Annotated in this window: 123 protein-coding genes, 1 pseudogene and 2 riboswitches (2 of these 126 cut by a window edge); of the genes and pseudogenes, 91 read left to right on the forward strand and 33 right to left on the reverse strand. The window is 39.6% G+C overall.

Annotated features, from left to right (window positions below; translation table 11 throughout):
• From RCG22_RS19370 to RCG22_RS19405, 8 genes are all read left to right on the forward strand, one after another.
• Positions 1-289, forward strand: partial view of a type II secretion system F family protein gene (locus tag RCG22_RS19370; protein WP_308104293.1) — the final stretch only. 596 nt of this gene lie to the left of the window's left edge; the window shows 289 of its 885 coding nt (coding positions 597-885); its start codon lies beyond the left edge, outside the window; its stop codon occupies positions 287-289.
• Between the two features lie 105 nt (positions 290-394).
• Positions 395-733 carry a helix-turn-helix domain-containing protein gene (locus RCG22_RS19375; RefSeq protein WP_308104294.1) on the forward strand — a complete coding sequence of 113 codons (339 nt, stop codon included), beginning with the start codon at positions 395-397 and terminating at the stop codon, positions 731-733.
• Between the two features lie 150 nt (positions 734-883).
• Complete coding sequence (locus RCG22_RS19380; RefSeq protein WP_308104295.1) at positions 884-2254, forward strand: glycosyltransferase family 2 protein; 1371 nt, start codon at positions 884-886, stop codon at positions 2252-2254.
• A gap of 181 nt (positions 2255-2435) precedes the next feature.
• Positions 2436-3455: a polysaccharide deacetylase family protein gene (locus RCG22_RS19385; protein WP_308104296.1), complete on the forward strand. Its 1020-nt coding sequence runs from the start codon at positions 2436-2438 to the stop codon at positions 3453-3455.
• Between the two features lie 99 nt (positions 3456-3554).
• Positions 3555-4556, forward strand: coding sequence for an AI-2E family transporter (locus RCG22_RS19390; protein ID WP_308104297.1), 1002 nt, complete (start codon positions 3555-3557; stop codon positions 4554-4556).
• Positions 4557-4622: 66 nt separating this feature from the next.
• The gene (locus RCG22_RS19395) at positions 4623-4856 is read left to right on the forward strand and encodes a hypothetical protein (RefSeq protein WP_308104298.1); all 234 of its coding nucleotides are present in this window, start codon (positions 4623-4625) and stop codon (positions 4854-4856) included.
• Positions 4857-4968: 112 nt separating this feature from the next.
• A complete protein-coding gene (locus tag RCG22_RS19400; RefSeq protein ID WP_308104299.1) occupies positions 4969-5943 on the forward strand; it encodes a cation diffusion facilitator family transporter in 975 nt (324 codons plus the stop codon).
• Between the two features lie 108 nt (positions 5944-6051).
• The gene (locus RCG22_RS19405; RefSeq protein ID WP_308104301.1) at positions 6052-7047 is read left to right on the forward strand and encodes a DUF3231 family protein; all 996 of its coding nucleotides are present in this window, start codon (positions 6052-6054) and stop codon (positions 7045-7047) included.
• Positions 7048-7240: 193 nt separating this feature from the next.
• Here the strand turns inward: RCG22_RS19405 and RCG22_RS19410 are convergent, their stop codons facing one another.
• Positions 7241-7753: an acyl-CoA thioesterase gene (locus tag RCG22_RS19410; RefSeq protein WP_308104302.1), complete on the reverse strand. Its 513-nt coding sequence runs from the start codon at positions 7751-7753 to the stop codon at positions 7241-7243.
• A gap of 127 nt (positions 7754-7880) precedes the next feature.
• On the opposite strand from RCG22_RS19410, the gene nadE reads away from it, so the two are divergent.
• The 9 genes from nadE to RCG22_RS19455 all read left to right on the forward strand — a co-directional run bounded on the left by nadE (position 7881) and on the right by RCG22_RS19455 (position 19280).
• Positions 7881-8702, forward strand: coding sequence for an NAD(+) synthase (gene nadE, locus RCG22_RS19415; RefSeq protein WP_308104303.1), 822 nt, complete (start codon positions 7881-7883; stop codon positions 8700-8702).
• Between the two features lie 229 nt (positions 8703-8931).
• Positions 8932-10140, forward strand: coding sequence for a membrane-associated sensor domain-containing protein (locus tag RCG22_RS19420; RefSeq protein ID WP_308104304.1), 1209 nt, complete (start codon positions 8932-8934; stop codon positions 10138-10140).
• A gap of 192 nt (positions 10141-10332) precedes the next feature.
• Positions 10333-11763 carry an amino acid permease gene (locus tag RCG22_RS19425; protein WP_308104305.1) on the forward strand — a complete coding sequence of 477 codons (1431 nt, stop codon included), beginning with the start codon at positions 10333-10335 and terminating at the stop codon, positions 11761-11763.
• 198 nt (positions 11764-11961) lie between these two features.
• A complete protein-coding gene (locus tag RCG22_RS19430) occupies positions 11962-12747 on the forward strand; it encodes an amino acid ABC transporter substrate-binding protein (RefSeq protein WP_374049482.1) in 786 nt (261 codons plus the stop codon).
• Positions 12734-13432, forward strand: a complete 699-nt coding sequence (locus RCG22_RS19435) for an amino acid ABC transporter permease (RefSeq protein ID WP_098259992.1) — start codon at positions 12734-12736, stop codon at positions 13430-13432. The genes RCG22_RS19430 and RCG22_RS19435 overlap by 14 nt, the downstream gene beginning before the upstream one ends.
• 15 nt (positions 13433-13447) lie before the next feature.
• The gene (locus tag RCG22_RS19440) at positions 13448-14182 is read left to right on the forward strand and encodes an amino acid ABC transporter ATP-binding protein (protein ID WP_308104307.1); all 735 of its coding nucleotides are present in this window, start codon (positions 13448-13450) and stop codon (positions 14180-14182) included.
• Positions 14183-14449: 267 nt separating this feature from the next.
• Complete coding sequence (locus RCG22_RS19445; RefSeq protein WP_308104308.1) at positions 14450-14992, forward strand: NfeD family protein; 543 nt, start codon at positions 14450-14452, stop codon at positions 14990-14992.
• 14 nt (positions 14993-15006) lie between these two features.
• Positions 15007-16524, forward strand: coding sequence for a flotillin lipid rafts scaffold protein FloT (gene floT / locus RCG22_RS19450; protein ID WP_308104309.1), 1518 nt, complete (start codon positions 15007-15009; stop codon positions 16522-16524).
• A 362-nt stretch (positions 16525-16886) separates the two neighbouring features.
• Entirely contained in the window at positions 16887-19280 is a 2394-nt protein-coding gene (locus tag RCG22_RS19455) for an immune inhibitor A domain-containing protein (RefSeq protein WP_308104310.1), read from the forward strand.
• Positions 19281-19346: 66 nt separating this feature from the next.
• Here the strand turns inward: RCG22_RS19455 and RCG22_RS19460 are convergent, their stop codons facing one another.
• Positions 19347-20708, reverse strand: a complete 1362-nt coding sequence (locus tag RCG22_RS19460; RefSeq protein ID WP_308104311.1) for a sensor histidine kinase — start codon at positions 20706-20708, stop codon at positions 19347-19349.
• A gap of 380 nt (positions 20709-21088) precedes the next feature.
• On the opposite strand from RCG22_RS19460, the gene RCG22_RS19465 reads away from it, so the two are divergent.
• A complete protein-coding gene (locus RCG22_RS19465; RefSeq protein WP_098259987.1) occupies positions 21089-21799 on the forward strand; it encodes a response regulator transcription factor in 711 nt (236 codons plus the stop codon).
• On the forward strand, positions 21777-23150 hold the full coding sequence (locus RCG22_RS19470) for a HAMP domain-containing sensor histidine kinase (RefSeq protein WP_308104312.1): 1374 nt from the start codon (positions 21777-21779) through the stop codon (positions 23148-23150). The genes RCG22_RS19465 and RCG22_RS19470 overlap by 23 nt, the downstream gene beginning before the upstream one ends.
• Positions 23151-23271: 121 nt before the next feature.
• Here the strand turns inward: RCG22_RS19470 and RCG22_RS19475 are convergent, their stop codons facing one another.
• From RCG22_RS19475 to RCG22_RS19495, 5 genes are all read right to left on the reverse strand, one after another.
• A complete protein-coding gene (locus tag RCG22_RS19475) occupies positions 23272-23718 on the reverse strand; it encodes a carboxymuconolactone decarboxylase family protein (RefSeq protein ID WP_308104313.1) in 447 nt (148 codons plus the stop codon).
• A 169-nt stretch (positions 23719-23887) separates the two neighbouring features.
• On the reverse strand, positions 23888-24631 hold the full coding sequence (locus RCG22_RS19480) for an ABC transporter ATP-binding protein (RefSeq protein ID WP_308104314.1): 744 nt from the start codon (positions 24629-24631) through the stop codon (positions 23888-23890).
• A complete protein-coding gene (locus tag RCG22_RS19485; RefSeq protein ID WP_308104315.1) occupies positions 24628-25326 on the reverse strand; it encodes an ABC transporter permease in 699 nt (232 codons plus the stop codon). Before RCG22_RS19485 ends, RCG22_RS19480 begins: the two co-directional genes overlap by 4 nt.
• A gap of 70 nt (positions 25327-25396) precedes the next feature.
• Positions 25397-26263 carry an ABC transporter substrate-binding protein gene (locus RCG22_RS19490; RefSeq protein ID WP_308104316.1) on the reverse strand — a complete coding sequence of 289 codons (867 nt, stop codon included), beginning with the start codon at positions 26261-26263 and terminating at the stop codon, positions 25397-25399.
• A complete protein-coding gene (locus RCG22_RS19495) occupies positions 26257-27204 on the reverse strand; it encodes a helix-turn-helix transcriptional regulator (protein ID WP_308104317.1) in 948 nt (315 codons plus the stop codon). The genes RCG22_RS19490 and RCG22_RS19495 overlap by 7 nt, the downstream gene beginning before the upstream one ends.
• A 240-nt stretch (positions 27205-27444) precedes the next feature.
• On the opposite strand from RCG22_RS19495, the gene RCG22_RS19500 reads away from it, so the two are divergent.
• Positions 27445-28107 carry an FMN-dependent NADH-azoreductase gene (locus tag RCG22_RS19500; protein WP_098259980.1) on the forward strand — a complete coding sequence of 221 codons (663 nt, stop codon included), beginning with the start codon at positions 27445-27447 and terminating at the stop codon, positions 28105-28107.
• 48 nt (positions 28108-28155) lie between these two features.
• Here RCG22_RS19500 and RCG22_RS19505 read toward each other — a convergent pair whose 3' ends face one another.
• The gene (locus RCG22_RS19505) at positions 28156-28938 is read right to left on the reverse strand and encodes an undecaprenyl-diphosphate phosphatase (RefSeq protein ID WP_098263797.1); all 783 of its coding nucleotides are present in this window, start codon (positions 28936-28938) and stop codon (positions 28156-28158) included.
• 204 nt (positions 28939-29142) lie between these two features.
• On the opposite strand from RCG22_RS19505, the gene RCG22_RS19510 reads away from it, so the two are divergent.
• Entirely contained in the window at positions 29143-29907 is a 765-nt protein-coding gene (locus RCG22_RS19510) for a DUF4931 domain-containing protein (RefSeq protein WP_308104318.1), read from the forward strand.
• A gap of 104 nt (positions 29908-30011) precedes the next feature.
• Positions 30012-31181 carry an FtsW/RodA/SpoVE family cell cycle protein gene (locus RCG22_RS19515; RefSeq protein WP_308104319.1) on the forward strand — a complete coding sequence of 390 codons (1170 nt, stop codon included), beginning with the start codon at positions 30012-30014 and terminating at the stop codon, positions 31179-31181.
• Between the two features lie 275 nt (positions 31182-31456).
• Here the strand turns inward: RCG22_RS19515 and RCG22_RS19520 are convergent, their stop codons facing one another.
• The gene (locus RCG22_RS19520) at positions 31457-32440 is read right to left on the reverse strand and encodes an ABC transporter substrate-binding protein (protein WP_308104320.1); all 984 of its coding nucleotides are present in this window, start codon (positions 32438-32440) and stop codon (positions 31457-31459) included.
• A gap of 191 nt (positions 32441-32631) precedes the next feature.
• Here RCG22_RS19520 and RCG22_RS19525 point away from each other — a divergent pair, with 191 nt between their 5' ends.
• From RCG22_RS19525 to RCG22_RS19545, 5 genes are read left to right on the forward strand one after another with little or no spacing between them, the layout of a single operon-like run.
• A complete protein-coding gene (locus RCG22_RS19525) occupies positions 32632-33636 on the forward strand; it encodes a FecCD family ABC transporter permease (RefSeq protein ID WP_308104321.1) in 1005 nt (334 codons plus the stop codon).
• Positions 33633-34688 (forward strand): FecCD family ABC transporter permease, encoded by a 1056-nt coding sequence (locus RCG22_RS19530; protein WP_308104322.1) that lies wholly within the window; start codon positions 33633-33635, stop codon positions 34686-34688. The genes RCG22_RS19525 and RCG22_RS19530 overlap by 4 nt, the downstream gene beginning before the upstream one ends.
• A gap of 15 nt (positions 34689-34703) precedes the next feature.
• The gene (locus RCG22_RS19535; protein WP_374049387.1) at positions 34704-35525 is read left to right on the forward strand and encodes an ABC transporter ATP-binding protein; all 822 of its coding nucleotides are present in this window, start codon (positions 34704-34706) and stop codon (positions 35523-35525) included.
• Positions 35518-36297, forward strand: coding sequence for a siderophore-iron reductase FhuF (gene fhuF, locus RCG22_RS19540; RefSeq protein ID WP_308104323.1), 780 nt, complete (start codon positions 35518-35520; stop codon positions 36295-36297). Before RCG22_RS19535 ends, fhuF begins: the two co-directional genes overlap by 8 nt.
• Complete coding sequence (locus tag RCG22_RS19545; protein WP_308104324.1) at positions 36257-36508, forward strand: YusU family protein; 252 nt, start codon at positions 36257-36259, stop codon at positions 36506-36508. The genes fhuF and RCG22_RS19545 overlap by 41 nt, the downstream gene beginning before the upstream one ends.
• 43 nt (positions 36509-36551) lie before the next feature.
• Here RCG22_RS19545 and RCG22_RS19550 read toward each other — a convergent pair whose 3' ends face one another.
• The 3 genes from RCG22_RS19550 to RCG22_RS19560 all read right to left on the reverse strand — a co-directional run bounded on the left by RCG22_RS19550 (position 36552) and on the right by RCG22_RS19560 (position 37632).
• On the reverse strand, positions 36552-36899 hold the full coding sequence (locus tag RCG22_RS19550; protein ID WP_308104325.1) for a spore coat protein: 348 nt from the start codon (positions 36897-36899) through the stop codon (positions 36552-36554).
• A gap of 171 nt (positions 36900-37070) precedes the next feature.
• A complete protein-coding gene (locus RCG22_RS19555; protein WP_374049388.1) occupies positions 37071-37394 on the reverse strand; it encodes a hypothetical protein in 324 nt (107 codons plus the stop codon).
• Between the two features lie 103 nt (positions 37395-37497).
• A complete protein-coding gene (locus tag RCG22_RS19560) occupies positions 37498-37632 on the reverse strand; it encodes a YuzL family protein (protein ID WP_166253237.1) in 135 nt (44 codons plus the stop codon).
• Between the two features lie 204 nt (positions 37633-37836).
• Here RCG22_RS19560 and RCG22_RS19565 point away from each other — a divergent pair, with 204 nt between their 5' ends.
• The 23 genes from RCG22_RS19565 to yunB all read left to right on the forward strand — a co-directional run bounded on the left by RCG22_RS19565 (position 37837) and on the right by yunB (position 60858).
• On the forward strand, positions 37837-40224 hold the full coding sequence (locus RCG22_RS19565) for a 3-hydroxyacyl-CoA dehydrogenase/enoyl-CoA hydratase family protein (protein WP_308104326.1): 2388 nt from the start codon (positions 37837-37839) through the stop codon (positions 40222-40224).
• A 116-nt stretch (positions 40225-40340) separates the two neighbouring features.
• On the forward strand, positions 40341-41516 hold the full coding sequence (locus tag RCG22_RS19570; protein WP_308104327.1) for an acetyl-CoA C-acetyltransferase: 1176 nt from the start codon (positions 40341-40343) through the stop codon (positions 41514-41516).
• An 87-nt stretch (positions 41517-41603) separates the two neighbouring features.
• Positions 41604-43388 (forward strand): acyl-CoA dehydrogenase FadE, encoded by a 1785-nt coding sequence (locus tag RCG22_RS19575; protein WP_308104328.1) that lies wholly within the window; start codon positions 41604-41606, stop codon positions 43386-43388.
• A gap of 191 nt (positions 43389-43579) precedes the next feature.
• Positions 43580-43936, forward strand: coding sequence for an arsenate reductase family protein (locus RCG22_RS19580; protein WP_308104329.1), 357 nt, complete (start codon positions 43580-43582; stop codon positions 43934-43936).
• 82 nt (positions 43937-44018) lie between these two features.
• Complete coding sequence (gene gcvH / locus RCG22_RS19585) at positions 44019-44402, forward strand: glycine cleavage system protein GcvH (protein ID WP_066258632.1); 384 nt, start codon at positions 44019-44021, stop codon at positions 44400-44402.
• Positions 44403-44510: 108 nt separating this feature from the next.
• Positions 44511-44750: a YusG family protein gene (locus tag RCG22_RS19590; protein ID WP_308104330.1), complete on the forward strand. Its 240-nt coding sequence runs from the start codon at positions 44511-44513 to the stop codon at positions 44748-44750.
• A 157-nt stretch (positions 44751-44907) separates the two neighbouring features.
• The gene (locus RCG22_RS19595; RefSeq protein WP_098263783.1) at positions 44908-45264 is read left to right on the forward strand and encodes a toprim domain-containing protein; all 357 of its coding nucleotides are present in this window, start codon (positions 44908-44910) and stop codon (positions 45262-45264) included.
• A 7-nt stretch (positions 45265-45271) separates the two neighbouring features.
• A complete protein-coding gene (locus tag RCG22_RS19600) occupies positions 45272-45580 on the forward strand; it encodes a thioredoxin family protein (protein ID WP_308104331.1) in 309 nt (102 codons plus the stop codon).
• A gap of 185 nt (positions 45581-45765) precedes the next feature.
• Positions 45766-46119 carry an SCP2 sterol-binding domain-containing protein gene (locus tag RCG22_RS19605; RefSeq protein WP_308104332.1) on the forward strand — a complete coding sequence of 118 codons (354 nt, stop codon included), beginning with the start codon at positions 45766-45768 and terminating at the stop codon, positions 46117-46119.
• A 79-nt stretch (positions 46120-46198) separates the two neighbouring features.
• Positions 46199-46310: riboswitch (SAM riboswitch) on the forward strand.
• A gap of 65 nt (positions 46311-46375) precedes the next feature.
• Positions 46376-47692, forward strand: coding sequence for an O-acetylhomoserine aminocarboxypropyltransferase/cysteine synthase family protein (locus RCG22_RS19610; RefSeq protein ID WP_308104333.1), 1317 nt, complete (start codon positions 46376-46378; stop codon positions 47690-47692).
• Between the two features lie 133 nt (positions 47693-47825).
• A riboswitch (SAM riboswitch) is annotated at positions 47826-47935 on the forward strand.
• A gap of 170 nt (positions 47936-48105) precedes the next feature.
• Positions 48106-49131: a methionine ABC transporter ATP-binding protein gene (locus RCG22_RS19615; RefSeq protein ID WP_308107208.1), complete on the forward strand. Its 1026-nt coding sequence runs from the start codon at positions 48106-48108 to the stop codon at positions 49129-49131.
• Positions 49124-49789, forward strand: coding sequence for a methionine ABC transporter permease (locus RCG22_RS19620; RefSeq protein ID WP_308104334.1), 666 nt, complete (start codon positions 49124-49126; stop codon positions 49787-49789). The genes RCG22_RS19615 and RCG22_RS19620 overlap by 8 nt, the downstream gene beginning before the upstream one ends.
• Before the next feature lie 16 nt (positions 49790-49805).
• Complete coding sequence (locus RCG22_RS19625) at positions 49806-50645, forward strand: MetQ/NlpA family ABC transporter substrate-binding protein (RefSeq protein ID WP_308104335.1); 840 nt, start codon at positions 49806-49808, stop codon at positions 50643-50645.
• Positions 50646-51027: 382 nt separating this feature from the next.
• The gene (gene sufC, locus RCG22_RS19630; RefSeq protein WP_098263777.1) at positions 51028-51813 is read left to right on the forward strand and encodes a Fe-S cluster assembly ATPase SufC; all 786 of its coding nucleotides are present in this window, start codon (positions 51028-51030) and stop codon (positions 51811-51813) included.
• A 21-nt stretch (positions 51814-51834) separates the two neighbouring features.
• Positions 51835-53145, forward strand: a complete 1311-nt coding sequence (gene sufD, locus RCG22_RS19635) for a Fe-S cluster assembly protein SufD (RefSeq protein WP_098263776.1) — start codon at positions 51835-51837, stop codon at positions 53143-53145.
• Entirely contained in the window at positions 53145-54374 is a 1230-nt protein-coding gene (locus tag RCG22_RS19640) for a cysteine desulfurase (protein WP_308104336.1), read from the forward strand. Before sufD ends, RCG22_RS19640 begins: the two co-directional genes overlap by 1 nt.
• A complete protein-coding gene (gene sufU, locus RCG22_RS19645) occupies positions 54364-54807 on the forward strand; it encodes a Fe-S cluster assembly sulfur transfer protein SufU (protein WP_308104337.1) in 444 nt (147 codons plus the stop codon). The genes RCG22_RS19640 and sufU overlap by 11 nt, the downstream gene beginning before the upstream one ends.
• Before the next feature lie 55 nt (positions 54808-54862).
• Entirely contained in the window at positions 54863-56260 is a 1398-nt protein-coding gene (gene sufB / locus RCG22_RS19650) for a Fe-S cluster assembly protein SufB (RefSeq protein WP_098263773.1), read from the forward strand.
• Positions 56261-56517: 257 nt separating this feature from the next.
• Complete coding sequence (locus RCG22_RS19655; protein WP_308104338.1) at positions 56518-57363, forward strand: DUF72 domain-containing protein; 846 nt, start codon at positions 56518-56520, stop codon at positions 57361-57363.
• 19 nt (positions 57364-57382) lie between these two features.
• Complete coding sequence (locus RCG22_RS19660) at positions 57383-58204, forward strand: sulfite exporter TauE/SafE family protein (RefSeq protein WP_098263771.1); 822 nt, start codon at positions 57383-57385, stop codon at positions 58202-58204.
• Positions 58205-58211: 7 nt separating this feature from the next.
• Positions 58212-59558, forward strand: coding sequence for a bifunctional metallophosphatase/5'-nucleotidase (locus tag RCG22_RS19665; protein WP_308104339.1), 1347 nt, complete (start codon positions 58212-58214; stop codon positions 59556-59558).
• 67 nt (positions 59559-59625) lie between these two features.
• Positions 59626-59928 (forward strand): YunC family protein, encoded by a 303-nt coding sequence (locus RCG22_RS19670; RefSeq protein WP_308107209.1) that lies wholly within the window; start codon positions 59626-59628, stop codon positions 59926-59928.
• Between the two features lie 138 nt (positions 59929-60066).
• Positions 60067-60858, forward strand: coding sequence for a sporulation protein YunB (yunB, locus tag RCG22_RS19675; protein ID WP_308104340.1), 792 nt, complete (start codon positions 60067-60069; stop codon positions 60856-60858).
• 21 nt (positions 60859-60879) lie between these two features.
• Here yunB and RCG22_RS19680 read toward each other — a convergent pair whose 3' ends face one another.
• Entirely contained in the window at positions 60880-61878 is a 999-nt protein-coding gene (locus tag RCG22_RS19680) for a M23 family metallopeptidase (RefSeq protein ID WP_308104341.1), read from the reverse strand.
• A 202-nt stretch (positions 61879-62080) separates the two neighbouring features.
• Between RCG22_RS19680 and lipA the strand changes: the two genes are divergently transcribed.
• Both lipA and RCG22_RS19690 read left to right on the forward strand, forming a co-directional pair.
• Entirely contained in the window at positions 62081-62998 is a 918-nt protein-coding gene (gene lipA, locus RCG22_RS19685) for a lipoyl synthase (RefSeq protein ID WP_308104342.1), read from the forward strand.
• Between the two features lie 117 nt (positions 62999-63115).
• Positions 63116-64441, forward strand: coding sequence for an IS3 family transposase (locus RCG22_RS19690; RefSeq protein WP_308103844.1), 1326 nt, complete (start codon positions 63116-63118; stop codon positions 64439-64441).
• 274 nt (positions 64442-64715) lie between these two features.
• Here RCG22_RS19690 and RCG22_RS19695 read toward each other — a convergent pair whose 3' ends face one another.
• Positions 64716-65363 (reverse strand): YhcN/YlaJ family sporulation lipoprotein, encoded by a 648-nt coding sequence (locus RCG22_RS19695; RefSeq protein ID WP_308104343.1) that lies wholly within the window; start codon positions 65361-65363, stop codon positions 64716-64718.
• 106 nt (positions 65364-65469) lie between these two features.
• Between RCG22_RS19695 and RCG22_RS19700 the strand changes: the two genes are divergently transcribed.
• Entirely contained in the window at positions 65470-65745 is a 276-nt protein-coding gene (locus tag RCG22_RS19700) for a YutD family protein (RefSeq protein ID WP_098263765.1), read from the forward strand.
• A gap of 30 nt (positions 65746-65775) precedes the next feature.
• Here the strand turns inward: RCG22_RS19700 and RCG22_RS19705 are convergent, their stop codons facing one another.
• Positions 65776-66060, reverse strand: a complete 285-nt coding sequence (locus RCG22_RS19705; protein WP_098263764.1) for a cytosolic protein — start codon at positions 66058-66060, stop codon at positions 65776-65778.
• Between the two features lie 58 nt (positions 66061-66118).
• Complete coding sequence (locus RCG22_RS19710; protein ID WP_098263763.1) at positions 66119-66385, reverse strand: DUF3055 domain-containing protein; 267 nt, start codon at positions 66383-66385, stop codon at positions 66119-66121.
• 190 nt (positions 66386-66575) lie between these two features.
• Between RCG22_RS19710 and RCG22_RS19715 the strand changes: the two genes are divergently transcribed.
• The 3 genes from RCG22_RS19715 to RCG22_RS19725 all read left to right on the forward strand — a co-directional run bounded on the left by RCG22_RS19715 (position 66576) and on the right by RCG22_RS19725 (position 69161).
• A complete protein-coding gene (locus RCG22_RS19715) occupies positions 66576-67868 on the forward strand; it encodes an EAL domain-containing protein (RefSeq protein ID WP_308104345.1) in 1293 nt (430 codons plus the stop codon).
• A gap of 27 nt (positions 67869-67895) precedes the next feature.
• Positions 67896-68333, forward strand: coding sequence for a DUF86 domain-containing protein (locus RCG22_RS19720; RefSeq protein WP_308104346.1), 438 nt, complete (start codon positions 67896-67898; stop codon positions 68331-68333).
• A 63-nt stretch (positions 68334-68396) separates the two neighbouring features.
• Positions 68397-69161, forward strand: coding sequence for a TIGR01457 family HAD-type hydrolase (locus RCG22_RS19725; RefSeq protein WP_098263760.1), 765 nt, complete (start codon positions 68397-68399; stop codon positions 69159-69161).
• 29 nt (positions 69162-69190) lie between these two features.
• On the opposite strand, the gene RCG22_RS19730 is transcribed toward RCG22_RS19725, so the two are convergent.
• Positions 69191-69733, reverse strand: a complete 543-nt coding sequence (locus tag RCG22_RS19730) for a phosphatidylglycerophosphatase A family protein (RefSeq protein WP_374049391.1) — start codon at positions 69731-69733, stop codon at positions 69191-69193.
• Positions 69734-69897: 164 nt separating this feature from the next.
• On the opposite strand from RCG22_RS19730, the gene yutH reads away from it, so the two are divergent.
• Positions 69898-70905: a spore coat putative kinase YutH gene (yutH, locus tag RCG22_RS19735; RefSeq protein WP_098263759.1), complete on the forward strand. Its 1008-nt coding sequence runs from the start codon at positions 69898-69900 to the stop codon at positions 70903-70905.
• A gap of 91 nt (positions 70906-70996) precedes the next feature.
• Here the strand turns inward: yutH and RCG22_RS19740 are convergent, their stop codons facing one another.
• Complete coding sequence (locus RCG22_RS19740) at positions 70997-71254, reverse strand: NifU family protein (RefSeq protein ID WP_308107210.1); 258 nt, start codon at positions 71252-71254, stop codon at positions 70997-70999.
• A gap of 131 nt (positions 71255-71385) precedes the next feature.
• Here RCG22_RS19740 and RCG22_RS19745 point away from each other — a divergent pair, with 131 nt between their 5' ends.
• A complete protein-coding gene (locus tag RCG22_RS19745; protein WP_308104347.1) occupies positions 71386-71712 on the forward strand; it encodes a YuzD family protein in 327 nt (108 codons plus the stop codon).
• A 46-nt stretch (positions 71713-71758) separates the two neighbouring features.
• Here the strand turns inward: RCG22_RS19745 and RCG22_RS19750 are convergent, their stop codons facing one another.
• Positions 71759-72826 carry an NAD(P)/FAD-dependent oxidoreductase gene (locus tag RCG22_RS19750; protein WP_308104349.1) on the reverse strand — a complete coding sequence of 356 codons (1068 nt, stop codon included), beginning with the start codon at positions 72824-72826 and terminating at the stop codon, positions 71759-71761.
• 222 nt (positions 72827-73048) lie between these two features.
• Between RCG22_RS19750 and RCG22_RS19755 the strand changes: the two genes are divergently transcribed.
• Complete coding sequence (locus tag RCG22_RS19755) at positions 73049-73288, forward strand: YuzB family protein (RefSeq protein WP_066258557.1); 240 nt, start codon at positions 73049-73051, stop codon at positions 73286-73288.
• A gap of 111 nt (positions 73289-73399) precedes the next feature.
• Entirely contained in the window at positions 73400-73783 is a 384-nt protein-coding gene (locus tag RCG22_RS19760; protein ID WP_308104350.1) for a HesB/IscA family protein, read from the forward strand.
• A gap of 139 nt (positions 73784-73922) precedes the next feature.
• Here the strand turns inward: RCG22_RS19760 and RCG22_RS19765 are convergent, their stop codons facing one another.
• The 4 genes from RCG22_RS19765 to RCG22_RS19780 form a co-directional block, all read right to left on the reverse strand.
• Positions 73923-74303 carry a DUF6262 family protein gene (locus RCG22_RS19765; RefSeq protein WP_308103758.1) on the reverse strand — a complete coding sequence of 127 codons (381 nt, stop codon included), beginning with the start codon at positions 74301-74303 and terminating at the stop codon, positions 73923-73925.
• Positions 74303-76300: a tyrosine-type recombinase/integrase gene (locus RCG22_RS19770; RefSeq protein ID WP_308104352.1), complete on the reverse strand. Its 1998-nt coding sequence runs from the start codon at positions 76298-76300 to the stop codon at positions 74303-74305. The genes RCG22_RS19765 and RCG22_RS19770 overlap by 1 nt, the downstream gene beginning before the upstream one ends.
• A complete protein-coding gene (locus RCG22_RS19775) occupies positions 76290-77417 on the reverse strand; it encodes a tyrosine-type recombinase/integrase (RefSeq protein WP_308103760.1) in 1128 nt (375 codons plus the stop codon). The genes RCG22_RS19770 and RCG22_RS19775 overlap by 11 nt, the downstream gene beginning before the upstream one ends.
• A 242-nt stretch (positions 77418-77659) precedes the next feature.
• Positions 77660-78658, reverse strand: a complete 999-nt coding sequence (locus RCG22_RS19780) for an NAD(P)/FAD-dependent oxidoreductase (protein WP_308104353.1) — start codon at positions 78656-78658, stop codon at positions 77660-77662.
• Between the two features lie 461 nt (positions 78659-79119).
• Between RCG22_RS19780 and RCG22_RS19785 the strand changes: the two genes are divergently transcribed.
• The 10 genes from RCG22_RS19785 (at position 79120) to kapD (ending at position 85944) form a co-directional block, all read left to right on the forward strand.
• Positions 79120-80337: an NAD(P)/FAD-dependent oxidoreductase gene (locus RCG22_RS19785; protein WP_308104354.1), complete on the forward strand. Its 1218-nt coding sequence runs from the start codon at positions 79120-79122 to the stop codon at positions 80335-80337.
• Positions 80338-80488: 151 nt separating this feature from the next.
• Entirely contained in the window at positions 80489-80980 is a 492-nt protein-coding gene (locus RCG22_RS19790; protein ID WP_308104355.1) for an NUDIX domain-containing protein, read from the forward strand.
• A gap of 156 nt (positions 80981-81136) precedes the next feature.
• Positions 81137-81262 (forward strand): YuiA family protein, encoded by a 126-nt coding sequence (locus tag RCG22_RS19795; protein WP_176525653.1) that lies wholly within the window; start codon positions 81137-81139, stop codon positions 81260-81262.
• The gene (locus RCG22_RS19800; protein ID WP_308107255.1) at positions 81207-81344 is read left to right on the forward strand and encodes a hypothetical protein; all 138 of its coding nucleotides are present in this window, start codon (positions 81207-81209) and stop codon (positions 81342-81344) included. Before RCG22_RS19795 ends, RCG22_RS19800 begins: the two co-directional genes overlap by 56 nt.
• A gap of 105 nt (positions 81345-81449) precedes the next feature.
• Entirely contained in the window at positions 81450-81773 is a 324-nt protein-coding gene (locus RCG22_RS19805; protein ID WP_098263752.1) for a YuiB family protein, read from the forward strand.
• A gap of 126 nt (positions 81774-81899) precedes the next feature.
• Positions 81900-82508 carry a 3D domain-containing protein gene (locus RCG22_RS19810; RefSeq protein WP_308104356.1) on the forward strand — a complete coding sequence of 203 codons (609 nt, stop codon included), beginning with the start codon at positions 81900-81902 and terminating at the stop codon, positions 82506-82508.
• A 121-nt stretch (positions 82509-82629) separates the two neighbouring features.
• Positions 82630-84138, forward strand: a complete 1509-nt coding sequence (locus tag RCG22_RS19815; protein WP_308104357.1) for a leucyl aminopeptidase — start codon at positions 82630-82632, stop codon at positions 84136-84138.
• 328 nt (positions 84139-84466) lie between these two features.
• Complete coding sequence (locus RCG22_RS19820) at positions 84467-84703, forward strand: hypothetical protein (protein ID WP_308107256.1); 237 nt, start codon at positions 84467-84469, stop codon at positions 84701-84703.
• 50 nt (positions 84704-84753) lie between these two features.
• Entirely contained in the window at positions 84754-85137 is a 384-nt protein-coding gene (locus RCG22_RS19825; protein WP_308104358.1) for a hotdog fold thioesterase, read from the forward strand.
• Between the two features lie 183 nt (positions 85138-85320).
• Positions 85321-85944, forward strand: a complete 624-nt coding sequence (kapD, locus tag RCG22_RS19830; protein ID WP_098263747.1) for a 3'-5' exonuclease KapD — start codon at positions 85321-85323, stop codon at positions 85942-85944.
• A gap of 39 nt (positions 85945-85983) precedes the next feature.
• Here the strand turns inward: kapD and kapB are convergent, their stop codons facing one another.
• Positions 85984-86367 carry a kinase-associated lipoprotein KapB gene (kapB, locus tag RCG22_RS19835; RefSeq protein WP_489685530.1) on the reverse strand — a complete coding sequence of 128 codons (384 nt, stop codon included), beginning with the start codon at positions 86365-86367 and terminating at the stop codon, positions 85984-85986.
• A gap of 112 nt (positions 86368-86479) precedes the next feature.
• Between kapB and RCG22_RS19840 the strand changes: the two genes are divergently transcribed.
• The 5 genes from RCG22_RS19840 (at position 86480) to RCG22_RS19860 (ending at position 90051) form a co-directional block, all read left to right on the forward strand.
• Positions 86480-87220, forward strand: coding sequence for a peptidylprolyl isomerase (locus RCG22_RS19840; RefSeq protein ID WP_308104361.1), 741 nt, complete (start codon positions 86480-86482; stop codon positions 87218-87220).
• 89 nt (positions 87221-87309) lie between these two features.
• Entirely contained in the window at positions 87310-87519 is a 210-nt protein-coding gene (locus tag RCG22_RS19845; RefSeq protein WP_098263744.1) for a hypothetical protein, read from the forward strand.
• Positions 87520-87613: 94 nt separating this feature from the next.
• Entirely contained in the window at positions 87614-88156 is a 543-nt protein-coding gene (locus RCG22_RS19850; protein ID WP_308104362.1) for a superoxide dismutase family protein, read from the forward strand.
• 99 nt (positions 88157-88255) lie between these two features.
• The gene (locus RCG22_RS19855) at positions 88256-88726 is read left to right on the forward strand and encodes a hypothetical protein (protein ID WP_308104363.1); all 471 of its coding nucleotides are present in this window, start codon (positions 88256-88258) and stop codon (positions 88724-88726) included.
• A 128-nt stretch (positions 88727-88854) separates the two neighbouring features.
• Positions 88855-90051 (forward strand): alanyl-tRNA editing protein, encoded by a 1197-nt coding sequence (locus RCG22_RS19860; protein WP_308104364.1) that lies wholly within the window; start codon positions 88855-88857, stop codon positions 90049-90051.
• A 43-nt stretch (positions 90052-90094) separates the two neighbouring features.
• On the opposite strand, the gene RCG22_RS19865 is transcribed toward RCG22_RS19860, so the two are convergent.
• From RCG22_RS19865 to RCG22_RS19880, 4 genes are all read right to left on the reverse strand, one after another.
• Entirely contained in the window at positions 90095-92377 is a 2283-nt protein-coding gene (locus tag RCG22_RS19865) for a glycoside hydrolase family 65 protein (protein ID WP_308104365.1), read from the reverse strand.
• A 19-nt stretch (positions 92378-92396) separates the two neighbouring features.
• Positions 92397-93230 (reverse strand): carbohydrate ABC transporter permease, encoded by an 834-nt coding sequence (locus RCG22_RS19870; protein ID WP_166259371.1) that lies wholly within the window; start codon positions 93228-93230, stop codon positions 92397-92399.
• Between the two features lie 13 nt (positions 93231-93243).
• Positions 93244-94449 (reverse strand): carbohydrate ABC transporter permease, encoded by a 1206-nt coding sequence (locus RCG22_RS19875; RefSeq protein ID WP_374049483.1) that lies wholly within the window; start codon positions 94447-94449, stop codon positions 93244-93246.
• 115 nt (positions 94450-94564) lie between these two features.
• Positions 94565-95830 carry an extracellular solute-binding protein gene (locus tag RCG22_RS19880; protein ID WP_308104368.1) on the reverse strand — a complete coding sequence of 422 codons (1266 nt, stop codon included), beginning with the start codon at positions 95828-95830 and terminating at the stop codon, positions 94565-94567.
• A 105-nt stretch (positions 95831-95935) separates the two neighbouring features.
• Here RCG22_RS19880 and RCG22_RS19885 point away from each other — a divergent pair, with 105 nt between their 5' ends.
• Together RCG22_RS19885 and RCG22_RS19890 are read left to right on the forward strand one after the other, a co-directional pair.
• Positions 95936-96712: an AraC family transcriptional regulator gene (locus RCG22_RS19885; protein ID WP_308104369.1), complete on the forward strand. Its 777-nt coding sequence runs from the start codon at positions 95936-95938 to the stop codon at positions 96710-96712.
• A 3-nt stretch (positions 96713-96715) separates the two neighbouring features.
• Positions 96716-97093 carry a PH domain-containing protein gene (locus RCG22_RS19890; protein WP_098259977.1) on the forward strand — a complete coding sequence of 126 codons (378 nt, stop codon included), beginning with the start codon at positions 96716-96718 and terminating at the stop codon, positions 97091-97093.
• Positions 97094-97246: 153 nt separating this feature from the next.
• On the opposite strand, the gene RCG22_RS19895 is transcribed toward RCG22_RS19890, so the two are convergent.
• Positions 97247-97480 carry a helix-turn-helix domain-containing protein gene (locus RCG22_RS19895; RefSeq protein ID WP_308104370.1) on the reverse strand — a complete coding sequence of 78 codons (234 nt, stop codon included), beginning with the start codon at positions 97478-97480 and terminating at the stop codon, positions 97247-97249.
• Positions 97481-97675: 195 nt separating this feature from the next.
• On the opposite strand from RCG22_RS19895, the gene yugI reads away from it, so the two are divergent.
• From yugI to RCG22_RS19925, 6 genes are all read left to right on the forward strand, one after another.
• Entirely contained in the window at positions 97676-98080 is a 405-nt protein-coding gene (gene yugI / locus RCG22_RS19900; RefSeq protein ID WP_066258515.1) for a S1 domain-containing post-transcriptional regulator GSP13, read from the forward strand.
• Positions 98081-98270: 190 nt separating this feature from the next.
• Positions 98271-99473: an ornithine--oxo-acid transaminase gene (locus tag RCG22_RS19905; RefSeq protein ID WP_308104372.1), complete on the forward strand. Its 1203-nt coding sequence runs from the start codon at positions 98271-98273 to the stop codon at positions 99471-99473.
• A 24-nt stretch (positions 99474-99497) separates the two neighbouring features.
• Entirely contained in the window at positions 99498-100781 is a 1284-nt protein-coding gene (locus RCG22_RS19910) for a Glu/Leu/Phe/Val family dehydrogenase (protein ID WP_308104373.1), read from the forward strand.
• Positions 100782-100900: 119 nt separating this feature from the next.
• Entirely contained in the window at positions 100901-102064 is a 1164-nt protein-coding gene (locus RCG22_RS19915) for an iron-containing alcohol dehydrogenase (protein ID WP_308104374.1), read from the forward strand.
• Positions 102065-102186: 122 nt separating this feature from the next.
• Positions 102187-103533: a glucose-6-phosphate isomerase gene (locus RCG22_RS19920; RefSeq protein WP_308104375.1), complete on the forward strand. Its 1347-nt coding sequence runs from the start codon at positions 102187-102189 to the stop codon at positions 103531-103533.
• Positions 103534-103642: 109 nt separating this feature from the next.
• The gene (locus RCG22_RS19925) at positions 103643-104056 is read left to right on the forward strand and encodes a YugN-like family protein (protein WP_308104376.1); all 414 of its coding nucleotides are present in this window, start codon (positions 103643-103645) and stop codon (positions 104054-104056) included.
• 1 nt (position 104057) lies between these two features.
• On the opposite strand, the gene RCG22_RS19930 is transcribed toward RCG22_RS19925, so the two are convergent.
• Entirely contained in the window at positions 104058-105044 is a 987-nt protein-coding gene (locus tag RCG22_RS19930) for a potassium channel family protein (RefSeq protein ID WP_308104377.1), read from the reverse strand.
• A gap of 238 nt (positions 105045-105282) precedes the next feature.
• Between RCG22_RS19930 and RCG22_RS19935 the strand changes: the two genes are divergently transcribed.
• From RCG22_RS19935 to RCG22_RS19950, 4 genes and pseudogenes are all read left to right on the forward strand, one after another.
• Entirely contained in the window at positions 105283-105444 is a 162-nt protein-coding gene (locus tag RCG22_RS19935; RefSeq protein WP_308104378.1) for an aspartyl-phosphate phosphatase Spo0E family protein, read from the forward strand.
• A gap of 141 nt (positions 105445-105585) precedes the next feature.
• On the forward strand, positions 105586-107262 hold the full coding sequence (locus tag RCG22_RS19940; protein ID WP_308104379.1) for a DUF6044 family protein: 1677 nt from the start codon (positions 105586-105588) through the stop codon (positions 107260-107262).
• Between the two features lie 18 nt (positions 107263-107280).
• Positions 107281-108320, forward strand: a pseudogene (locus RCG22_RS19945) (glycosyltransferase family 2 protein).
• Between the two features lie 157 nt (positions 108321-108477).
• The gene (locus RCG22_RS19950; RefSeq protein ID WP_308104380.1) at positions 108478-109101 is read left to right on the forward strand and encodes a LysE family transporter; all 624 of its coding nucleotides are present in this window, start codon (positions 108478-108480) and stop codon (positions 109099-109101) included.
• A gap of 33 nt (positions 109102-109134) precedes the next feature.
• Here the strand turns inward: RCG22_RS19950 and RCG22_RS19955 are convergent, their stop codons facing one another.
• Together RCG22_RS19955 and RCG22_RS19960 are read right to left on the reverse strand one after the other, a co-directional pair.
• The gene (locus tag RCG22_RS19955; protein WP_374049393.1) at positions 109135-110496 is read right to left on the reverse strand and encodes an amino acid permease; all 1362 of its coding nucleotides are present in this window, start codon (positions 110494-110496) and stop codon (positions 109135-109137) included.
• Between the two features lie 12 nt (positions 110497-110508).
• Entirely contained in the window at positions 110509-110670 is a 162-nt protein-coding gene (locus RCG22_RS19960) for a hypothetical protein (RefSeq protein ID WP_308104382.1), read from the reverse strand.
• 216 nt (positions 110671-110886) lie between these two features.
• Between RCG22_RS19960 and RCG22_RS19965 the strand changes: the two genes are divergently transcribed.
• Positions 110887-111645: a yteA family sporulation protein gene (locus RCG22_RS19965; RefSeq protein ID WP_308104383.1), complete on the forward strand. Its 759-nt coding sequence runs from the start codon at positions 110887-110889 to the stop codon at positions 111643-111645.
• A gap of 55 nt (positions 111646-111700) precedes the next feature.
• Here the strand turns inward: RCG22_RS19965 and RCG22_RS19970 are convergent, their stop codons facing one another.
• Entirely contained in the window at positions 111701-111916 is a 216-nt protein-coding gene (locus RCG22_RS19970; RefSeq protein WP_098260061.1) for a YozQ family protein, read from the reverse strand.
• A 100-nt stretch (positions 111917-112016) separates the two neighbouring features.
• On the opposite strand from RCG22_RS19970, the gene RCG22_RS19975 reads away from it, so the two are divergent.
• The 3 genes from RCG22_RS19975 to RCG22_RS19985 all read left to right on the forward strand — a co-directional run.
• Positions 112017-112154 (forward strand): hypothetical protein, encoded by a 138-nt coding sequence (locus tag RCG22_RS19975; RefSeq protein ID WP_157406196.1) that lies wholly within the window; start codon positions 112017-112019, stop codon positions 112152-112154.
• A gap of 122 nt (positions 112155-112276) precedes the next feature.
• Positions 112277-113173 (forward strand): cation diffusion facilitator family transporter, encoded by an 897-nt coding sequence (locus RCG22_RS19980; RefSeq protein WP_308104384.1) that lies wholly within the window; start codon positions 112277-112279, stop codon positions 113171-113173.
• 228 nt (positions 113174-113401) lie between these two features.
• Positions 113402-114298, forward strand: the 5' portion of a protein-coding gene (locus RCG22_RS19985; RefSeq protein WP_308104385.1) for a magnesium transporter CorA family protein. Its footprint extends 42 nt past the window's final position; 897 of the gene's 939 nt are visible here — the first part of the coding sequence; its start codon is at positions 113402-113404; its stop codon lies off the right edge, out of view.

Genomic DNA, 114298 nt, shown 5'->3' on the forward strand with positions numbered 1-114298 from the left:
GAGAAGAGAAGCATTCTATGATCTTAGGAAACGAGTTCCTTCTGATTCATTTCAAAGTGTTATTACCTCGTTAATACAGGCGGATCAGCTGGGAATTGGTATGGCTAAAGTGTTGGGCAATCTGACAGTCAGGGTTCGGGAGCAACGCCGTGAGGCTGCTAGAGAACAAGCTATGAAGGCTCCAGTAAAGATGTTATTTCCAATGGTGTTTTTCATTTTCCCTTCACTCTTTATTGTTATTTTAGGCCCATTGGTCATTTATTTTGTTACAAAGGGTTTAGGCGGTTAATTGTAGTTCTTGAGAAAATTATAGATTGTCATTTACGAATGGTGGGATGTTTGGAGTTGAATAGAAATCATAATGCAATTGTTCTGAACAGAGGAGAGAGTTACTATGGATGGCACTAAACTAAAAATGCTGAGGACCACCAAAGGAATTTCTTTAACAAAACTCAGTGAACTTACAGGAATTTCAAAATCTTATTTGAGTTTAATTGAACGTGATATTCAAAGGAATCCTAGTTTGGAAATATTAGGGAAACTCGCGAAAACATTTGATGTAGATGTGGAATATTTAGTAAAAGATATGAAGAAGGAATCAGCGGTTTTCCAAAATGAAAGGTCTACAGTAAAGAGTACTCTAAAGTTTGAAATTGAATTATATGACAATCAATTAAACCCGCAGAAAATAAAGCAAATAAAGGAATTAATAAGTTCACTAATCAGAGAATAACAAATATCCTAAAATATGTTGTGGTTGGGCACATAAGTAATTGTTCGACTTTTATTTTTGAGTCTGCGTTCTATATATTGAACGGTAAGTTCTGAATATAGTGGTGTTAAGCAGAAAGTGAAAAAAATTTATCGTAAAGTAGGAGAGTAAATGGAGAATATTTCGAACGTATGGATGTTTATAATTTTTATTATCTGCTTAATCTTTCCTGTTTATCATATGATTCACGCGCTTCTAATTATCATCAAAAAACCTTATTATCAAAAAGTGAAAAGGGTATTATCTGAAAAGCCAATAAGTATTTTGGTACCATGCTATAACGAAGAGTCAATTATTAAGACAACTATTCTAGGTATTGACCGACTTAATTATAAAAATTACGAGTATATCCTAATTAACGATGGTTCAAATGATCATACATTTGAGATAATGGAGCAACTGCTGGATTTAGAAATTCAAAAAAGAGGCCCAAATTGTAATCTTGAGTTTTCTCCAGTAAAGGGAGTTTATCGGTCAAAACGAAATCCTAATGTTATCGTAATTGATAAATTCAATGGGGGTAAAGCAGATGCACTTAATGCTGGAATTTCTTATTCCTCCAATGAATTAATTATTACCTTGGATGCCGATAGTATTTTAGATGAGAAGGCACTTTCGATTATAAACTGTGCTTTTGTTGATCCTAACTTAATCGCTGCTGGTGGAACAGTCCATGTTTTACAAGGAAGAAGATTTAAGCATGGCTCTTTAATTCCTACACTAAATGTTAAATCAATCGTTAAATTTCAAATTGCTGAATACTTACGAGGGTTTTACATTTATAAAGCCTCATTAGCCAAGGCTAACGCGCTATCGATTATCTCGGGAGCCTTTGGGGTTTTTAAAAAGGATGTATTAATAAAAGTTGGGGGTTATCGAAAGACCATCGGCGAGGATATTGACATAACCCTGAAAGTTCAACACTATAAAAATCAACGTGTTGGATTAAAGGTTGCGTATATTCCGGAAGCAGTCTGTTATACGGAGGTTCCGGAGACGTGGAAAGGACTATATAATCAGCGGATTAGATGGCAAAAGGCATTTATTGATTGTACTGTTCTTTATTTAAAAGATTTTATGTCGACTTTATTAAAAAGTCCGTTGTCTTTTTTCTTCATGATTGATGCACTTTTTGTTGGCGTGATTTGTTCGTTTATTACTGTGATAAGCTTTATCTTGTTAATCTTTTTTTCCGAAAATGTCCATTATCTTTTTTTCTTCTTAACTTTGTATGTAGTAACAAACTTCTTATATAACCTTATAGGGGTTATTATTTCTTACTATTATCGGAATAGTTTCGGTAAAAGGGATTTTCTGAATATCCTAATGGTTAACCTTTTTGACCTTATAGCTTTCCGCGTGTTTACCCTATTCTGTACACTTAGCGGGACAGTCCAATACTTCGTTAACAAAGAAGGGTGGAACAAAGTGGCTAGAACAGGGAGGAAGTATCATATTGAACAAGAAGGGGAATTTATGTAGAATTTGTCGTTCGTTATTATGAACGACTTTTTTATTTGGAGTTAATTTTATTTGGAGCTGAGTAGCAAGGGATCGTCTTTATAATTCTAAAGTATTAAATTAATAGTTTGGTAACACTTGGGTAAAAATTTCGTCTATAATGGAGAAAGAAATATAAAAAACATCAAAGAGGGATTGATCAATGGGGAATTTTAAAAGCAATTGGTCGAAGGGGACGTTAATTGCCATCATTGGGGTTACTCTTTTGTTTGCGGGGATCTTTGTTAGTAATTATTTTCAAGCGATGGCTGCTGGCAATGATACTAATAATCACCCAAAAAATGAAGCTACTAATCTGCCAATGAAGAAAAGTGTATCAGCAGAAATGATTGTTCGAAATACAAATGATTTAAAATTGGAAAAAGAAATGATGAGAAAGCAACAAGAGGAAGCCGTGATTTGGAGAAATAAGCAAGAACGAGAGTCAAGTAAGGTGCCAAACCATACTACTACAAATATAGCTGCGGCACACCCCACCACAAAAGATAAAACTACTTCTCAACCATCGACAAAGGAATCCAATGTAACTCCGATTAAACAAACAAATACACAACCTAACAAAAGTGGAAAGAAAATAGTCTATTTAACATTTGATGATGGTCCAGCAGCTTTTTCCAATCAGATTATCGCACTGCTTGAAAAATATCAATATAAAGCGACATTCTTTATGATTGACGGGAATATACGCAGATATCCAGAATCAGTTAAATTAATGACCAAATCAGGAGAAACGGTTGGGTTACATAGTGTATCTCATAGTCAAAAGAAATTTTATAAATCTAAAAAAACAGTGCTCAATGAATTAACCCAAAATCGAAACACATTATTGAAAGTGTCTGGTGTCAATTCCTTTATCATGAGAACACCTTATGGCAGTGCCCCAAACATGACTCCCGAGTATAAAAAGGCTGTAAAGCAAAACGGGTATATCATGTGGGACTGGAATATTGATAGTAAGGATTGGTACTATAAGGATAAACGCTATGTCAATAGTGTCATCGCGCAAATTAAACAAAGGAAAAACCATAATGGACCGCTTGTTATTCTTTTACATGAGCGGAAGGAAACGCTTGCCCATTTGCCAAAGCTTCTGGATTATTTAAAGAAACAAGGATATGAAGGGAAGCCAATTGAAAAGACAACAGCTCCTGTTCAATTTTAAAATACGACAAAATACCTGCCGATTTGATATAATAACGTTAGGATAAAAAACTTTTTCATGTGAATTTATAGTGAAGATAATGGGGATCGATAAGGGACTATGATGAATAAAATTTTGCAGAGCACAAGTTTCAAGAGAATATCAATCTTTGTCGTCATTGCTATTGCTATCTATGCAATGAAGTCGATGATTAATTTAATCTTACTTACGTTTATATTTGCTTTTTTAATGGATCGCTTAGTGCAATTCATTGAAAGAAAAATACCGCTTAACAGAAAGTTAATTGTTGTGATATCGTATGCGAGTATTGTCGGTCTGCTTTCTTATGGCTTGGTCATGTACCTGCCAATGATTGCAGGCGAAATTACTGCACTAATCAAGCAATTAACTGCTTTCTATACAACGAAGCACGATAATATTGTCCTGAATTACGTCATGAGTCGAATGGAAGAAATAAAAATCTCAAGCTATTTAGAGCAAGGCTTTACCTTTGTCTTAAAATACTTTACGGATATCAGTAAAATTGGTCTGCAAATTTTATTAGCCCTGCTAATGAGTTTGTTCTTCCTTTTAGAAAAACCGCGTTTGATTGAGTTTACAAAGAAATTCAGAACCAGCAAGGTTGCACCCATTTACTCTGAACTTGAATTTTTTGCAAGGAAATTTGTAGGAACGTTTGGTAAAGTCATTGAAGCGCAGCTAATCATTGCTGTTGTGAATTGCATTTTGACAACCATTTCCCTATGGATATTGGATTTCCCACAGCTTGGCGGGTTATCGATCATGATTTTCATTTTGGGGCTCATTCCAGTCGCAGGTGTCATTATTTCAATCATTCCACTTGCAATCATCGCCTATAGTATTGGCGGTTTGATCAAAGTCCTTTATGTCGGTATTGCCATTATGATAATTCACGGAATTGAGGCGTATATTCTCAATCCAAATTTAATGAGTTCCAAAACAAATCTTCCAGTTTTCTATACATTTATAGTCTTGATTTTCTCCGAGCACTTTTTTGGTGTATGGGGCTTGATCGTCGGAATACCTGTCTTTGTTTTCTTTTTGGACGTATTAGAAGTAACTGAAAGTAAGAAGCGTTAATAAAAAGCCCATTGGTGGGCTTTTTTGTTTATACTAAAAGTATAAACCAGTAAGGAGGATGACATTTTGAGCGAATGCAAATTAGATCATAACCATGAAGATGTAAAGAGTAAATACGAATCGATTGCCGCTTTTTTGCCTGAGGATTTGAAGCCATTATTTATTCAATTCTTTGAAAAAGAGCATTCCCAGGACCTTTTAAACGAGGTGTTCCATTTGCTAAAAAAATACGATTTAGCTACAAAAGAGGAACAAGCTACTAGAAACAACCGCTTATATTTGGTGCTGAAAAACGTATAAGTATCGGGGCCCTTAATAAATGGGGCCTTATTTATTTTTCTTTTTTATAATGAAAAGGGTTTTTTTTGAAAATATTAAAATAAGCAAAGTTATTTAAAGAAAAGAGGATATGATGGGAGAATTATTTCAATTATTAAAACGTGGCAATAAATCGGCCATGCTGGCAGCTATCATTAATACAATTATTTCGATTATTAAAGGTGTAGCTTTTATGTACACAGGCAATGTGGCGATGTTTGCTGAAACAATGCACAGTCTAGGCGATGCGGCTAACCAGTTTTTTGTATTTGTCGGTTCCGCTTTAAGTAAGAAGGCACCGACGGAAAAATATCCAAATGGGTTTGGCCGATTAGTTAACTTGGTGCTTTTGGGTGCGGTGCTGATTGTCGGAATTATGGCTTTTGAAACCATTAAAGAGGGATACCACCATGTGATTCATCCAACCGAGTCTGGTGGTTTTGCAATTAATATTATTGTGTTAGCCGTAGCGACACTTCTAGAAACCTTTGTCTTGTTTAAAGCAATGAAAGAGATTTTACATGATATTGAGATAGAAGCAAGCGGACTTCAAGTGTTTACGAAAAGTATGGCCAATTTGGGGAGAGCAAAACCGGCGACAAAGCTGGTTTTCATGGAGGATCTTGTCGCAACCTTAGGAGGCTTATTAGCGATAATTGCCGTCGTCATTTCTCGCTTTACAGACTTCCATCAAGTCGAGGGGCTCGCCTCAATGCTTATTGGAGCCATGATGTTCTTTGTGGTTGGTAGGGTATTTTTGGACAATGCGGCTGGAGTTCTTGGACAAGCAGATGAAGAAATGGAAAATAAGATTGGTGTCATGGTAATGGAAGATCCTGATGTAAAGGATATTCAAGGGATCACCGTTATTAAGGAAGGGGAGGACTTGCATGTCGAACTAGAAATCGAAGTCGACCCGAAATTAACGGTAGCTGCAGCGGATGATATTAAAGACCGTTTACACGAAAAAATTATGGCCGAAAAAGGTGTCGTCGATGTCACGATTGAGTTTGATGAAGAAGACGAAGTCATGTCGTGGAAGGCACGCACTGAGTCAAACGTAGATTAGAGAATGCCTTTTATAGAAGCAACTTGGAAGCCTTCTCTCTTGATGGATGAATAAAGCGCTTTTTAAGTGGAAATCTATTCTTATAAGCGATTTAGGAGGTAGGGTAGGATGGAACACAAAATACGGTTGACCAGTGCGGAAATCGGTGGATTATGGGCTATCTATATTCAGGAGAATATGTCTGTTTGTTTACTTACCTATTTTCTTCATCACAATCAAGATGAAGAAATTAAAAAAATTCTCCAACAAGCCTATGAGATTTCTGACGGGCATGTCCGGGGGGTCACGACTATTTTAAATGACGAAGGTTTCCCTATCCCTGATGGATTTTCAGAAAAGGATCTTAATTTATCAGCACCGCCATTATTTTATGATATGTTTGGCCTCAGTTTCGTTTATTCAATGAGCCGAATGAGTATGATTAACACAGGCTTTATAACGGTAAATGTGGCAAGAAAAGATGTGATGGATTTTTTTGTTACGATGGTCCAGCAAACTTCGATGTTATATCAGCAATCAACTAACCTTATGCTTTCGAAGGGAATTTATGACCGTCCGCCAATGATACCCTATCCAAAAGAAGTAGAATATATTGAAAAATTGTCTTATTTAAGTGGGTTCGGGAAAAAAAGGCCGATAAACGTAGCTGAAATTACAGAAATCTTTTTTAATACGGAGCGGAATTATTTTTCAGTCCTCCTATGTACGGGGTTACTTCAAGTGGTTACAGACAAGGAGATACATAATTATATTGAGGAAGGCAAGAAAATTTCTGAAAAGCAAATTAGAACCTTCAATGATATTCTAATGAAAGAGGAACTACTTGGGAATATATCAACAAGTATGGAAGTGACGGATTCAATGGTTTCGCCTTTTTCCAATCGACTTGTAGTCACGCTTTTCCATTCACTGAACGCAATTGATATCGCGCTTATCGGCCATGCGTTATCATTATCCATGAGATCAGACCTATCTGCTTATTATCAAAAGTACATTTTAGATATTTTGGTTTATTCGGCTAAGGGGTTTGACCTAATGGTCGAACGTGGTTGGGCCCAGTTGCCACCACATGCACCAAGTCGAAGGGATCTACAGAAATTGTAAGGTTCGCGAATCATTTCGCGAACCTTTTCTGCGCTTTTCCTATTGTCTAGCGCAAGCGGCCCAGCGGCTAGTAGACTTCGCTCTTTTCCCTACGATAAGTCAAGCACGAATGCGCTAACGCTCTCCGTGTTTCCTTTATCTCAGTCAAAGCGCTCCAGTCTATACGCCGCTAAACGGGCCGTTTGCGCTTTTCCTATTCCCAAGGTTTATGTACTGTCAGCACACTTGCCAGTTCTTTGCTGCTTTTTCTGTGGACTTTCCGTTTTTCGGCTCGTTCTTTTCCTGTTTCATACAGCTTTTTTTCCTCTTCGGTTTCCGGGACGATTCCTGGAACCTTTGTTGGCTTTCCGTTGTCATCCAATGCCACGAACGTTAAAAAGGCGGTTGCGGCAATTTTTCTGTCACCGGACATTAGATTCTCGGCAATCACCTTGACGAAGATTTCCATCGAAGACGTTCCTGTTGACGAGACATATGTCTCGATGCATACCGAATCCTTCGGGGTAATCGGGCTAAGAAAGTCGACCGAATCAATCGAAGCGGTGACACATTCTGCTCTGGAATGTCTGACTGCCGAAATTGACGCAATCATATCAATATCACTTATTAACTTTCCACCGAATAAGGTATTATGGTTATTTACATCGTTAGGAAAAATCCTGCTTGTTCTAACGACGCGAGACTCATTACATGTTTTTGTTTCCATCCAATCCCTCCAAGAACCGTTTCTTATAATTTACCCAGTTCACTAACTTTCTTGTCGTTTTTAGTGAAATTGAGTCATTTGTGGTACATTATTTACTATATCAATTGTTTGTCAGGAGGAACACTAAATGGGATTACAAGAACAGATCATGAAGGAGTTAAACATTAATCCGACCATCCAACCACAAGAAGAAATTCGGAAACGGATTGATTTTTTGAAAAATTACATAGTTAAAACAAAGGCAAAGGGCTTTGTTTTGGGGATTAGTGGTGGTCAAGACTCTACTCTAGCAGGCCGCCTCGCTCAACTGGCGGTAGAGGAACTGAGGGGCGAAGGAGTGGATGCCCTATTTATTGCTGTTCGTCTTCCTTACGGAGTCCAGCAGGATGAGGAAGATGCTAAGCGATCATTAGCTTTTATCCGTGCCGACCGAGAGACGGCCTTTAATATCAAAACAGCGGTAGATGATGTTCAAAATGAATATGATGCCAGTTACCAAGGGGCACCATTAAGCGATTATCAAAAAGGAAATGTAAAGGCAAGGATGAGAATGATCGCTCAATATGCGATTGGCGGAATGGAAGGACTTCTTGTGATTGGGACGGATCATGCAGCCGAGGCAGTAACTGGCTTTTATACAAAATATGGCGATGGAGGGGCTGACATTCTTCCGCTTAGCGGCTTAACGAAGCGGCAGGGGAAAGCCTTGTTAAAAGAATTAGGTGCAGATGAACGCTTGTATTTAAAAATTCCAACGGCAGACTTACTTGACCAAAAACCCGGCCAGGCAGACGAAACCGAATTAGGCATTACCTATGATGAACTCGATGACTATCTAGAAGGAAAGCCGGTTTCAAAAGAGGTTACAGAGAAAATTGAACAGCGTTATCTGCTGACAGAACATAAACGCCAACTTCCGGCTACCATGTTTGATGAATGGTGGAAGTAATAAGGAATTTCCAAGAGATTGCCTAGTGCAGTCTCTTTTTGGTTAAAAGAGATTAGAAAGTATAATTTTTTGCTTTGAAAATTGTCCAGCTTCAGGGCGCTTGCGTTTTTCTTAAAGGAAAAAAATTCAAAAAATTCATAAAAAGTCTATATTTATTCAGATTATTAAGAGCAATCAGCTTTTATAATGAAATAAACAAATATTTCTTTATAAAGGGGGGTGGAATGGTTTGAAATCGAATTTAACAGAGGGGAAATTCCTTATTTACTCAACATTTGCAGTGCTTCTCCTGATGGCTATCCATATTTTCCAACCTCAAATATACGACATTTATAATCCTAAGAATTACGTTGGTTTCCATACACTTCTAGAGTCTTTCAGTATTTCCATTTCAGCTGCCATCATGTTATATGGGCTAAAACAATTTGGAGTGACAAGATCCAGTCGGATGCTTCTCATGGTAATTACGTTTTTCTTAGTTGGGACCCTTGATTTGCTCCACACCTTATCCTTCAAAAGTATGCCCTATTTTATTACGGAAAGTTCCATTGCAAAAGCGACCTGGTTTTGGATTTCCGCTAGATTCTTTCAGGCTCTATTCATATTTTTAATCCTGCTGATTCCGGAGCGGAAATTAACAAGGGATTACCGAGCGGCGGCCATTATCTTAGGCTATATCATCATAGGTTCCATCGCATTCATTGTTATTCAATATGAAAATAATCTACCGTTGCTTGTTGTGGAAGGAAAAGGAACTACATATTTAAAAAATGGAATCGAGTATGTGGTAAGTATTATTCAATTCGGTTCATTACTTCTTACTTTATATCAATACCATGTAGAAAAAAGTGAAGAAAAATTAGCGATGGCCCTAGCCATAGTTTTTCTGTTATTAACAGAATTAGTTTTTACTATCTACCAGAGTGTATTTGATTTAGATAATTTCACAGGGCACATTTTTAAAGCACTTGGTTTCTTTTTCATCCTTAAAAGCTTCTATTTTGCACCCGAGAAGGATAAAAGCGCCCAAAACGAACAGGGGACCCACAAGCTATTAAATGAACTTCCCGGTTTTATTTTTATAGCAGTTAAAAAAGGAAATGATTTTATTGTAACAGTTATCGAAGGTGATTTGCTTCATCAACTGGGGTTAAATCAAGAGGTACTGGTGAAAAGGCCGCTAACAGAGATTTTCTTGCCGAAAAGCGGAACCTTGAATGATTATTGTCATCTTGCCTTTCGCCTCCAAGAAAGCCTCCGCTTTGAAATGGACTTCATGGAAAAAACTTTACTTATTTCCATTAAACCAACTCTTGAAGATGGACAATATGAGACTATAATAGGAACTGTTATCGATATGACGGGAGTCCATCATTTTCCCATTCCCAATAAAAATGAAAAACTAGACACGAGAAATGTTCAAAAAGTAGTCATGTAATCCATCTCTAACGGTTACAGGCTTCTTTTTTTGTTTTAACACCCTAATACTTTATCAGAATAAAATTTCTCATTGACATAACTCGAAACGGGTCTTATATTTAATGAGGTAATTTTATATTTATTCAATAAATAAACTAAAAAAGTATTATTTTAAAATCAATAATTCATCAATAGAGCGAGGGATTTCACCATGGGGAATACAAATAAATTAGGATTTTGGGTGTTAACTGCACTAGTTGTCGGAAACATGGTCGGTTCAGGAATTTTCATGCTGCCAAGCTCTTTATCGGAAGCTGCCAGTCCGGCGGGCGTCATTTCAGCCTGGCTTATCACAGGACTCGGTGTGTTAATGACAGCCCTTGTGTTTGGTAACCTTGCAATTCGCAAACCAAACATAACAGGCGGTCCACAAATTTATGCAAAAGAACTGTTTAAACACGGTTCTCATGCCTCTACCCTAACCGGCTTTATGTCATCGTGGGGTTATTGGATCGGTAACCTTGCAGGGAATGTGGCGATGATCACAACTTTTGCGGGATATTTATCTACCTTTTTCCCGATTCTAACAAGCCAGGCAGATTGGTTTACGGTTGGCGGTTTTACTCTTAAGGTCGGAAATGGATTAACCTTTTTAGTCTGTTCCGTACTGCTATGGGGTACTCACTTTATCATCCTGCGTGGGATGGAAAGTGCCGGAAAGCTCAATTTCGCTGCAACTGCTGCAAAAATTGCCGGGTTTATTATCTTTATTATTGTCGGGTTATTTGCGTTTGAAAAAAGCAATATTCTTCCGTTTATGGCGGTTAGAATGGATGAAGCAGGTCATGCAATCGGTATGTTGAGTCAAATTAATGGTGCAGCCGTGAATACCTTATGGGCATTTATTGGTGTAGAATCTGCCGTTGTGTTTGCATCCCGTGCCAGAAAACAAACAGATGTAAAACGAGCGACCATACTGGGCTTATTTATTGCACTTGGGATTTATGTTGGAATCAGCACACTGGTCATGGGGATGTTAGACCAAAACACCCTTATGCACTCAGATAAACCGCTAATTGATGCAATTTCATCTGTATTAGGTCCAATTGCAGGAAAAGTTTTAGCAGGAATTGGTTTAATTAGTTTATTTGGTTCCACCATTGGCTGGTTAATGCTAAGTGCAGAAGTTCCCTATCAAGCAGCGAAACAGGGCTTATTCCTGCCTTCTTTCAAAAAAGAAAACAAAAAGGGCCTGCCATTGTTTTCGATGATCGTTTCAAATGGTTTAGGACAACTGTTTATTTTTTCAACCGTTTCAAAATCCATTTCTGATGCCTTTGGATTCGTTATTGTCATCGCAACATTATCATATTTAGTGCCGTATTTTATCTCTTCAGTCTATCAGCTGAAATTAGTTGCTACAGGGGATACGTATAAAGGGGATCGTTCCAGGGTTACTGATGGGATAATTGCCGGACTGTCCACTATTTATTCGGTTTGGGTGATTATTGCAGGAACGGCCGATATTAAAACGTTCACCTACGGAATGATGTTGATTGCGAGCGGAATCCTCTTTTATGGACCGCTTTGGAGAAGAAAAAGGGCAGACAAATTGGCAGAAAAGAAAGCTTTACCAGCATAATAATTTTTTTACCTATCAGAATTTCTCTGATAGGTTTTTATTTTAATAAATGGGTAAAATAAAATTGATTTCGATCACAACAATCCCATTGCAGATGTTGAACTGTTTAAACAAATTAAATCTGATAAGAACAATTAGAACTAGGAGGTTCCACCAGTGAAAAAACGAACAATTATTTTTGCACTATTATTAAGCTTAATGGTTGTGCTTGCAGCATGCGGCAAGGATAATACCGATAAAGATAAGAAGGAAACGGACAACAAAACTGCTGAAAAGGCGGATGATTTATTGAAATCGATAAAAGATAAAGGAACGCTGTTAATTGGCACAGAAGGTACCTATCCTCCCTTTACTTTTCATGATACAAGTGGTAATTTAACTGGATTTGATGTGGATCTTGCGACTGAGGTTGCTAAGCGAATCGGGGTTAAACCTGATTTTAAAGAAACCCAGTGGGATGCAATGTTTGCCGGATTAGATGCGAAGCGTTTTGATATGATTGCTAACGAAGTTGGGATTCGTCCAGATCGTCAGAAAAAATATGATTTCTCAGACCCATATATTACTTCAGCAGGTGTCCTGATTGCCCATAAAGATAATGATAAAGTGAAAGCATTTGAAGATATTAAAGGATTAAATGCAGCTCAATCCATGACAAGTAATTACGCAGATATGGCAAAGAAATATGGAGCTAAGATTGTAGGAGTGGATGGTTTCCAGCAAGCAGTTGAGCTTCTTGCTCAAAAACGTGTCGATGTAACGATTAACGATCGGCTTTCATTTTTAGATTATAAAAAACAAAAGCCAGATGCGCCAATCAAAGTTGTCGCAACCGCAAATGATGCTTCTTCAAGCGGCTTTATGTTTAGAAAGAAAAGCGACACGCTTGTGGACGAAGTAAATAAAGCGCTAAAAGAAATCGTCGATGACGGCACCTACAAAAAAATCTCCGAGAAATGGTTTGGTGAAGATGTACTTAAGTAGTATTTTTGCTGATCCTGAAAGAATGGACAGGTTAATTGAGATTGCAAAGACTTCCCTCCGGCCGCTGCTGGAGGGTGCTGTTATGAATACCATTCCATTAACAATTATTTCGTTTATCATTGGAATTATTCTGGCGGTGTTAACAGCCCTTGCCCGAATTTCTCAAGTGAAATTCTTTCAGGGGATTGCCAGATTTTATGTTTCGGCGATTCGCGGAACGCCATTGCTTGTTCAGTTATTCATTATTTTCTATGGACTTCCTAATATCGGAGTTACCTTGGATCCATTTATTTCCGCAGTGATTGGTTTTTCGCTGAGTGTCGGAGCCTATGCTTCAGAAATTATTCGAGCTGCGATTATCTCCATTCCTAAGGGGCAGTGGGAAGCTGCTTATTCGATTGGAATGACCTATACCCAGGCGTTAAAAAGAATCATTCTTCCGCAAGCTGCAAGAGTATCCATACCGCCATTATCGAATTCATTTATCAGTCTTGTAAAAGACACTTCTCTTGCGTCAGTTGTCCTTGTAACTGAGATGTTTCGCCGAGCCCAAGAAATTGCTTCCACCACCTATGAGTTTTTATTGGTATACGTAGAGGCAGCACTTCTTTATTGGGTCATTTGCTTTTTCCTATCGATTTTGCAAGGATATTTGGAAAAAAGAATGGATCGGTACACGTCTTAATGAGGGAGTTTTACGATGATTTCAATTAAGGGATTATATAAGCAATTTGGTCAATTAGAGGTGTTAAAAGGGATTGACCTTGTCATTGAAAAAGGAAAAGTGGTCGTTGTCATCGGTCCGTCGGGTTCCGGTAAGACCACGATGCTCCGCTGTTTGAACGTATTGGAACCCCCGACAAAAGGTGTAATTTCCATTGAAGGTCAAAGTTTGGATTTTTCTATAAATGTACCGAGAAAACAAATTGCCTCGTTCCGGCGTTTAACTGGAATGGTTTTTCAAAGCTATAATCTCTTTCCTCACAAAACTGCTCTTCAAAACGTCATGGAAGGACCAATTATTGTTAAAGGTGAGAGTAAAGATTCGGCAAGGAAAAAGGCGCAGGCATTGCTTGAAAAAGTGGGCCTTGGTGATAAAATGGATTACTTTCCCGCCCAGCTTTCCGGCGGTCAGCAGCAACGTGTCGGCATTGCACGGGCACTGGCCATGGAGCCTGAAGTGATGCTCTTTGATGAGCCGACATCCGCACTGGACCCGGAGCTGGTTGGGGAAGTATTAAAAGTAATGAAGGACCTTGCCAGTGAAGGCATGACGATGATTGTTGTGACCCATGAAATGCGCTTTGCCCGCGAAGCAGCCGATGAAGTGATATTCATGGATCAAGGTGTGATTGTCGAAATGAACAAGCCGGATGAGATTTTTACCCATCCAAAAGAAGAACGAACAAGGAAGTTCTTGAATATGATTCAATAGGGTGTTGTAGCCATGTGCTATGGCACTTTTTAATTTTTATGAGGAAAATTCATAATTTCTCCTTATTAGCACAGCAGGATTTCGACAAGTTTTATCGAAATATTGTATAAATAAGGTAAAAATTTAGAAAAAAGTGAAACTTTTCCATAATTTAATCGTAAATAAGTTATATACATAGGAAAGGACAGATGCTTATGGATGAGGAGTGGTGGTTAACTACCTAAATGAAACTGTAGTTTTTAAAATGAATAAGAAGGATTGATGTGTATGGAACCTTTCAGCATTCCTTTAGAAACGATTTATTTATATGGGTTAATCATTTCTGGAATATTAACCTTTATTTATGTCTGTTTTGCCGATGTCTTTCATTTTCACGGGCCTGGAGACGGACTCGATTTTCTTAACCCTGTCCTAATCTTTGCGTTCGTGACAATTCTGTCTGCAAGTGGATATTTATTTGAGCGGCTTTCATCCATTCATTATTTACTCATCCTGGGTATTTCGGCTGTTGCAGCTTTGGTCGTTGTGACGTTATTAAATGTCTTTGTTCTCGTGCCATTGTCTGGTGCGGAGGAATCACTGGTTTATAAAGAATCGGATTTACAGGGCAGGGTTGGAACAGTAATTACCTCGATTCCGGCTGATGGCTTTGGCGAGGTCATGATTGATAGTATAAGCGGAAGAATTGCGAAACCGGCATTAAGCTTTGATGGGGACTCGATTCCCAATGGTACGAGTGTCCTAGTGGTCCAAGTGAAAAATGGGGTTCTAGAAGTAACGGTTCATCATCAATTAGAGAGTTTTTTATAGGAGGTTTTTAGGAGATGGATTTTAATATTATTTGGGTGATTATCGGAGTTGTTGTTCTTATTTTGGTTGCATTAATTGGCGTTTTTATTACAAAATACAGAACAGCCGGGCCGGATGAGGCGTTGATTGTGACAGGAAGCTTTCTGGGCAACGGAAATGTCCACGTTGACGAATCCGGAAACAAAATAAAAATTATCCGCGGCGGCGGTACGTTTATTTTACCAGTCTTCCAACAAGCAAAACCACTAAGCTTGCTATCTAGTAAACTGGAAGTAACGACACCAGAGGTCTATACCGAGCAAGGTGTGCCCGTCATGGCCGATGGGGTAGCGATTATTAAAATCGGCGGCTCCATCAGTGAAATTGCGACTGCTGCTGAGCAGTATCTTGGAAAGCCGAAAGAAGACCGCGAAAGTGAGGCCCGGGAAGTCCTAGAAGGCCACTTGCGTTCGATTCTTGGCTCGATGACCGTTGAAGAAATCTATAAAAACCGCGATAAATTTTCACAAGAGGTTCAAAGGGTTGCCTCGCAGGACTTGGCTAAAATGGGCTTAGTGATCGTTTCATTTACAATTAAGGATGTTCGTGATAAAAATGGATATCTTGAATCCCTTGGTAAACCGCGGATCGCGCAAGTAAAACGGGATGCTGATATTGCCACAGCTGAAGCAGATAAAGAAACCCGAATTAAAAAAGCAGAAGCTTCTAAGGAAGCCAAGCGGAATGAATTAGAACGGGCAACAGAAATTGCCGAAGCGGAAAAAATCAATCTATTGAAAATAGCCGAATACCGCCGCGAACAAGATGTTGCCAAAGCACGTGCCGACCAAGCCTACGATCTTGAAAGCGCACGTTCAAAGCAAGAAGTAATGGAACAGGAAATGCAAATCAAAATTATTGAAAGACAGAAACAAATTGAATTGGAAGAAAAAGAAATTCAACGCCGCGAGCGCCAATACGATTCGGAAGTAAAGAAAAAAGCGGATGCCGACCGTTATTCTGTCGAGCAATCTGCGGCCGCCAATAAGGCCAAGGAAATGGCAGAAGCCGAAGCGAATAAATATCGAATTGAAGCGATGGCGAAAGCGGAAGCTGAGCGGATTCGTTTGGATGGTCTAGCGAAAGCAGAAGCACAAAAGGCCCAGGGTTCGACAGAAGCAGAAATTATTCGCCTCAAAGGGTTAGCAGAAGCTGAAGCGAAAGAAAAAATCGCCGAAGCGTTTGAGCAATTCGGTCAAGCGGCCATCCTCGACATGGTCATCAAAATGCTGCCTGAATACGCGAAGCAAGTCGCAGCCCCATTATCCAATATTGATAAAATTACCGTTGTCGATACGGGCGGTTCTAGTGAGAATGGCGGTGCCAATAAAATCACCAGTTATGCAACCAATTTAATGGCTAGCCTCCAAGAATCATTAAAGGCCTCAAGTGGAATAGATGTCAAAGAATTAATAGAAAACTACTCCGGTAAGTCGAATGTCAGAAAGAGCATTGAGGAATTGACAGACGAAGTGAAGAAAAAAGTAGAATAAATGAGAGAAATCCTTATCGGCAATCGATAAGGATTTTTTCAATCCTCACTTTTTTTACTAAAATGGTAGTTTTCAAGTAGGTAAAAAGCCTTAAGTTTAGGGTTGCGAAGTAATTTTCTTTCGCAATAAATTGACAAAAAAAGCAGTTTCTACGTAACTTAATTCTTTTGGAATAGATGTAGGTTAGGTCTAAATATATAAGTTTTTGATGAAATAAGTAAAAGGTCGGTAGATTATCTGAAAAAAATGTCTAATTATTAGTATATTTAAACTATTTACAATATTTAGAAGGATTAGTAGAATTAAAATCAGACTCTTCAGAAAATATTCGACACCATATTAATAATTAGGGGGCTACATAGTTGAAGAAGAAAAGCGGCTTAAAGGTTTTCTCAAGTGTCGCAGCTACTACTCTACTAGCAACGACATTATTTGCAGGCACATTTGCTGGGCCGAAAGTATCACCGGTATTGGCCAAACAAGTATCTGCGGCAGAATCTGCTCCATTTGACCTGAATATTATTGATCAGGACAGGCTGGCAAAAGCATTACAGGAAAGAGGTCTAATTTCTAAGAATGCTAGTCAGTCAGAAGTAACAAAAGCAGTAAAAGCTTATATCCAAAAGAAGCAAGGTGAAAAGCCTGGCAAAACTGACAAAGCTCTGACTAAGGAACAAAAGGCTTTTGACAAAAAAGCAAAAGACTTCGTTACAAAGCAAAAGGACAAGCTTACACAACAAATTCAAAAAGGACACGAAAACTTTAAAAAAGGCAAGCCAACGGGCGCCGTAAAAGTGGATTCTGCTAAACAAGCAAACTATAACGGAGCTGTTCGTGAGGATAAAGTGCTTGTATTACTAGTAGAGTATTCAGATTTTAAACACAATAATATTGATCAAGAACCGGGTTATATGTTTGCAAACAACTTTAACAAAGAGCATTATGAAAAGATGCTATTTGGTGATGAAGATTTCACCCTTTTCAATGGAGATAAAGTAAAGACCTTCAAACAATATTATGAAGAGCAGTCTGGTGGCAGCTATACTGTAGATGGTACAGTTACTGATTGGTTGACAGTACCAGGTACAGCAAAAGAGTATGGGGATGATAATCCAGAAGGTGGTCATGACAACCTAGCACCAAAGGGTCCTCGTAATCTTGTAGCTGATTCCTTAAAAGCTGCAGTTGCATCGGGACTTGATTTGTCTAATTTCGATGAATTTGACCAATATGATATGGACGGAGACGGCAATCAGAACGAGCCTGACGGATTGGTTGATCACTTGATGGTTCTTCATGCAGGTGTGGGTCAGGAAGCTGGTGGCGGAAAGCTTGGGGATGATGCGATCTGGTCTCACCGCTGGGATTTAGGTGGAGTATACGCGATTCCTAATACTACTGCAAAGGTAGATTATTGGGGCGGCAAGATGGGGGCATTTGACTACACAATCGAACCAGAAGATGGTGCAGTCGGTGTTTTTGCGCACGAATTTGGCCACGACTTAGGTGCTCCAGATGAGTATGATACACAATATTCAGGTCATGGTGATACGGTTGAACAATGGTCGATCATGAGTGGAGGCAGCTGGAGTGGACATATTGCTGGTACCCAGCCGCCAAGCTTCTCACCACAAGTAAAAGAATTTTACCAGAAAACAATCGGCGGTAACTGGGCAAATATTACCGAAGTAAGCTATGAAGATATCGATAAAAATGGCCTTGCAGCTGTTGTTGACCAAAGTGTTACAAAATCTAAGAACCCTGGTATCGTTAAGGTAAACCTTCCTGAAAAGAAAGTCCCTGGTATTGCTCCAGCATTTGGTGCAAAGTACTATTACAGTACGAAAGGTGATAGCCTTGATACGGTACTAGAAACACCAGTGTTTGACTTAACAGGTGCTACCTCAGCTAAGTTCGATTACAAACAATGGTATGAAGTTGAAACTGACTATGACTACCTATATGTAGATGCATATGTTGAAGGGGTTGAAAAACCAGTATCACTTGACGTTATTGGTGATGAGAACACTGCAGGTGGTTTGGAAACATCACAAGGCAAGTGGTTAGATAAGTCCCTTGACTTAAGCCAATTTGCAGGCAAAAAAGTGAAACTTGTTTTTGAATATGTAACTGATGGCGGACTAGCTCCAAATGGTTTCGCTATGGATAACCTGCAATTAACAGTAGATGGCAACGTGACATTCTCTGATGATGCAGAAGGAACGGCGAAAGTTACATTAAACGGTTTCGAAGTATCTGACGGCTGGATTAAAAAACCACATTACTATTACCTAGAGTGGAGAAACTATGCTGGCTCTGATACAGCCTTGCAATTCTCTCGCGGTGTTAAGTATAATACTGGTTTAGTAGTTTGGTATGCTGATGATACGTTTACAGATAACTGGACAGGAATTCACCCAGGTGAAGGCTTCCTAAGCGTAGTCGATGCGCATCCTGAAGCGATCATTGGTACATTAAAAGGCCAGCCATCTATCAATCAAAGTGTAAGATATCAGGTTGCTGATGCAGCGTTCTCATTAGATAAGGCACCTGCATGGTATATTGATTCACCGTCTCGTGGAATCTATGATTATAAAGGCCTACCAGGCGTAACTGAATTTGATTCTACAAAGACATACATTAACACAGTAATCCCTGATGCCGGGGTTAAAGTTCCAGCTCAGTACCCACTTAAGTTCCAAGTTATCGGAGAAGCGAAAGACAACTCCGCTGGTGCCGTTTGGATCCATAAGTAAAATATGATTTATAAATAAAAAGGGAAAGACACTGTGTAAGTCTGGTGTCTTTCCCTTTTTTGCGGATTACAAAATGATCTCAAATTCTGTCCCATGATTCGGGCTGCTTTTTACCGTAATTGTCCCTCCGTGGGCCTCAACCAATTGTTTCACAATTGCCAGCCCCAGCCCTGTTCCACCGAGCGCCCGAGTTCTGGATTTATCAACACGGTAAAATCGTTCAAATACTCGTGGTAAATCCTCTTCCGGAATGCCCTTTCCTTCATCTTTTAACGAAATGCGAATCCTTTCGTTTACCAAAGCTACATCGATGAAAATTCGTGTGTTTTGTTCTGAATATTTCCGGGCATTATCAATTAAATTTAGAATTACTTGTTCAAAACGGACCGGGTCAATTTGAGCGTATAGATTATCCGGACACTCAAGATGGAGTGACATACGATTCTCCTGAAGAGCGGGTGAAACTTTTTCAATCATCATTTCAAAATAAGGTAATAAATGAATCTCCTCTTTTTCAATTGAGAAAGTATTTTCATCCATTTTTGCGAGATTAAATAATTCCTTCACAAGTGTCGCCAGCTTACCGGTTTCTTCAACAATAATTCCTAAATATTTATCCCTGTCCTCACTGTTTGTTTCCTGACGGCGGGCAATGTCAGCATAGCCCTTAATATAAGTCAGCGGCGTGCGGAGTTCATGAGAGATGCTTGCTAGAAACTCATCCCGATCATTTTTCAAAATTTCCAAATCGCTTGCTAACACCTTAATGGATTCTCCGAGCTCACCGATTTCGTCTGTGCCAAGCTTTGGCAAGGATACAGTGAAATCCCCCTTGCTGATTCGTTTCGTTGCTTCACTCATTTGAATAAGCGGGTGCGTGACAAACCTTGTCAAAAAGACAATAATAATAATCATAAACAGAACAGAAAGTAGACCGGCAATCAGGAAATGCTGGTTAAGTCCTGAAATCAACTCTTTAATTTTTTGTGTAGTTTGGAACATATAGACATAACCTGTAATTTTCTTATCAACAGTTACTGGACTGACGGAGGCGATATAGGGAGCATTTTTCCAGTCATCTTCTAAGATTAATCCCTCATGTGGAATATTTTTTGGGACTGCTTTTATGATTTTTTTCATTTCATCTGTCACCTTATTGGATGACATAAAAATCGTTCCATCTGGCTTGGTTAAGATGACTTGCATATCCGTACTTGCTTCCATCATCGCGATGTGTCTGATCGTATCATTATGGAAAGAAGCTTCAAGGATCTCGCTGTGATTATTCCCACGTGTCTGAAGCGAAAATAGCTCTTCATGAACTCTGGAATGAATGATATTATTATGCAAGAAAAACATCGAAATACATTCTAAGATAAATATTGCCATAAAAAATAGTCCAGCTATTTTAACAGATATTTTATTCATATCAATATACACCTCACTCCTTTAAGCATACATTATAGTTTGCCGCAGGAGTGCCTCATTTTGTATCAATTTTTTTAAAAAAGTGGGTGCCTGACACCTTTTCTTCCCAAAAAAATAGGCGCCCCATCGACCGGGACGCCTGAACTATATAAAAAAGAGAGGTTAAATTTGGGATGAGTAAGATGGTTGGGTACCAAATACTGCATCAATGAGGTAATAATAAAAACTTGGGAGTCCTTTTAGTTATTACCTCATTCCTAACTACACTCACATCTTACCGAGAAAGATTGAAGATGTTATGAAGAACTTGTGGTGAATTTGTGAAGTTACAAACATCACAGACTTGAAATGATATAGTTATTGTGTGGGGAGTGGTAAAAATGAAGATATTATTAGTAGACGATGAACGTAGAATCATAGAAGTTCTTGAAGCCTATTTAGTACGAGAAGGCTATGAAATTCATAGCGCCGATAATGGAATCGATGCATTGAAAAAAGTAAAATCACTAAACCCTGACTTAATTATATTAGATTTAATGCTGCCTGACATTTCCGGTGAAGAAGTTTGCCGCCTAGTTCGTAAAGAATCAGACGTACCCATTCTCATGCTGACCGCTAAGTCAGCTGAAGATGACCGCATCAATGGGATCGTTATGGGAGCTGATGATTATTTAACCAAGCCGTTCAGCCCGCGCGAAGTCGTTGTTCGCGTTCAAGCGATTTTAAGACGTGTGAAGAAGACGGAGAAAGTGGAACGACTTGAATTCAATCGCAAAAAGCTTGTCATCGACTTAATAAAAAAAGAAGTAACCGTTAACGGAGCTTACATTACCTTAACACCTATTGAATATAAGCTGTTAACCAATATGGCTGTGAATCCAGGCCGGGTTTACAGCCGGATGGATCTGCTTGAAAAGATTCAGGATGAAGGCATGTATTATGAAGGCTATGAACGCAGTGTGGATACCCATATCAAAAATCTTCGAAAAAAAATTGAGATGGATTCAAGGCAGCCGGATTTTATCGTGACAGTTTTCGGGATGGGCTACAAATTTGGAGGGGTATTAGATGCTGCAAACGCTCCGGTCTAAAATACTCTTCTATTTAATACTTATCTCGATGATTGCCATTATCATTGTCAGCTTTTTTATCCAGTATGGGTTTGAAGAAAGTTTTAGCAGCTATTTAGATCACAATCGGGAAAAAAAGATTGATCGAATTATCACCGAAATTGAAAAGGATTATCAACTAAATGGTCATTTTACCAGTGACCCGGTATTTGGCCTATTGCACGAACATGCAATGACCGAGCAGCTTTATTTTCAATTGTATGATCGCTTCGGTCAATTGCAAATGGATTCCTCAAATATCCGGGGCTTATTAAATAGCTTTGGATTATCTGAACCTGCTCCAAACGGGGAAGAATGGCATTCCCAGACCTATACTCTGAGAGTCGATAATCAGGTCATTGGAAAACTTGTTGCCATTTATCCGAAGGGCTTAATTGATGATGAATATACGTTTATCCAAACGATTCAATTGTACATTTATGCTGCCGTTTGTTTGACGATCGTGCTGGCAATTGTTTTCAGTATGCTTTTTTCGAAAAAGCTCACCTCCAGCTTACAGAAGCTATCTTTTGCGGCAAATGAGCTGCAGAATCATAATCTTGACATTCGCATCCCTTTATCAGGATTGCCAACGGAGGTTAAGGACATTGCCATCTCCTTTAATAACCTCGCGGTGTCGTTAGCCAAGGAAGAAAACCTAAGAAAGCATTTTACGGGCGATTTGGCTCATGAGCTCCGCACGCCGCTTGCGACACTCCGAAGTCAGATTGAAGCGTTTCAGGACGGAATTTGGGAGCCAACTCCGCAGCGATTGCAGACCACACATGAAGAGTTAATGAGGTTAGTCAGGTTAGTTAATGAATTAGAAAAGCTTCTCGCAGCTGAAAATCCACAGATTCGACTTGAAAAAATTGAATTAGATGCAGGAAGTGTACTGGCTGCTTTATTTGAGATGTTTCTACCATTGTTTAAAGAGAAGGGGGTTCAGCTCCAGATTGAAGAACCAGCTCAGGATGAACTGTTTGAGGCTGATAAGGATCGCTTGATGCAAATCCTTTCGAACATCCTTAATAATGCCCTAAAGTATACACCAGTTGGAAAAAATGTCACCATTTCTGTAGAAACCAATATGGACGGCTATGTTGGCTTCAAGATTCAAGACGAAGGCTCAGGAATGGCAGAGGACGATATCCCTCATATATTTGAACGCTTTTATCGCGGCGATAAATCAAGAGACCGCAAAACGGGGGGAGTCGGGATTGGCCTCTCGATTGTAAAAGCTTTAATGGATGCGCATAAGGGCGTCATTAAAGTGAAAAGCAAGTTAAATAAAGGTACGAACGTGACCTTGTGGTTTCCGAAGGAAGATTAACCATGAATATGAATAACACAACAGCAGGCTGTACAGGAAGTAGTGGCCAAGAAAAGTAAAATAGAGGTCATACTAAAAAATGGCATCTTCCTACAATGGAGGATGCCATTTTTTTTTAAAACTATTTTGATTCAGTTGCGAAATTTCCCATTGAAATGGAGAGCCGATTCCAACTATTAATTTGATTAATTAAAATAACAAGATCTACATAGTCCTTTTCACTAAAATGTGTGCGCACTCGATTATAAAGTTCATCAGGTACATGTTTAGTTGGAACTAACGTCACATGTTCAGTTAATTCTAATGCCAATTTTTCAGCGTCTGTATAGAAATCACAATCACTCCATGCGCTGACGCAGTATAAACGCTGTTCCGTTTCACCCATTTTTCGTGCATCAGAGGTATGCATATTAATACAAAAAGCACAGCCATTAATTTGAGAAGCACGGATTTTAACTAGTTCACGGAGTTTACGGTCGATTCCCGTAGATTTAGTATACTTCTCCATTTCCATCATAATGTTAAGTGCTTCAGGTGCTACCTCAAGATAATTAATTCGTTGTTCCATTTTGATTCCCCCTAAAATATAGTCAACTTTTATAATATCCTAAAACAGGAACATATATTCCTATGATATGCTCCATTTTAAATTAAAGCAAGTTTAGACTGATCTTTCCTGTTAATAATAATCCATTATTTGAGTCAACAAAAAAACAGCTCCAAAACGGAACTGTTATTTAGCGGGCTACAGGATAAAACTTCTTCCACTCATTTAGGAAGGAAGCGGTGGAAGAAGTCGGATGTTCGAGCACTCGTGGGGTGGGTCCGACTTGTTTTATTTCACCGTTTACGATGATGGCAAGCCTCGTCGTTAGGTAATGGATCTCCATCAAATCATGGCTGACAAACACGGTCGTTGTTTGAGCCTCTTCGATAATACCTTTGAAATCTTCCATTAACCTTATTTTTGTAGGGAAATCTAAAGCAGAAAAGGGTTCATCTAAAAACAGAATCTCAGGCTCGACAATCATTGCTCGTGCTAAGTTGACCCGTTGTGCCTCGCCGCCAGATAGATAAAGCGCATTTTTTTTCGCTAGATGACTGACCGCAAACAATTCCATCCATTGTTCTACTTTTTCCTTGATGGTCGATTTGGGGACTTTTCTTAAGGTTAAACCAATCGCAATATTATCAAAAACGGTTCCATCTAACAGTAAGGATTGCTGAAGAGCAATGGAGAACTTCCTTCGCAACTCAAGCGGTGCATTTCCGTTGGGAATCGCCTGCCCGCGGTAAAGAACTTCACCACTCGTTTGCTGGTCAAGAAATGCCAGCACCTTGAGGAGCGTACTTTTTCCTGCACCATTGGGTCCCATGATGCCGAGAAATTCACCCGTCTCTATCTGAAATTCAGGAATATCGAGAATCATTTTATGCTGTACTTGATAGGTTAACTTTTTTAACTCCAGTAACGGGCTCATGATATTCGCTTCCTTTGCTGTAAAAATGTTAACGCTGCAGTAATTAACAGGGCAACCGATAATAATATGAACGAGAGTGCTATGGCAATATCAAAATTCCCTTTTGAAACTTCCATCACAATCGTCGTCGTTAAGATACGCGTGTCACCTTGGATATTGCCGCCGACCATCATCGCGGCACCTACTTCAGCTATGACCCGGCCAAACCCAGCCATGATTGCCGCTAAAATAGCAATTTTCAATTGCTTGATAAGTATCCATAATGTCTGCAGCTTCGTTGCACCAAGGGCTTTTATTTGTAAAAGCATTTTTTCACTAATTTGCTGAAAAGCCGAGCAGGTTAGACTCGTGACGATCGGTAAACTGACTAATATTTGGGCCATGACAATCGCTGTGGGTGAATAAAGAAGGGTTAGCCCTCCTAAAGGACCAGAGCGCCATAATAGCATCGTAATCCAAAGTCCGGCAACGACAGGAGGCAGCCCTAAACCAATATTGATGAACATTAGAAGAAGTCTACGGCCTTTGAATCTAGTTAATCCAAGAATAATTCCCAGCGGCAATCCTATCAGGGTGCTTATTAAAATGGAAATAAGACACACTTTAAGAGTGAGCCAAGTAATCGCAAATACTTCTTGATCACCAGAAAGGATCATGTCTATTGCTTTTTTAAGTCCATCAATGAGTAGGTCCATCTCCAGTGCCTCCAGGATTTTCTATAGGTGTATAAACAGAAGGACCCTTAAATAAGGGCCTCCTAGTCAACTATTCTGTATATTTTTTAAATAATGATTGACCATATTCTTTCTTACCGAATTCTTCAATCACATCTTGTGTTTTTGGATCTACCATAAATTCTACAAATTTTTCTGCATCTTTGCTATTAATTTTATCATGTTTTTCAGGATTTACTTGCATTACATGATAGATATTCATTAAATCTTTGCCGCCTTCAACGACGATTTGAAGGGTGCCTAAATTTTTCTCTTGTGCCAGCCATGTAGCTCGGTCTGTTAAGACATAACCTTTTTTCTCAGCAGCTACTTGTAACGTTTGACCCATGCCTTGTCCTGTTGAAACGTACCAATCACCTGCTGGCTTAATGTTATCCATTTCCCAGATTCCCAGTTCCTTTTTATTTGTACCTGAATCGTCCCCACGAGAAACAAAAGTAGCCTTTGAATCTGCTAATTTTTTGAAAGCAGCCATAATGTCATCGCCGCTAACACCAGCCGGATTTTCCTTTGGTCCAACTAATATAAAATCATTGTACATTACGCGTTTGTAGTTAATCCCATCACCTGCATCAACCACTGCTTTTTCAGCTGCCGGAGCATGAACCAGTAGGGCATCAGCTTCCCCTTTTGTACCCATTTCTAATGCTTGGCCGGTACCTACAGCAATCGTTTTTACCTTGACGTTATTTTCTTTTTCAAACATTGGAATAATAACATCTAATAAGCCGCTGTCCTGGGTACTTGTTGTAGTTGCTAGGATCATTTCAGTTGGTGCTGCTTTAGGTTCTTCCTTTTTCACTTTTTCTGCTGAATCTTTTGTGCCGGCATTTCCGCACGCTGCTAAAACTAACAGCATCATCGCAAATAAGAATGCAAAATAACGATTTTTTAACATGTGGTTGTTTCCTCCATTTGACTAGTTTGATAGGTGATTTTACCTAATTCTGAAATGTCATATCCTTCTAGTTCCGTTAAGCTGTCTTTGAAACTAGGAGATTGTAAATACTCATTTAGGTCGGTTAAGCTTTGTTTATTTTCAGCGGTAAAGCGGAAAACCATATCGAAATTTTCTTTAGCTACGGGTATAAAGTCCAGTCCTAAATGGCTTGCTGCCGACTGAATTCCGAAGGTTACATCTGCCGTGCCCCTGCTAATATAGGAAGCGGCAGATAAATGATTCCATTCTTCATTGCTATACCCAGCTATTTTATTAGGTTCGATTCCATTAATGGATAACCTGGAATCAAGCAGAAATCTTGTGCCTGCACCCTTTTGGCGATTAACAAATTGAACATCGTGTCGTGTCAAATCAGTAAAATTATGAATGTTTTTCGGATTACCTTTCGCGACAATAAAGCCTTGTTGTCTAGCCGCTAATCTAAGTACCAGAATGGATTCATAGACAAAGAGTTGACGAATGAATGGCAGGTTATATTCCTGCGATGTCGGATCTAATAGATGAATGGCTGCAATATCGCATTGTCCCCGGTAAAGCATCATTAACCCTTCGAGACTGCCTATATAGGAAGGCTGAATCTGCAAGTTCAGTGCAGTTGCTGCTTGTTTTGCGAAATGCTCAACTAGAAAGTCGTGACTACCCGATAATCGGATCGATTGGGCAGGATTACTCGGAGTTCCTATTGGTTCAGTAGGACTTTTTTTTGCAGGAGCTTTCGTATTCTCTTTAAATCTTTCCAGTTCTGAGTGTTCAATTCGCATTTTATTACCGATTTTAAAGGCCTGCAATTCACCTCTTTTAATCAGCTCATAAACGGTATGTTTTGAGATTTGAAAGATTTGGGCCACTTCATCGGGTGTGTACGCCTTCTCATCCATAAGTCACCCTCCTATTTCCAGTTTTTATTTTAATAAAAGAATAGCATAATAAAAGTGACTTTTGTTAAGTTTTGTTGAGTTTCGTCTAGTTTCGTTTGGGATTGTCATGAATTGTTCAAAATAAACTAATAGTTTTCATATAAATTTCACAAACTTCACTGATTGTTCATTCGTGAGCATAAAGATATATTGTACTATTAGGAGAGAATATTAAATTTGCGGATAAGGGAAGGGATTTAAATGTCAAAGCTTCTATATATAACAGCAAATCCAAAAAGTGATATTAGTCGTTCAAAAGGACTGCAAATTGGGGAAGCATTTTTAGAAGAGTTTAAAAATGTTCAACCAGATGTGGAGATTGAGCATATGCATCTATATAGCATGGATATCCCTGAGATAGACATGGATTTATTATATGCACGTGCCAAATTATCATTTATGGGTTATACAAAAGAGCAACTTTCCGAGGAAGAGCGGACCAAACTTGAAAAAATGCATGCGCTCGCCGACCGTTTTATTGATGCAGATTACTATGTGTTTGTTACCCCAATCTGGAACCTTGGCGCTCCAGCTATTTTAAAATCGTTCATGGATTGTTTATTTATTGCGGGAAAAACCTTTACCTACTCTGAACATGGTGCAGAGGGACTTTTAACCGGAAGAAAGGCCATTCACATTCAAACGCGCGGAGGCATTTATTCCACTGGAAGAATGGTCGATTTTGAAATGGGTGACCGTTATTTGAGCAAAGCGCTAGAATTCCTCGGCTTTGATTTAATGGAAACCGTCTATGCAGAAGGAATGGATCATTTTCCAAAACAGATTCCTGAAATTATGGAAAAAGCGAAGAAACAAGCAGCAGAAGCGGCTAGAGAAATGGCGCAAGAGACAGTTACCATCTAAATATAATAAAGGCGCGGTATCGATGAACTCGAACCGCGCCTTGCTTTTTTAGAACTTTCCTGTAAATTGGAAAAATAAAACCAGTAAACCTAATGCCCACACATAAATCGCAAATGGTTTTAATGAATGATTTTTCAAATAGCCAATCATCCACTTTACAGCAACATAACCGAACACGGCAGATGCGACAATTCCAACGAGCAACGCCGACAACGAGATTTCTTCGCCTTGCCCGCTGAGTAAATCCTTCGATTGCAGAACAATCGCGCCGGCAATTGCTGGTGTGGACAATAAAAAGGAAAAATAAGCAGCTGTTTCACGGTCTAATTTCCGCCAAAGTGCCGCAACAATCGTCATCCCTGAACGAGAAATCGCTGGCATAATGGCAACGGCCTGAAAGGTACCAATGATGAGAGCATCTTTATAGCTAATATCATCCATCTTTTTATAACCATTTTTTGCGGAATCAGCAAGCCACAAGAAAATCCCCGTAATCAAAAACTCCCAGCCAATCGTCACACCTGTCTTCGAAATTTCATCAATATAGTCTTTAAACGCCAGTCCAAAGATTACGGCAGGAATCGTCCCAACAATCAACAAGAAGGTCAATTTACTAAACGGATTTTTGATAATTTTTATAAATTCATCCTTATAAAAAACAAACACAGCCAACAAAGTACCGACATGTAGCATCGTATCGAGCAAGAGTCCCGCTTCCTGCAAACCAAATAAATTTCTTCCTAAATAAAGATGGCCTGTACTGCTAATTGGCAAGAATTCGGTTAAACCTTGAATAATCCCGAGAATTAGTGCTTCTAATTTTGTTAACATAGATACCCTCACATTCTAAAGAAATGATAAGCCTGTACTTTTAAATGATATGCTAAAATTACCTATTTAATGAAATCCTATTCTATTTTAGGATGCCTTTACCAGTAAGGCAATCAAAATATCTTATCTCTAAACAAAATAAGTGCAATTGAGAGGCAATCTCCCATAAAATAGAAGTATACTCGTTCGAGAGGAGAAACGCATTTGGAAAATTCACATCTTCATTTTAATACGTCGATCGGTGTTATGAAGCCTGAAAATATTCGAAACAAAGACCAAGCCTGTCCATTTTGCGAAAGAGACCAACTTACTAACCTCATCGCTGTAGACCATCCAATTATTCTTTTGAAAAATAAATATCCCGTATTGGAAAATACCTATCAAACGGTGTTAATCGAAACAGATGACTGTCATGGTGAATTATCCACCTACTCAAAAGAGCATCTACATAAATTGATGCGGTTTGGAATCAAACATTGGCTAGCGATGGAGGCAACAGGCCGCTATCAATCGGTAATTTTCTTCAAAAATCATGGACCCTTATCGGGAGGGACGCTCTCCCATCCTCATATGCAAATTGTCGGCCTGGAGGATATTGACTATAAAGAAAAGGTAACCCATGAGATGTTTGAAGGGATTAAGATTGCTGAATCTGCGGAAGTTAGGTTTACATTATCGACAAAGCCGCGTGTTGGTTTTTATGAGTTTAATATTGAAATGGATGATTCAGGTTATCAGGAGAAATTTTCGGAGTTTTTGCAAACGGCTGTGCATTATATTTTGAACCATTTTCCATTCAAAGCAACGAGCTATAATTTGTTTTTTCATCATATCGATCATAAAATCTATGCAAAGGTTGTTTCGCGCTTTATTACTACTCCGCTATATATTGGATACGGCATCCCGCAGGTGCCAAATAATTTAGAATGGATGGCAGGGGAATTGAGGAGTATTTACTTTAAGGAATAGGACTATCTAGGTAAATCAAACCATTCACGGTTTAGAAGTTGTGATTTGTTGATAATAAAAATATAATGAAGGAATGTGGTATTTCTTTGTAAGGTGGAACCTATATGACTTCAAATACGAATAAAACTTCAAAGCTTGATTACAATCTTGTTTTTATATTAATATTACTATTTCTAGCAAGCTGTTTAGCGATTTATAGTGCGCAGGCGAGCGGGCAATACAAGGAGAATTTCCTAATTAAGCAGATTTTTTGGTATGCGGTTGGCGGTGGAATTATTGCAGTAGTTATGACGCTCGACTCCGATCAAATACGAAAGCTCACCTGGTATGCTTATGGATTTGGGATTCTGATGCTCGGCTTTTTGATTGTTGCGCCTGAAAGTATCGCACCGGTTATCAATGGAGCGAAAAACTGGTTTAAAATTCCCGGTGTGGGTACAATTCAACCGTCTGAGTTTGTTAAAATCTTCATTATTGTTGCGCTTGCTCGCTTGATAGAGGATCATCATAATAAGCATCAGATAAAAACGATCCAAACAGATTTCTGGCTGCTAGTTAAGATGGGGGCCGTCACAATGGGGCCATTAGTTCTTATCATCAAGCAGGACTTAGGTACATCGTTAGTGTTTTTGGCTATTTTAATCGGAATGATTTTTATATCGGGAATATCATGGAAGCTGCTTGCACCATTGTTTACATTTGGAATTGCGTTAATCGGAACGATTTTTTATTTTGTTTTATGGAAACCAGAATTACTTGCGAAGTACCTTGGGGTAGGGGAGTATCAACTCCGTCGGATCTATTCATGGCTCGATCCCTATAGTTACCAAGGCTCTGATGCGTATCAGTTGACGAAATCGTTGCTTGCAATTGGATCCGGGCAAACGGGCGGTAAGGGATTTGGTAACCGTGAAGTCTATTTGCCGGAGAGTCAAACCGACTTTATCTTTAGCGTGGTTGGCGAAGAATATGGCTTTATTGGGGCTAGTGTGCTGATTAGTTTGTTTTTCTTGCTGATTTACCATATTACAAAGGTCGGAATGGAAACAAAGAATAATTTTTATACGTATATTTGTGTCGGCGTCATCAGCATGATCACCTTCCACGTCTTTCAGAACATCGGGATGACGATTGGCGTACTGCCAATTACAGGAATTCCTCTGCCTTTTATCAGTTACGGCGGTAGTGCCTTAATGGGGAATATGCTCGGACTCGGCTTAATCTTTTCCATTCGTTATCATTATAAAAAATACATGTTTTCAACAACGGCTTAATATAGAAGGTGGGTAAAAAGGGCGGCGCGGGTACGCTCTTTTTTTGTTGCTGATGCTAATAAAGGAGTTTGGCGGAATAAATTAAGAAGTCGGCAGAATCCTGTCCAAGTTTGGCGGAATAAACTTGGAAATCGGCGGAATCCCAGTCAAGTTTGGCGGAATAAATCATGAAGTTGGCGGAATCTCCCGCTGGCCATAATGAAAAGAGCGAGGCCATGGCAAGCCTCGCTCTTTCTACTATAAAAAAACTGGGAAGGTTTTTTATAAAAATTTACTTATTTCTTAAGTAATAGGTTCTTAAGGTCATCGAGCATAATATTAGCGGACAGAACGCCGCCGGAAGTGTTCCAAGTTGCATCACTAACTTCATATACATGGCCGCTCTTAACGGCATTTAGGTTTTTCCAAAGTGGATCGTTTGTCCATTCTTTTGCAGTATCTAAGGCTGCTTGATCACCTGGTGGTGCATAGGTAAAGTAGAATAGAAGATCTCCATCCATTTGAGGAATAACTTCCTTACCAACCTCTACAGCCAGTAAACCTAGCTTGTTATCTGGAGTAAAGAGTGCTTCCTGCTGGGCCGCACGTTTAAAGCCTAATTGATCGAAAAGTACTCCTGAAAAAGAATCCGTATAATAAATACGAGATTTTCCTGCCATGAAGCGTACGACAGAAACCTCTTGATTTACTTTATCTCCAAGTTCCGTTTTTAAATCCTCTACATGTTTATCGTAAGCACTTAACACTTCCGTTCCTTTTGCTTCAAGGTTCAACGCTTTAGCATACAATTTAAAGTTATCCTTCCAATCACCTCTTAGCGTCTCAGAAAAGACAGTTGGAGCAATCGCACTTAGTTGGTCATACACCTTTTCTTGGCGCAGTTTGTTACCGATAATTAAATCCGGCTTCAATGAGGCAATTTTCTCCACATTTACTTCACTTTCAACCCCAACCACCTCTACGCCTTCCATTTCCGATTTAATATGTTCATACCAAGGATCTCCAAGCCAAGATTGGACAGCACCAACTGGTTTCACACCTAAAGCTAGCAGTGCTTCCGTTCCTTCATTAGTAAGAATAACGACTTTTTTGGGAGTACCTTTAATAGTAGTCGATCCCATTGCATGTTCTACTGTATACGATTTTTCACCGGTAGTTTTGGTTACCTGACCAGCTTTTTCTTCATTGCCTCCGCATGCAGCTAATAAGAAAATTGTAATAACAGAAAAAAGAGTAAGTATGGTCTTGATTGCCTTCATTGGTTATGTAGCCCCCTTAGCTAATTGTTAATGATAATCATTTTCAATGACAACCTAATCATAAAATGACAAGTACCTTTATGTCAACGCTTTAATTGAAAATGATTTTCAAAGTCATTGACAATAATTATCAATTGGAGATAGACTTAAATTAATTAAAACTATTAAAAGGGTAGAAAGGTTACCATAATATGCTCTTAAAAAGTACTTCATTAAAATGGATGGGATTCATAATTGCCATAATAATGATGGTATTATCCATGTGTGCCAGTGTTATTTATGGTTACACCGATACCAGCTGGCAGACCGCTGTTGAAGCCTTTACAAATGATAATGGATCCAATGAACATATCATTATTCAAACCGTAAGACTGCCGAGAGCGTTAATCGCTTCAGCCGTTGGCGCTAGTCTCGCCATTGCCGGTGTCCTCATGCAAACCTTAACGAAAAATCCACTCGCATCGCCAGGAATCTTTGGGATCAATGCCGGTGGCGGGTTTGCCGTTGTCGTTGCAATGACTGTGTTTTCTGTAAATAGTTTACAAGCGTTTAGCATGCTTGCTTTTATAGGAGCGGCAGTTGCAGCGATAAGTGTTTACGGCATTGGCTCATTTGGCCGAGAAGGTCTAACGCCCATGAAACTAACCTTAGCAGGGGCAGCGATGTCAGCGATGTTTTCTTCCTTTACTCAAGGTTTGCTTGTTTTGGATGAGGTCATGCTTGATCAGGTGTTGTTTTGGCTAGCAGGCTCTGTTCAAGGCAGAAAATTAGAGACGCTTGTATCAGTTTTACCTTATATTGGGATAGGTTGGATTGGTGCCGTGTTAATTGCCGGCAAAATGAATATCCTGTCCATGGGGGAAGATGTTGCCAAAGGGCTTGGTTTAAACACCGGACTGATCAAAATTGCGATTGGTATCCTAGTGATTTTATTAGCGGGTGGTTCCGTCGCAGTCGCTGGTCCAATTGGATTTGTCGGCATTGTTGTCCCTCATTTATCGAGATCGATTGTCGGCATTGATCATCGTTGGGTCATTCCATTTTCAGGTGTGCTAGGGGCAATCCTATTAATCGCTGCAGATATCGCTGCACGATACATGTTCATGCCATCTGAGGTGCCGGTTGGTGTGATGACAGCTATCATTGGAACTCCATTCTTTATTTACATTGCAAGAAGGGGGTTCAATGGAAGATGATTAAATATAAAAATTTCCGTCTATTTAATGGCCGATTATCCTTTTTATTGGATCGAAAAGCTACTTTAACCCTCACCGTCCTTCTTGTAGTTACTTTCCTTGTTTTTGTCGTAAGCACGGGAAGCGGTGAAATGAAAATTAACCCGCTCACTGTAGTAAAAGTATTATTTGGCGGCGGTCCTGAGATAGAAAAGCTGATTATTACATCCTTTCGCCTCCCAAGAATTATTGTGGCTTTAATGGTGGGTATATCTTTAGCGATTGCCGGTGGTATTTTACAAGGTATGATTCGCAATCCACTTGCTTCTCCGGATGTATTAGGGATTACCGGGGGAGCAGCAGCAGCCGTTGTTAGTTTCTTAGCGATTTTTAGTGATAAAAATCATTCCTTAACGGTTAGTATTGCTTGGCTGCCATTAGCAGCTTTTATAGGTGCAACAGTGGTCGGATTTATAGTTTATTTCCTTGCTTGGAAAAATGGAGTGTCACCAATCAGGCTGGTGCTGATTGGGATCGGGATTTCCACTTTAATGCAAGCAATCACCACATTAACGATGGTTATGGGGCCGATATATCAGGCGAGCCAAGCAAATATCTGGATTACAGGAACTGTTTACGGATCCAATTGGAAAAATGTAGCCATTCTTGTCCCGTGGACGGTTATCTTCGTGATTATTGCGTTGGCAGTGGCGCGTACAATTAATATTCAAGAGCTTGGTGATGAGGTGGCGACAGGATTAGGCGGTAAGGTCCAAAAACAGCGTTTTCTCTTATTAATGATTAGCACCGCCTTGATTGGTGGTTCCGTTGCCTTTGCGGGTGGGATCGGCTTTGTCGGCTTAATGGCACCGCATATGGCGAGACGTTTGGTTGGTTCCTCGTTCGGAGCACTACTTCCGACGAGCGCCTTAATCGGTGGCATTCTTGTCATGATTGCCGACTTAATTGGTAGAACCCTGTTTTCACCATTAGAGGTTCCAGCTGGTGTGTTCACTGCTGGGATTGGGGCACCATACTTTATTTACTTACTGTTTAAAACCAGAAATTCATAAAAGGAGCTGGCATTGATGATGAATGCGATTGAAACGAGGAATTTATCACTTTCCTATGGAGAAACTCTCATAATTAATGAATTAGATTTGAAGATTCCCAAAGGTGAAGTCACCGTGTTTATTGGTGGAAATGGCTGCGGAAAATCAACGCTGCTTCGTTCAATCGCTCGTCTGTTGAAGCCAAAGTCTGGTGCTGTTTTGCTTGAAGGGAAGGCCATTGCCAAGCAGTCCACAAAGGAAATTGCTCAAAAAATGGCGATTTTACCACAGTCGCCTTCAGCGCCGGAAGGATTAACGGTCCTTCAGCTCGTTAAACAAGGCCGCTATCCGCATCAAACATGGTTAAAGCAATGGTCTGAGGAAGATGAGAAAAAGGTCAATGACGCCCTTAAAGCAACACGATTAGAGGACCTGAAAGAAAGAACGGTTGATTCGCTATCGGGCGGGCAGAGGCAGCGAGCCTGGATTGCGATGACACTGGCTCAAGATACAGATATTATCCTCCTTGATGAACCAACCACTTACCTGGACATGACCCATCAAATCGAAATCCTTGATTTGCTGTTTGAATTGAATGAAATGAAAAGGCGAACCGTTGTCATGGTGCTTCATGATCTTAATTTAGCTTGCCGTTATGCTCATAATGTGGTGGCCATCAAAGATCAGAAGGTATATGACCAAGGGAAACCAGAGTACGTCATCAACCACAGCCTTGTTAAAAACGTGTTTGGCATGGATTGTGAAGTAACAGTAGACCCACTATTTGGGACACCACTCTGCATTCCTTATGGAAAGGGCAGATGTATCCTTAACAAGGCGGTTGCGATGAATGGATAAATTTTTAGCAGAATTTCAATTGAAGAAATATCGATTTAATCCAAGCTTAGAGCATTCATTCAATGTGGCTAATCTCTTAGATGAATCATTCCTCAAAGACTTTTTGAAGAAATTATCTGTTACGATTGGGGCCCCTTCTGAAAAGGTAGCCGCTTCAATTTTTATTAAACGCTATGCGTTTTTAGCCGTGATGTCCCTTTATACGATGACGGCCTTTAATAAAAGGCTAAATTTGTCGTTGGAAAATGTAAAAATGGAATTAGCTAAACAGGGGAAAGATTGGCTGCCCGGGATTTCATTAAAGGATGCCACAGTTCAGGACTGGGATGGAAACGACCGCTCCCAATGGTGTGCGGGCATTTTAAAAGATCTGTTTGCAAATAACCTTTATCCACTAATCTCCCAACTGGAAAAAACCGTCGGTATTTCGAAGTTAATCCTGTGGGAAAATATTGCTGTCTATCTATTTTGGCTCTATGAAACCGAGCTAAAAGGTTATCATCAGGCTGCAGAGGATTTCCACTCCTTAATTTCTGAAGCGGAAGGAAAGTTGTTTGGCCATTATAACTTAAATCCTCTGCAAAAGTACTTTGCAGAAAAGACGTATTTGGAAGAATGGGATGCAGAGGTAAGAGTCAGAAAGACTTGTTGTTTTACCTACCAGTTGCCGGCAGGAAAGCGATGCAAAACCTGCCCATGTACCCAAATTATGAAGGACAGGAGGTGTCATGATGGAGAAAACATTTGCGAAGCAGTTCGAAGCTTTGCTTGAAAAATATAGTGAACTATTGGTTGGCGAAGCCACCGATGAGACGAGGGAGAAGGTAAAGATGTGGGCTTTGTATACCCATATTGCCAAGTCGATGCCTGCATTAACTAAGCATTGGAATGGGCTCTATCCAGATGCAAAGGAAGAAATGAAGCAAATCATTAATGAAATTAAAGTGCTGAACGAACAGCATCGCTCCTCTTCTCAAAAATAAGTACATACAAAAACCGGAAGCACTAGGCTTCCGGTTTTTTCCATTATTGAAGGGTGCTGCCCGATGGAAGCTGGTTCGTATACCCTTGAAACTGCTGGTAGGACTGCTGCAGCTTTTGCTGGTCCGCGGCTTCGATAGTATACCAGCCCTTTTTAAACATCAAATCATAAAGTTCACGCTGGCAGTTTTGTGTTTCGGAAAAGATTTTCACAATGTCTTGATACAATCCTTCGTGACTGGCTTCATGCATAGGCTGAGTATATGCCGTTGTTAAATATTTTTCCGTTGCCAATAGATCATTAATAAAATCCCGATCATTCATTTGCGGGGTTTTTGGTACTTGGGTCTCAGGGTTTTTAATCTTTTGCTGTTGACTTTGATTTTGGTTCATGTCATTCTCTCCTCCTTAATATTGTCTAGCTCCAGCTCCCAGCGGCTAGTGTCCTTCGCTCTCCGCCCTACGATAAGTCAACATCGAATCGCTGACGCTCTCCGTGTTTCCTTTATCTCAGTTGGAGCGCTCCAGGCCATACGCCGCTAAACGGTCGCTTCCGCTTTTCGGTTATTGCATATTATTCAAGGGTTGCTGCTGGTTGGCATGTTGACCGAGGTGGCCTAGGATCTGTTGATAGTGTTGCTGGTGCATTTGGCAAACTTTTTCCGCTGCGGCTCTAATTTCAGGGTCCTGACATTGCCCGGCAAAAAAGTGTGCTTTCTTCGCAGACAGCAAGTTCCACGACATCATATCGGTTAAATAAAGAGCATCCTTTGTTGATACGACTCCGGGAGGTTCTTGCATCCTCATTTGCTGATTTTGCATGTTCATATTATTCTGTTGACTTTGCATGTTATTCATATTGGGCATATTCATATTTTGTTGCTGCATAATAACCCTCCTAATTCAATGTAATCTTTACGACTTTATGGTCTCTCAAACAGGAACTTTTATGCAAAAAGAGAAACAGGCTGATGTGCTCAGCCTGTTATCTTCATCCTCTTTTAAACTGATTATTCTGGCTGTTCTTTTTATCAACGTGCGCTTCCTCGTTGCCCGGACCGCCATTGCCCTTCACACTTGCCGCACTAACGCCCGCTTTTGAAGGATCCTTTTTCATTTTCGCCATTGTTATCACCTCAAGAAATAGGATGCCCTTTTAAAGATAAATATTTTAAAATTTATTTTTCAAAAAAATTTAAAAATTCCACAGTTAATCATTGCACAAATTTTCTAAATATTCTATAGTAGTTAGTAACGAGACTCATTCAATTGTGAAATTTTTTTGAATAAAAAATGAATGAGTGTTCATTCAAATTCGAAGGGGGAGACAATGTTGAACCAATTAATTAAAAAAGCAGCTGTCCTAGGATCCGGAGTTATGGGGTCAGGAATCGCTGCCCACCTAGCAAATATCGGCATCCCAACACTATTATTGGATATTGTGCCACGAGAACTAACAAAAGAAGAAGAAGCAAAAGGTCTGACATTACAAGATAAACAAGTTCGCAATCGTATGAGTGCAACGTCCATTCAAAAATTATTAAAGCAAAAACCAGCCCCGCTCGCAGTGAAAAAGAATTTAGCATTGATTGAAGCTGGTAATCTGGAAGACGATTTAATCAAACTGAAAGACGTAGACTGGGTTATTGAAGTAGTCGTAGAGAACCTCAACGTTAAGAAACAGGTGTTTGAAAAGGTTGATCAATACCGCAAACCAGGCAGCATTATCAGTTCAAATACATCGGGAATCTCAGTTGAAGCAATGGTCGAAGGGCGTTCTGAAGATTTCCAAAAGCATTTCCTTGGTACACACTTCTTTAACCCGCCGCGCTACCTGAAATTACTTGAGGTGATTCCTACTCAATATACGGCGCCGGAAGTCCTTTCATTCATGAAAACTTTCGGTGAGGATGTGTTAGGAAAAGGTGTGGTGATCGCGAAGGATACGCCAAACTTTATCGCTAACCGAATTGGAACATACGGTCTCCTCGTTACTGTTCAGGAAATGCTGAAGGCAGGCTTAAGTGTCGGTGAAGTTGACTCGATTACAGGACCGTTAATCGGCCGCGCAAAAAGCGCCACCTTCCGTACCCTTGACGTGGTTGGATTGGATACCTTTTATCATGTCGCTAATAACGTCTATGAGAAAGTTGAAGGCAAAGAAAAGGAAGTTTTTGAAATCCCTGCCTTTTTGAAAGCAATGGTTGAAAAAGGCTGGCTTGGCAGTAAATCAGGTCAGGGCTTCTTTTTGAAAAAAGGGAAGGAAATTCTTGAACTCGATCCTGTGACATTAGAATATGGACCTCGTAAAAAGCTGTCCACACCTGCAGTTGAACTTAGCAAGCAGGAAAAAGGCACCGCCAATAAATTGAAAGCGCTTGTATATGCCGACGACCGGGCCGGACAATTCTTATGGAATACAATGGCCCAGTCACTTGTCTATTCTGCCCAGCTATTAGGCGAGATTGCTGATGATATTATATCCATCGACCGTGCGATGAAATGGGGCTTTGGCTGGGAAACAGGCCCATTTGAAACATGGGATGCAATTGGCGTTGAGAAGTCCGTTGCGAAGATGAAGGAAGCAGGCCTTGAAGTTCCTGCATGGGTAACGGAAATGCTTGAAAAGGGACATTCCTCCTTTTATTTAGAAGAAAATGGCGAGTTGTTTTACTATGATAACGGCCAATATCGATTGGTTGAATTTAATCCGAAGGCGCTCGATCTTAAAAAAATCAAGAACCAAAAAGGGGTTATTAAAAAGAATAGTGGGGCAAGTCTGATTGATATCGGTGATGGCGTGGCACTGTTAGAATTCCATTCTCCCAATAATGCGATTGGACTCGATATCGTTCAAATGATTAACTATGCGGTCGAAGAAGTGGAAAAAAACTATAAGGGACTTGTCATCGGCAATCAAGGAAAGAACTTCTGTGTCGGTGCGAACCTAGCGATGATGTTAATGGAAGTTCAGGATGACAATATTTATGAGCTAGATATGATTGTCCGCCACCTTCATAGTGCGCTGTTGAAAGTGAAATACAGTCCTAAGCCGGTTGTTGCTGCTCCATTTGGAATGACACTTGGCGGCGGTGCTGAGGTTTGTCTGCCTGCTGCACATATTCAGGCATCAGCAGAAACCTATATGGGTCTAGTCGAAGTGGGTGTCGGTTTACTGCCAGGCGGAGGCGGAAACAAAGAGCTTTATATGAAGCACTTAGAAAACCTTCCAAACGGGATACCGTTTGATCTGCAAACGATCGCCAATAAAGTGTTTGAAACGATTGCAACCGCAAAAGTATCCACATCTGCTGAAGAAGCACGTGAAAATAATTTCTTAAGTAAGTCTGATGGAATCAGCTTCAATAATGATCATCTCCTTTATGATGCAAAGCAGGCTGTCCTCGCGTTACATGAAAAAGGCTATAAAGCAAAGGTTCGCCGTAAAGTTCCAGTCGTTGGTGAAACGGGTTATGCTACGCTTTTACTCGGTGCAGAAGCAATGCGTCTATCAGGGTATATTTCAGAACATGATTTAAAAATTGCGAAAAAAATTGCCTATGTCATAGCTGGCGGTAAGGTGCCGTTTGGTACGGAAGTAGATGAACAATATTTATTGGATCTCGAAAGGCAAGCATTCTTAAGCCTTATTTCGGAGCCAAAATCCCAGCAGCGCATGCAGCATATGCTTGTGAAGGGGAAACCGTTAAGAAACTAAAACAAGGGGTCTGACCCCTCTACTAAAAGTTTTTGTTATAGATAGTTTAGAACGAGGGGTCAGACCCCAGTATAAGAAAAATAGATTAATAATTTGACAGAAAGCGAGGGATTTACATGAGAGAAGCGGTAATCGTGGCCGGAGCCAGGACTCCGGTAGGTAAAGCGAAGAAAGGTACGCTTGCCCATGTTCGCCCGGATGATTTGGGGGCATTGGTGGTAAAGGAAACATTAAAGCGTGCTGGAAACTATGAAGGAAATATCGATGATTTAATCATTGGTTGTGCGATGCCTGAAGCAGAACAAGGCAACAATATGGCCCGCAATATTGGGGCATTAGCAGGACTCCCTTATACGGTCCCTGCGATCACAGTCAATCGTTTTTGTTCTTCAGGACTACAGGCAATTGCATATGCAGCCCAGGGAATCATGCTAGGGCATACCGATACAGCAATCGCTGGCGGTGCCGAATCGATGAGTATGATTCCAATGATGGGGCATGTCGTCCGTCCAAATATCAAACTGGCAGAAACAGCCCCGCAATATTATATGGGCATGGGTCACACCGCCGAGCAAGTATCCATGAAATATGGGATTTCCCGTGAAGACCAAGATGCTTTCGCGGTAAGAAGTCATCAAAAGGCAGCACAAGCGATTGCCGAAGGGAAATTTGTTGATGAAATTGTTCCTGTCGATGTGATAATCAGGACAGTCGATAATGACAATAAGCTTGTTGAAAAAACGATTCAATTTTCAATGGATGAAGGGGTTCGTCTGGATACAAATCTGCAAACCCTTGGCAAACTCCGCCCAGCCTTCTCGGTGTCAGGCACCGTAACGGCGGGTAATGCCTCACAAACAAGTGACGGCGCAGCAGCCTTAATGGTGATGGACCGTGAAAAGGCAGAAGCACTCGGCCTTAAGCCGTTAGCAAAGTTCCGATCGTTTGCAGTTGGCGGTGTTCCTCCTGAAATTATGGGGGTTGGACCGGTTGTCGCGATTCCAAAAGCCGTCAAACTTGCAGGTCTAGAGCTATCTGATATTAACCTGTTCGAATTAAATGAAGCTTTCGCGTCACAATCGCTGCAGGTTATCCGTGAACTGGGCCTAAACGAAGAAATCGTCAACGTAAATGGCGGTGCCATTGCCTTAGGACATCCGCTTGGATGTACAGGTGCTAAACTCACACTCACGCTAATCCACGAATTAAAACGCCGCAACCAACAATTTGGTGTTGTGACCATGTGTATCGGCGGCGGCATGGGTGCAGCTGGAGTCTTTGAACTACTCTAAATCATTTTGGGCTGCCCTTAGACATATACCTTTTACAAGGGGGCGGCTAGATGCCCCCATCTAATCAATGATTAGGAGGAATTAATAATGACAAACCAAACCGAAAAAATCATTAAAGGCGGAAGCTTTTTAATTGAGGATATTTCCTATGAAAGACTGTTTACACCGGAGGATTTTACCGAAGAGCATTTGATGATTGCGAAAACCGCAGAAGACTTTGTGGAAAAAGAAGTAGTTCCGCAGCTGGAACATTTAGAAAACCATGAATTCGACCGGACGGTAAAACTTCTTAAGAAGGCAGGAGAGCTGGGTCTCTTAGCCGTGGATGTACCTGAGGAATATGACGGCTTAGCCTTAGATAAAGTCACTTCCTCCCTTCTTACTGAGAAAATGGCAGCTGGCGGAGGATTCTCCCTTTCACATGGTGCACACGTGGGTATCGGTTCTCTCCCAATCGTTTTATTCGGGAATGAAGACCAAAAGCGTAGATATTTACCGGCCCTTGCTTCAGGTGAGAAACTAGCTGCGTATGCCTTAACAGAACCCGGCTCGGGATCTGATGCTCTTGGTGCTAGAACAACCGCGAGATTAAATGCTGCAGGAACTCATTATATCTTAAACGGGGAAAAACAATGGATTACCAATGCCGGTTTTGCTGATGTATTTGTTGTATATGCCAAGATTGATGGCGAGCAATTTACCGCATTTATCGTTGACCGGGAATTCCCTGGCGTTTCTACCGGCGCGGAAGAGAAGAAAATGGGCATAAAGAGTTCTTCCACTCGGACACTTATTTTAGAGGATGTTCCTGTTCCTGTCGAAAATTTATTAGGGGAAATTGGTAAAGGTCATGTGATTGCCTTTAACATCCTCAATATTGGTCGGTATAAGTTAGCGGTTGGAAGTGTAGGCGGTTCCAAGAAGGCATTTGAATTAACGGTTAAATATGCAAATGGCCGTCAGCAATTTAAAACACCAATCTCACAATTTAATTTAACAAAAGAAAAATTCGGTACTCTTGCTTCTGAAATTTATGCGGCGGAAAGCTCGGTCTACCGTACGATTGGCCTGTACGAAGAAAACCAAGGCAAGCTGACAACTGAGCAAGAAAAAGATATTAAATTAGTGGCAAATTCGATTGCCGAATATGCGATTGAATGTTCACTTAATAAATTCTTCGCCAGTGAAGTATTAGCCCATGTAACAGATGAAGGTGTCCAAATTCATGGCGGATATGGCTTCATGCAGGAATATCCAATTGAAAGAGCGTACCGTGATGCGCGAATTCAACGTATTTTTGAAGGAACGAATGAAATTAACCGCCTGCTGGTGCCAGGCACCTTATTGAAAAAAGCCTTCAAGGGTGAGCTTCCATTATTCCAAAAGGCGATGGCGTTGCAGGAGGAATTAATGATGTTAATGCCGGAAGAGCCTGGTGATGAGCCGCTTGCTCAGGAAAAATATCTTGTCAGAAATGCGAAGAAAATTGCGCTCCTATCCGCAGGATTAGCTGCCCAAAAGTTTGGCAAAGCGCTTGAAAAAGAGCAAGAAGTTTTAGCTAATATCGCCGACCTAATTTCAAATGTCTATGCAATGGAATCCGTTGTATTACGTACGGAAAAGGCGATTGCAAAAAACGGTTTAGATAAGAACAAGCAAAAGCTTCTATATACACAAATCTACTGCCAAGAAGCCTTCAATGAGCTTGAGGCGATTGCAAAAGAAACGTTAGTGGCGGTTGAACAGGGGGATACGCTCCGAATGATGTTGTCTTCGCTTCGTAAATTTACCCGTCATACCCCAATTAATGTGATTGCGAAAAAACGTGAAGCCGCCGATGTTATTATCGACGCTGAGCGCTATATTGTTTAATTAACAGGGCTCCCTTCCAACTCGGAAGGGAGTTTAAATTTTATATTAGAAAAGGAAGGATTTTTAAAAAATTAGTCGAATTTTATTATATTGAACATATTTTTTGCATTAGGATTTTGAAAAACGTTATGATAATATTCAAGTGACGAAAGACAAGTCATTGATTTTTGCGGGAAAGGGCGGTGAAATTGATGTCACTGACGTTTTACTGGTATCCAAAATGCGGCACTTGTCGAAACGCGAAGAAATGGCTGGATGCCCATCATCTTTCCTATGAAGAAGTACATATTGTGGAACATCCTCCAAGTCTTGAGGAGCTGAAGGATTTTTATCAAAAAAGTGGACTCGAATTAAAAAAATTCTTTAATACAAGCGGTATGAAATACCGAGAATTAGGTATAAAGGATAAAATGAAGTCTGCTACAGATGAAGAGCTGCTAGAGTTACTTGCTTCCGATGGCATGTTAATCAAACGTCCGATTTTAACGAATGGTGAGCGTGTCACTGTTGGCTTTAAAGAAGAGGAGTTTGAAAAAATGTGGCGTTAAGCCGCTTCTTCATCATTACTTATGGAAATCGATTTATTTCGATGATAGATTTTTTAGAAAAAATAATGGAGGGATTTAGAAGATGAGTACACCAAAGGAATTACGTTATTCAGAAGAACATGAGTGGGTAAAGGTTGAAGGGGAAAAGGTCCGCGTAGGGATTACTGCTTTTGCACAGCATGAATTAGGAGATATCGTTTTTGTTGAGCTTCCAGAAGTGGGCGATGAACTAAAAGCTGACGAACCATTTGGTAGTGTAGAATCAGTAAAAACTGTTTCTGAACTTTATGCACCTGTCAGCGGTAAAGTTGTGGAAGTCAATGAAGACTTAAGTGACAGCCCTGAATTTGTCAACGAATCACCATACGAAAAAGCATGGATGATTGTTGTTGAATTAACTGACAGCAGCGAGCTTGATAAACTAATGACAGCTGAACAATATGAAGAAATGACAAAAGAAGACTAATGAATTCGGAAAGGCACCTTGTCAAGGTGCTTTTTCTCTTATTTTCCCACTTTTTCTTCTACTATTTTAGGGAAACTTATAATAAATATATTGAAGAGGGTGGGAAACATGACGTTAAAGCAGCAAAGAGTGGATGTAACTGACCGAGTCATTGGGAAAATGAAAAATGGAGAAATGGAACTGTTTCTTGATAATACGCCAATTGGAAAAATGAAACTCTCCGATCACATGCAAGTGGAATTAGAGCATCATTTTGAAGTGGAGCAGCAAAAAATCTATCAACATGTTACGACAACGGAAGGTAAAGATGCTAAATATACGGATTGTGATGATGGAGGCTGGTGTTAACGAGTGTTATTTAGGCGTTTATCCTGCGTAACTCGCAGGCAAATTCCTATTCTTAAAATGACAATAATGATAAAGTTAACATAGGCAGAAGAAGGCACACGTAATCAATATTTTAGAATATGTTAACATAAACAACTTCTAATACAGGTGATGAATGATGAATGATTCGTATGTTGACAAAGTTCTTATTGTCGAAGGAAAATCAGATAAAAATAAGGTAAAAAGAATTGTTAAGGAACCAGTAGAAATTATTTGTACCAATGGTACGATCAGTATTACAAAATTAGATGAATTGATTGAATTTCTTGAGAATAAGGATGTCTATATTCTTGTCGATGCCGACTTCTCAGGAGAGAAACTCCGCAAACAGTTAAAACGAGAATTTCCACAAGCTGAACATTTATATATTGACCGAATGTATCGTGAGGTAGCTACTGCGCCAGTTCACCATTTGGCGACTGTTCTCATTGGAGCCAATATCGATGTTCATACCGAATTTTTAGAAATGGGTTAAAAGATATATGAACGAATGGAATCGAACCGCTTTAACAGCCTTTCTTGATCGAGAGGCAACCGGATTAGTTTATTTTTATACGCCCATGTGCGGGACCTGTCAGGTAGCCTCAAAAATGCTCCAGGTCATTGAGCAGCTGGTAGAACTTGAAATGGGCAAAATGAACTTAAACTTCCACCCCGACCTTGCTAACGAATTTGAAATTGAAAGTGTCCCCTGTCTACTATTTATCGATGCTGGTAAGGTACGGGAGACACTCTATGCCTTCCAATCAGTTCCGTTTTTGCTTGAAAAAATAAAACAGTATATATCCTAAAGCAGATGCGCATCGTGCATCTGTTTTTTGAATGTCTTAAAAAGTGTAGAGGATCCGACATATTTCTCGGGAAATCTCCCCTAACTTCGCTCCCAAAAGCAGATAATTGTCGACTACTTTATAAAGGTTTTCATGACCCGCTCCTGTATAGTTAATAGAAGAGAGTAGAGACCGGAGTGGTGCAAATGAAGGAAGCAATGAAAGCGTTTCAATTAGCGGTTAAACAGCAAGGGCATATTCTGCCGTTACTAGAGCATGGCGATTTGCGAGTCAATTTGATCAGTGAACTGACAACCATTCAGATCCTTTTTAAGAATAGAGAAGTTTTCATTCTTCATGATAACGAAGGGACACAGACGATTCCTGAAATACGTGGTGACCTTCAGGTGATCAAGCAGCTGCTTGAAGGGAAGGAAAGACTTAGAACTCTTGAACGGAACGGCCAATTAACTATTTCCGCTCCCATCCGCACCACATTATTGCTAGAATCGATCTTTTATTTGACAAAATCACAGGAAAATTTTTCGAAAATAATCTAATCAAAGCTATTGACTCGGAATTAAACTTGCTGTAAAGTTTTAATTAAATAATCTAATAATAAAAACAATTCAATAAACATACTTATCGAGAGTGGCGGAGGGACTGGCCCTTTGAAGCCCGGCAACCGGTTTTTAAACACAATAACACGGTGCTAAATCCAGCAGAGCAACAAAGCTCTGGAAGATGAGGAGAGAGACCCCCTCTTCTATGAAGCGGGGGTTTTGTTTAATGAAGTGCAAAAGAGGAGGAAGTAGTATGAGTGAAAATCAGAAGAAGTATCGTTTTGAAACCTTGAGTGTTCATGGTGGTTTATCTCCAGATCCAGTAACAGGTGCTCGTGCTGTTCCGATTTATCAAAACAATGCCTATCAATTTAAGAATACCGAGCATGCGGCAAACCTATTTAGTTTAGCGGAGCCCGGGTACATATACACACGGATTCACAATCCGACTACTACTGTTTTTGAAGAAAGAGTCTCATTATTGGAAGGCGGCGTCGGTGCCCTAGCCGTTGCTAGCGGAATGGCAGCTATTACCCTTGCTATTTTAAATATTGCCGAAGCAGGTGATGAGATTGTGTCTGCTTCCAATCTCTATGGCGGAACATATAATCTTTTTGCAGTCACGCTTCCTAAATACGGGATTAAAGTGAAATTTGTGGACCCTGAAAATCCTGAAAACTTCCGCAATGCGATTACCGATAAAACAAAGGCTGTTTTTGCTGAAACCATTGGTAATCCAAGCCTGCGGATCCTTGATATTGAAAAGGTGGCCGAGATTGCCCATGCGTCAGGCGTTCCACTAATTATTGATAATACCTTTGCTACACCATACCTGTGCCGGCCAATTGAACATGGTGCCGACATCGTTATTCACTCTGCCACAAAATGGCTCCTAGGAAATGGAACGACTACCGGTGGAGTTATAGTGGATGGAGGGAAGTTTGATTGGAATTCACCGCGATTCCCTGGCTTCACTACACCAGATGCAAGCTACCATGACCTGGTTTATGCAGAAGCCCTAGGTGCAATCGCCTATATTATTAAAGCACGAGTTCAATTGCTGCGTGACTTAGGACCGGCATTAAGTCCGCAAAATTCTTTCCAGTTTATCCTTGGTCTAGAAACACTGCATGTCCGCATGAAGGAGCATGTGGCTAATACCAAAGAAGTCGTTGAATATTTAACCAATCATCCGGCAGTGGAATGGGTTTCTTATCCGGGGCACCCATCGCACCCAGATTATGAATTAACCAAAACGTACTTGCCAAAAGGTGCCGGTTCTATGGTTGTCTTCGGGATTAAAGGCGGTAAAGAAGCCGGGGCCAAATTAATTGATTCAATTACTCTATGGGCTCATGTTGCAAACGTTGGCGATGCAAAAAGTTTAATTATTCACCCGGCAAGCACCACCCATCAGCAATTAGATGCTGAAGGCCTGAAAGCTGCAGGTGTAACAGAGGATTTGATTCGCCTTTCCATCGGTATCGAGAATGTTGAGGATCTCATCGAAGATCTTGAATCAGCTATTTTGGCTGCAACGGGTGAAACTTCATTAAAGGTGAATGCTTAAAAGCTACCAAAACTTATTTTTCCGAATATGAAGATATTTTCATTGACACCCCTTTTTATACATGATACGATTGCTCTCGTAATATAATTTACTTAAAAAATTAACGTCTTAATTGAATATAGGATACTTGATGCTCTTATCAAGAGAGGTGGAGGGATGTGCCCGATGAAGCCCGGCAACCGTCAATAGTTTTTATTGAAATGGTGCCAATTCACACAAAGCGATTGCTTTGGGAGATGGGAGAAAGGATTATTTTTAATGATGCCTTTCTGCCTATGCAGAAAGGCTTTTTATTTTATTAAAATAGAATCTTTTTGTTAAAAATATCAAATCCTATATTATATTTAAGCGGTGTACTAGAATAAAGATATTTCAGAATGTTAGGTAAATTGAATAAAAAGCAGGTGATTCAAGTGATATCAATAAAAAATGTTCAGAAGATTTTCCCTTCTAAACAAGGGCAGTTAAAAGCCGTCGATGATGTGAACCTAGAAATTCAAGAGGGTGAAATCTTCGGAGTAATTGGATACAGTGGGGCTGGTAAAAGTACCTTAATTCGAATGTTAAATGGTCTGGAGCTGCCAACCAACGGAACCGTTACGGTGGCAGGACGAGTTATTTCCAAAATCAAAGGAACAGAACTTCGAAAAGCACGCCAGGAAATCAGCATGATATTTCAGCATTTTAACTTACTGTGGTCGAGGACGGTTAGTGAAAATATTTCTTTTCCACTCGAAATTGCAGGTGTAAATGGTTCACAAAGGAAAAAAAGAGTCGATGAGCTTATTAAACTAGTTGGTCTAGAAGGAAGAGAAAATGCTTATCCATCCCAGTTAAGCGGCGGACAAAAGCAGCGTGTCGGGATTGCAAGGGCGCTTGCCAATAATCCAAAAGTACTCCTTTGTGATGAAGCAACTTCAGCACTAGACCCGCAAACAACAGATTCTATTTTGGAATTGTTAGTTGATATTAATAAAAGATTAGGATTGACGATTGTTTTAATTACTCATGAAATGCACGTCATCCGGAAAATATGCCACCAGGTTGCGGTTATGGAAAACGGAAAGGTCGTCGAGCTTGGTCCAGTACTCGATGTGTTTAAACACCCGAAGCAGCCGATTACAAAGCGATTTGTCCAGCAGGTAACGGAACCAGAAGAAACGAAGGAAACAACTCAACATCTGCTTGAACTTTATCCGCATGGTCAAGTGGTTCAGCTCTCATTCATTGGGGAAGCTACCGAACATCCATTAATTACAAATGTAATCCGGAATTTCGATGTGGTTGTCAATATTCTGCAAGGGAAAATTTCACATACGCAAAACGGATCATACGGAACATTATTTATTCACTTGGATGGACAATCAAACGAGATACAGAAAGCCATCGATTATATTCACTCACAGCAAGTCGGCGTGGAGGTGATCAGTAATGGCTGATTTTATGGAAATGGTAAAGTGGGAGAATTTATTAGAAGCAACACGTGAAACTATTTATATGACTTCTATTTCCGTGTTTGCGACATTTATTTTAGGATTATTTCTAGGTCTATTGTTGTTTTTAACAGATAAAGGGAATATTTGGGCGAATCGGCCAGTTAATGTCGTTATTGCCGCCTTTGTTAATATTTTTAGATCCATTCCTTTTATTATCTTAATCGTTTTATTAATTCCCTTTACAAAATTCTTGCTTCATACGATGCTCGGGGCAAATGCGGCGCTTCCAGCCCTCATTATTGGAGCAGCTCCTTTTTATGCTCGTATGGTAGAAATTGCCCTCAGGGAAATCGATAAAGGTGTTATTGAAGCATCGCAATCGATGGGAGCAACACATGGTCATATCATTTTTAAAGTATTAATCCCGGAATCTATGCCGGCATTAATTTCAGGAATTACAGTCACAGCTATTTCGCTCGTCGGCTTTACAGCGATGGCCGGAGTCATTGGAGCTGGTGGACTTGGACATTTTGCCTACCTTGAAGGTTTTCAGCGCAATAGACCGATGGTTACGTTAGTGGCAACAATTGCGATTCTAATTTTAGTTTTTATCATCCAATTTATTGGAGATTATTATACAAAAAAAACAGATAAACGATAATAGGAGGAGTAAGATTATGAAAAAGATATTTAGTTTGATTGCCATTGCATTATTGACTTTTGCCCTAGCAGCTTGCGGTGGTGCTAAAAATGATACTGCAGAAAAGGCAGGAAAAGATGGTAACAAGAAATTAGTTGTTGGTGCATCTGCTGTACCGCATGCGGAAGTCCTAGAAGCGGCAAAACCTTTATTGAAAGAAAAAGGCATTGACTTAGAAATCCAAGTGTTCCAGGATTATATCCTGCCAAACGTTGCATTAAAGGATAAAGAACTTGACGCAAACTATTTTCAAACACCAGGGTATTTAGATTTGCAAATGAAGGAAAATAAGGATTTTGATTTTGTTAGTGTTGGTGGAATTCATAAGGAACCAATCGGAATTTATTCTAAAAAATACAAAAGCTTAAAAGACCTTCCAAAAGGTGCAAAAATTATTATGAGTGATTCTCTAAGTGACCATGGACGTATTTTACCTATTTTTGAAAAAGAAGGTTTAATTAAGCTTAAAGAAGGCGTTGGCGCAAATGCAAGAGTTGAGGATATTGTCGAAAATCCAAAGAACCTTGACTTCTCCACTTTAATTGAAGCAAAATTATTAGCTTCTTCATTCGATAGCGGTGAAGGTGATGCGGTCGTCATCAATACGAATTATGCATTAGAAGGCGGTATTGACATCGGAAAATATGGAATTGCCTTTGAAGGCGATGACGTTGTTCCAGCAAACCTTGTGGTTGTTCGTTCAGAGGATAAAAACCGCAAAGAAATCAAGACACTTGTAGAAGTACTTCAATCAAAAGAAATCCAAGATTTCATTCTAGACAAATACAAAGGTGCCGTTGTACCGGTTTCTGAGTAAGCTAATAAATAGGAAGAAAGTCAGTGTGGAAACACTGGCTTTTTCTATGGAGTTGGAGAAAAGCATTATACATTTAAACGGTAATGATGGGTAAAAATAGAAGGAACCTATGACCTAAATTCTCTTGGCAAATTGCAAAAAAATAGGGTATGATTTTAATCGAGTGCTATTTACTAATAAAGGATTCGTCAGAATTTTCACTAAAAGCCATTTTTCATTCTCATTTGGTACTTGCTTAATGAAAATAGGTGGACTGTTTTTACTGTTTAAGAGTTGCTAATACATTTCATTTGTTATAAGATTAGAATGAGAATAAAATGAGAATAGAGTTATTGAATAACTCAATCTAAATGTACAACACTTTCTCTTTGGAGGTATAGATATGGCTGGATCAACGTTAACAATCAAAGATTTACATGTAGCAATTGATGGGAAAGAAATTTTAAAAGGTGTGAACCTTGAAATAAAAGGTGGAGAAATCCACGCTATCATGGGCCCAAATGGAACGGGTAAATCTACTTTATCTTCGGCAATTATGGGACACCCAAAATATGAAGTAACCAGCGGAACCATTACCTTAGATGGACAAAATGTTCTAGATATGGAAGTGGATGAGCGTGCACGTGCAGGACTATTCCTAGCAATGCAATATCCTAGTGAAATTAACGGCGTTACAAATGCCGATTTTTTACGTTCAGCACTCAATAGCCGACTTGGTGAAGGAAATGAAATTTCATTAATGAAATTCATCCGTAAAATGGATAAGCAAATGGAATTCCTTGAAATGGACCTTGATATGGCGCAACGTTACTTAAACGAAGGCTTCTCCGGCGGTGAGAAAAAACGGAATGAAATTTTGCAATTGATGATGTTAGAACCAAAAATCGCTATCTTAGATGAAATTGACTCCGGACTAGATATCGATGCCTTGAAGGTCGTATCAAAAGGGATCAATCAAATGCGGGGCGAAGATTTCGGCTGCTTAGTCATTACACACTATCAACGACTTTTAAACTATATCACTCCAGACCATGTGCATGTAATGATGCAAGGCCGTGTAGTAAAATCAGGCGGAGCAGAATTGGCACAACGCTTAGAAGCTGAAGGATATGACTGGATCAAACAAGAACTTGGAATTGAAGATGAAACAGTTGGGCAAGAAGCGTAAGAGAGGGTTAGGAGGATTACAATGACAACTGAAACCAAATTACCATTTGATAAGGACAATGTTCGCTCCTTTTCAAAAGAAACGAGCGAGCCTGCTTGGTTTGAAGAACTTCGTCTTAAAGCATTAGCTGAGTTCGACCAACTGCCAATGCCAAGACCGGACAAAACAAAGATTGATAAGTGGAATTTTACTCAATTCACTCAACATACTGTAAAAAGTTCAGCCTATCCTTCACTTTTAGAATTACCGGAAGAAGTGAAGGCATTAGTTGACTTAGAGGCCGATAATAAAAATTTATATATTCAGCGAAATCAAACTCCTGCCTTTTTAACTTTATCAGAAGAGCTAAAAAGCAAAGGTGTTATTTTTACAGATATATTTACTGCAGCAAAAGAGCATGGCGACTTATTGAAAAAGTATTATATGACACAAGCCATTAATGCCGATGAACATCGCTTAACAGCTCTAAACGCGGCACTAGTTAATGGTGGAGTGTTCTTATATATTCCGAAAAATGTGGAAATTTCCGAACCAATTCAGGCAGTCTATGTACATGATGACGTTGAAGCTAACTTGTTTAACCATGTCATTGTGGTCGCAGACGACAATAGTTCAGTGACCTACGTAGAAAATTATTTTTCAACGATGGAAACATCGAATACCTTAGTTAATATCCTGACGGAAGTGATCGCGAACGTTAATGCACGAGTGCAATTCGGTGCGGTTGATACGTTAGCTAAGGGAATTACTACCTATGTGAATCGCCGCGGCGTTGCCGGAAGAGATTCCCGAATTGAATGGGCCCTTGGTTTAATGAATGAGGGAAATACCATCTCAGAGAACACAACGAACCTCCTTGGTGATGGTTCTATTGGAGATACTAAAACAGTTGTTGTCGGACGTGGCGAGCAAACGCAAAACTTTACGACAAAGGTTGTTCATTTCGGAAGACATACATTTGGAAATATTTTAAATCACGGTGTTGTGAAAGAAAATGCTACATCTATATTTAATGGGATTGGAAAAATCGAACATGGGGCCTCTAAATCAGATGCACAACAAACATCACGTGTTCTTATGCTAAGTGAAAAAGCACGTGGCGACGCCAATCCGATTCTTTTAATCGATGAAGATGATGTCGTAGCTGGTCACGCTGCATCTGTCGGACGAGTTGACCCTGTTCAACTTTACTACTTGATGAGCCGTGGAATTCGTAAAGAAGAAGCAGAACGCTTAGTTATTCATGGTTTCCTAGCACCAGTTGTCAATCAACTTCCGATTGAAGGAGTAAAGAAACAGTTAACTGAGGTAATTGAAAGGAAAGTACGCTAATGAATATCAAGGATATTCGTAGTCTATTTCCAATCTTAGATCAAGAGGTCAATGGCAAGCCATTGGTATACTTGGATAGTTCTGCAACATCACAAAAACCACTCCAAGTTATCGAGGCAATTGAAAAATATTATCGTGAAATTAATTCCAATGTCCACCGTGGTGTGCATACACTAGGAACAAGAGCAACTGATGCTTACGAAGGTGCAAGGGAAAAGGTTCGTAAGTTCATCAATGCCAAGTCTACTCAAGAAGTAATTTTCACTCGAGGAACGACAACATCTCTTAATACAGTGGCTGCAAGCTATGCGGCAGCGAACTTAAAAGCAGGCGATGAAATCGTCATTACGTATATGGAACACCACAGTAATATCATTCCGTGGCAGCAAGTGGCCAAGAAGACAGGCGCCCAGTTGAAATACATTCCACTTCAAGCAGATGGAACGATTTCACTCGATGATGTACGTGCAACCATTACAGCCAATACAAAGATTGTCTCTGTTATGCAAGTATCCAACGTTCTTGGTGTCATCAATCCGGTCAAAGAAATTGCTCAAATCGCCCATGATCATGGGGCAATCATGGTTGTGGACGGGGCCCAAAGTGCTCCACATATGAAAATTGATGTTCAAGATTTAGATTGTGATTTTCTAGCTTTTTCAGGACATAAAATGTGCGGCCCGACCGGTATTGGTGTTCTTTATGGAAAAAAACATCTACTCGAAAACATGGAACCAATCGAGTTCGGCGGCGAAATGATTGATTTTGTACAATTACAAGAGTCAACCTGGAAAGAGCTTCCTTGGAAGTTCGAAGCAGGAACACCGATCATTGCAGGAGCGATTGGTCTTGGAGCAGCGATCGACTTTTTAAATGAAGTTGGCCTAGATCAAATTGCCGAGCATGAACATAAACTTGCAGCCTATGCGTTAGAAAAAATGGCTGCTGTTGAAGGAATGACTATTTATGGTCCCCTTGATGCAGCCAAACGTGCCGGTCTAATCACCTTTAACTTAAGTGATGTTCATCCACATGATGTAGCAACGGTGCTTGATGCAGAAGGTATTGCGGTTCGTGCCGGTCATCATTGCGCCCAGCCGTTAATGAGATGGTTGAAAGCGTCCGCAACCGCACGGGCCAGTTTTTACCTGTATAATACAGAAGATGATATAGATAAACTTGTTGAAGGACTTGTAAAAACAAAGGAGTATTTCAGCGATGTCTTCTAATAATTTAGATACACTTTACCGTCAGGTGATTATGGATCATTATAAAAATCCGCGTAATCGCGGTGTTTTAGAGGATGGCAACCATACCATTAATATGAATAACCCAACTTGTGGGGACCGCATTCAATTGACACTAAAAGTGGAAAATGGAATTGTTGTCGACGCAAGGCAAGAAGGAGAAGGCTGCTCGATTTCCATGTCATCCGCTTCGATGATGACGCAAGCAATAAAGGGGAAAAAAATCGAAGAAGCTTTAAAGCTAGCCAAGATTTTTTCTGACATGATGCAGGGAATTGATTACGACGAAGACGATCTTGATTTAGGTGATATTGAAGCACTTCAAGGTGTTTGTAAATTTCCAGCCCGTATCAAATGTGCGACCCTAGCATGGAAAGCCATGGAAAAGAGCTTAAAAGAAGAGGAAAAAGAATAGGATGAAATAGGGCATTTTTAGGCCTTATTCGTTTAAGAAATGGAGGAACACGACGATGGCGAAAAAGATGCCGGAAATCGGTGATTATAAATATGGTTTTGCCGATAAAGACGTTTCCATATTCCGATCTAAGCGTGGTTTAACATCTGATATCGTAAAAGAAATATCTAAATTGAAGAACGAACCACAATGGATGTTAGACTTCCGTTTGAAGTCGCTAGAGCATTTTTACAAAATGCCAATGCCACAATGGGGCGGCGACATGTCTTCATTAAACTTTGATGAGATTACTTATTATGTAAAACCATCTGAGAAATCTGAGAAGTCATGGGATGAAGTACCCGAAGAAATCAAGGCTACTTTTGATAAACTTGGGATTCCAGAAGCTGAGCAAAAATACCTTGCCGGGGTCTCTGCCCAGTATGAATCTGAAGTAGTTTATCACAACATGAAAGTAGAACTTGAAGACTTAGGGATCGTCTTTAAGGATACAGATTCCGCTTTGAGAGAAAATGAAGATATTTTCCGCGAGCACTTTGGAAAAACAATTCCTCCAACGGACAACAAATTTGCAGCACTTAACTCTGCCGTATGGTCAGGTGGCTCGTTCATCTATGTACCGCCAGGTGTGAAAGTGGATACACCATTACAAGCTTATTTCCGCATCAACTCTGAAAACATGGGTCAATTTGAACGGACCTTAATCATTGTCGATGAAGGCGCACACGTGCACTATGTTGAGGGTTGTACAGCACCTGTTTATACAACTAACTCACTCCACAGTGCCGTTGTTGAAATTGTTATTAAAAAAGATGCTTACTGCCGTTATACAACGATCCAGAACTGGGCGAATAACGTCTTTAATCTTGTGACCAAGCGTGCGGTTTGTGATGCCAATGCGACAATGGAATGGATTGACGGAAACATCGGTTCAAAATTAACGATGAAGTATCCTGCCGTAATTTTAAAAGGCGAGGGCGCTCGTGGGTTGACATTATCAATTGCGATTGCCGGTAAAGGTCAACACCAGGATGCGGGTGCAAAAATGATTCATTTAGCACCAAATACATCTTCAACAATCGTTTCTAAATCCATTTCTAAACATGGCGGTAAGGTAACCTATCGCGGCCAAGTTCACTTCGGACGTAAGGCAGACGGGGCACGTTCTAATATCGAATGTGATACATTAATTATGGATAACAAATCAACATCAGATACGATTCCATACAATGAGATCTTAAATGATAACATCTCACTCGAGCATGAAGCGAAGGTTTCGAAAGTTTCTGAAGAGCAGCTTTTCTACTTGATGAGTCGTGGTATTTCTCAACAGGAAGCAACCGAAATGATCGTCATGGGCTTTATTGAGCCATTTACAAAAGAACTACCAATGGAATACGCCGTGGAAATGAACCGTCTCATTAAGTTCGAGATGGAAGGCAGTATTGGTTAATATTTTTGATAAAAAAACCCGCTTGCCGTTGTTGGCAGGCGGGTTTTTGCGTTGAAATTTTGGCCTACCGCGCGGATGGGTGTGGCTTACTTTCAGATGGCACCACTTTACTGGCGGATAAGGCAAGTTTACTATCGGATGCACCACTTTACTAGCGACTACACCTCATTTGCCAAGAAATTGTTATTCTCACCTAAAAATCTTCCGCCCCCATCGAAAAATGGTTATGCTATTATTAATAGTTGGAGGTGAGTTCTTTGATTTATATCGGTGTAACGGGCTGGGGAGATCATGACAGCTTATATCCCGGCCAAATATCCTCACGGGACAAACTAAAGGCGTATGCAAGCCATTTTCCCATCGTAGAAGTTGATTCCGCTTTTTATGCGATTCAACCTCAAAGAAATGCGGAAAAGTGGGTCCAGGAAACACCGCCCAGTTTCCAGTTTATCGTTAAAGCCTACCAAGGGATGACCGGACATATGCGCGGGGAGGTTCCGTTTGAAAATAAACCAGCGATGTTTAGAGCATTTAAAGAGTCGCTTGAGCCATACATAGAAACGAATAAATTAGCGATGACCCTCTTTCAATTTCCACCATGGTTTACGTGTACGAGAGAAAATGTCGAATACTTAAGATGGTGCAAGCAGGAAATGGGTAACCTCTCGTGTGCATTAGAGTTCAGACACCAATCATGGTTCGCACCTCAGTATCGGTCGAAAACACTGGAGTTTATGACCAAAGAAAATTGGATTCATAGTATTTGCGATGAACCACAATCTGGAGAAGGCAGCATTCCAACTGTAGTAGAGACGACAACCCCCGATAAGGTTCTTGTAAGGTTTCACGGTCGCAATGTCCACGGCTGGCAAAAACGGACAGGAGTGGATTGGCGTGAGGTTCGCTATCTTTACCGCTATAACCAACAAGAGCTAGAAGAATGGGCACTCTCCATTCAGGAATTAGCCAAGAACTCAAAAGATGTCTATCTCCTTTTTAACAACAACTCTGGCGGAGATGCGGCAGATAATGCGAAGGAAATGATTAATCTTTTGCATCTCGAATACAAGGGACTTGCTCCACGCCAGTTGGATTTATTATAAAAGTTAGGAGAAAGAAAACATGGAATGGATTTTAATCGTTTTTATTGGTCTTATCGCAAGCTCACTTGGCTCGCTGATTGGATTAGGCGGAGGAATTGTCATTGTTCCCTCGTTACTTTATTTATCCACCCTGCCAGCCTTTGGGCATATAACACCACAGGTAGCGGTAGGGACATCACTTTTTACGATGATTTTTACTGGCCTGTCATCCACCTTAGCCTATATGAAATACAAAACCATTGATTATAAAAGCGGTCTGATTTTTCTCATTGGAAGTGGCCCGGGGAGTATTCTCGGTGCATGGGTGACTGAAGGCTTACATATGAAAACCTTCAATATTTTTTTCGGACTATTTATTATCTTTATTTCGATTATTTTACTACTAAAGGACAAATTAAAGCCTATCCCTTATCGGAAGGACCGGGGGATTATTCGAACCTTTACAGATAATAGGGGTAAAACCTTTGAATATGGATATAATCCAATCGTGGGAGTCCTGATTGCTTTTATCGTGGGCTTTTTATCAGGAATCTTTGGTGTTGGCGGTGGTTCATTAATGGTCCCAACGATGATTTTGGTATTTTTCTTTCCACCCCATGTCGCAACGGCCACTTCAATGTTTATGATTTTACCAACATCATTGCTCAGCTCAATTACACATATTTCCTTAGGTAATGTCGATTGGCTCTATGCTCTTGCTTTGGTACCGGGAGCATGGATTGGGGCTAGAGTGGGTGTCTACTTAAACACAAAGCTTAAGAGTAAAACGATTGTGTTAATTTTACGAACGATTCTTATTGTTGTAGGAATCCGATTAATTTATCAAGGAATCTTTGGGTAGGTTGAGAATGGAAACCATACATATTTATCATACAAACGATGTACACAGCCACTTAGAAAATTGGCCGCGAATTAAGCAGTTCGTAGCAGAAAGACAAACAAGGCATCACCAAAAAGATGAGGATGTGTTTCTATTTGATATCGGAGATTTTATTGATCGCTGGCATCCTTTCACAGAAGCGACAAGAGGAAAAGGGAATATTGATCTCTTAAATGAGAGTCACTTTACGGCTGTAACGATTGGAAACAATGAAGGGGTTAACCTACCCTTTGAAGACTTAAATGAACTCTATGAAAACGCTCAGTTTGACGTTCTGTTAGCGAATTTTTTTCAGCAAAATGGAAGCCATCCTAGCTGGGTAAAGCCATATAAGATCTATCATTCGAAAAAGGGAACAAGGGTGGGTGTCATCGGTCTAACGGCACCGTTCACGCATCTTTATGATTTACTGGGCTGGAAGGTGACAGAGCCAATTGAAGAACTGAAAAAATGGATTAAGAAGGTAAAAGCAGAATCAGATGTAATCATTTTACTTTCCCATCTTGGACTTCATGTGGACGAATCTATAGCAGCTGAATTTCCTGATATTGATGTTATATTAGGTTCCCATACCCATCACTCTCTTGAAAAAGGAAAACTAGTGGGTAGAACACTCCTTGGCGCAGCGGGTAAGTATGGATATTTTGTCGGCGAAGTAACCCTCAACCTAAACGAACAAAAAATCATTACCGCGAAGGAAGCCATTCTATATGACAGTAAAGAGCTTCCCGCTTTGAATCATGAGCAAGAAGTAAGCGAAGCTTATTTTAACAAAGGAAAAGCCCTATTAAATCAAAAAGTGACTACCTTAGTTAATCCGCTCACTAGTGATATTTTCCATGAAACGGAGTTTTCACGTCTGCTTTGCAGGGCATTAAGAGAATGGTGTAACACGGATTGTGCAATGATTAACGCCGGGCTCTTATTAGGGGAGGTATCCGGAGAGGTGACTGTTTACGATTTACTTGAAATCTGTCCCCATCCCATTAATCCTTGTGTAGTCGAACTAACAGGAAAAGAATTAGAAGAGATTTATTGGCAGGCAAAAGATGAGGGCTTGGTCCATAAGCATATAAAGGGACTTGGATTTAGAGGAACCCTTTTAGGAGTATTTGTCTTTGATCGAATCAGCCTTCATGAGGAAGCCCTTTTTATTAATGGGACGGAAGTGGATGATGAAAAAATTTATACGGTAGCCCTTCCGGATATGTTTACATTTGGTCATTTTTTCAAAGACATTCTTCCTCAAAAAGAAAAGAAGTATTTCTTGCCGGAATTTCTTCGGGATATATTAAAATGGGAGTTACAAAAGTAACGATGGCATGAACACGCTTTTTCCCCTCAAATCATAAAGTGATAGAGAGGAAAGGAGTGTGGACCATTTGATTGAGCTTTCACCAATTGAAATAAACGGCCATACCTTTTTGGCAGTTTCCGTTTTGCTTCCGAAAACAACCTTGCTTGCGGTATCAAACGATAAGGGATATATCATGTGCGGGGCCTTGGATGTCGGTCTATTAAATGAAAAACTTAAGGACCGCAAGATCATTGCCGGCCGTGCTGTTGGAGTAAGGACTATTGAACAACTTCTAAATGCACCGTTAGAGTCGGTAACATGGGAGGCGGAGGCGCTAGGGATCCACAAAGGCATGGTTGGTAAAGATGCCTTGTTAAAAATGATTTAAAAAGCTTGCTCCGTGCGGGCTTTTTTTTATATTTGACATTAGTAAATTTAGTTGTTGATTTCCGCTCTAAGTGCTTTTCTTTTTTATGGGCTAGTTCCCCTTTTCCAAGCATACATATAGCTTGAAGGGGTGATTTTTTTGGCGAAGTTTCGCAGACGGCTTCCGAAGAAGGGGCCGTTGCCTTTCCGTTACGTGATGTTATTAACGTTTGTCTTTTTTCTTTTTTCAACTGCCACTGGATTATGGCTCGTGAATAAGGGGATTGAGCCAACATTAATGAGAATTGCTACTTCCGAAACCCGCAATATTGCCTCCCTCGTTATTAATAAGGCAATTACCAAACGGACGACGGACACGGGTGAGGATAATGATGTCATTGTCATTTTACCAAGTGAAAATGGCAAGGCATCCAATGTAAAACTTAATACCGTTTATATAAACCGGGTCTTAGCGGAAACCACCGCACAAATACAAAAAAACTTAAAAGCTGCTAAAAAAGGGGACCTTGCTTCGTTAGAGCAGTTAACAGATGTAGAAATCGAAACGAATAATTCGAATAAGGAAGACGGGATTATTTGGTATGTTCCGTTGGGCCAAGCAACCAATATCTCCTTACTGGGGAACATTGGTCCGAAAATCCCAGTAAAGTTCCACGCCATCGGTGAAGTTGAACCTGATGTTAAAATTGAGACGAAAGATATGGGCATCAATAATACCTGGGTCGATGTTTCCATTCACATCGAAGTGTCTGTCCAAATCATCACCCCGTTTGCTACAAAAATAACAAAGCTTACCCAAAGCATTCCAGTGGACGGCTCACTCATACAAGGGGATGTCCCGCAATTCTATAATAATGGCAGCGGAGTAAGTCCATCCATACAGCTTCCGGAAAAAAAACAGACACAGGAAAAGTCAGGAAATAAAAAATAGGACTATCCGCCATGGACAGTCCTATTTATTGCGGACATTCATCCGCTCCATTCGCTTCCATTTGGCTAAATGCGGATAGGGGTCAAAGGACCACTCGGTCACCCCGTTATCTTTGTACATCCCGTAATGTAAATGAGGCGGGAACTTACCAGACGTGCCTGGTGGACCGTAACCAGAGCTTCCGACACCGCCAATCACCATTCCCGGCTCAACAAGTTGGCCAACTTTTAAATCTTTAGCAAAACCGCTGAGATGGGCAAAATAGTGATAGGTATTATTGATATCCCGAATCCCGATTCTCCAGCCGCCGAATTTATTCCAGCCCTTCATTTCAATGATTCCGTAGTTTGTCGCGCGAACGGGAACCCCGTAGCCTGCGAAAATATCGGTGCCTTCATGAATTCTTCGGCCGCCCCAGCCGCGGGCAGATCCCCAAGTGCTACGGTAACTGTGATTGCTCTGGATTGGCACTGGAAATACTTGTGAATCCAAATCAATCCGGCCGAAATGACGGTAAATTTTTGCTTTCCCCGCAATAATACTAACTGTCTTATCGCGATGATAATAATTCCATAAGCCGATTTTTATATTATCATGATCGATTCCGTATGAAAGAAGATAATTAGCAAATGCATACAGGACATCCTCATCATTTTTAAGACTTGCTTTTCCGTCCCCATCTCCGTCTACACCTTTCCCATCAAAAAACTGAATGATTGCCGGGTTCACTTCCAAAGGATTTGGATTAGTAAGACCAGCCCATTCATCCGGCCGAAAATAGATGCCAATTACGCTATCCGGTTTAGGTAAGTCTCGGCGGACCAGACGGATACTTCTTTCGTATTGATCAATAGCCGCTAAGTAATACCAGGGGATTTGAGTAACCGTTTCAACCTTCTTATAAAGCTTCATTCTTTCTTGATATGGATCAGATTCGTTTGTTTTGGCCTCCGCATCCCTGCCTGCGAATGAACTGGTGAAGCATAAGAGAAAGGTTGCGATGATTAGAACAGCCCGCACAAGAATCCTCCTTCCAAGTAATGTACAAGTTTAGTTTATGTTTTCTCACCCATTTCATTATGGTTAATAAATGGAAAGATGATTTTAAGGCAAAAACATAAGGGTCCAAGCTTGCAATTTAAACCGATTTGCTTGTCGATATTTTTTCAGTATGGTAAAGTGACAAAGAAGATCCATTTCGCTTCAAGGGGTGTAACAATTAATGAGTAAGAAAGAAGATGTTTTAAGAAAACCCGATTGGTTAAAAATAAAATTGAATACAAATGAGTCCTATACGGGCTTGAAAAAAATGATGCGTGAAAAGAATCTGCACACGGTTTGTGAAGAAGCGCGCTGCCCTAATATTCATGAATGTTGGGCCGAAAGACGGACGGCTACCTTCATGATTCTTGGTGATACATGTACCCGTGCCTGCCGTTTCTGTGCCGTTAAAACCGGTCTGCCAACAGAGTTAGATTGGAAAGAGCCTGAAAGGGTTGCCGACTCTGTTCAATTGATGAACTTAAAACACGTGGTTGTCACAGCTGTGGCACGTGATGATCTTAAGGATGGCGGCGCCGCTATTTTTGCGGAAACCGTTCGAGCGATTCGACGTAAAAATCCATTCACAAGTATTGAAGTGCTTCCATCCGATATGGGTGGAAAGGAAGAAAACCTTCGTGTGCTAATGGACGCTAAACCTGATATCTTAAACCATAATATTGAGACGGTTAGACGGATGACACCGAGAGTTAGAGCCCGTGCAAAATATGACCGTTCTTTAGAGTTTCTTCGCCAGGCAAAGGAAATGCAGCCTACTATTCCAACCAAATCCAGCTTGATGGTTGGATTGGGAGAAACATGGGAAGAAATTATCGAGGTTATGGATGATTTACGGGCAAATCACATTGACATAATGACAATCGGCCAATATTTACAGCCGACAAAAGGTCATCTGAAGGTTGAGAAATATTATAGCCCGGATGAATTTAAAGAATTACAGCAAATTGCGATAGGTAAAGGCTTCAGCCATTGTGAAGCAGGCCCGCTTGTCCGCTCATCCTACCATGCCGATGAACAGGTTAGTGCTGCAGCAAAACACAAGCAAATGCTTGGTGAACAAGAAGCACAACAAGCCTAAAAAGAGAGTTCAGTCTAATATGGTACCTAGAGATAGGACACTTGAAAAAGAGTGTTTCATCTCTAGGTATTTTTTTATATACTAAAATCTTAAGACATGGGGATTAGGGGAACGACTATGAGCAAAATTACATTTTCAACTAAAGAAATAAAAATACTTCAAAAGAACCCAAATGTACAACGGGTCAGCAGCTTATCAATTACATATACAGATGAATTTAAAAATAAATTTATAGATGAATACGGGGTAGGTAAACTCCCTAGACAAATCTTTGAGGAAAACGGCTTTGATATGAGCATTTTAGGTATGAAGCGGATCGAACAATCTGCATTTAGGTGGAAAAAAGCTTATGAAAAAAATGGGTTAATTGGACTCTCAGACGGACGGAAAACAACCCCAGGTAGGCCTTTAAAACGAGAACTGACTCAAGAAGAGATTATAGAGAGGCAGGAAGCACGAATTAAGTTGCTGGAAGGACAGGTGGAGCTGTTAAAAAAGCTAGAAATGACAGAAAGGAGGCTGCTAAAGAAAAGTCAAAACCTAGAGACGAGTAAGATATTCCAGCTGATTTATGAGACTATAGATCAAAATCAGTTTAAACAGATGACAAAGTATTTTTGTAAGCTTTTAGGGGTGTCTCGTTCTGGATATTACAGCTATCAAAAAGCAGCCGAAAGCCGATTTGAAAGAGAGCAAAAGGACTTAGAAGCGAAGGAAATAATAATGAAAGCGTTTAATCGACGCGGATATAAGAAGGGTTCACGTTCCATCAAAATGATATTGAATAATGAATACGACCATAAAATTAGCAGAAAAAAGATCCAAAGAATTATGAACAAGTATGAAATCATTTGCCCCCATAGAAAGGCAAATCCTTATAAAAAAATAGCAAAGGCAACTAAAGAACATCAGGTCGTTCCAAATAAATTAAACAGAGAATTTAAGCAAGGAATTCCAGGAAAGGTATTACTAACCGATATTACCTACTTACCATATAACGGGGATATGGCTTATTTGTCGGCCATAAAAGATGCCTCCACCAATGAACTTTTAGCATATCATGTTTCGGATCGCATCACGTTAGATATCGCAACAAAAACCATTGATAAATTAATGAAGAATAAGAAAATTAGTTTACATTCAGAGGCATTTATCCATTCGGATCAAGGAAGCCATTATACCAGCCCAAAATATCAGAATCTGTTGAAGAAAAATGGTTTAGGTCAATCTATGTCTAGGCGAGGCAATTGTTGGGATAATGCCCCAATGGAATCTTTCTTTGGTCATTTAAAGGATGAGGTAGACTATCAATCATGTAAAACATTAGACGAACTAAAGGCAAAAATAAATCATTACATGGTTTACTATAACAATTATCGTTATCAATGGAATTTAGAAAAGATGACCCCTATTCAATATAGGAATCATCTTTTAGTATCATAACTCTTTTTTTTCATGTGTCCTTGACACGGGTACCAGATTAGTCAGCTAGTGGCTGAACTCTTTTTTATTGTAAAGGAAATTATAAAGTATTTAATTGTGGAAAAATTGATTTAGTCCCTTTGAATCCAGCTCCAGCGCCCAACGGCTAGTGTCCTTCGCTCTCCGCCCTACGATAAGTCAAGCACGAATGCGCTAACGCTCTTCGTGTTTCCTTTATCTCAGTTGGAGCGCTCCAGGCCATACGCCGCTGAACGGGCGCTTGCGCCTTTTGTTCTTATCGATTATTCCTGCCCATATGATCGTCAGGCGTTAATCCATTTTCATCCTCACTTGGATTCATGCGCTGGCCTTGCGGAGACTTTTTCATTTGCTTGATAAGCCCGTTCACTAAATTACGAGCGTTCCGGCTGGTGGAATCAAGGTTTGCCAGATTTTCTACATCCCTCATGAGGACTTTATTGTCAGTGACGAAGACATGGTAATATCTTGGAACGACAGACATCGCTGTTTTTTTCACTTGGTCGGCCGTCATATTCCGATTTTTGGAATCTGTCTTATAAGCAATCAATACTTCTTGGTCTGTGACAAGTGTGGCAACATCATTGACATTGGGGATTTCTGTACTTAATTTACTAATGATATTGGCCACCTGTTCGCGGTTTAAGGCAGTGTAGTGGTCATTGGCCGTATTATCATTCATGAGTGGACTTTTTTGATGACGGACAAAACCATAATTGTTGCTTGCGTTACGAACACTACGACTTGCCCCTTCATTGTAAAGGTCATGCCTTTTATTATTTACATTGATGGTATTACCGCTTTCCTCATACACATCACGGTTGCTCATATCCTTCGAACATCCTGTTAAAGCGGTCAGCGTACATAATCCCAGGATTATGACTAATTTTTTCAAATGAAACACCTCCTTTTCTTAGAATAGCCATTAAACGGATTTATTTTCTTAGCAATTGATGGGGAATCGGTTATAATGGTTATTAGGAATTAGTTGGCAAAAGAGGTGAAATATCATGATTATGATGAATAACACTGTTTATGAAATGGTTCAAGAACATAGAAACGGCTTTAACGAAGAGGCTCTTAAAGCAAGGTTTAGTGATATTTTGACAAGATATGATTATGTGGTTGGCGATTGGGGTTATGGTCAGCTTCGGTTAAAGGGCTTTTTCGACGATCAAAACCAAAAAGCCACTTTTGATACAAAAATTAGCACACTGAGTGAATACCTATATGAATATTGCAATTTTGGCTGTGCCTATTTTGTTTTGAAAAAAGTGAAGAAATAAAAGAAGGGCCAAGCGTAGCTGGCCCTTCTTTTACGTTGATTCGGTATATGGTGGCTGTTGATCTTTTGCTTGGTCATCGTGGGTGGGATGTGCTCCGTCCATCTGACGGGGAAGATCTTGATGAAGTGTTTTGTTTTCGTAATTAAAGGCACTGTATGTCCGTTGCCCATCTTTCCAAGGTGTGCTTTTGTTCTGCACCGGCTCGTTTTCGCGAATAGGCGAACCTAATGGCCCTTCTGGGAATTCTTCCGCTGTAAGGAAATTCCTTTGTTTTTCAACATTGGACAATTCCGTATATTTTTCTTCTTTAGTCATGATTACGCCCCCTTTTAGCCTTATTATTTTCAAAGAGAGGGTAATTCATGACGAAACATTAAATTAATTCCATTAAGAAGCTTCTTAATTCCTCCGCATCTGCTTCATTTAATTGAAAAGCATACTCCAAATAGCCTTCTTCTTGCAAATCGTCTGGGCCGATAATGGCAAAACGGCTTCCCTGCATATCAAGAACGAGATGCTTCCCAAAATGACGGTCACTTTGGACAATCGCTAAATCAAAGCGTTGATTATCACCAACAAAGCTGACAAATCTTGTTTTTGTATCTTCTGTATCATCGTATAAGAAAAACCGTTCAGACATTTAATAAACTCCTTTATAAAAAAACCCATATTTTCGACATCTTCTTTATAGTAACAAAAAAAGCATGTAGAGGGGAATGAAGAATTTTCCAAAATCTTCACAAGTTTTTAGGAATCAAAACACGAATGATGTCAAATTATGTTACAATTAAGCTGAATTCTCAAAGTGGACATCTGAGAGGAATGATTGAATGATCCGTCGTTACATGGAAAAGGCCAAAAATGTAATGCATTGGGGAAAGATTCTATTACCTCTTTCGTCAATACGTTTTTATCCACCTCAATTTATTCTGCGAAACCCTGTATTGGAGGGAGTAACAGCTGCATTTAATAATGGACATGAAGTAGCTGTGATCGTATTTAATTTAAAGGATACAAACAAAATAACAGATCAGTTAAATCTATCCCAGTACACACAATTAATAAAACAGATAAAAAAGGCATTTCGCAAGACCGTAGAATCACAAATAGCCAAACTAGACGTCATTACACTCGAGGACTTTTATGGGGACGGGCTCACACTTTTTATGAAAGTTGATGATGCTAACCATTGCCTATCAGAAATAAATATGATCATGGCTAAAATTATTTACAGTGTGGAAGCTATTCTTCGACAGCAATATCCAAACCTGCAGCCTGAGTTTGAATCTGGTTATATGTTTGTGGAGAAAAAGAATTATTCGATCATGCATTCCATTGAAAGTGCCCGCAGGCAGGCGATAGCGATGGCAGAAAAAAGAATTAAATCAGAATGGAATGATATGGTCCATACGATCAAAAAGATTATTTTAAAGAAAGATATAAAATTATTAGCACAGCCAATCATTGATGTAGCAACAAAAGAAGTAAAGGCGGTCGAAATGCTTACACGTGGCCCAGATGGAACCGTGTTAGAAAGTCCCTTACAGCTTTTTTCAGTCGCAAGACAGACTGGCTTGCTTTACGATCTTGAATTGCTGGTCATCGAGAAGGTTCTAGAACAAATCAAGACAACAAGATGCCGCCAAAATATCTTTGTCAATTGTACCCCTTTAACACTTAGTAATATTCGCTTTATCGGTGATTTAAAAATAATAATAGAAAAATACAAGAATATTTCTCCGCTGCAAATTACCTTTGAAGTGACTGAAAATGATTCCATCGAGGGGTTAAAGAATTTTATTTATAACATAAAAATGCTTCGGTTAATGGGGTATAAAATAGCGATGGACGATACTGGTGCGGGGTATTCTAGTTTAAGTATTATTAGTGAAATCATGCCGGATATTATAAAAATTGACCGTTCCGTCATTCAAAATATTGATAAAAATTCGGTGAAAGAATCGATGCTCCAAGGCTTAATGCTCATTGCAAGAGAAGCAGGTTCCATCGTCGTCGCAGAAGGCATCGAAAACGAAGCAGAAGCATCTGTTTTAAAGAGAAATAATGTCGACTTAGCGCAAGGTTTTTTTTATGCACGACCAGCAGCGCTTGTAAGAATGTAGCAGCATAGAAAATGGAGGTAGTGGAACATGTATTTTGTGGATAGGGAAAAAATTGAAGAGATATTAAAATACTTAGAAGCACAAATTCAACTTTTCTTAAGCCAAAAGGAATGGTCAACCCCGCTTGAAAAGGCAGCACTTGAGCGTTTAAACCATATGATGATTGAGTCGGTTTTGGACGTTGGAAACTCAATGATTGACGGGTTTATTATGCGTGACCCAGGTAGTTACGATGACATCATTGATATTTTAATGGATGAAAAGGTCATTTCAGCTGAAACAGGTAAGGGTTTGAAAATCTTGATTCAGTACCGGAAAAGACTTGTCCAATTCTATACGGATGTGAATCATCAGGAACTTCAACAAGTCTTTTCGGATCATCTTCAGGATCTGGTCAACTATGCAGAAAATGTCCGTAATTATCTCGCCAATGAATTGGGGCCGGTTTCAGCATTTAAAAACTAATAAAAAGACCGTTTGCGGTCTTTTTATTTTATGTGGTAATAATATCTTTAGGAGTGATGATTTTTGAAAAAATACAAAGGCTATTTAATTGATTTAGATGGAACGATGTATAAAGGAACGGAACAGATAGAAGCGGCCTCTGATTTTGTGAAAAAACTTCGCGATCAACAAATTCCGTATTTATTTGTTACCAATAATTCTTCCAGGACCCCGGCACAGGTTGCCGACAAGCTGTCCAACTTTGATATCCCTGCAGTAGAGAAGCAGGTTTTTACGACCAGCCAGGCGACCGCCAATTATATCTTTGAACGTAAGAAGGATGCCTCCGTTTATGTGATAGGCGAGGAGGGAATTCGGACAGCAATAGAAGAAAAGGGGCTGAAATATGGCGGGGAAGATGCTGATTTTGTCGTAATGGGTATCGACCATGAAATCAGTTATGAAAAATTGGCGGTCGCATGTTTGGCCGTTCGTAACGGTGCAACTTTCATTTCAACCAATGGAGATATCGCCATTCCGACTGAAAGAGGCTTGCTTCCAGGGAATGGGTCACTTACATCGGTTATTACTGTTTCTACTCAAACAAAGCCTATATTTATCGGGAAACCTGAAGCAATTATTATGGAACAGGCCTTAAAAGTTTTAGGTACACCGAAAGAAGAGACCTTGATGGTTGGCGACTATTATGATACCGATATTTTAGCTGGTATGAATGCAGGCATGGATACATTACTCGTTCACACGGGGGTAACGACGAAGAAACTGCTTTCCGGATATGACCGGAAGCCGACATATACCGTAGATACCTTAGATCAATGGGAGATTTAAAAAGGATGGGGGCACCCATCCTTTCGTCATTATTTCTTTTCCTTCTCAGCTCGTGCCGCCCGGTGTGCTAGTCTGCTCGATGCTGCCGCTGCAATCGCACCGACTATATCATCAAGGAAGGTATGACATTCTCCGGTTGATTTATCATTTAAATGTGCTAATATCCCAGGCTTTAACTTATCGATGTAGCCGTAATTTGTAAAACCGATTGAACCGTATACATTTACAATCGAAAAGGCTAGAATTTCATCCACACCATAAAGACTTTCGTCTGTTCCAATGATGGATTGAAGTGGCTCCTCAAGCATTCCTTTTTCGGCCAGTACATCCAGCTGTATTCCTGTTAAAATGGCGTTCTGAACCTCACGTTTAGAAAGGACGCGTTCCACATTGGCAAGACAGTCTTCCATTTTTAAATTCTCATGATATTTTTCTTGTAAAAAGAAAACTAAATCAGCGATGTCTTGTACTTCAACACCTCTTTCTTTCAGCCATCTGCGTGCAGTTACTTCGGTTAGATTTACGTTTTGGTCGTCTGCCATCCTCTGATCACCTTTTCTATGGATTTTCATTCTATATACACTGTATTATTCTAACTTATGCAAATTACTCATAAAAAAGAGCAGGTTAAAGCCTTATATTCTCCTTCAATTTTCTCTGTTATTCAGGAACAAGATTCTTAAAGGTACTACATATATATGTGTTAAGAATAGGGAAAGAAATGAGGTGGGACCTAATGCTGCAGAAAATGCTGGAAAATCAATATGGCATTACGGTAGAGGAATATGTCAAATTAGATACTTACGATGCGTTAAGAGGAGATGGTTGGCTCTATTTAATCTCCAAACCAACTAAGGAGGAAGAGGATCTTGCTGAGCTTGAAAAAATTGCGGAGCATTTAAGAAATTATGGTGACCAAAATGTCCCGGTCTTTTTGCAATCGAAAGAAGGTCATCTAATTACGACATGGGAACAACATAAATATTGTGTCTTGGCTAATCAACAAACAGAAGCGCAACGAAAAATAAAATTGGGCAGGAAATTGGCCAGGTTCCATGAGCGTGGGAGAAGGGTTCCCTTTCAAATCGAGAGGTCCAGCAGGGTGGGCCAATGGAAGTCATTATGGGAAAAGCGCCTGGAGCAGATGGAAAAGGTTTGGAATGGACTGCTTTTTCAATCACCCGAAGATGAGTTTCAGCGAATGTTTGTTGATTCCTTTCCCTATTATCTAGGGATGACGGAGAATGCGATTCAATATTTAGTCGATACTGAAATAGATGATGAACCCCAAGAAACCGATAGCGGCACAGTCTGCCATGAACGTTTTACCCAAAAAACATGGGGGCCGCTCAATAATTATATGATTAAAAATCCTTTCGACTGGGTGTTTGACCATCGCAGCAGGGACCTAGCGGAATGGACCAGGGAAAGATACTTTCACAATTTCCAAACCTATGACGTGGAATTAAAACGATTTTTTGAGGAGTACCAGAGTATTTCTCCATTGTCACCGTTTACTTGGCGATTATTATATTCGCGTATAATTTTTCCACTCCATTACTTTGAATGCATCGAGAGTTACTATATAACCACATCTGAACAGGATAAAAAGGTATTGGAGGAGAAGTTAATGAGGATTCTGCGCCAGTCTGGTGAATACGAACGATTTTTAGCCAGTTTTTATCAAATCACCGATGCCCCGATTAAGCGATTAAATCTTCCGCTATTAGAATGGCTTTATTAAAGAATTATTAGTATGGAAAAAGCGATTGCCTCGGGGAGACAATCGCTTTTTTATAGAGCTTTGAACTTTGACGGGTGCTTCCGCCTTTGAATTAAAATACTTGTTCTACTTCAACGATGCCGGGAACTTCTTCTAAAAGAGCCCTTTCAATACCGGCCTTTAGTGTGATGGTTGAACTTGGGCAGCTTCCGCATGCACCTAACAGGCGAAGTTTTACAATACCCTCATCAACATCTACTAATTCACAATCTCCGCCGTCGCGAAGAAGAAATGGACGTAATTTATCTAGTACTTCTTGAACTTGCTCAAAAATTTCTTGCTCTGCCAAATTAATCGACTCCCTTCCTATAACTTATATTATAATGTCATCAGCGTTAAAAATCCATTATCAGAAATTAGGAAAACACACATTTAAAGACATTTTCTTGGTTTTTATAGTAAAAATGAGATAAGCTGAATTAAAAAGGCAGGAATGAAATAATGAATAATCAAGAAGTAGAGATTGTCGTTTATGGAGCGGAACAATTGTGCCCGAGTTGTGTTAATTTACCTTCCTCCAAAGAAACGTTTGAATGGCTGGAGGCAGCGGTTGCTAGGAAATTTCCGGACCAACCCTTTAAAATAACTTATGTTGATATATACCAGCCGACTGGGGAAAGTGAAAAACTCGATTTTGCTAAAAAAGTAATCGAAGAGGATATGTTTTATCCAGTGGTAGTTATTAAGGAAAAAGTCGTAGGCGAAGGGAACCCGCGCTTAAAGACAGTTTTTTCAGAGATGGAAAAACACGGTTATAAGGCTAATTAACGAACAAGAAGAAGCATTCCTCCATGGAATGCTTCTTCTTGTTCAATCACCCGTTATGGTACTTGTACATCCACAAAATCCCGGTCTTTAACATGCGGGCGACGCGTCCTGTAATAGCTCTGTCAGCCATCATCCCAAATCCATGCTTTTTACCCAGGGAACCAAGGATTCCTTTCAGTTTGATTTGTGGGAAGGAAGCAGGCGGCTGTTCACCTTTCCAACGTCTTTTGAGTACTTCAACAATTTGTTCCGCTTGGCCCTCTGCTAATTGAGCACTTGGAGCATGGGGAAGACTTGCGCAATCCCCAAGTATAAAGATATGTTCATTGTTCGGCAAATGATGGAGTGGTGTAAGGACAAGTCTGCCCATTCCGTCTTTTTCACCGTCCATATTCCGGACAACTTTATTGGCCTGAATTCCTGCAGTCCAGACAATAACATCGCAATGGATCGGTTCTCCGTGATTGTATAATACATTTTCTTCTACTTTAGTAATATTGGAATTGTTGATAATTTCGACAGTGTTCTTTTCAAACCAATTTTCAACATATTTGCTTAATCGTTCCGGGAAGGATGAGAGAATATGCTGGCCCCTATCAAATAATTTGATGTTAAGATCCTCTCGGCTTTCACTTAATTCACTTGCTAACTCTACACCGCTAAGTCCAGCCCCAACGATACCAACAACCGACTCTGGTCCCAGATTGTTTAAGACGGAATAGGTGAGACGCGACTTTTCGATACTCTGAATACTGTAAGTGAACTGATCAGCGCCGGGTACATCATGGTACTTGTCCTCACAGCCAAGCCCGATAATTAGCTCATCGTAGGCTATAGGCTCCAAATCTCTCATAATTACTTTTCTATCTGATGTTTCAACCGCGATGACTTCCCCATATTTAACTTCTAAGCGATCGTGCACAGGAAAATCAACTCGGATTTCTTTATCTGAAATCGTTCCTGCGGCTAAGGCATAGTACTCTGTTTTTAAGCAATGGTATGGTACACGGTCGACAAGAGTGATCTTCACATCGTCTGGTAAATGGTTGGGAAGAAGTTCGTTTAAGATCTTCATTCCGCCATATCCACCACCTAGAATTACAAGGTTTTTCATAATTATTTCCCCTTTGAATATCCCGTTATCAAAATAAAAACTCCTAGTGAACAATAAAATAAGTAGAATAATTATTTTGTCTATTTCCCACATACGAGTATATCTAAGATGTGTCAAAATAACAACATTTATCAGGTTTTCTTGACAATGACACATCGAACATGTTAATTGACGAAGTAAATGAAATGGAGTAGGATAATTAGTTGTGGAGAGGTGAAAGCAATGATTCAACCCATTATCGAATTTTGTATAAGCAATCTTGCAAATGGTGCACAAAAAGCACTTGAAAAATTAGAAAAAGATCCTAACTTGGATATTATAGAATATGGATGTCTTGGATATTGCGGAAAATGTGCAACTACCTTATATGCTCTAGTAAATGGCGAAATTGTCACAGGGAAAACCGCCGATGAACTCGTAGATAACATATATCAATATTTGGAAGAGAATCCAATGTTTTAAAATGAGGGAGCGTAGCCGCTCCCTTATTTTTATATATTCATATGTTATTAAGAGGGAATCGTATTAGTTGAGTAGTTAATAATACGTGTATATAATTAATGAAAAGCCTCAATGAAGGAGGGTATCATATTGAGTAATGGAGTAGTAATTTTAACAGAAGCAGCATCGTTGCATATTAAAGAAATGATGAAGCATAACGAAGAAGAAGGTGCACTGTTACGTGTCAGCGTAAAAGGCGGTGGCTGCAGCGGTTTATCTTATGGAATGGGTTTTGAACATACAGTAAACGACGATGATCTCACATTTGAACAATTTGGGATTCGAGTGCTAGTTGATAAAGAGAGTGCACCCATTTTACAAGGGACAAAGATTGATTTTAAAGAATCCATGATGGGCGGCGGCTTTACGATTGAAAATCCGAATGCCATCGCATCGTGCGGCTGTGGTTCCTCTTTCCGAACAGCCACAACAACTGGTACTCCGGAAGAATGCTAAAATATTGAACATAAAAAAAGCGTCCAAAAAAAAATCAAGACTAAAATAATTAAAATGTAAGGAAATAAAAGGCTCTCACGTTGTGTATATGTACACAACGTGAGAGCCTTTCTTCAAATTTTCGTAATAAAGTTGTCTCCTAAAAGTTTTCATATAGCTTACCGTTAACTCTTTTAATTTCCTCTTTTAATTGCTTGTTTTCCTTTTCTAATTCTCGAATGCGTTCGCGAAAGACTTGAATTAAGCTATCTTTATTCTCAACATTCATATTCTTCTTTATATTCTTTGGAGATGCCACTTCTCGTTGTTGCTGACGAAGGGTTTCAATCCTTTCCCTTAGTTCAGTTTGGTTGTATAAATAAGACTTAGAAACTCCTGCTGCGATTGTAACAGTATTGAAATTTATTTTTTCATTCTGCTGGATCAATTGTTTAATCGTTTGTTCAACCTTATCAACTGTTTCTTCTTTTTTCTTTTTTGCATATGCAACGACTGCCTCAGTATTTCTTTTGTGTTTCATTATTTCACCACACTATCTTTTCTTTCCTGAGCTTGTAGTAATATTCTTTTGGCACTAGAACCACGGTGAGCTTTACCCTCGGTAAGTTGATCCCTAACTCTTGTTAGATTGTTCAATTGTTCTAGCGTTTTTTCGTTGTATATTGGGTAATGCCTCGTCATTTCTATATGTTCTTCAACCTTTTTGATTTCTCTGTTAAAATCGGGAAGATTTTCGGGGGTTGTACAAAAATTAGGACATGTTAAACAAGGTGTAATTACATATGGACAACCCTCTTTTTTAGAAGCCAAACAATAGCCTAAAGGAACACGTACTGCCTCAATATTACTTTGAATATATTCCCAATGGATAAGGTCCTCATCCAAATTCATTTCTGATACTCTCGCCATACCAAGGTCAACTCGTAAGAGTGGACCCTTTTTTTCTTGTGCCTTTAACCATTCTTTTCTAAGGGTATCATCGGCAATTTTGGCATACCTCATTGTCATTTCAGGTGAAGAATGGGCAAACCATTTCATAATGTGAGTTAAATTCATTCCAAGGTTGATTAATTCTACACCTTTTGTATGCCGGAATGCATGGTTTCCAAAGTGATAGACAGTTCCGTTTTGATCTACAATGGAATATCTTTCAGCCCAACGATTTAATGCATCGCGAATACTTTGGTCAGTGAAAGGTTTTCCCTTCCGTTTTCCTTTTGTTCGAACAAATAAATACCCTTCGGGATTGTTCTTATGTGTTGTTTTGTCTTTTGTTTGCTCTATAATGACTTGTAAAACTTTAGCTAGTTCCTTATCAATAGGCACTCGGTGTTGTTTCACATCTGTTTTTGGAATATCTCCTTGTAAATAATAACCATTGTTTGTGGGTATCAAACAATTTTGGAACCGGAGGTTCAAAATATCACTTATTCTCCATCCGGTAGCTATAAGTAATATCACAATTGGTACATATTCTTTTTCATTATCCTTCATAGGTGGATTAACGTCTTCTGGATTCAGGTTTATAAGAAGCTCCAACTGATTCATGACGGTTTCAGGAATATATTTAATTTGATTTTCATTTTGCTTCGGTTGCTTCAAAAAATCCTCCCTAAAAAATAATGTGCCGATATGCTTTAACGGAGCTTCAGATCGTTCAGAACGTTGAAGATACTCTAAAAAGTATTTAACAGATGAAATCAAAAAATTCCTATAATATGGGCTATAAGAGGAGTTACTCTGATTAAAATAAATTAAATACTTTTCAATGTCTTCTCTTTTTAATTGGCTAAAATCTTTCCAATCTGGATGTTGTCCCTTAACGTAGTTTAAATAACTACTGATCCCTATAATATGACCAGCTAATTTACCCTGACTTAAATAGGTTAATGCATAAGCACAATATTCCTTTACTATTTTTCGAAATGGTGTAGGGATTTTCTCAAAAGAAAGGAGATAATGGGTTCCGTTTATTGTATACCTTGCATTCGGTATCTTTCTCAAATCCCATACATCCTTCTCAAGCTCTTCCCGTGTATCATAGAAGTGAGATAAATATTTAATAATTGAATTAAAAACTGTAATATGTGAGGAGTTATTGCCACTCTTTGTTATTATTCTGATACCTGTATTGGTCAAAAAAGTTTTGTATTTCATTAAGCCCTGATTAAAAGGTATATCTACCAAACTCTCAATCTTAGAATAATATTTCTCCAAGAAATGACTTAAGTGTACAAGTGAAAATGAATACAACACTAATGTACTAAGGGATAAACTCTCATTCACCAATTTATTAGCGAAGAAAAATTTAATTTCATGTCTAATTGAATTAGATAAGAATGTAAAATCTATTTTTGTTTTCGAGGCGGACCAAGAACTACCACCACCGTATACCTTAAAAAAGGAGTTTGTTAAATCCCATACATCATTTTCAAAATACCCACACAATTGCTCTTGAATCACTGCCGTTTTCTCGGATGTTACGCAGGGTTGATAAGCAACAGTGTTACTCTTCATTTTTCTCCTCCCTTAATTGTTTTTGCATCATAGCTTTCTCCCAATCATTCCGTATATCATCTTCAGAAGGGTGAATATACATTTGAATTGTTGTTTGCACATGGGCATGTCCTGCTCGCTTTTGAAGAGTTTCAGGACGCATTTCACCTGTTTTCCATAACTCCGTTATATTTGTATGACGTAACATATGGGGTGTCGCATCTATTCCAGTTTTTGCTTTAAGACGATTAAAAAGTGCTTGAATGCAATGATAATCGAGGGGGCTCCCTTTTTGTTCCCCGCGAAGTTTTATAAAAACAAAATTTGTATCAATCTCGTCTGTATGAATATCTATGATATAAGCCCGGTAAAGGTTAGCTAATTCATTTGATATATCAAGCGTGCGGGGGCTACATATTGTCTTAATCTCTGCACCATTAATAAGTTCTCCACGATCTCGTATTGTGATCTTTTTTGCTGCTGGAACAATATCAGAAAGGTGAAGTGATAGGGCTTCACCAATCCTAATGCCTGTCTCATAAAGAAGTGCCAATAAAAATTTATCCCTGACGTTCCGACATGCATCAACTAATTTTTGTACCTGTTCTGATGTCAAAACTTTTAACTTTTCCCTTGGTTCCTTAAGTTTCAAAATCATAATATTTTTTGATTTATTTTTAAGTGTGTGGTGGAGAAAGCCCTTGAAACTACCCCTAGAGGCGAGTATCTGACTTTTCAGACGCTCAGATAAATCCAAAGCGTAGTCTTCATGCCTCATCAAATAATCATAAAATGAGTAGACCTTGTCAAGATAGATATTAATTGTACAAGCCTTTCTCGTTTTAACATCTGTTTGTTTTATATTAATTACCTTTAAATCCCGATAGGGATTCTGAAGCCACCTAACAAACTCCGCCATATTGTCAATTCCGATATCCCTGTAATCTACCTGCTTTTGCTCCAGAAACTCAAAAAATAATTTCAATGCAAAGCAATAAGAACGGAGTGTATTTCTGGAAGATCCAGTGTTGTCCATATACTTGAGGAATTTTACTACTGGTTTTACAAATTCCCCATGGTTATCTTGAAGTAAATATCTCTTTCTATTACCTGAGACAATGATCTCTTGGACTTTCATAACCAACCATCCTCTTTTACTTATTTAATGGGGAATTTACTCCATTAGTAAATTTCAATCATATTGGACTTATCCTAATTTCAACAAAACAGAATGTACCTTCGTAGTATACTTTGACTACTATAATTATGAAATAGGGTTTTACTGTCAATAAAGTACAATAAAAAGGGATAAACCCCACGTAGAATACGTTAAGGTCTATCCCTAATTATAGTTGTGTTTTTGCAAATGGACGCCTTTTCTTATTTATTAAACATCGATGAACTATGTAATGGCTGAATCTTTGCTTTTGGGTCAATGAAGGCTTTTGCGTTGTTGACGGCAGTTGGTGCTTCACCAAAACCACAAGCAATTAATTTCACTTTTCCATCATAGGTACAAATATCACCAGCAGCATAAATGCCAGGAATATTGGTTTCCATTTTTGAATTGACGACAATGGAGTTCTTTTCGATCTCAAGCCCCCATTCCTTAATTGGTCCAAGGGATGAGACAAAACCGTAGTTACAAATAATAGCATCCACATCGAGTGTTACTTTCTCTTCACCATTGACCGTTTCAAGGACAACCTGCTTAATTCCGCTTTCATCCCCAATCAGTTCAGCAGGAACATAAGGTGTCTTTACATCTGCTTTTGAGTTATATAAGTTTTCCACACTATGTTCGTGAGCACGGAATTTATCTCGGCGGTGAACAATAGAAACTTTTTCAGCAATAGGCTCAAGCATTAACGCCCAGTCAACGGCAGAGTCTCCGCCGCCAAAAACGACTACTTTTTGACCTGCAAACTGATTTAAATCCTCAATAAAGTAATAGAGATTTTTGCGTTCATATTGGGCAGCACTTTCTAGCTCTAACCGACGGGGTTGAAATGCACCATTTCCAGCAGTAATAATTATCGTTTTTGAAAAATGGACTTCTTTATTTGTTGTTAATTTAAACGTACCATCCTCTTGTTTTTCTAGTTTTTCAACCGATTGCTCAAGTGCAATAGTAGGTTCAAATTTGCGCATCTGTTCTTTTAAATTATTTATCAATTCTTGAGCACGGATTTTTGGGAACCCAGCCACATCATAAATATACTTTTCCGGGTAAAGCGCTGATAATTGCCCGCCTAACTGTGGCAAACTCTCAATGATTTTGACTGATGCTTGTCTCATTCCACCGTAAAAGGCAGTAAATAGACCGGTAGGACCGCCACCGATGATCGTTATGTCATAAACTTTTTGATTTTCTTGCACTCCGTATCCCTCCAACTCATAGTTAGAAACTCCAATCCTATAATATCATAAAATAAAAAATTCTCACATCTTTATGAGCTAATATTCGCAACAGCGGCAATATTAAAAAAAAAATAAAACGATGAGCGAGATGCATATTTCTTTTCTATTAAAGTTAATTAATTTATAAATATTGCTTGATAATCCTCTAAAAGTAGCATAAGATGTATGGAGGATAGATTGTTAAATTTCTGTGACATAAAAAGCAAAAATTTGTGACATTCATAGAAAGTATTTATACTCTTAGCATACTAAATTCTGCGATAATCCATATCCACACCATTGAAGTTCGTTTTTTTTAGACTGATACGTGAATTATCTCACATACATTTTTCTATTATTCAAAATAAAAAAGGTTAAAGCAGTGGAAGCTAAGAAAAAGAGGGTTTATTCAAAAAAATTAAAAGGTGGAAGTGATCACTTTGAGAAAGCCTAAAATTGTTATTCTTGGTGCTGGTTACGGTGGACTAATGACAACAGTTCGCTTACAAAAATTAATCGGTGTTAATGAAGCGGATATTGTATTAGTGAATAAAAATGATTACCATTATGAAACGACATGGCTCCATGAGGCATCAGCAGGCACGTTGCATCATGATCGTGTCCGTTATGATATTAGTGGTGTAATTGACCGCAGCAAAGTCGAATTTGTACAAGATACAGTCGTAGAAATCAACAAAGAAGAAAAGAAAGTTGTCTTAGAAAAAGGTGAAGTCAACTATGACTACCTTGTGATCGCCCTTGGCGGCGAACCGGAAACGTTCGGTATTAAAGGATTAAAAGAACATGCATTTGGAATCTCTAATGTTAATTCTTCTCGTCAATTACGTGAGCATATTGAATATCAATTTGCCACATACAATATGGAAGAAGAAAAGAACGACAACCGTTTGACGATTGTTGTTGGTGGTGCCGGATTTACAGGAATTGAGTTCTTAGGTGAATTAACTAATAGAATCCCGGAATTATGCCAAGAGTATGATGTGGATTTTCATAAAGTAAAAATTATTTGTGTGGAAGCTGCACCAACTGTTCTCCCAGGTTTTGAACCAGAATTAGTGAATTACGCCGTTTCGCAATTGGAAAGAAAAGGTGTGGAATTCTTTATTGGCACTGCCATTAAGGAAGCTACCGAAGAAGGAATTTTTGTTGCAAAAGGTGAGGAAGAGCCACGTGAAATTAAGGCTGGTACCGTGGTTTGGGCTGCCGGAATTCGTGGAAACTCGATTGTAGAAAAATCAGGTTTCGAAGCAATGCGAGGAAGAGTGAAAATTCAGCCAGACTTACGCGTTCCCGGTTTTGAGGATATCTTCATGATTGGTGACAGTGCGCTAATGATCAATGAGGAAATCAATCGTCCATATCCTCCGACTGCACAAATTGCCATGCAGCAAGGGGAAGTTTGTGCCCGCAATATCGCAGCATTAGTTCGTAATAAATCAGAGCTTGAAACTTTCCACTTCGATAATAAAGGGACAGTTTGCTCGCTTGGTGAAGATGATGCAATCGGTGTGGTTTTTGGCAAAAAACTAACTGGAGCAAAAGCATCCTTCATGAAAAAAGTCGTCGATAACCGCTCGCTTTACATGATTGGCGGCGCAGGCCTAGTATTGAAAAAAGGAAAGTTTAACGTATTTTAATAAGAAGAGCGAAGTCAACTAGCCGCAGGGCGCTGCAGCTAGACAGTTATCAAAGTTCAATTATTAAAATAAATTATTGCGAAAGGGACAGAGAAATCTGTCCCTTTTTGATATGATTAAAATAATGAATTCTATGTGAGGGGGAGTTTGAATGAGCAGTCGCGAAAAGCGCGGGAAGGTTTGGTTAGCTGTTGCCGGGTTGGTAAAGTCTAAAGATGGACAATGGCTTGTCGTTAAGAAACGATATGGCGGCTTAAAAGGTCAATGGTCATTACCGGCAGGGTTTGTAGAGGCGGGAGAAACTGCAGATGAAGCGGTCATTAGGGAAGTCTGGGAAGAAACTGGTATTCAATGTCAGGTAAAGGGGTTTATGGGACTTAGAACGGGTGTAATTAAAGGCGAAATTAGTGATAATTTGCTCCATTTCCTGCTTGAACCTATGGGTGATGGCGTGATTACACATCAAGAAAACGAACTCTTTGAAGCGAGATTTATGGCACCGGAAGAACTACTTCTCGAGAAAGATGCATCGGTTGTACTCCAATATCTGATAAGAAATAATGTTTCCTACTCGGTTCCTGGAATTAATGACCTAAACCCGGGTGATCAGTTTGGGTATACGGCTTATAAAATATTTTTGTAATTTTTAGAAAATTTAAGTAACACTTAGCAAATGAAAGAATACTTTTGGTGTATCCGTTTTCTTGGGGGAATTTGCCCGAATTCAGGCCTTTCCATTTTAGCTAATTCTTGATATATTATCAGAAAATTAAGTTAATTATTAAGGAGATGATTTAAAATGACGGTTAAGAGTTTGGACTCAAAAACCTGTGATTACTGTTCCGGGAAAGGCTATTTTCAGCTGGTACTTGGCGGATCGGAAACCTGTACTAGCTGCGAAGGAACGGGTAAGAAAAAGGAATAAGCTGTTTATTCATGTATTTACCGCTTCTTCGAAACTATTCGGAGGGCTTTTTTTCTGTGGAAAAGGGGCGGAGCGAGAATAAGCGAGTCAATTTAACAAGTTTTGGATTGTAAAAATAATTCGTAAATATTGACTCCCTTTTCGACATTAAGTACACTAAATGTTGATGTATAAGGGGGAATCTCGGATGCAAATGAGCATTGTTGTCTTAATCATATCGATTTTATTATTCTTTGTATTATTTTTTGGAATTGGATTTATCCTAAATATGCTTCTCAGAATGTCATGGGTTATGGCAGTAGTTTATCCGATTGTGGCAATTTTTATTGTTGATAAAGTAAGTTTTAGTGAATATTTTACAAATAGTAAAATGGCCTTTATCGAATTGGGTCATAGGTTTTCTTCCTTGGCAACTGCGGATATTCTTATCTTAATTAGTGGGTTGGCTGGTGCGGTAGCTGCCGGATTTACGATTAAGCTGCTACGGAAAAATGGATATCAAATGTTTTAAGACTTTTACTCCAGGGTAAAGGTCTTTTTTTAATATAAAATATTAATGAAAAATTTTCTTCACTCTTTTTTTGAATAATTTCCATCAGCTTGGGAATGAATATTTTGGGAGGAGTGAAAAATTTAAATGAAAAAAATTAAAAATTGGACTAGGCGATTGGTGATGTTGTGTCTTTTCTTGATGGCAATATTAGCGACCTTCCAATCTATTTCCGGAGTAAATGCCGAGTCGCTGATGAAGCAGTTTGCCTCTGTTATCACAACCACTAAAACGGTTTCCGGAACCGTACGTTCCTTAGAAGACGAAATCGATTGGTCTAAATATCCTAAGCTAAATGTGACTGCCACTGGGTATACTGCCGGTGTTGAATCAACAGGTAAGAGTAAAGGTCACCCGGAATATGGGATTACCTACTCAGGCGTAAAAGTAAAACGTGATTTATTTTCAACTATCGCTGCAGATTTGACTGTTTTCCCGATCGGAACGGTTCTCTTTATTCCAGGTTACGGGTATGGTGTTGTTGCTGACAAGGGCGGGGCCATAAAAGGGAATGAATTAGACCTTTATTATGAAACGGTGGATGATGTTTATAATAAATGGGGGAAAAAGAAGTTAGATATATATGTTGTTCAAAAAGGTAATGGGAAATTAACAGAGCAAACACTTAAAGCATTAAATGAAGATAAAGCGATGCAAGTTTTTCGCGGGCAGTATATTAGTTCCGAGAAGCGATAGAAGCAGGCTCCAAGCCTGTTTTTTATTTTGACAAAATATTGTATTTTCAAATCGTTAGTTAGTCGAAATATATAGTTTTATTGGTTATAATTATATTCGAATCTAATGGAGGTGAAGTAATTTGTTTGATGTGAAAAAGGAATTAAACCTTTCTACTAAGCATGAGGGTTTAATCATAGGTCTTCTTGATAAACCGGAAAAGTTTTCAGGACTTCTAATGAGTCTTGATCAGGGGTTTGAAGGACAACTTACTGATTTGGTAAAATCGGGGGATATTTCGGCAAAGTTAAAACGTATCAGTAAAATACATAGCTTCGGTAAAATTGGCGCCAAACGAATATGGTTTGTGGGTCTGGGAAAAGAAAAGGATTTAACCTTCGATAAACTAAAAGAGGCGTTTGGAAGGCTATTTAAGGAAGTACAAAAGAGTAAACCTGAGGAAATAGCTGTTTATTTGGATTCCTTCACAACAGAGGGAGTAAGTGGCTTAGATGCCTCGCATGCATTAAGTGAGGCGCTTTCCCTCTCAACTTACCAATTTGAAGGCTACAAACAAAAGTCGAACGAACCTGAGAAAAAACTCGAGCAAGTTACAATTTATTCTAGTGCTTATGAAGAAGCGGAGGTCCATGCGTCACTTACGGTGGGATATGCTTTTGGTAAAGCAACCAATTCTGCACGAACACTCGTTAACATCCCGGGTAATTTGTTAACAGCAACAGACATGGCCAATTATGCCCTAGAACTTGCTTCAAGGTATGATTTCGAAGTGGAAATCTTAGATAAAGCTGAGATTGAGAAGCTCGGAATGGGTGCCTTCCTTGCTGTTAATCAAGGGTCCACTGAGCCGCCTAAAATGATTGTCCTTAAATACCAAGGTAAAGAAGAATGGAAGGATGTCATCGGTTTAGTTGGAAAAGGGATTACCTTTGATACAGGAGGTTACTCGATTAAGACGAAAGCAGGAATTGTTGGGATGAAAACGGACATGGGCGGAGCTGCTGCCGTCCTGGGTGCAATGGAAATCATCGGTGAGATCCAGCCGGAGCAAAACGTGGTTGCTGTTATTCCATCCACAGATAATATGATTAGCGGTCATGCCTTTAAGCCGGATGACGTGATTACATCAATGAGCGGGAAAACCATTGAGGTGTTAAATACAGATGCTGAAGGCCGTCTTGTGTTAGCGGATGCAGTTACCTATGCCAAACATCATGGTGCGGAGTATCTAGTAGATGTTGCCACATTAACGGGTGGAGTGATCACGGCACTTGGTCTCCACACCACTGGAGCCATGACCAACCATGAGCAATTATATCAACAGGTATTGGAGGCTTCCGTGGAAGCTGGCGAGCAGATGTGGCAATTGCCATTATTTGAAACAGAGATTGAGCGGGTAAGAAACAGTAAAGTAGCCGACTTAAATAACTCGCCCGGCAGTGAAGGACATGCCCTTGTTGCCGGTGCATTTATCGGTGAATTTACCGAAGGAACCCCATGGGTACACTTAGACATCGCTGGGACAGCAACTTCGTCCAAAGCATATGATTTAGGCCCAGCCGGGGCAACAGGAGTTATGACCCGCACACTAGCTTTATTTGTAGAACGGTTTGAACCAATCGAGAAATAACCACTTGAACTGTCCTCATGACCACCTCATGAGGACAGTTTTTACTTTACGTTGCTGATTTCCGTGACAGCTATTTATGTTGCTAATAATTACGTTTCTCCTCGCCGAAGAAAACCAATATGCCGTTTTGGTGATCTTTTTCGCCCACTCCAAACCCCTTTATTTCGCATATGAAATAGTGTAGGCAAGTATAGAGCAAAAGGAGGTATGGTTATGTACCCTTATCGAAGTCACTACCCAGTACAAGATCAAAGGTTTATAGGTTTTGGATTGCCTTTGGCAATAGGTGGGCTAAGCTTTTTAGGAGGTTTAATAGGAGGCGGACTAGGTGCTTCATTTGCGGCACGTCCATTTTACGGAGGATTCGGTTACCCTGGATATGGGTATCCTGGTTTTGGAGCTCCTGGTTTTGGAGCTCCTGGTTTTGGAGCTCCTGGTTTTGGAGCTCCCGGTTTTGGAGCTCCTGGCTTTGGAGCCCCGTATTACTATTAATGAAAGAGAAACAGCTCTAGTGGGGGCTGTTTTTTTCTATAAAAGAATAATTGCAAAAAAGGAAAATTCATAAATAAAGCGAATAGAATAAAAAGACAACATTTACATATGGGAGGTATAGGAATGATTGAAAATACACTGCTTCAATCCCTCGGGATTGAGATTACCTGCATTGAAAAAGGAAAGGTTATTGCCACCATGCCTGTAGATAAAAGGACTCGCCAGCCGTTTGGAATCCTTCACGGAGGGGCCTCTGTGGCATTAGCAGAAACAGTTGCGAGTGTAGGGGCGTATGAGTTGGTTGATAAGGAACTAGAGGCAGTTGCCGGGCAAGAGATTAATGCGAATCATGTCCGTCCCAAAACGGAGGGGATCGTTACTGCGATAGGTACGGTCCTTCATCAAGGGAAAACCACGCAAGTGTGGGATATTAAAATTACAGACGAGCAAGACCGCCTTGTTTGTGTGTCCAGATGTACGATGGCCGTTATCAAATTAAAAAAGTAAAAAACTCTAAATAAGAATGGAGTCATTCCCATTCTTTTTAGGCTTTATTGATGAAAAATTTAAAAAATTAACTTTAGTTTCATGTTATAATGTAAGAAATAAAAAAATAGAAAAAAAGCACAATTTTTTGTACAGGTTTCTTTATATAATGTAATAAAAGGAAACGTAAAGGTGGTGAAATGGTTGAGAGCAAAGCGGCAATATTTGTTTATCGATTTTGAGTTTACAATGCCTGAACGAAATGTTCGCATGAAGGACTTTTATGCAGAAATAATCGAGGTTGGAATTGTTGCGGTTCTTGATGACCAAGTTACAGAACAGTTTTCTTCCTTTGTGACTCCCCTAAAATTCCCGAGACTAACGGAACGCTGTAAATCCTTTTTACATATTACTCAGCAGCAAGTAGACAAGGGGTTATCAATTTTTGAACTTGTAAAAAAATTGGAGGAGTTTAATCAGCTTAATTATGAAACAACCATTGTTACATGGGGAAATATGGATATGAAGGTGCTTCGGCATAATTGCTTAAAGGCAGGGGTACCATTTCCGCTAAAGGCTGCGGAATTAGATCTTTCCATGGAATATAAACGCTTCTTTGGGGATCAAAACCAAACCGGTCTCTGGAAAGCAGTTCAGGAATATGGCAAAGAAGGGACAGGCAGGCATCACCGTGCCCTTGATGATGCGTTGACTACCTTTAATATATTCAAGCTGGTTGAAAAGGATAAACGTTATTTAGAAAAACCAGAACCAACAACGATCGGTGACCGGATTGATTTCTCAAAGTTATTAAACGAATTCGCATAAAAGGCCAAATCATTCAAACTGATTTGGCCTTTAGCATTTTTATATTTTGTAATCTTTTTCAAGCGACTCTAATGCCTTGAAGCTCATTTCAGCCCATTCTGAAGGCGACTCTGCCAGTTCCTGTTTCATTTTGGCTAACGACTCTTTTAAGGAGTCCGAATAGTCAGGAACTTCACTTTCAAAAGGCCTGACCATTTTATAAGGAATATTAGCTTGCTCACGATAGCTGAGCGCTTTTCTCTCATGAAAAATAAGTACGTCTGCATCCTTAGGGCTATGTAAATCTCCTTGCATCGGGTGTTTAAGAACTGCAAGTACTCTTACTAAATAGGCTTGAGGTCGTACCTCCGTTATTTCTCCAATATATTTTCCTGTTTTATAAATAGCAGTAACAATCTCTCCGATTTTTAATTCCGACACCACCAACACTCCCTTTCACGTTTCCTCTTCCATTTTAATATGAAACATAGTAAATTAAAAACAATGTGCGAAATAAATAATTTCGTTTAAAGTAAAATAAATGGAGGAATGATATATGAGGAAGAATGTGCAAATTCTTTTTACATTATTGACGATTGTTTTAGTTTTGGCTGCTTGTGGGACAAGCACTAAGAAAGAAGAAACCATACAGAAAACTACTACACAAAAAACGGAACAGACGGAAGGGGACCAACAAGTGGGAAATAATGTTTATCCTCAACTTTCAACCGAGGTTTCCAAAGATGAAAAGCTGATAGAAATGGAAACGTCGATGGGTACCATTAAAATCAAATTATTCCCTGAGTATGCACCAAAAGCTGTTGAAAACTTTGTAAAACACAGTGAGGAAGGCTACTATGATGGACTGATTTTTCACAGAGTCATTAAGGATTTCATGATTCAGGGCGGTGACCCTAATGGAAATGGAACTGGCGGGGAAAGCATTTACGGAAAGCCTTTTGAAGATGAGTTTTCAAAAAATCTATATAATCTGCGCGGAGCGTTATCAATGGCCAATTCAGGTGCCAACACAAATGGCAGTCAGTTTTTTATCGTTCAAAGCAGCTCGCTTGACCCAGCAATGAAGGATGAAATGGACAAGGCTGGCTATCCAAAAGAAATAATTGACGCTTATAATAAAAATGGCGGAACTCCATGGCTGGATCATCGTCATACTGTGTTTGGCCAAGTGATTGAGGGCATGGATATCGTTGACAAAATTGCCAGTGCATCAGTTGGTGCCCAAGATAAACCAGAAAAAGATATTACCATTAAAGATATTAAGATTTTAAAATAAAGCCATGCAAATTCATAAACTGGAACGAAACATTTTTTGTTGCTATAATTAACTATTAGAGCATTCCTTGATAGAAAGGGAGAAGAAAAATGTTCCAATCCTTGGTACTTTCCTTGTTTTTATACTTTCCAGAAGATAAATCAGAATATATTCCTGCTGCGATTACCTTTGTGATTTTTTTAATTGGAGCCTTACTAACGATGAGATTAATCATTGTCGTCTCTAAACGAGAGGCCCAGAAAGCAAAACAATTAGAAGAACAATTAAAAAATCAGCAGCCACCCCAAAGGAACAGTTAACATCCAACTGTTCCTTTTCTTTATGTTTAGTGAGGATAAAGGAAGTGCTAAATGTCCATACTAAGTGCAAATTGTCTAGTGTGGGGGTATACATATGAAGAAAAGCTGGTTAATGATTCCACTGCTCCTTCTGGCAGGTTGTATGGAAGAAGAAGTAAAAAAAGTGGATGTGGAAATGTTTAATAGCGTGGGAGATTCGCTTGGTAAAGTAAAGGTGGCTGAGCAAGCTAAGGGCGTGAAGCTAACCGGTGATTTAAAAGGCCTCCCTGCAGGGGAGCATGCAATTCATATTCATGATGGCGGGAAATGCCAAGCCCCGGAATTTAAATCAGCAGGCAACCATTTTAACCCTGAGAATAAGGAACATGGACTTCTCCATCCAAAAGGTGCTCATGCCGGCGATTTGCCAAATTTAATCGTTGAGGATGATGGGTCTGTTAAGATAGATTTAATGGCACCTAGTGTCACCTTAAAAAGTGGAAAAACCTCTTTGTTTACAAAAGCAGGAACGTCGATTGTGATTGACGAAGGAAAAGATGATGGCATGACACAACCCGCAGGGGACTCCGGCAAACGGATTGCCTGTGGTGATATCTCCAAAAATAAAAAGCCAGGTCAAAAGAAAGCACAAGATTAATTGAATTGCCAAGAATATATTTCCTATATAGGTAGGAATCTAAACGAATCCTAAAAGTGGACATACACTAGCATGGAGACTATTTAGGAGGCGAATTAAATGGAAAAAAGACAATTCTTTGGAGGATTTCCGGGACAACCTGGTTACCCACAAATGGGAGGATTTCAGCAACCAGGCTACCCGCAAATGGGAGGATACCAGCAACCAGGCTACCCGCAAATGGGAGGATACCATCACCCAGGCTATCCACAGATGATGGGCGGCCAGCAGCAACATGGGTACCCATACCACGGCTACCCGCAAATGATGGGCGGACAGCATTCAGGATTCCCACAAGGCATGGGCGGGTTTCCGCAAATGATGGGCGGACAGCATTCAGGATTTCCGCAAGGCATGGGTGGATTCCCGCAAATGATGGGCGGACAGCAATCAGGATTCCAGCAAGGCATGGGTGGGTTTCCGCAAATGACAGGCGGACAGCAATCAGGATTCCCACAAGGAATGGGCGGCTTCCAGCAAGGTGGGCAAAAACCACCAACTAAACCCACACAACGTAAAGAAAAGAAATAACAACCAGGATATTATATATTAAAGACGAACTGTTCCTTCCGAGGGGACAGTTTTTGTTTTCGCTTGATTTATTTTCTTTTTTTCCAGACAATATGTTTATAAATAAATATAGGAGTGTACATACAAACATGGAGAACAAGCTGTATTATCAAGATGCATACATAAAAACTTTTAAAGCAAAGGTGGTAAAACAAGCGCAGGATTCTGCCGGCAATTGGTATGTTTGTTTGGATCAGACCGCCTTTTATCCAACAGGTGGCGGGCAGCCGCACGACATAGGAACCCTTGCTAATCAACACGTCATCAATGTTGAAGAAATCGATGGGGAAATCCGTCATTACCTCGGCACCCCATTCCAAGACCCTAAAAAGGAAATAGCAGGTACGATTGATTGGGAGAGACGTTTTGACCATATGCAGCAGCACGCTGGACAGCATCTTTTATCGGCGGCGTTTGACCAGTTATTTGAGTACAGAACCGTTGGGTTCCATTTAGGGGCAGAAATCCTTACGATTGATTTAGAGACGGAAGTTCTTACCGAGCACCAAGTTCAAAAAGCTGAAGAAATGGCTAACCAAATCATCATTGAAAACAGACCAATCGAGGTTAAATGGGTGACGGAAGAAGAATTGTCGCAATATCCGTTACGAAAAGAGACAAAGGTTAAAGACGACATTCGACTGGTTATCATTCCAGAGTTTGATTATAACGGCTGCGGCGGGACACACCCAAAGGCTACTGGAGAGGTTAGTTCGGTAAAAGTATTGGATTGGGAAAGACAAAAGAAAAAAGTGCGTGTCCAATTTGTTTGTGGAAAACGAGTAACGAAGCAGTTTCAGCAAAAGCAACAGGTGCTATTAGAATTAACCAAAATACTTAATGCTCCGGAAAAAGAAATGGAACAAGCAGTTCTTCGCCTTCTTGAAAGTAATAAAACATTAGAAAAAACCCTTGAACAAGCACAGGAAAATCTGCTCCAATATGAGGCGAAGGAATTACTGGCGAGAAGTAACGTGGATGACAGGAAACTCGTTCGTGAAGTATTTCAAAACCGTACCATTCAAGAGCTGCAGAAACTAGCGCGGATTATTACTACTGAAGATGAAACTGCGATGGTCTACTTCGTGTCACAAAATGAAAATCGGCTGCAGGTCGTTTGTGCAAGGGGAACAGCTGGAACTGGAAGTATGAAGAAAGTAGTTTCCGCTGCCCTTCCACTCATTAACGGAAAGGGGGGTGGAAACGACGCCTTTGCCCAAGGTGGCGGTGACGCTCTGATGTCAGGGGAGCAAATGTTGCAACATCTAGTGGAAAATGTATATTAATCTGAAAAATACAGTCCTCCCATCCCGGAAGGACTGATTTTTTTTATTCAATAATAATTGCTGCTCCTCTTTCAAGAGGATAGGTTTGATCGAAGACCCTTACCGATAAGGGTTCCCCATAGAGCAGAATAATTTTGGTCTGTTTCTCTCCTACGTCTAAATGTAATTTACGGCCTTGGTATTGAATGGAGAATCGATACCCTTGCCATTTATCCGGTAATTGAGGCCGGAACGAAATTCCCTCTTCTTTGATCCGTAAACCGGCAAAACCATAAACAATTGCTAGCCACGTGCCACCCATATTCGCCATGTGGAGGCCATCCTTTGTATTTCCATGGGTATTGTCTAAATCCAATCTTGCTGTTTCAAGAAAGTAATCATAGGCTTTTTGTTTAAGCCCAAGTTTTGATGCCATAATACTAAAAATACAAGAGGATAAGGAAGAATCATGGGTCGTTATATTTTCATAATAATCGAAAGACTTCCTGATTGTATCTAATTCTTGCTCATCCTCTAATAAAAAGTGAGCTAAAACCGTATCCGCTTGTTTACAGACTTGGTGCCGGTATAATACAAGCGGATGATAGTGCAATAGAAGCGGGAAATGGTCTTTGGGTGTATTTTGCAAATCCCAGACTGCTTTCTGTAAAAATGTATCATCTTGTGGATTAATGCCAAGTTGTTCGTTATAAGGTAAATACATCTGCTCCGCTGCCCGTTTCCAAAATTCTACCTCTTGTTTATGTAAGCCGATTTTCAGCCGTAGTTTGGCAAGATGCGCCGAATCGATAGACTCCAACAAATAATAGCATTTAGCGGCCCACAATAAGTTATACTTGGCCATTACATTTGTAAAGTAGTTGTTGTTAACGATGCATGTGTATTCATCAGGTCCGGTTACGGCATCAATTTTAAAGCAATCTCCATCAAAATGACCTGTATCGGCCCAAAGTCTTGCGGTCTCAAAAAGTACCTCCGCACCGCATTCTTTGATAAAAGAAAAATCTCCGCTGACGAGATAATACTGGATAAAGCTATAGGCGATATCGGCACTGATATGGTATTGTGCGGACCCTGATGGAAAGTAGGAAGAACATTCCGTTCCAGTGATTGTTCTCCATGGGTATAAGGCTCCTTTTTGATGACCCATTTCTTTGGCATGTTGTCTTGCCTGATCGAGGATGGAATAGCGATAGAAAAGTAGATTTTTCGCTAGTTCCGGCTTTGTCATTAAAAAAACGGGCAGGATATATATTTCTGTATCCCAAAAATAGTGACCTTCGTATCCTTCTCCAGATAAACCTTTTGCTGCAATATTGGAAAAATGATCCCGGCCTGTTGATTGTAAAAGGTGAAATAAATTAAACCTAATCCCTTCTTGCAGGTCCGCGTCTCCAGTAATCTCTATGTCTGCATCATTCCAGAAATCGTTTAAATAAATTTCCTGCTCCATTGAAAATTGTCGGAAATGTTTATCAGCAAGTTTAGTTTGTAACAGAAAAGCAGAAGCAGCTAAGTCATCTCCGTGTCTTAATGTATCTACGAAGATGCTTTTTTTCTCGAAGGTTGCATGGTCAGCGAATTGGAAGGTGAATTCAGATTCGATTGCATTCGTCGTAAGATCATTGATCTGATTATAGTGCTGGCTAAGATGGTATGAAGCAGCACAAGCCGTTTTCAGCTTGGTTGAGGAGGTTTCACACTCGACGTAGGAAATAGTCTCCGTTTGCTGTACATCTGTTACCGTTAATAGATTCGCGTGACCTGAGGATACGCGGGGGTCAGCATTGTCGACATAATTGGCTACATTGCCATTCAAGGTTGACACGATTCTAACCGGTCCTTGAAAGTTATCCGATTCAATATCGATGTATTGTAGAAAGACTTCCTTATCACGGAATGATACTAACCGTTTAAAGGTTAAGTTTATCCTCTTCCCCTTAGGTGAGTGCCATTCGTACGTCCTTTCTGAGTAGCCTTTATCAAAATACAGATACCGTCCATTCCATGGGAATTTTCCTTCCTCGAGACAAAAGCGTTCTTCTTCCTGTTCTCCCCCGAAATAAATTGAAATCGATTGGGGATCGATGACGTTTAAAAGCTTTTGCTGTGTTTCAGGGAATGCATAGAGTTTTTCTCCATAAGAGATAGGGACACTATCGTGAAAAGCATTTAAATAGGTACCCCGGATGGTAGTTTGAAACTCGGGCACACCTTCTTCGTAATTGCCACGGACGCCAAGATAACCATTTCCAGTGAAAAATAGACTCTCATCAATAAGCGCTTGGTCTGGATCCTGTATATATGAACTTATTTTCCAAGACATGTTGTACACCTCAATCATTTTATTCTTTTACCCCGCCACTCGTTAATCCCGAGACAATCTGCCTTTGGAAGAAGAGGACGATAATCAGTGTCGGAATGGTTACAATTGCGGTTGCGGCCGCCACTTGTCCCCAAAGGATCTCAAACTGTGTTCGCAAGAAGGATATCGCGACAGGGACGGTATGATATTCAGCGTTCGGGTTAAGAGTAATCGTTAATAAGAATTCATTCCAGGCAGAAATAAAGGTAATAATGGCAGTTGTAAATACACCAGGTGCAGCCAATGGGAAAATAATCTTATATAAGGTTTGAAAGGTGGTGGCACCATCCATTTTTGCTGATTCCTCGAGAGCAGAAGGGATTTGGTTAAAATGGGTGACGAGAATCCAAACAGCCATCGGTAACGTTATTGTTGAATATGGTAATACCACAGCAAAAGAGTTTAATAGTTTTAAATTCAAAAATAAATTATAAATGGGACCTGTGATGATCATTTGCGGAAACATAGAAACTGCGAGTATCAAACCTAAGAGAATATTCTTTCCCTTAAAATGAAAACGAGAGATAGCATAGGCCGAAAAGGTAGCGACAATTATGATATAGATGGTGGTTGTGGTCGCAACAATAAAACTATTTTTTATCGAGTTTAAAATCCCTTTTTCAAACAAAATGGTCATATAGTTTTGGAAGGTTGGATCCTTGGGAATCACGCGAAACGCCCCTGTTCCAAAAATTTCACCTGATGTTTTAAAGGAGGTAATAAATACCCAGAAAAACGGGAAAACCATTGCGAACAAATAGAATACAACGACCACTCCAAAGGTTATCCATAGTTTTCTTTTAGATGTCTGCATATTCTATCCCCCTTTAATTTTTCTCCATTAGGTTCGCACCCAGGAATTTCACAAATAAAATTGCGATACAGGCAACACACACAAACATTATCATGACAATGATCGAACCATAGCCAAAGTTGGTTTGTCCAAACATGACTTTATATGCATATATCGACATCGTTTCCGTTTCCCCGCCGGGACCGCCGCCTGTTAACACAAAAATGAGGTCGAAGACACGGAAGGCATCTAATGTTCGAAACAATAAGGCGACTAGAATGGATGGCTTTAAAAGCGGCAGGGTGACCTTGAAAAACGATTGGATCTTACTTGCTCCATCGATGGAGGCTGCTTCGTATAAGGAATGCGGAATGTTTTGCAAGCCCGCGAGTAATAATAAGGCCATATAAGGAGTGGTTTTCCACACATCTGCTAAAATGGTCGAGGCCATCGCACCCGAACCGCTCAGTAATAAATTTTGAGATTTGTCCACGAGTCCTACCGCCTCAAAAAAATGAGCGACAATCCCGCTGCTTCCATTAAAAAGGTAACTCCACATTAGGGCAGCAACCGCTGTTGGGATTGCCCAAGGAATGAGCGAGGCAGTTCGAATCATCCCTTGACCGAAAATGGTTTTATTTAATACAAGTGCTAGACCTAATCCAAGAACAAGTTCAAAAAAGACGGATAAGACCGTAAAAAAGGACGTATTCCAAAGTGCGATACCAATCCGATTGTCAGATAAAACCTGCTTATATCCTTTCAAGCCGATAAAATTAGACGGGATGATACTATTTTGCAAATCAGCAACTAATGCAGGAAGATCCTCTTTATGAATTAATTCATATTTTCCATTCAGTGCAGTAATGAGCATCTTTGCCTCTTTATGCAGGTTTTCAATTTCTGTCTTTTGCTGTTTGCTAATCTTAATAATACCTTTTTGATTGCTAAAATCTTTATCTACGGCTAAAAGCTCTGTTTTTAACTTAGATACCTGCTCCTGATCTTGCTCGTTTGATATATTAGCCAAGTCTTCATCTAAAAACATGGCGATATACATTTGGGTTTCATTGAACAAGGAAACATTGAAGCGCTCACTGAGATACAATCCTGCTTTTTGCTGGTCATTTAAGCGGTAATCAAAAAAGGTATATGTAAGCGACTGTAATACTGGCCATAAAGAGAAAATACCAATGATTAGCACTGTGGGAAGGATAAAAAGCCATTCTTTCACTCCCATTTTCCGCACTTATTTTCCCCCTCTCCGTTGTAAACTAGCTTATTCTATGAAAGAAAAAGACTCTAATGGTTAAATTAGAGCCCTATTTGGATTATTCTTATGGATTGTTCTTGATCTATTCTCCCTTAGCCGTTGCTTCGATTGCTTTTACTGCCTCATCCAGCCCAGCGCCCGAGCTTAGATATTTATGGGCTTGCACTTGAATCGTGTCTGAGGTTTTGGAGTACTCAGGTGACACAGGTCTTGCAATCGTTGTAGTTAATGCTTTTTGGAAGCCCGGATAGCTAAGCATGACGTTTTTAGCCTTAACCTCATCATTGGTTAGCAGGGAATTGAATCCAGGTAAATATCCCCCTTCGGTTGACATGATTTTTTGACCTTCTTCGCCTGCTGCGAAGTTAATAAATTCCCAAGCCCCATCCAGTTGTTTTGAACTTTTATTAACGCCAAGTAACCATCCGCCGACTGAGCCGCCGTTAGGAAGTGGAGCAATTCCAACCTGATCCACTGTTACGGTCACGCCATCTTCTTTACCGTTAATGCGACCGAAAGCATATGGCCAGTTACGGGAGAATACAGCATTTCCTTGTTCAAAGTTCGTATGGGTTTCCCCTTCCATGAAGTTTAATAGATCCTTAGGCTCAAATGGGGCCTGTGTAAACTTGTACATGGTTTCCAGACCAGCTTTTACATTTGTATAGGATTTAGAGAATTCAGTTACGTTAACAGTCAAACCCTCGTATTGTTTCGATTGATAAACAAATCCGTATTTTGTTTTATTTTTTCCAGTATAGGTTTTTGCCATATTGTATAAATCATCATACGTGTAGCTGCCGCTTTCAAGCTTTGCAGCGTCCTCTGCACTTACAATGTCTTTACGGAAATAAAGCAAGCCAAGATCCGGAAAGAAAGGAAGGGTATATTGTTTGCCTTTGTAATTTCCTGATGTCATCGAACCTGAATTGAAATCCGCTTTATTTAAGCCGACTTTGTTCATGTTCACGTCAAGTGGCTCTAAATAGCCTGCTCCGGCAAATTCACCGGCCCAAACAACGTCCATCGAGAGAACATCATAATCTGAAGAACCGCTAGATAGAGAGTTTAAAAGCTGATCATGCATTTGAGCGGAGTCGTTGGTCATTTGGGTCCACTCTACTTTGTACTTATCCTGCTTCTGGTTGAAGGCGTCAATCAATTTTTGTGTGGCGGGAGTATTGTCGTTTTGGGCTGCAAATTTAAGAACAATTTGTTTTTCAGTCCCTTTGTCCTTGTCTGCCGGCTTCGCTTTCTCGGTACTAGCGTTACTGCTGCATCCAGTTAAAGCGATACTTGCTGCAAAAGAAAACGCTAACAATTTAGTAAACCACTTTTTTCTCTGCATTTGTTTATAGCCCCCTTTAAGGTTGATACTTGAATTTTATAGGCTAGGAATTTACAATGATATTAAAAAAATGATATTTTTAACATTTTTTTAAGGTGAATGTGGATGAATATGAAAAAAAATGCTTTCATGCCTTTTTTTGAATCCCGAGCTGAAAATATCCAAAATTTTTACTATCACCCTTCCTATGCCTTAGAACAACAATTGATGGATTGTATTATTCGATGTAATAAAAAAGAAGCGAAGGATGTCCTAGACCAAATTAATATTTTGGAAAGAGCGAGGTTAGCGGTTGAACCGCTTAGGTCGATAAAAAATTCACTCATTTGCTCCTGCACGCTATTTACAAGAGCTATCATTCGAGGCGGAGCTTTACCAGAGGATGCTTTTAGCCTGAGTGATGTAATGATTCGACAGATTGAGAAAACAGACGCAATGGTAGAGTTGAAACTGTTTGAATATGAAATGGTTTCTTGTTTTATTGATACACTAAAATCTTCTGACCGCTTAGAGTACAATCAAGTTGTAAATCGAGCGATAACCTACATTCACCAAGAAATCTATCATGAGATCACCTTAGAAAAGATTGCTGAATATGCAGGGGTCCATCCCGGATACCTCTCAAAGATCTTTAAAGTATCGGTCGGTATGATCATCCCAGAATACATAAATAGAAAAAAAGTAGAGGATTCTAAGTATTTTCTTCTCCACTCAAACTCAAGACTAAGCGAAATTGCTAACATGTTTAGCTATTGTAATCAAAGCTACTATACATCACTTTTTAAAAAGTATACCGGGTTGACCCCAGGGCAATATAAAACTGCCTATTTAACAAAGGATAAGGATGAACGTAAAGAAAATTTGTACTCTGAGGGGATGTAGCTAGTGGGATTTTTAGATGGTTTAATGGGTAATGCATCTGAGGTAAGTGCAGCTGAAGTAGAAAGGGAGTTTGGGAAAGTCCTTTCCCCGAATGAAAGAATTGATAAAGCGTATAAGTTAATTCGTGATATGTTTATTTTTACGAATAAACGTTTAATATTAGTGGATAAACAGGGATTAACGGGAAAAAAGGTTGAATATCATTCCATTCCCTATCGAAATATTACTCACTTCAGCATTGAAACAGCTGGTAACTTTGATTTAGATGCAGAACTGAAAATATGGATTTCCGGAAATGCCCTGCCATTACAAAAACAATTTAATAAGAACCTCAACATTTACGAACTTCAAAGTGTGTTAGCAGAGTATGTCCTCAAATAAAAAATAGTTAATGATTTACAGCAAAAAAAAGGGACATTCCAAGAATGGATGTCCACTTCAAAAAGGGGGAATACTAGAAAGCCTTATATAATTAAGGTTTTCCAGTATTCCCCTTTTTTATGCAGTTATAAAAAAAATTTGCAAGCCCGTCAGTTACTGCTGTAATAATTCTACAGCAGGCAGTTCTAAAACAGTAGATATCTTAAGCAGTGTCTGGTTACTTGGAATTTGCTCTCCGGATTCGTACTTCTCAATGGTTTGTGTTCCCACTCTGACTTTTTGTGCCAGTTCCTCCTGAGACATGTTGAGCATTTCACGTGCATTTTTAATGGTTTGGCCGATTGTATTCAACTGGTTCACCTCTCCTTTAAAAATAGATTTCCTCACTATTAGTGTATCATGTTTGGTAAACTTTTCGCTTGTACAACTTGAACATTATGTTAAGATTTTCAGACATAGCTGATTCGAATAGGCGGGATTGAAATTTATTTATAATATTTTTTGTTTAAAGTCATACTTTATGATATAATATTATAATGCGTATAGAGTGGATAAAATAATTATTTAATTAGGAGTGTTTTCATGTCAGAAAAGATCGAAGCTGGAAGTATTTTAACAGGTAAAGTTACAGGAATTCAACCATATGGTGCGTTTGTCGCGCTTGACGATAATACCCAGGGCCTTGTCCATATCTCTGAAATTACACATGGTTATGTCAAAGATATTAATGACCACCTTAAAGTAGGCGATGAAATTAAGGTTAAAGTATTATCTGTAGATGAAGGTGCAGGCAAGATTGGTCTGTCGATTCGTGCTACGGAAGAAGCACCTGTTCAACAGGCAGCTCCAAAAGCAAAGAAGCCTCGTAAACGCCAAGCAGCTGCAATTATCCCGGAAGTGGAAGGCCAACAAGGCTTCAATACTTTAAAAGATAAGCTTCAAGAATGGATTGACCAGTCACAACGTGAAGATTTAATCAAAAAATAATTCCCAAAAAAGTCTAGACTGATTGCTATGATTAGCGGTCAGTCTAGACTTTTTTTGTGCCGCAAATTATACAAAAATATAGACTATTTCATTAATAAAAGTTTTGCTGAAGTATTCATTCTTTTTTCATGCTCGGCTACAATATAACTATGCGTACATAATTTAGTATCGAAACGGAGGGAATGTCTTTATGAGTACAAACGTTAATACAAACGAATTGATCGCAAAAACAGAGAAATACGGTGCGAATAACTACCATCCACTGCCGATTGTCATCACCCGTGCAGAGGGTGTTTGGGTAGAAGATCCCGAAGGAAATAAATATATGGACATGCTTAGTGCCTATTCTGCGGTAAATCAAGGACATCGTCATCCAAAAATTATTCAAGCCCTTAAGGATCAAGCAGATAAGGTTACGTTAACTTCTCGGGCTTTTCACAATGACCAGCTTGGACCGTGGTATGAAAAGGTTTGTCAATTAACAAAGAAAGAAATGGTTCTGCCTATGAATACAGGGGCGGAAGCCGTAGAGACGGCTGTAAAGACGGCCCGCCGCTGGAGTTATGATGTAAAAGGTGTAGCTGAAAACCAAGCAGAAATTATTGCTTGTGTCGGAAATTTCCATGGCAGGACGATGACAGCTGTCAGTTTATCGTCAGATGATGAATATAAACGCGGATTTGGACCAATGCTCCCAGGGATCAAACTTATCCCTTATGGTGATTTAGAGGCGTTAAAAGGGGCAATTACACCTAATACAGCCGCTTTTTTAATTGAACCAATTCAAGGGGAGGCTGGGATTGTCATTCCGCCTAAAGGCTTTATGAAGGCGGCCCTTGATTTATGTAAGGAAAACCATATTCTGTTTATTGCCGATGAAATCCAAGCAGGTTTGGCCCGGACAGGGAAAATGTTTGCTTGCGAGTGGGAAGGAATTACCCCTGACATGTATATCCTTGGTAAAGCACTAGGCGGCGGAGTATTCCCAATTTCCTGTGTGGTTGCAAATAAAGAGATATTAGGCGTATTCAATCCAGGATCGCACGGCTCTACCTTCGGGGGAAATCCAATGGCATGTGCGGTTTCAATCGCTGCGCTGGATGTGCTAATTGATGAAAAACTTGCGGAAAAGTCCCTTGAACTTGGTGAGTATTTCCTCAATAAATTAAAAGAAATTAATAATCCCTTAATAAAAGATGTTCGCGGCCGCGGCTTATTTATTGGTGTTGAACTAACTGCACCTGCACGCAAATATTGTGAACAATTAAAAGACCAAGGTCTACTCTGTAAAGAAACACATGACACAGTGATTCGGTTTGCACCGCCGCTGATTATCAGTAAAGAGGAATTGGATTGGGCAATTGAGAGGATAAACAACGTACTAGGAGCATAGTTAATAAAAACTAGGGGTGCAAAAATGGTGATTTATGATGTAACAAATAGTGGAGATGAACAGGATATAGAGAAATTGAACCTTGTTACATCAACGCAGATTGTTATTCATGATGCATTAAAAAAAATGGGCTATAACCAAGAAATGTTCGAATTATTAAAAGAACCGTTACGAATGTCCAATGTCAGAATTCCAGTGCGGATGGATGATGGCTCGACTAAAATTTTTAGCGGCTTTAGGGCCCAGCATAATGATGCGGTTGGTCCAACCATGGGTGGTGTCCGCTTTCATCCTCAGGTAACAGCTAATGAGGTAAAGGCACTAGCAATGTGGATGAGCTTAAAATGCGGAATCGTTGACTTGCCCTTTGGAGGGGGAAAGGGAGCAATTCTTTGTAACCCCCGGACAATGTCATTCGGGGAACTTGAACGATTAAGCCGAGGCTACGTTCGTGCAATTAGTCAAATAGTTGGACCAACAAAGGATATCCCGGGACCCGATATGTATACCAATTCTCAGATTATGGCATGGATGATGGATGAATACAGCCGTCTCCGCCAGTATGACTCTTCCGGTTTTATTACAGGCAAGCCACTTGTGCTTGGAGGTTCTGAAGGCAGGGAAAAGGCAGGAGCAAGGGGTGTAACCATTTGTATTGAAGAAGCAGCCAAAAGATGTGGATTTAATATAAAGGGAGCTCGTGTGATTGTCCAAGGATTTGGAAATGCAGGCAGTTATATCGCCAAATTTATGCATGACGCAGGAGCGATTGTGGTTGGAATTTCCGATGTTTATGGTGCTCTCTACGATCCTGATGGGTTAAATATTAATTATCTGCTGGAACGAAGGGACAGTTTTGGTACGGTAACCTCGCTTTTTGAAGGGATCATCACCAACAAAGAGTTGCTTGAGCAGGATTGTGATATCCTCGTGCCTGCAGCGATTTCAAATCAAATTACTGCTGAAAATGCCCATAACATCAAAGCAAGAATTATTGTCGAGGCAGCAAATGGGCCAACGACGCTTGAGGCGACAAACATTCTCACCGACCGTGGGATCCTGCTCGTTCCAGATGTTTTAGCAGGGGCAGGAAGTGTAACAGCCTCCTATTTTGAATGGGTTCAAAATAAGCAGGGGTATTATTGGAGTGAGGATGAGGTTGAGGTCAAGTTGCGTTCTAAGCTGGTCAAAGCGTTCCATGAAATCTATAATCTTGCACAAACTAGTAACGTCAATATGCGATTAGCTGCATATATGGTCGGTGTAAGAAAAATGGCGGAGGCATCCTTATTCAGAGGATGGGTCTGAAGAAATTCCTTGCATCGACTCGATGATGCAAGGAATTTTTTATTATAAATTAGCTCGGTTTTTTTGCAAAATGAACCATAATAACTAATAATGTAAAAGGGAAAAGGAGGTGTAATCAATTGGAGAATTTTACTTTTTGGAATCCAACCAAATTAATTTTTGGTAAGGGTGAACTAGAGAAGTTAAAAACAGAAGTGCCCCGTTATGGTAAAAAGGTGTTGCTTGTCTATGGCGGCGGCAGCATCAAACGAAGTGGTTTATATGAAAATGTTATCAACTTATTATCTGAAATCGGTGTTGAGGTTTTTGAACTTTCAGGTGTGGAACCGAATCCCCGGATTACTACCGCACGTAAAGGGGTAGACATTTGTAAGCAAGAAGGAATTGACTTCTTGTTGGCTGTTGGCGGCGGCAGTGTGATTGACTGTACAAAGCTAATCGCAGCGGGAGCGAAATATGACGGAGATGCATGGGATTTAGTCGTAAAAAAGGCATTTGCAAAAGAGGCGCTCCCATTTGGAACGGTCTTGACGCTTGCGGCAACGGGCTCAGAAATGAATTCCGGTTCTGTTATTACGAATTGGGAGACAAATGAAAAGTATGGCTGGGGAAGCCCGGTAACTTACCCTAAATTCTCTATCTTAGACCCCATTAATACGTTTTCGGTTCCGAGAAATCAAACGATTTATGGAATGGTCGATATGATGACCCATGTTCTAGAACATTATTTTCATTTAGAAGAAAGTACGGATTTTCAAGACCGCATGTGTGAATCCCTGCTCATTACAGTGATGGAAACGGCCCCTCAGTTGCTTTCTGACTTAGAAAGCTATCAACATCGGGCAACCATCCTCTACTGCGGGACAATGGCCCTTAATGGGACCTTGAACATGGGATACCGTGGGGATTGGGCTACTCACAATCTTGAACATGCCGTATCTGCTGTATATGACATTCCGCATGGCGGCGGGCTTGCCATTCTATTCCCACACTGGATGCAGCATAACTTATCCGTGAAGCCGGAACGCTTTAAGCAGCTTGCTGTTCGAGTGTTTGGTGTGAATGATAACGGCAGGAGTGCCGAAGAAGTAGGGCTTGAAGGGATTCAAAAGTTACGTGAATTCTGGAATAGCATCGATGCACCGTCACGGTTAGCAGATTATGACATAGATGATTCGAAGCTAGATTTAATGGCTGACCGAGCGATGGAAAACGGAGAATTTGGGAATTTTAAAAAGTTAAATCGTGATGATGTTTTAGCCATTTATCGGGCATCGCTATAATTTATCGCTTGAGAAGAAATTTGTCGAAAATGGGTACGTTTACAATTAAAGTCCTACCTTGATAATCAGCTCATCATTCGTTAAAGTGATTATTGAAAAATAAAATTTATGGAGGATCATGCATGACACACGTTCGTTTTGATTACTCAAAAGCTTTAACCTTCTTTGGAGAACATGAACTTACATATTTACGTGATGCTGTAAAGGTTGCTCATCATTCTTTACATGAGCAAACCGGTGCAGGCAATGACTTTTTAGGGTGGATTGACCTTCCTACCAATTATGACAAGGAAGAGTTTTCCCGCATCCAGAAATCTGCTGAAAAAATCAAGGCTGATTCTGACATACTTCTTGTGATTGGTATCGGTGGTTCGTATCTTGGCGCACGGGCAGCAATTGAAATGCTCCAGCACAGTTTTTACAATGTATTGCCAAAAGAACAACGAAAGACACCTCAAGTTATTTTTGTCGGTAATAATATCAGTTCTACCTATATGCGGGATTTAATTGACGTCCTTGATGGAAAGGACTTCTCTATTAATGTCATTTCCAAGTCGGGTACAACAACCGAACCAGCGATTGCTTTCCGTATTTTCCGCAGGCTTCTTGAAGAGAAATATGGTCAAGAAGAAGCGCGCAAACGTATTTATGCGACAACGGACAAAGCAAGAGGTGCTCTTAAAACATTAGCAACCGAAGAGGGATACGAGACATTTGTCATTGCTGATGATATTGGTGGCCGTTATTCAGTACTAACTGCAGTTGGGTTACTTCCAATTGCGGTAAGCGGAGCAAACCTTGAAAAAATAATGGAGGGTGCTCAGCAAGCACAAGCGGACTTTGGTCATTCCGAACTTGAAGATAATGCTGCCTACCAGTACGCTGCTGTTCGAAATGTCCTGTACAATAAAGGCAAAACGATTGAAATGCTCATTAATTATGAACCGGGGCTGCAGTATTTTTCGGAGTGGTGGAAGCAATTATTTGGAGAAAGTGAAGGGAAAGACCAAAAAGGTATTTATCCATCTTCTGCAAATTTCTCAACAGACCTTCATTCGCTTGGACAATATGTTCAAGAAGGCCGTCGTGACTTGTTTGAAACGATCATTAAGGTTGAAAAGCCACGCCACGAGTTGAAAATTGAAGCATTCGAAAATGACTTAGACGGGTTGAATTACTTAGCTGGTCAAACGATTGATTTTGTTAATAATAAGGCATTTCAAGGGACTATGCTCGCCCACACAGACGGCGGCGTTCCGAATTTAATTGTTAACATCCCAGCAATGGATGAGTATACACTAGGCTACCTTGTTTATTTCTTTGAGAAGGCCTGCGCGATGAGCGGTTACTTACTAGGAGTCAATCCTTTTGATCAACCGGGTGTTGAAGCTTACAAAGTAAATATGTTTGCCCTCTTAGGCAAACCAGGATTTGAAGAGAAAAAGGCAGAACTAGAAAAAAGATTATAATCAACAAAAACGAAAGAGAGCTGATGAGATAAAATCAGCTCTCTTTTTTTATTGAAAATTACTTGATTTGGAGAAACTAATCGTATCGATGATGAGGAGGTAAATTTAGATGATTGAATTACCATCAAAGGTGGAAGGTAAGCAGTTTGATTTGTTTGAGTTAGAACAAAAACTAAAGCCAATCGGCTATACGATTGGAGGGAACTGGGATTATGATCATGGTGCGTTTGATTATAAAATAAACGGTAGTGAAGATGAAGGCTACCAGTTTATACGCTTGCCTTTTCAAGCAGTCGACGGGCAGCTTGATGATAACAATTGTACAGTTAAGTTAGGGAGACCGTTTCTATTGTCGCACGTATTTGAGGCAGAACTAGATGATGAAGCAAGTACAGGCACCTTTTCCGGGACCTTCAATCAGTTTCAGGAGCCTGTTGATAAGGATGCTAGCTTTCCGCAACAATATATTGAAGAAGGGAAAGCTTTGGCACAGGAATTGGAAATGCTGCTCCTAGCTGATTAGACTATTTAAAAATTAATAAGCGATCATTTTCCTCAATTTGCAAAGAGTGGGATGGATTCAGAAATGTTTCATCCCCTCTTTGAATCCCAATCAACAGGAAACCATTTTTTAATGAAATATGGCAAACATCAGTGAATGACCGTCCAATCTCCTCATCCTTAGCTCTATAGGTGGACAATCGACTGTCTTGTAACTCATGGACAATATTTGAAAGAAGCCCATCACCATTTGAATGCAGACTGTTTACCATAAAAACAGATGTCAATTTATTCGATTGAATGACTTCATCCGCCCCGGCTCTTAAGGCATTATTCACTTGCTCAGCCGTTAAGATTTCCACGATACATTTTACTTGAGGACAAATCCCTTTGATTGTGAGTAAGGTTAGAATACTATTCATATCTGCTTGGAGTTCATCGTTCCCTCTATCAGCAGTAATCAGCACCTTCTCCGCATTTTGAATATCACTTTTGATAATCGTCTCATCCACATGACCTTTGCCTTGGATAAAATGGACGAACCTTGATTTTACAGGGTTTGCTTCTAATGTTTCATCTATTAAAACAATCATTTGTACATATTTTGAATTTGTTAGTTTACTTATTAGTTCCTTTGAGCGTTCATTCCAGCCAATAATGATGATATGACCTTCCCCTTTATAAGGAATTCTCCCTTCCGAAAAGGCATCTTGCTTAGTAACGGCAGCTGCTGCCAATGTTCCAAAATAGGAGGAAACAATTCCAACACCTAACAGGATTAATATGACTGCAGTTAGTCTTCCAAAGAAGGAATGTGGAACATAATCTCCATATCCTACGGTCGAAGCAGTAATAATGGCCCACCATATCCCATCAAAAATGGTAGGAAAAGTATCTGGTTCTAATAAATGAATGGATATTCCAAATGAGAGAAATACGAGCAGCGCAATGACTAGAATTCGAACGAGGAGCGGCAAGCGCAAAAAGCTGATATAAACTCTGTTCGGCACACGGACACCTCTTTCCTCGTGTTTAGCTCCATTATTTAGATCTGGTGCTGAAACAGTTATTACTATTATTGACGAAAATGGATCGATCTAATAGGCCTACATGATATTTTTGAAAATAGGCTGATGTTCACAAAAAATACGAATTTTTTTCATTAATCTACTTGTTTTTACTGCCTAAAACTTATAAATTATGGTTATCAATATTAATACAGTAACAACAAGGAAGAGGGTTGGTTTCATGACGACGGGTTTGATTACGCTGCTATCAAATATTGAAAAAACAAGGTCAGAAATGGTTGAATTAGCGCATCTATACGGTTATTCGAATCCGCATGTGGTAAAATGCAGCCAGAAACTTGATTCTCTATTAAATGTCTTTAATAATTTTGGAAAACAATAATTGATGTCGAACACATAAAACCTTCCGGGGATCATACTCCGGAAGGTTTATTTTTTTGCAGAGAGAATAATATTTTACCTAAATGCAAAATGTAAAACGGTATTTTCCTTTTTTAGTCTTGACCTATGGAGGTGAAGAAGTGTGCTTATTGAAACAAAAAAAGAGCAAAGATTCATCTTCTTAGCTTTGCTTGTCATAGCGGTCTATCTTTCTCCACTATTTATTCTTCAGGAAAATGCTCATATTCGTGTTCATGATAATTTGGATTCAAACTTAGCATGGTATAAGGTCTTAGCGAGAAGTGGAGAAATGTTTGGCTCAGTTAATGCGACTATTCCTCAAATCATAAATGGACAATTATCGAGAAATGCCATAGGAACTGAATATAGTATCATTGTCTGGCTGTACGCACTTTTCCCAACAATGATTGCCTATGGTATAAGCCAAGCCATAACAAGAATAGTCGCTTTCTTTGGAATGTATTGGCTTTTAAAAAAACACCTTTTACCTGGTGAGAAGTGGCTGTTTATACAAATTGGCACCGCTCTTTCATTTGCTCTAACTCCATTTTGGCCTTCTGGGATGCTAAGTACTTTGGGAATGCCGCTTGCACTTTGGTCATTCCTTAACATTCGCAACGGTGAGGGAGCCTGGAAGGATTATTTGGTGCTTACCCTACTACCTTTTTATGCAAGTATTGTTTTGGGATTTTTCTTTTTTTTAACTGCCATGGGGTTCTTGTGGTTAGTTGATTGTTTCAGAAGAAAGGTATGGAACCTTCGCTTTTTGTTCGCACTTATCTATATGACCCTCATTTTTATGCTAGTTGAATATCGGCTCATTTTTTCATTTCTATTAATAGATGAACCAAATAGTCGGGATGAATATTTTTATGCAACCCTGCCTTTTTGGAAATCCGTAATGCTTGTTATAAAAAATTACCTATTTGGACACACCCATGTGATGACCGTTCATACACTATTTATTTTACCCGCAACCTTTACAGCAATGTATATTGTCTTCTGGAGAAAGCTTTGGGGGCAGGAAAAGCTATTTGTTTTTTTATTCTCATTAAATATCTTGCTATCTATTTGGTATGCTTTTTGGTTTTATGAAGGATGGTTACCTTTAATAAAGCGATTCCACTTTCTGGGCACATTTAATTTCGCTCGTTATCACTTTTTGCGACCGATGGTTATTTATGCAGGCTTTGCCCTTGCATTAAAAATCCTTTCGCTACAAGGAAAAGACTGGGCTAGAACAGCTAAGTGGTATGCTGTCCTGCAGCTCCTCTTTTTAGGGCTATTTAATGATGAAATTATTTATCAAAAGAAACCCACTGTCAAAGAATTCTTTGCTGAGGAAATGTTTCAAGAAATAGATGGATATATCGGGATTCCGAAGGAAGAATATCGGATTGCTAGTATTGGAATACACCCAGCCATCTCTCAATATAACGGTTTTTACACACTTGATACCTATAATAATTTTTATCCATTAACTTATAAACATCAGTTTCGGAAAATAATTGAAAAGGAATTGGCAAAAAATAAAGAGGTTCGCAGGTATTTTGATAAATGGGGCGGCCGTTGCTACATTTTTAGCGCACAGCTTGGAAAACATTATATGATCAAGAAGGATTCTAAACGTCATTTGAAAAGTTTAATGTTGAATACAGATGTCTTTAAAGACATGGGCGGCCGCTATATTTTTTCGGCTCTGCCGATCGATAATGCCGAGAAAAATCAATTATTGTTAGTTAAAGTATTCGAATCAAAGACATCAGCATGGAAAATCTATTTATACACGACTTTGTAGACAGCGGGGGTTTAACAGATGATGGAACAAGTTCTTACAATTGTTGTACCTTGCTATAACGAGGAAGAAGTTTTACCTGTAACCATTGTTCAGCTACAGCAATTGTTGAAGGAGCTCATTAACGAGAGGCTTGTTTCTAAACAAAGCAAAATCTTGTTTGTTGATGACGGAAGTCAAGACCGTACATGGGAATTAATATATAAGGAAGGATTAAAAAATGAATATATTCGTGGCTTAAAGTTATCCAGAAATGTCGGTCATCAAAATGCATTACTTGCTGGTCTTTTTACTGCAATGGAGCTCTCTGATTGCGTTGTATCGATAGATGCAGATTTACAGGATGATATCAAAGTTATCCGTGAGTTTGTCCTGAAGTTTCATGATGGGAATGAAATTGTTTACGGTGTTCGCAAGGGGCGTGATACGGATACTCTTTTTAAACGAAGTACTGCCCAAGGTTTTTATAAAATCATGGAAAAGATGGGGGTTGACCTTGTTTATAATCATGCAGACTTCCGATTAATGAGTAAAAGAGCAGTGCAAGAGTTAGAACGTTTTAGCGAAGTCAATTTATTTTTGCGGGGGATTGTTCCTCTTCTCGGCTTCCGCTCGGATGTGGTGTATTATGACAGGCTTGAAAGGCAAGCGGGTGAAACGAAATATCCTTTAAAAAAGATGCTCGCCTTTGCTTTTGATGGAATTACCTCCTTTTCTATATCGCCAATTCGCTTTGTTCTCATAATCGGATTGGTTTCTTTTTCCTGAGCCTATTCTTTGGTGTCTATTTTTTAACGCTAAAGATTTTTGGGAATACCGAGACGGGATGGACGTCGCTGATTACTTCAATCTGGCTTATTGGCGGTTTGCAGTTAATTGCGATCGGATTGATTGGAGAGTATGTAGGGAAAATTTATAAAGAATCAAAACAGCGGCCAAAGTATATTGTTGATATTGATTCCTTTAATCTGCCAAAACCAAGACATCATTTGCTTAATCAAACAGTAGAGGATGAGTTGTATAATCTGGACCTTAGACAAATATCTGAAACCAACAACTAACTCACTGGATAAAAGTATTTTGACTTCAAAAATATAAGAGCAGCGTTATAGTTTACCTGGATTTGTAAGCTCATTTTATTTTTTATGTAGTACAAACCTATTTCTCTGAATAAAAATTATAGACAGGCTTCTATTTATTTATGGGGGAGAGATAGAGATGAATGTATTTTTGAGCTATATTCTGTTAGGGCTATCGCTGGCTGCTCCTATTGGGCCGATTAATGCAGCGCAAATTGACAGGGGAATAAGAAGCGGCTTTATGCACTCGTGGCTAATTGGGGTAGGGGCAGTTGTCGCAGATGGTGTTTATATGTTTGTGGTTTACATAGGAGTTGTCCAATTTCTTGAGACAGATTTTATGCAGACCTTTCTCTGGTTTTTTGGCTGTTTTGTATTGATGTACACAGGGATCGAAACCTTCATGAATGCAGGGAAAATAAATTTGGAGCATTCCAGAGAAAAGGAACCACTGGTCAAATCGTTTTTTTCAGGATTCCTAATGTCAATATCCAATCCGTTAACGATTCTCTTTTGGTTAGGTATTTATGGCTCTGTCCTTGCAAAAACAGCCACAACCTACAATACTGGTCAATTAGTGTTATACAGTAGTGCGATTTTTATTGGGTTATTGATTTGGGATATTGCCATGGCAAGTGTATCCAGCAACTTTCGAAAATTTTTAACACCTCAATTACTTGTAGGGATATCCTGTTTGTCTGGACTTTCTTTAATTGGCTTTGGAATATATTTTGGAATGCAAGCTTTTAATGTTTTATTTTAAAAATAAAAACCAGCGAAAAATCGCTGGATTCCTTTATGCGGTAGGCCATGGACTAAGAACCTTCTTCTTAGACTTTTTCCACTTTAACTGCATGATTAAGGTAATCACCCCAATAATGCCAATAAAGGCTAAGCTAATGAAAAAGCCAGGTCTGCTTGTTTTGTGAAATAGTGTCCCACTGACAGCAATTAAAATAAAGAGAGCGCCAAAGGAGTACATAATTTTTTCTTTCAGCTTTAACTCTAAGATTTTTCTGGAAGAGGCCAGAATAAAGAGCCAATTATAAAGAAGCATTAATGCAGCACCTGTGGTCACCCACTCATAAATTTGATCGGGCAGCACTAACGCGGACACAATCGAAGCGGAAATTCCCAGCATTGTCACAAGTAATGCGGGGAGGGGAACTTTTAATTTCCCTAGTTTCGAAAAACTTGCAGGGGCATCACCTTCTTCTCCCAACGTAACAAGAACGCTTGTTACCCCATAAAGAGAAGCCGTCATCGTCGAAAACCCTGCAATGATTAATGTTGCATTAAAGAAATGCGGAACAAAGGACAAATGGTAGGCATTTAAGGCCACAACAAACGTACTTTCCTTTGTGTTAAATTGATTCCAAGAAACAATCATAACAGCAAGGCCGATGGAAACAACATAGATAATCATCAGGGTAAACAACATCACTTTCCCAGCTTTTGGCGCTTCTTTAGGATCGTTTAAATTGGTGGCCATCAATCCTAAGATTTCAATCCCGCCGAAGGCATAAAATGCAAATATGACAGCTGACCACAAGCCTTTGAAACCGTGTGGAAGAATTTCGCTTTTACTATTAGGGTACTGAATGGCGCGGTCACCATCAATGACTTCGAAAATGGCCAGCAAGGCAATCACGATAAACATTAAGATTGCTGAGATTTTTAAAATCGCAAGAATATTTTCAAGTTTATTTAATACCTTTACTCCGATTAAAATAACCGCTAATCCAAGAACGGCATAAATCGTGGCAAATATCCACAAGGGAACTTTTGGCAGCCAGAAACGGGAAAAAATAGATAGTGCTGTCATTTGGCTTCCCATTATTAGTACTTCTGAGGACCAGTAGACCCAACCGCTGCTAAAACCAGCCCATTTTCCATAGGCTTTCTTCGCATACGACCTAAAGCCGCCTTTTAATGGCTCTTTTGAAGTCATTTTTGAAAGAGCATCATAGACAAAATAAGTCCCGAGGGCAGCGATCAAAAACGCGATTAAAATAGAGGGCCCAGTCATCTTAATCGCTAACCCGGAGCCAAGGAAAAAACCTGTCCCAATGGTACAGCCCACTCCGAATAAAGAAAGCTGCCACCATTTCAAGTTGTTTTGCTCGTCCCCGCCGGATTTGGATTTACTCATTGACATTCTCCTTTTACTCTAAATATCTCGTCCGGTCGCCCCCGGTGACTTGTCAGTATTATCTTGATTATTATATTCCGGATCATTAAGACCCGGCTTTTGTGTTTTGTTGCCACCTAAATATACGGCTTGATGTTCCTTTTGCTCTTTTCTGAATGTATCAAAGTTTTCATTAACCACACTATCTCCTCATTTCTCCTAATTGATATTTCTTAAGATACTCGCCTCGTCAATTCTTATTCAGTTAAAAATCAATGCATGAGATTGGTTTTTGATGGAATTAAATTTTCATTACATAATCAACCGCAAAAGTAATGAAAATATAAGGGAACTATAAATAGAAATAACATAAATGTGAAATAGATATTGCGCTTTTCAATGAAAGGGGTTTATCACATGTTATCGACACAGCAGCTAGCTGAGTTACGGTTACAATTGTTGCAGGAAAAAAGTGATCTAGAAGGACGATTAGAACAAAATGATCACTTAGGTTTAGATAGAGGTCATTTCCATGAATCGATGGGGGAGTTGTCCAGCTATGATAACCATCCAGCTGATGAAGGAACCGAATTATATGAACGTGAGAAAGATATTGCTTTAAATGAACATTATCAATTTGAACTTAGGAATATCAATCATGCGTTAGAAGCGATGGAAAAGGGAACGTATGGAAACTGTGAGGTATGTGGAAAGGAAATTCCGCTAGAACGTTTAGAGGCCTTGCCAAATACAACTTATTGTATCGAGCACAGTCCAGATCAGGTTACTTCGCATAAACGGCCAGTGGAAGAAGGGGTGCTCATGCCTCCATTTGGTAAATTCGCTATGGATGAAAAGAATGAGAACGTGGCTTTTGATGCAGAAGATTCTTGGCAGACGGTTGCCTCATGGGGCACATCCGAAACTCCCTCCGATTTAGCGTTCCCACAGGATAGTTATAGTGATATCTATTCTGAGGCAGACGAAAACATTGGCTATGTCGAAGATTATGAAAATTTTGTCGGGAATGACATGTATGGAAATAATATTAAAGTTTATCCAAATCCACAGCATGAAAAATACGAGGACGCCCTTGATGAGGAAGGAATCATGACCAGTTTTGGGGATTTACCCGCTTTCGAACACGACCCCTACGTCGATCATGATGATAAATGATCGTTTAAAAAAAGAAAACAGCTTTCATGTGAGAGCTGTTTTCTCTAATTTTTAATTATTCCTCATAGCCTTTTTGCGGAATCTGGACATCTTCACCGTTTACATTATCAATAACAGCGCCAATTTCACCTTCAGTATACGCGTCACTTGCTTGCTCATGTGTGGTTGCAAGCCCAGCAGATAAGGTATCCGTCTCTTTGTAATAACTTGGATGATAGAAGCTCCCTGCTACTTCTTTCTTTGGATTAGCTTTCTGATTCTTATTGTCCATCTTTTATTCCTCCCTTTCAATTTTGATACAAGGGTATTTTTTTCTTTTTTTCACAGGATTACTCCTAATAAAAAATAAATCTCATCAGGAGGCAAATATAATGAACGAAAAAAATGAGTTTCCATCTCGGGAAAAACTAGACGAAGCCTTTCATTTTCTTCATGACCAAATTAATAAAATCTCCGTCATCGAAGAAGTAGAAATGGTGAAAGAAGAAAATGAGGGCCACGAAGGATAGATCGTTAGATATTTTGCATTCCGCCAACATAGCTTGTGGTGAGCAGGACTTTTTCTATAGACCCATCAAGGTTTAGTTTGCTATGATTTCTAAAGGTATTTTTAAAGGTGGTTTATTTATTTATGGAAATGAGAGAAACGCTGGCTAAAAAAGTGGCCTGGATAAGTGTAATTAGTAATATTATTCTTACCTTAGGGAAGGTTGTCATCGGTTGGTATGGGAATAGTGACGCGGTCTTTGCAGATGGGATCCATTCTGCTGCAGATGTCTTTGCATCTATCATCGTGCTGTTAGTGATAAAAATCGCCAATAAGCCTGCCGATAAGGAACATCCTTATGGGCATGGGAAGGCCGAAGTCATCGTTTCAGGCATTATCGGGATATTACTTTTTTTTGTTGCCATTTATGTGGTTTATGAAGGCATTAGTGGTTTCTTTCATGAAGTGGAATCACCGAGCTTATTGGCGATGTGGGTTGCCCTCTTTTCGTATGCAACCAAAGTTATGCTGTACCGAAGTTCATTAAAAGTTGCGAAACAGAATAAGAGTAAGGCGATTGAAGCGATTGCTTTTGACCATAAAGCAGATATTGTCGCATCCATTGCAGCTGCCATCGGGGTTCTAATTTCGATCGCCGGAAACCGATTCGATATTCATTTCTTGCTTTACGGGGATAAAGCAGCCAGTATTTTTGTCGCCTATTTAATTTTCAAAATCGCCAAGGAAATGTTAACAGAGGCATTTGATATCTTACTTGAACGAAATATTGATACAGAGACACTTCAGGAATATATTGCTGCGGTGAAGGCCTTTGAAGAGGTCAAACGAATTGACCGGATTCGAGCAAGAGAACTGGGTCATTATGTATTAGTGGATTTACGTATCTCAATTGATCATTTTAAAACAATCAAGCAAGGGCATGACCTCGCAAAATCAATTAAACAAAAACTTATGGATAAGTTTGATAACATCCAGGAAGTTTTAATCCATTTAAACCCCTATTTCGCGGAAGATGAATAATTTAAAAAAACTCCTTTGTACTTTAGGTGATTTGGGTTTATGATAGGATAGGTACAATTAAAAGTTAAAGGGAGTTGATATTTTTGAGTTATTCCGTAGACCCGGACCCAAGTAGTAGGCGAGGGGAAGTCAATGTGATCTTTGAATGGATTGAAATGAATATCAAGAATATCAACTCTGGAAAAGGTTGTTGGCTTCCTCGAACAAAGTGAGTGAGGAGGTTATGTCATGCTGGAAATTTTTAAAAGTACAGAGACAAAAGTTTTAGAACAGGTAGATGTCATCTCAAAAGGCTGCTGGGTCAATATGTACGCCCCAACACAAGAAGAGATTAACAAGGTATCCATGGATGCTCAAATTGATGTAGATATCATCAAAGATGCCCTGGATGATGAAGAACGTCCGAGGATTGAACGAGATGATGGCCGAGTCTATATCATTGTCGATTTTCCTTATATTGTTCATGATGAAAATGGCTTTGCTGGCTATGAAACCATTCCAATCGGCATCATTCTTACCGATGAATGTATCATTACGGTTTCCTTAAAGGATACACCAATTTTAGAGGAATTTCGAAAAAACAGAGTAAAAGAGTTTTTTACGTTTAAAAAGACGCGGTTTGCGCTGCAAATTCTGTTCGTTATTTCCTCGTATTATCTTCGTTACTTAAAGCAAATTAACAAGAAGACAAATGAGATTGAACGCGTCGTTCATCAATCATTAAAAAATAAAGAATTGTTCGCCTTTCTTTCTTTAGAGAAAAGTTTAGTTTATTTTACGACCTCATTAAAATCCAATAAGGTTGTCCTCGATAAAATTTTGCGCTTCAACTATTTAAAAATGTATGAAGAAGACAAGGACTTATTAGAAGACGTAATTATTGAAAAAACACAGGCGATTGAAATGGCTGAGACCTATCGCTCAATCCTATCGGGGATGATGAATGCCTTTGCATCGATTATCTCAAATAACCTAAACATTGTGATGAAGTTTTTAACTTCAATTACAATTATTTTATCCTTCCCAACGATGGTGGCGAGTTTTTATGGGATGAACGTGGATATCCCTTTCCAGTATGCCACCCATTCCTATGCAATACCGCTAGTAATCTCTGCTTTTTTAACA

It is taken from the genome of Neobacillus nitrireducens (assembly GCF_030915405.1).
Lineage (GTDB): Bacteria > Bacillota > Bacilli > Bacillales > Cytobacillaceae > Neobacillus.

What these genes read in the sequence shown, in the direction of transcription:
- RCG22_RS19375 (WP_308104294.1), top strand. Translation starts at nt 395, where the DNA reads ATGGATGGCACTAAACTAAAAATGCTGAGGACCACCAAAGGAATTTCT.
- RCG22_RS19380 (WP_308104295.1), top strand. Translation starts at nt 884, where the DNA reads ATGGAGAATATTTCGAACGTATGGATGTTTATAATTTTTATTATCTGC.
- RCG22_RS19385 (WP_308104296.1), top strand. Translation starts at nt 2,436, where the DNA reads ATGGGGAATTTTAAAAGCAATTGGTCGAAGGGGACGTTAATTGCCATC.
- RCG22_RS19390 (WP_308104297.1), top strand. Translation starts at nt 3,555, where the DNA reads ATGATGAATAAAATTTTGCAGAGCACAAGTTTCAAGAGAATATCAATC.
- RCG22_RS19400 (WP_308104299.1), top strand. Translation starts at nt 4,969, where the DNA reads ATGGGAGAATTATTTCAATTATTAAAACGTGGCAATAAATCGGCCATG.
- RCG22_RS19405 (WP_308104301.1), top strand. Translation starts at nt 6,052, where the DNA reads ATGGAACACAAAATACGGTTGACCAGTGCGGAAATCGGTGGATTATGG.
- RCG22_RS19410 (WP_308104302.1), bottom strand. Translation starts at nt 7,753, where the DNA reads ATGGAAACAAAAACATGTAATGAGTCTCGCGTCGTTAGAACAAGCAGG.
- nadE (WP_308104303.1), top strand. Translation starts at nt 7,881, where the DNA reads ATGGGATTACAAGAACAGATCATGAAGGAGTTAAACATTAATCCGACC.
- RCG22_RS19425 (WP_308104305.1), top strand. Translation starts at nt 10,333, where the DNA reads ATGGGGAATACAAATAAATTAGGATTTTGGGTGTTAACTGCACTAGTT.
- RCG22_RS19430 (WP_374049482.1), top strand. Translation starts at nt 11,962, where the DNA reads ATGGTTGTGCTTGCAGCATGCGGCAAGGATAATACCGATAAAGATAAG.
- RCG22_RS19435 (WP_098259992.1), top strand. Translation starts at nt 12,734, where the DNA reads ATGTACTTAAGTAGTATTTTTGCTGATCCTGAAAGAATGGACAGGTTA.
- RCG22_RS19440 (WP_308104307.1), top strand. Translation starts at nt 13,448, where the DNA reads ATGATTTCAATTAAGGGATTATATAAGCAATTTGGTCAATTAGAGGTG.
- RCG22_RS19445 (WP_308104308.1), top strand. Translation starts at nt 14,450, where the DNA reads ATGGAACCTTTCAGCATTCCTTTAGAAACGATTTATTTATATGGGTTA.
- floT (WP_308104309.1), top strand. Translation starts at nt 15,007, where the DNA reads ATGGATTTTAATATTATTTGGGTGATTATCGGAGTTGTTGTTCTTATT.
- RCG22_RS19460 (WP_308104311.1), bottom strand. Translation starts at nt 20,708, where the DNA reads ATGAATAAAATATCTGTTAAAATAGCTGGACTATTTTTTATGGCAATA.
- RCG22_RS19465 (WP_098259987.1), top strand. Translation starts at nt 21,089, where the DNA reads ATGAAGATATTATTAGTAGACGATGAACGTAGAATCATAGAAGTTCTT.
- RCG22_RS19470 (WP_308104312.1), top strand. Translation starts at nt 21,777, where the DNA reads ATGCTGCAAACGCTCCGGTCTAAAATACTCTTCTATTTAATACTTATC.
- RCG22_RS19475 (WP_308104313.1), bottom strand. Translation starts at nt 23,718, where the DNA reads ATGGAACAACGAATTAATTATCTTGAGGTAGCACCTGAAGCACTTAAC.
- RCG22_RS19480 (WP_308104314.1), bottom strand. Translation starts at nt 24,631, where the DNA reads ATGAGCCCGTTACTGGAGTTAAAAAAGTTAACCTATCAAGTACAGCAT.
- RCG22_RS19485 (WP_308104315.1), bottom strand. Translation starts at nt 25,326, where the DNA reads ATGGACCTACTCATTGATGGACTTAAAAAAGCAATAGACATGATCCTT.
- RCG22_RS19490 (WP_308104316.1), bottom strand. Translation starts at nt 26,263, where the DNA reads ATGTTAAAAAATCGTTATTTTGCATTCTTATTTGCGATGATGCTGTTA.
- RCG22_RS19495 (WP_308104317.1), bottom strand. Translation starts at nt 27,204, where the DNA reads ATGGATGAGAAGGCGTACACACCCGATGAAGTGGCCCAAATCTTTCAA.
- RCG22_RS19500 (WP_098259980.1), top strand. Translation starts at nt 27,445, where the DNA reads ATGTCAAAGCTTCTATATATAACAGCAAATCCAAAAAGTGATATTAGT.
- RCG22_RS19505 (WP_098263797.1), bottom strand. Translation starts at nt 28,938, where the DNA reads ATGTTAACAAAATTAGAAGCACTAATTCTCGGGATTATTCAAGGTTTA.
- RCG22_RS19515 (WP_308104319.1), top strand. Translation starts at nt 30,012, where the DNA reads ATGACTTCAAATACGAATAAAACTTCAAAGCTTGATTACAATCTTGTT.
- RCG22_RS19520 (WP_308104320.1), bottom strand. Translation starts at nt 32,440, where the DNA reads ATGAAGGCAATCAAGACCATACTTACTCTTTTTTCTGTTATTACAATT.
- RCG22_RS19525 (WP_308104321.1), top strand. Translation starts at nt 32,632, where the DNA reads ATGCTCTTAAAAAGTACTTCATTAAAATGGATGGGATTCATAATTGCC.
- RCG22_RS19530 (WP_308104322.1), top strand. Translation starts at nt 33,633, where the DNA reads ATGATTAAATATAAAAATTTCCGTCTATTTAATGGCCGATTATCCTTT.
- RCG22_RS19535 (WP_374049387.1), top strand. Translation starts at nt 34,704, where the DNA reads ATGATGAATGCGATTGAAACGAGGAATTTATCACTTTCCTATGGAGAA.
- fhuF (WP_308104323.1), top strand. Translation starts at nt 35,518, where the DNA reads ATGGATAAATTTTTAGCAGAATTTCAATTGAAGAAATATCGATTTAAT.
- RCG22_RS19545 (WP_308104324.1), top strand. Translation starts at nt 36,257, where the DNA reads ATGGAGAAAACATTTGCGAAGCAGTTCGAAGCTTTGCTTGAAAAATAT.
- RCG22_RS19550 (WP_308104325.1), bottom strand. Translation starts at nt 36,899, where the DNA reads ATGAACCAAAATCAAAGTCAACAGCAAAAGATTAAAAACCCTGAGACC.
- RCG22_RS19555 (WP_374049388.1), bottom strand. Translation starts at nt 37,394, where the DNA reads ATGCAGCAACAAAATATGAATATGCCCAATATGAATAACATGCAAAGT.
- RCG22_RS19560 (WP_166253237.1), bottom strand. Translation starts at nt 37,632, where the DNA reads ATGGCGAAAATGAAAAAGGATCCTTCAAAAGCGGGCGTTAGTGCGGCA.
- RCG22_RS19565 (WP_308104326.1), top strand. Translation starts at nt 37,837, where the DNA reads ATGTTGAACCAATTAATTAAAAAAGCAGCTGTCCTAGGATCCGGAGTT.
- RCG22_RS19570 (WP_308104327.1), top strand. Translation starts at nt 40,341, where the DNA reads ATGAGAGAAGCGGTAATCGTGGCCGGAGCCAGGACTCCGGTAGGTAAA.
- RCG22_RS19575 (WP_308104328.1), top strand. Translation starts at nt 41,604, where the DNA reads ATGACAAACCAAACCGAAAAAATCATTAAAGGCGGAAGCTTTTTAATT.
- RCG22_RS19580 (WP_308104329.1), top strand. Translation starts at nt 43,580, where the DNA reads ATGTCACTGACGTTTTACTGGTATCCAAAATGCGGCACTTGTCGAAAC.
- gcvH (WP_066258632.1), top strand. Translation starts at nt 44,019, where the DNA reads ATGAGTACACCAAAGGAATTACGTTATTCAGAAGAACATGAGTGGGTA.
- RCG22_RS19590 (WP_308104330.1), top strand. Translation starts at nt 44,511, where the DNA reads ATGACGTTAAAGCAGCAAAGAGTGGATGTAACTGACCGAGTCATTGGG.
- RCG22_RS19595 (WP_098263783.1), top strand. Translation starts at nt 44,908, where the DNA reads ATGAATGATTCGTATGTTGACAAAGTTCTTATTGTCGAAGGAAAATCA.
- RCG22_RS19600 (WP_308104331.1), top strand. Translation starts at nt 45,272, where the DNA reads ATGAACGAATGGAATCGAACCGCTTTAACAGCCTTTCTTGATCGAGAG.
- RCG22_RS19605 (WP_308104332.1), top strand. Translation starts at nt 45,766, where the DNA reads ATGAAGGAAGCAATGAAAGCGTTTCAATTAGCGGTTAAACAGCAAGGG.
- RCG22_RS19610 (WP_308104333.1), top strand. Translation starts at nt 46,376, where the DNA reads ATGAGTGAAAATCAGAAGAAGTATCGTTTTGAAACCTTGAGTGTTCAT.
- RCG22_RS19620 (WP_308104334.1), top strand. Translation starts at nt 49,124, where the DNA reads ATGGCTGATTTTATGGAAATGGTAAAGTGGGAGAATTTATTAGAAGCA.
- RCG22_RS19625 (WP_308104335.1), top strand. Translation starts at nt 49,806, where the DNA reads ATGAAAAAGATATTTAGTTTGATTGCCATTGCATTATTGACTTTTGCC.
- sufC (WP_098263777.1), top strand. Translation starts at nt 51,028, where the DNA reads ATGGCTGGATCAACGTTAACAATCAAAGATTTACATGTAGCAATTGAT.
- sufD (WP_098263776.1), top strand. Translation starts at nt 51,835, where the DNA reads ATGACAACTGAAACCAAATTACCATTTGATAAGGACAATGTTCGCTCC.
- RCG22_RS19640 (WP_308104336.1), top strand. Translation starts at nt 53,145, where the DNA reads ATGAATATCAAGGATATTCGTAGTCTATTTCCAATCTTAGATCAAGAG.
- sufU (WP_308104337.1), top strand. Translation starts at nt 54,364, where the DNA reads ATGTCTTCTAATAATTTAGATACACTTTACCGTCAGGTGATTATGGAT.
- sufB (WP_098263773.1), top strand. Translation starts at nt 54,863, where the DNA reads ATGGCGAAAAAGATGCCGGAAATCGGTGATTATAAATATGGTTTTGCC.
- RCG22_RS19660 (WP_098263771.1), top strand. Translation starts at nt 57,383, where the DNA reads ATGGAATGGATTTTAATCGTTTTTATTGGTCTTATCGCAAGCTCACTT.
- RCG22_RS19665 (WP_308104339.1), top strand. Translation starts at nt 58,212, where the DNA reads ATGGAAACCATACATATTTATCATACAAACGATGTACACAGCCACTTA.
- lipA (WP_308104342.1), top strand. Translation starts at nt 62,081, where the DNA reads ATGAGTAAGAAAGAAGATGTTTTAAGAAAACCCGATTGGTTAAAAATA.
- RCG22_RS19690 (WP_308103844.1), top strand. Translation starts at nt 63,116, where the DNA reads ATGAGCAAAATTACATTTTCAACTAAAGAAATAAAAATACTTCAAAAG.
- RCG22_RS19700 (WP_098263765.1), top strand. Translation starts at nt 65,470, where the DNA reads ATGATTATGATGAATAACACTGTTTATGAAATGGTTCAAGAACATAGA.
- RCG22_RS19705 (WP_098263764.1), bottom strand. Translation starts at nt 66,060, where the DNA reads ATGACTAAAGAAGAAAAATATACGGAATTGTCCAATGTTGAAAAACAA.
- RCG22_RS19710 (WP_098263763.1), bottom strand. Translation starts at nt 66,385, where the DNA reads ATGTCTGAACGGTTTTTCTTATACGATGATACAGAAGATACAAAAACA.
- RCG22_RS19715 (WP_308104345.1), top strand. Translation starts at nt 66,576, where the DNA reads ATGATCCGTCGTTACATGGAAAAGGCCAAAAATGTAATGCATTGGGGA.
- RCG22_RS19720 (WP_308104346.1), top strand. Translation starts at nt 67,896, where the DNA reads ATGTATTTTGTGGATAGGGAAAAAATTGAAGAGATATTAAAATACTTA.
- RCG22_RS19730 (WP_374049391.1), bottom strand. Translation starts at nt 69,733, where the DNA reads ATGAAAATCCATAGAAAAGGTGATCAGAGGATGGCAGACGACCAAAAC.
- yutH (WP_098263759.1), top strand. Translation starts at nt 69,898, where the DNA reads ATGCTGCAGAAAATGCTGGAAAATCAATATGGCATTACGGTAGAGGAA.
- RCG22_RS19745 (WP_308104347.1), top strand. Translation starts at nt 71,386, where the DNA reads ATGAATAATCAAGAAGTAGAGATTGTCGTTTATGGAGCGGAACAATTG.
- RCG22_RS19750 (WP_308104349.1), bottom strand. Translation starts at nt 72,826, where the DNA reads ATGAAAAACCTTGTAATTCTAGGTGGTGGATATGGCGGAATGAAGATC.
- RCG22_RS19755 (WP_066258557.1), top strand. Translation starts at nt 73,049, where the DNA reads ATGATTCAACCCATTATCGAATTTTGTATAAGCAATCTTGCAAATGGT.
- RCG22_RS19760 (WP_308104350.1), top strand. Translation starts at nt 73,400, where the DNA reads ATGAAGGAGGGTATCATATTGAGTAATGGAGTAGTAATTTTAACAGAA.
- RCG22_RS19765 (WP_308103758.1), bottom strand. Translation starts at nt 74,303, where the DNA reads ATGAAACACAAAAGAAATACTGAGGCAGTCGTTGCATATGCAAAAAAG.
- RCG22_RS19770 (WP_308104352.1), bottom strand. Translation starts at nt 76,300, where the DNA reads ATGAAGAGTAACACTGTTGCTTATCAACCCTGCGTAACATCCGAGAAA.
- RCG22_RS19775 (WP_308103760.1), bottom strand. Translation starts at nt 77,417, where the DNA reads ATGAAAGTCCAAGAGATCATTGTCTCAGGTAATAGAAAGAGATATTTA.
- RCG22_RS19790 (WP_308104355.1), top strand. Translation starts at nt 80,489, where the DNA reads ATGAGCAGTCGCGAAAAGCGCGGGAAGGTTTGGTTAGCTGTTGCCGGG.
- RCG22_RS19795 (WP_176525653.1), top strand. Translation starts at nt 81,137, where the DNA reads ATGACGGTTAAGAGTTTGGACTCAAAAACCTGTGATTACTGTTCCGGG.
- RCG22_RS19805 (WP_098263752.1), top strand. Translation starts at nt 81,450, where the DNA reads ATGCAAATGAGCATTGTTGTCTTAATCATATCGATTTTATTATTCTTT.
- RCG22_RS19810 (WP_308104356.1), top strand. Translation starts at nt 81,900, where the DNA reads ATGAAAAAAATTAAAAATTGGACTAGGCGATTGGTGATGTTGTGTCTT.
- RCG22_RS19825 (WP_308104358.1), top strand. Translation starts at nt 84,754, where the DNA reads ATGATTGAAAATACACTGCTTCAATCCCTCGGGATTGAGATTACCTGC.
- RCG22_RS19840 (WP_308104361.1), top strand. Translation starts at nt 86,480, where the DNA reads ATGAGGAAGAATGTGCAAATTCTTTTTACATTATTGACGATTGTTTTA.
- RCG22_RS19845 (WP_098263744.1), top strand. Translation starts at nt 87,310, where the DNA reads ATGTTCCAATCCTTGGTACTTTCCTTGTTTTTATACTTTCCAGAAGAT.
- RCG22_RS19850 (WP_308104362.1), top strand. Translation starts at nt 87,614, where the DNA reads ATGAAGAAAAGCTGGTTAATGATTCCACTGCTCCTTCTGGCAGGTTGT.
- RCG22_RS19855 (WP_308104363.1), top strand. Translation starts at nt 88,256, where the DNA reads ATGGAAAAAAGACAATTCTTTGGAGGATTTCCGGGACAACCTGGTTAC.
- RCG22_RS19860 (WP_308104364.1), top strand. Translation starts at nt 88,855, where the DNA reads ATGGAGAACAAGCTGTATTATCAAGATGCATACATAAAAACTTTTAAA.
- RCG22_RS19865 (WP_308104365.1), bottom strand. Translation starts at nt 92,377, where the DNA reads ATGTCTTGGAAAATAAGTTCATATATACAGGATCCAGACCAAGCGCTT.
- RCG22_RS19870 (WP_166259371.1), bottom strand. Translation starts at nt 93,230, where the DNA reads ATGCAGACATCTAAAAGAAAACTATGGATAACCTTTGGAGTGGTCGTT.
- RCG22_RS19875 (WP_374049483.1), bottom strand. Translation starts at nt 94,449, where the DNA reads ATGGGAGTGAAAGAATGGCTTTTTATCCTTCCCACAGTGCTAATCATT.
- RCG22_RS19880 (WP_308104368.1), bottom strand. Translation starts at nt 95,830, where the DNA reads ATGCAGAGAAAAAAGTGGTTTACTAAATTGTTAGCGTTTTCTTTTGCA.
- RCG22_RS19885 (WP_308104369.1), top strand. Translation starts at nt 95,936, where the DNA reads ATGAATATGAAAAAAAATGCTTTCATGCCTTTTTTTGAATCCCGAGCT.
- yugI (WP_066258515.1), top strand. Translation starts at nt 97,676, where the DNA reads ATGTCAGAAAAGATCGAAGCTGGAAGTATTTTAACAGGTAAAGTTACA.
- RCG22_RS19905 (WP_308104372.1), top strand. Translation starts at nt 98,271, where the DNA reads ATGAGTACAAACGTTAATACAAACGAATTGATCGCAAAAACAGAGAAA.
- RCG22_RS19910 (WP_308104373.1), top strand. Translation starts at nt 99,498, where the DNA reads ATGGTGATTTATGATGTAACAAATAGTGGAGATGAACAGGATATAGAG.
- RCG22_RS19920 (WP_308104375.1), top strand. Translation starts at nt 102,187, where the DNA reads ATGACACACGTTCGTTTTGATTACTCAAAAGCTTTAACCTTCTTTGGA.
- RCG22_RS19925 (WP_308104376.1), top strand. Translation starts at nt 103,643, where the DNA reads ATGATTGAATTACCATCAAAGGTGGAAGGTAAGCAGTTTGATTTGTTT.
- RCG22_RS19935 (WP_308104378.1), top strand. Translation starts at nt 105,283, where the DNA reads ATGACGACGGGTTTGATTACGCTGCTATCAAATATTGAAAAAACAAGG.
- RCG22_RS19950 (WP_308104380.1), top strand. Translation starts at nt 108,478, where the DNA reads ATGAATGTATTTTTGAGCTATATTCTGTTAGGGCTATCGCTGGCTGCT.
- RCG22_RS19955 (WP_374049393.1), bottom strand. Translation starts at nt 110,496, where the DNA reads ATGTCAATGAGTAAATCCAAATCCGGCGGGGACGAGCAAAACAACTTG.
- RCG22_RS19965 (WP_308104383.1), top strand. Translation starts at nt 110,887, where the DNA reads ATGTTATCGACACAGCAGCTAGCTGAGTTACGGTTACAATTGTTGCAG.
- RCG22_RS19970 (WP_098260061.1), bottom strand. Translation starts at nt 111,916, where the DNA reads ATGGACAATAAGAATCAGAAAGCTAATCCAAAGAAAGAAGTAGCAGGG.
- RCG22_RS19975 (WP_157406196.1), top strand. Translation starts at nt 112,017, where the DNA reads ATGAACGAAAAAAATGAGTTTCCATCTCGGGAAAAACTAGACGAAGCC.
- RCG22_RS19980 (WP_308104384.1), top strand. Translation starts at nt 112,277, where the DNA reads ATGGAAATGAGAGAAACGCTGGCTAAAAAAGTGGCCTGGATAAGTGTA.